Below are 110771 nucleotides of genomic sequence, written 5' to 3' on the forward strand. Positions count from 1 at the left end.
GGCCGCCGCTCGATCCTGCGGGTGCACTCGCAGGGCAAGCCGATCGCGGCCGAGGCCGACCTGGACGGGCTGGCCAAGCGCACCGTCGGCATGTCCGGCGCCGATCTCGCCAACGTCATCAACGAGGCCGCGCTGCTCACCGCGCGCGAGAACGGCTCGGTGATCACCGGCGAGGCGCTGGAGGAGTCGGTGGACCGGGTGATCGGCGGCCCGCGCCGGAAGAGCCGGATCATCAGCGAGCACGAGAAGAAGATCACCGCCTACCACGAGGGCGGGCACACGCTCGCCGCCTGGGCGATGCCGGACATCGAGCCGGTCTACAAGGTCACCATCCTGGCCCGCGGCCGCACCGGCGGCCACGCCATGACCGTGCCCGAGGACGACAAGGGGCTGATGACCCGCTCCGAGATGATCGCCAGGCTGGTCATGGCGATGGGCGGCCGCGCGGCCGAGGAGCTGGTGTTCCACGAGCCGACCACCGGCGCCTCCTCCGACATCGACCAGGCCACCAAGATCGCCAGGGCGATGGTCACCGAGTACGGCATGAGCGCCCGGCTCGGCGCCGTCCGGTACGGCCAGGAGCAGGGCGACCCGTTCCTCGGCCGCTCGATGGGCGTGCAGTCGGACTACTCGCACGAGGTCGCGGGCGCCATCGACGAGGAGGTGCGCAACCTGATCGAGGCCGCGCACACCGAGGCGTGGTCGATCCTGAACGAGTACCGCGACGTCCTCGACATCCTGGCCACCGCGCTGCTGGAGCGGGAGACGCTGCACCGCAAGGACCTGGAGCAGATCTTCACCGAGGTGGAGAAGCGGCCGCGGATCACCGCGTTCAACGATTTCGGCGAGCGCGTCCCCTCGGACAAGCCCCCGGTCAAGACCCCGGGCGAGCTGGCCGCCGAGCGCGGCGAGAAGTGGCCGCCGGAGCCGATCGGCGCGTTGCCCGCACGGCCGCCGAACGGTGCGCACGCGGGCGCCAACGGCGGCCCCGCGGTGTCGAACGGTGCCGCGGCCGGCTATCAGGGCAGGCCGCAGGGGTACCAGGGCGGTCGCCCGCCCGCGCAGCCGCAGGGTCAGGGGTACGGCAGGCCAGGCGCCGGAGCCACCGGAACGCACGGGTCGCGCCCGGACTACGGCGCCCCCGCGGGCTGGTCCGCGCCCGGCTGGCCGCCGCGCGAGGACGACCCGAGGCAGAGCAACCCGTACGGCCCCGGCGAGCAGCGCCCCGGCGCCAGGCCCTGGAGCCGGGAGGATCAGGGCCGCGGCTATCAGGGTGATTCCGGTTATGGCGGGGAGCAGCCCGGGTACGACCAGGGCTACCCCGGTGAACAGGGCCGCTACCCCGGTGACGAGGGCCGCGGCGACACCCCGGACTGGGACGGACCGAACGGTCGTCGCTGATCGGTGGCTACTAGGCTCGGCACGGGGGTGTTCGGGTCTTTTGCCCGCACCGAGATAGGGAGGTGTCCGTGATGTCGGCCAACGAGAAGTCGGCCAGCCACAACGGCGGCGCCGGTGACAGTTCGAACGGCAGCGCCGTCGACCTGAAGAACGAGGACGGCGTGCGGATCGACGCACCCGCCGACGACGCGGTCGCGCTGGAGACCGGAAGGACGTTCGATCAGCCACGCGCCGAGGCCGCGGTGCGTGAGCTGCTGATCGCCGTCGGCGAGGATCCCGGGCGACCCGGGTTGCTGGACACGCCCGCCCGGGTGGCCCGGGCCTACCGCGAGGTCTTCGCCGGGCTCTACGACGATCCGGACGCCGTGCTGAACACGACGTTCGACGAGGGGCACCAGGAGATGGTGCTGGTCAGGGACATCCCGCTGTACTCGACCTGTGAGCACCACCTGGTGGCGTTCCACGGCGTCGCGCACGTCGGCTACATCCCCGGCCCGCACGGCCGGGTCACCGGGCTCTCCAAGCTGGCCAGGCTGGTCGACCTCTACGCGAAGCGCCCGCAGGTGCAGGAGCGGCTGACCAGTCAGATCGCCGACGCCCTCATGCGCAAACTCGACCCGCGCGGCGCCATCGTCGTGATCGAGGCCGAGCACCTGTGCATGGCCATGCGCGGCATCCGCAAGCCGGGCGCGAGCACCACCACCTCGGCGTTGCGCGGGATGCTGCAGTCCAACCCCGCCTCCCGCTCCGAGGCCCTGGACCTCATCCTGCGGAAGTGAGCGCACGGTGACCGGGCTCGCCGGTATCGGCTCCCGCACGGGCCGCTCCTGCCTGGTGCTCGGCATCGTCAACGTCACCAGCGATTCGTTCTCCGACGGCGGCCGCTACCTCGACCCGGAGCACGCCGTCGCGCACGGCGTCGCGCTGTACGAAGCGGGGGCCGACCTGGTCGACGTCGGCGGCGAGTCCACCCGGCCGGGTGCGATCCGGGTCGATCCGGCGACCGAGGCCGCGCGGGTGGTCCCGGTGATCGGCGGGCTGGTCGCGGCCGGCGTCCCGGTCAGCGTCGACACCATGCGGGCGAGCGTCGCGGAGGCGGCGCTCGCCGCCGGGGCCACCGTGGTCAACGACGTTTCCGGGGGCCGCGCCGACCCGGAGATGGTCCGGGTCGTCGCGGCCGCGGAGGTGCCGTGGATCCTCATGCACTGGCGGGGCAGCACCGGTTTCCGGCACACCGGCCCGGCCGACCACTACGACGACGTGGTCGCCGAGGTGCTGGCCGAGCTGACCGGCCAGGTCGAGCTCGCGCTCGCGGCCGGCGTGCGCGCGGACCGGATCGTGCTCGACCCCGGGCTCGGCTTCGCCAAGAACGCCGAGCACAACTGGGCGCTGCTCGCCGCGCTCCCGCGGCTGGTCGGGCAGGGCCTCCCGGTGCTGATCGGCGCCTCGCGCAAACGTTTCCTCGGCACGCTGCTCGGCTCCGAGGCCGGGCCGCGGCCGCCGGACGGCAGGGAATCGGCCACCGCCACCATCTCCGCGCTGGCCGCGCAGCACGGCGCCTGGGGCGTCCGGGTGCACGATGTGCGCGGCTCGGCCGATGCCATCGCCGTCGTCGACGCCTGGCGGCGCGCCGCCATGCCCCTCACCCCTGGAGTTCGCTGACGTGGACCGAGCCGACCTTTCCCGCATCGAGCTGCGCGGCCTCACCGCCTTCGGCAGGCACGGTGTCTTCGAGCACGAGCGCAGGGACGGCCAGGACTTCGTCGTCGACCTGACGCTCTGGGTCGACTTCACCGCGGCCGCCGCCGGCGATGACCTGGCCGCCACCGTCGACTACGGCGCGCTGGCCGGGCGCGCGGTTGAGATCCTGCGGGGCGAGCCGCGCAACCTGATCGAGACGGTGGTCACCGAGATCGCCGACGATGTCATGACCGACCCGCGGGTGCACGCCGTCGAGGTGGTGCTGCACAAGCCGTCGGCGCCGATCCCGCACACCTTCGCCGACGTCAGGGTGGTCACCAGCAGGGAGCGCGGATGAGCCGCGTGGTGCTGTCGATCGGCTCCAACCTCGGCGACCGGCTCGACCGGCTGCGCGGGGTGGTGGCCGGGCTCGGGCCGCGGGTCACCGCGGTCTCCCCGGTGTACCGGACCGCGCCGTGGGGCGGGGTCGAGCAGCAGGACTTCCTGAACGCCGTGCTGCTCGCCGACGACCCGGCCTACGCGCCCGCCGACTGGCTGCGCCACGGCGCCGCGCTGGAGGACGCCGCGGGCCGGGTGCGCGAGGTCCACTGGGGTCCGCGCACGCTCGACGTCGACGTGGTGTGGTGCGGCACCGCCGCCGGGCCGGTGCACAGCGCCGATCCCTGGCTCACGCTGCCGCACCCGCGGGCGCACCGCCGCGCCTTCGTCCTCGTGCCCTGGCTCGACGTCGAACCGGAGGCGGAGCTGACCGCCGACGGGGTGACCAGGCCGGTGCGCGACTGGCTGGCCGCGCTCGACCCGGCCGAGCGGGACGGCGTACACCGCACCGGCGACGACCTCGGGGCGGCGCGGTGAAGCTGAAACCGGCCAGGGTTTTCGACCTGGCGGTCACCGTGCTGACCGCCGCCATCGCCACCTGGATCATCACCAGGGTGGCCTACGGGCGATTTCCGCCGATCTCGGTGTTCGCGGGGGCGTCGCTGTATCCGGTCGCCGCGATCGAGGTCGCGCTGGCCTTCGTGATCAGGCAGCGGGTGCAGGACGACCGGATCGGGGCGGGGCCGCGCAGGCTGCATCCGATCACCGCGGCGCGGGCGGTGGCGCTGGCCAAGGCGTCGATTCAGGTCGGGGCGCTGGTTTCCGGGATCTGGCTCGGGTTCCTGCTGTGGGTCTTCCCGCGCAGCGGGACACTTGACGCCGCCGCGGCCGACGCCCCGAGCGCGGTGGTGGGGCTCACCGCCGGGCTCTGCCTGCTGGCCGCTGCGCTGTGGCTCGAGTATTGCTGCCGGGCGCCCGATGACCCGACCGACGATGCGGCTACTACTTAGCAAACGTTTTGAATGGAAATAATTAGCGCGGCGGTGTTCGGCGCAGGTCAACCCGGCTACCCTTGCGGACATGGTTTCACCCTCCCGTAGCAGCGCTTCCCGTCGACGGCGGGATGATGCGGGAAAGTTCTTCGTCGGCGTCCTGATCCTGCTGGGGCTGATTGCCAGCATTTTCCTGGTCTTCAGCAACAGCCTGCAGTACGTCCGGGTCGGGCTGGTCGCCGCGCTCTGGGCCGCGGCCATCGGCGCGCTCGCTGCCACGCGTTATCGCCGAGAATCGTCGGCCGACCGGGCCAAGGTTCACGACCTGCAGACCGTCTACGAACTCCAGCTCGAGCGCGAGGTCTCGGCCCGGCGCGAGTACGAACTCGGCGTCGAATCGCGGGTCCGCCACGAGGTCGGCGCGGACGCAGCCGAGCTGGCCGCGCTGCGCGGCGAACTGGCCGTGCTACGCACCAATCTGCAGCGGCTCTTCGACGGCGATCTGCCGGGGCAACGCCCCGCGCTGCACGCCGACGCCACCCGGGTGCACGAACTTCCCGGTCGGTCCGCGGCCGCGGCGAACGGTAGCTCGTCGAATGCCGAATGGCCGACCCCGGTCTTCGAGCCGGGGCACCCGGCCCCGCCGAGCTTCGCCACCCCCTACGACGAGCCGGTCACCGCCGAGACGGCCACCGTGCCCGAGGAGGACCCGGACCGCGCCCCCGGCTGGTCCGGCGCCTTCACCGAGGCCCCCGCCGACCTGCCGCACGGCTCGACCGTCTGGTCCCCGCCCGCGCAGGGCGCGGAGCAGCCCAAGTGGCCGTGGGAGGTCAAGCAGCCGGACGAGGGCGCCGACGACGTGCCCGGCCGCCGCGCCCCCGGTCCGGACGACGACGCGGACACCGGCCCGCAGCGCGCGGTGCCGCCGCGGTTGAGCAAGCCCGCGGGCGCGGCGGCGTCCGGAGGCAGTGCGGCGGGCGCGCGGCCGTCGGCGAGCAAGCCGGGCTCTCCGTCCCCCGCGGGCAGGACGGGGTCTCCGTCCCCCGCGAGCAGGCCGGGCTTCTCGGCCGCTGCGGGCAGGACGGGGTCTCCGGCGTCGACGGGCAAGGCTGCGGGTTCGTGGCCGACGGCGGACAAGGCGCCGAGCTCGCGTGCCACCGGGGACAGGTCGGCGGACTCGCGTGCCACCGCGGACAGGTCGGCGGGTTCGCGGGCGAACGCGGGCGACCCGGTCGGCGCGCAGGCCTCCGCGGGCAACCCGGACCGGGAGCAGGCGCCCGCTGGGCCGCGGCTCACCTCGGCCCCCGACCCGCTCTCCGGCGCCAACACCGGCCCGGTGGTGAACCCGGCCCGCGCCTCGGTCGGCACCCCGACCTCGGCGGTCTCCGGCTCACCCGCCGCCCCCGATGCCCCGGCCCCCGCCACCTACGGCCTGCCGAGCACCCCGCCCGCCGACCCGGCCGACCCCGCCGCGACGCCCGGCCGGGCCGCCGGCGGCGCGATCGGCACCCCGAGCGCGCGCCGCAGGCGCAGGGCCGACACCGAGGAGGACCCGTCCACCCGGCGGCTCTCGGTCGCCGAGATCATGGCCAACCTGCAGTCGGAGCAGAAGCGCGGCAGCTGACCGGGGCTGCGGCGCAGATCACCCCCGCACCCCGTGGCGTCCGCTCGGCGTCGCTCTATATCCTCGTGTCGTACCGTCCGGTACCCGCCAAGCGGGACTGGAACGACATCGAGAGGACAGTGTTGACCTCGAGAAGCGTGGATTCTGCTGCCACGCCCGGCTTCGACCCCGCGCCCGCACGCCTGACGGTGGGAATCGTCTCGGCGGGACGCGTCGGTTCGGCGCTCGGCGCGGCGCTCGAGCGCGCCGGACACGTGGTGTTCGGCGTCGCCGCCATCTCCGGCGCCTCCATCCGGCGCGCGGCCACCCGGCTGCCCGACTCCGAGATCCTGCCCGCCGAGCAGGTCGCGGCGCGCAGCGAGCTGCTCCTGCTCGCGGTGCCCGATGCCGAGCTGGCCGGGCTGGTGGCCGGGCTGGCCACGGCGGGCGTGGTTCGCCCGGGCACCATCGTTGTGCACACCTCCGGCGCGAACGGCATCGGCGTCCTCGCCCCGCTCACCGAGCTCGGCGCGCTGCCGCTCGCCGTGCACCCCGCGATGACCTTCACCGGCCACGACGAGGATCTGGCCCGGCTCGGCAACGCCTGCTTCGGAATCACCGCCGCCGACGAGGTCGGCTACGCCATCGCGCAATCGCTGGTCATCGAGATGGGCGGCGAGCCGGTCCGGGTGCCGGAGGAGCACCGGGCGCTCTACCACGCCGCGCTCGCGCACGGCAGCAACCATCTGGTGACCGTGATCCTGGACGCCGTCGACGCGCTCCGCGCCGCGCTCGCCGGGCCCGGGCTGCTCGGCCAGCAAGCCGTCGACGAGCAGCCGAACGGGCTGGCCGAGCGGCTGCTCGCCCCGCTCGCCTCGGCCGCGCTGGACAACGCGCTGCGCCGCGGCCAGTCGGCGCTCACCGGCCCGGTCGCCCGCGGCGACACCGGCGCCGTCGCCGCGCACCTGGCCGCGCTGGAAGCGGCCGACCCCCCGATCGCCGACGGCTACCGCGCGCTCTCGCTGCGCACCGCCCAGCGCGCCCGCTCCGCCCCCGCCCTGCTCGACCTCCTGGAAGGACGTCGCTGATGGACCCGAAGCTGCGCGGAACCTTCAAGCCCGGACAGCTCACCGTGCACCACGACCCCGCGGTACTCGGGCAGGTGGCGCGGGCGCTGCGCGCCGTCGGCCGCACCGTCGCGCTGGTGCCGACCATGGGCGCGCTGCACGACGGTCACCTCGAGCTCGTGCGCCGGGCCAAGCGCACCAACCAGGTGGTGATCGTCTCGATCTTCGTCAACCCGCTGCAGTTCGGCGCGGACGAGGACCTGGACCGCTACCCGCGCACCCTGGACGCCGACGTGGAGCTGCTCCGCGGCGAGGGCGTCGAGCTGGTCTTCGCGCCGTCGGCCGCGCAGATGTACCCGGACGGCCCGCGCACCACCGTGCAGCCCGGGCCGGTCGGCGCCGAGCTGGAGGGCGCCAGCCGCCCGACGCACTTCGCCGGCATGCTCACCGTCGTCGCCAAGCTCCTGCAGATCGCCAGGCCGAGCGAGGCGTTCTTCGGCGAGAAGGACTACCAGCAGCTCACCCTGATCCGGGAGCTGGTCCGCGACCTGAACTTCGACACCACCGTCGTCGCGGTGCCGACCGTGCGCGAGCCGGACGGCCTCGCGCTCTCCTCCCGCAACCGCTACCTCGACCCGGCCCAGCGCGACGCCGCGCTCGCGCTCTCCGCGGCGCTGGCCGCGGGCAGCCACGCGGGCGGGCTCGGCGCGGCCGCGGTGCTCGACGCCGCGCGCGGCGTGCTCGACGCCGCGCCCGGCATCGAGCTGCAGTACCTGGAGCTGCGCTCCGCCGCGCTCGGCCCGGCCCCGGAGACCGGGCGGGCCCGGCTGCTGGTCGCCGCGAAGGTCGGCGCCACCCGCCTCATCGACAACGTCGCCGTCACGCTCGGCGCCCCGATCGACGGCCACCCCACCACCCCCGCGGCCACGGCGTCCGCGCAGTAGAGAGAGGCGACGACGCGATGTTGCGCACCATGATGAAGTCCAAGATCCACCGGGCCACCGTGACCCACGCCGACCTGCACTACGTCGGCTCGGTCACCGTCGACCAGGACCTGCTCGACGCCGCAGACCTGCTCGAGGGCGAGCAGGTCTGCATCGTCGACATCGACAACGGCGCCCGCCTGGAGACCTACGTGATCGCGGGCGAGCGCGGCTCCGGCGTCATCGGCATCAACGGCGCCGCCGCGCACCTCGTGCACCCCGGCGACCTGGTCATCCTGATCGCCTACGGGATGATGGACGAGGCCGAGGTGCGCGCGTACACCCCGCGCGTTGTCTTCGTCGACGACCGGAACCGGGCGCTCGAGCTCGGCTCCGACCCGGCGCACGCGCCGGAGGGCTCCGGGCTGCTCACCCCGCGCACCCTGACGACCGCCTGACATGCTGCTCGCCGTCGACGTCCGCACCACGAGCACCGAGATCGGGCTGTTCTCCGGCAGCGGCGGGCACGCGAGCCTGGTCCGGCAGTGGCGCATGCGCACCGACCCGCTGATGACCGCCGACGAGTTCGCCATGTACCTGCGCGGGCTGGTCGGGGCGCGGCTGGACGAGGTGGTCGGGGTGGTCGCGCTGGCGACCGTCCCGCCGGTGCTGCGCGAGCTGCGCACCATGCTGGAGCGGTACTACGAGAACGTCGCGCACGTGGTGGTCGAGCCGGGGGTGCGCACCGGCATCCCGCTGCTGGTGGACAACCCCAAGGAGATCGGCGCGGACCGGATCGTGAACGCGCTCGCCGCCTACCACCGGTACGAGGGCGCGGCCATCGTCGTCGACTTCGGCACCGCCACCACCGTCGACCTGGTCTCGGCCAAGGGCGAGTTCCTCGGCGGGGTGCTCGCGCCCGGCGTCGAGATCGCCAGCGAGGCGCTGATCGAGCGGGCGGCGCTGCGCCGGGTCGAGCTGGCCCGGCCGCGCGGCGTGGTCGGCAAGAACACCGTCGAGGCCATCCAGTCCGGCGCCGTCTTCGGCTTCGCGGGGCTGGTGGACGGGCTGATCGACCGGGTGCGCGACGAGGTCGAGGCCTTCGCGGGCAACGGCGTCACGGTGGTCGCCACCGGTGCCATCGCGCCGCTCATCGTGCCCGAGTCGGAGACCATCGACCACTACGAACCGCACCTCACGCTGACCGGGCTGCGGCTGGTCTACGAGCGCAATCAGCAGCGGAAGCGGGGCTGACGTGGCCGAGCGCACAGCCGCTGGTGCGGCCCCCGCACCGCTGCTAAGCTGACCGCCGTGATCAACGGCACGCGCCCCCAGGAGTGTTGTCGAGGCTGACCGCCTCGGCCGTTCGAGGCATCGCGACCTCGACCGTTCACGACTTCTGGAGATCCGCTCGTGCGTTCTTCCGTTCTCTCCCTGCCTCGTTCGTACACCGCGGCCCGTGACGCCAGATCCGCGCTGCCGCCGGTCGACCGCTCGACGGCCCCCGCTCTCCCCACCCGGCTGCGCCCGGCCGACCTGCTTCGCCTCACCGACGAGGGCGCCGAGGACGTGCTGGCCGGCCGGTACGACCACCTGCTGCCCGCCCGCGGGCAGTGGCCCGTCGAGGAGCGCTGGGCCAGCAGGCTCAGCTCCGACGACGAGGTCGACGTCTGGCTGATCAGCTGGACGCCGGGTAAGTCCACCGAGCTGCACGACCACGCGGGCTCGCTCGGCGCGCTCACCGTGCTCAGCGGCGCGCTCGCCGAATACCGCTGGAACGGAAGCGAACTCAGGCACCGCACGCTGGAGGCGGGCGACCAGGGGGCGTTCCCGATCGGCTGGGTGCACGACGTCATGCGGGCGCCGCAGCCCCCGGTCGCCGACCCCGCCACCGAACCGACGCTGAGCGTGCACGCGTACTCGCCGCCGCTCACCGCCATGTCCTACTACGAGGTGACCGGCCACGGCACGCTGCGCCGCACCCGTACCGTCCTCACCGATCAGCCCGAAGGTGATATGTGATGGCCACGCTGACCATCGAGCAGATGCTGCAGAACGCCCGCGCCCGGCTGCGCAGGCTGCAATCGCACGAGTACCCGGCCGCGCTGGAGCGCGGCGCCGTCCCGGTCGACATCCGCCCGCAGGCCCAGCGGGCACGGGAGGGCGCGCTGCCCGGCGCGCTGGTGATCGAGCGCAACGTCCTGGAGTGGCGGCTCGACCCGAGCAGCTCCGCGCGGATCGCGCTGGCCACCGGCCACGACGTGGAGTGGATCGTCGTCTGCTCCGAGGGGTACACCTCCAGCCTGGCCGCCGCCGCGCTGCAGGAGCTCGGGCTGCGCAACGCCACCGACCTCGAGGGCGGCTACCGCGGGCTGGAGGCGGCGGGGCTGCTGCACGCCGGGATCCGGGTGCCGCACTTCGCCAGGGAGGTCGCCTCGCTGGCGACGCTCTGATTTATCGCCGGTCCCGCGCCCCCGCTAGGGTTGGCGCTTGTGAGCACCGCGAACAGGTCATCGGCAGTGGGGTCCATCGATCCCGACGTACCCGAGCAGATGCGCATTCGCCGCGAGAAGCGGGAGCGGCTGCTCGCGGAGGGGCGTGAGCCCTATCCGGTGATCGTGCCGCGCACGCACACGCTGGCCGAGATCAGGGCCGCCTATCCGGAGCTGGAAGCCGATACCGCGACCGGGCTGACGGCCGGGGTGGCCGGGCGCATCATATTCCTGCGCAATACCGGCAAACTCTGCTTCGCGCAGTTGCAGGAGGGCGACGGCACCAAACTGCAGGCGATGATCAGCCTGAACGGAGTCGGCGCGGATTCGCTCGCCGCCTGGAAGGCCGATGTCGACCTCGGTGACTTCGTATTCGTGCACGGCGAGGTGATCTCCTCGCGCACCGGCGAATTGAGCATCATGGCCGATTCCTGGTCGATGTCGGCGAAGGCGCTGCGGCCGCTGCCGGTCGCGCACAAGGAACTCGGCGAGGAATCCAGGGTGCGGCAGCGCTACGTGGATCTCGTGGTGCGCCCGGAGGCGCGGCACAATGCCCGCACCCGGGTCGCCGTCGTGCGCGCGCTGCGCTCCGCGCTGGAGCGCCGCGGCTTCCTCGAGGTCGAGACGCCGATGCTGCAGACGCTGCACGGCGGCGCGGCCGCGCGCCCCTTCGTCACCCACTCGAATGCCCTCGACATGGACCTCTACCTGCGCATCGCGCCGGAATTGTTCCTCAAGCGCTGCGTGGTGGGCGGGCTGGAGCGGGTCTTCGAGATCAACCGCAACTTCCGCAACGAGGGCGCCGACTCCACGCATTCGCCGGAGTTCGCCATGCTGGAAACCTACGAGGCATACGCCACCTACGACGAGTCGGCCCGGATGATCCGGGAATTGGTGCAGGAAGTGGCGCAGGAGGCGCTCGGCACACAGCGGGTGATCCTGGCCGACGGCACCGAATACGACCTCTCCGGCGAGTGGACCACGGTCGAGATGTATCCTTCCCTCTCCGCTGCGCTCGGCACCGAGATCACGCCGGAAACCACGGTGCCGGAATTGATCGGCCACGCCGAGCGGGTCGGGCTGGAAATTCCGCAGGACAAGGGCTACGGCCACGGCAAACTCGTCGAGGAACTGTGGGAACACACCTACGGCGACAAGCTCTATGCCCCGACATTCGTGCGCGACTTCCCGGTGGAGACGTCACCGCTCACCCGGCAGCACCGGACCCGCGCCGGCGTCACCGAGAAGTGGGATCTGTATGTCCGCGGCTTCGAGCTGGCTACCGGATATTCGGAGTTGGTCGATCCGGTGATCCAGCGGGAACGCTTCGTGGATCAGGCGCGGCTGGCCGCTCAGGGCGACGACGAAGCCATGGTTCTGGACGAGGACTTCCTCGCCGCGATGGAACACGGGATGCCGCCGACGACCGGAACAGGGATGGGAATCGATCGCTTGTTGATGGCGCTCACCGGTCTCGGAATCCGGGAAACGATACTCTTCCCAATTGTGCGACCGGTCACCCGCTGAGCCGTTCGTTTGCATGTAGGTTGCCGTCTTGGAATTCTGTGAATTCGAGGTATTCTTGCCTCGGGTATTCGGCCTGGTACCAGGGTCGCACGATTTCGAGAGGACGTTCATCTCATGGCAAAGAAGGTCACTGTAAGCCTGATCGATGATGTCGACGGTGAGTCCACCGCGGACGAGACCATCGAGTTCGCAATCGATGGGGTGTCGTACGAGATCGACCTGTCGACGACGAATGCGGCGAAGCTGCGCGACGGGCTCGAGGAGTGGGTTTCGAGTGCGCGCCGGGTGAGCGGCAGGCGCCGGGTGAAGGCGGCCGCCACGGGCGCCACCGCCGCCCCGAAGAACCGCGTTCCGATCGATCGCGAACAAAGCGCGGCAATTCGTGAGTGGGCGCGCCGGAACGGCCACAAGGTTTCCGCCCGCGGCCGCATCTCGGCCGACATCACCGACGCCTACAACAAGGCTGCCAAGGCCTGAGCAGGTCGGCGACGAGCCGCTGCCAGGGTGAATCGTGCGACACTCCGGCAGCGGCTCGTCGGCGTGCCGGGCCCCTCGTCTTGCTCAGGTGACCTCCGAGGCGGCACCATGAGAGCCGTTGACCGTCATCGGCGGTACGGGGAGAGATGAGGTATCGGGCGCGGTGACCGGAACGGGCGGCTCCTTCCTGCGTTTCACCGACGACACCGGGCGCCAGCACGAGCTGGAGCTCGCACCGGAGAACCAGCGGATCACCATCGGGCGGGCTCCGCAGGCCGACGTGGTGCTGAGCTGGGACGCCGAGGTGTCGCGGCTGCACGCCGCGGTCGAGTACCTCGGCTCGCAGTGGACCATCGTGGACGACGGGCTCTCCCGCAACGGCACCTTCGTCAACGGTGAGCGGCTGGTCGGCAGGCGCAGGCTGATGGCGGGCGACCGGATCCGGATGGGCACCGCGCTGCTCTCCTTCCACGACTTCTCCGGCGCGGTGGACGACGCGACCCGCACCTCCACCGCCGCCATCCCCACGCTGCGCTCGCTCACCGACACCCAGCGCTCCGTGCTGGTGGCGCTGTGCAGGCCCTACAAGAACGGCACCGGGTTCGCCACCCCGGCCTCCAACCAGCAGATCGCCGAGGAGCTCTTCCTCAGCGTCGACGCCATCAAGACCCACCTGCGGGCGCTCTTCGCCAAGTTCGGGGTGGAGGATCTGCCGCAGAACCAGAAGCGGGTGCGGCTGGCCGGGCTCGCCATGCAGAGCGGGCTCATCTCCGATCGGGATCTGTAGACGATCCGGCAGGTGCCCGAGCGCCTGACGTATGGAGTGCGGCCCCGCGCGGCGGTTGACTCGAAGCCGGAAGTTCCACCACCGGCAGGAGAAGTCACATGAACGGCATTCGGATCGCCACCCTGATCGCGGCGGTCGTCGGCACCGGCCTGGTCGCCGGGGTGTTCTACGCGTACGCCATCTCGGTGATGCCCGCGCTGCGCCAGACCGACGACCGCGTTGTGCTCGACGTCATGCAGCGGATCAACGTCGTCATCATCAATCCCTGGTTCCTGGTCGCGTTCATCGGGACCATCGGATTCACCGGGCTCGCCGCGCTGCTGCACCTCGGCTCCGAGTACCGCGCGGTGCTGGGATGGATCGCAATCGGATTGGCGCTCAACGTGTTCGCATTCGCCGTCACGATCGCGCTGAACGTTCCGCTGAACAACGTGCTCGACGCCGCGGGCGATGTGAACTCGATCGCGGATCCGGCCGCGCTGCGCGCCGAATACGAATCCCCGTGGGTGCGTTGGAATGTACTGCGCGCGGTTCTGCACACCGCCGCCTTCACGGTGCTCTGCGGCGCGCTCTTCGTCGCCGGAATTCGGCACGCCCAGCGCGGCTGAGCGCGGTATACCGATTGCGGCAGAGACGTTTTCGACTGGAAGGGTGTGCCGAGGCGGCGGTGCGGGCGTTTTCGCGCCCGCGCCGATTCGTACGCCGGTGCATTTTTCCGGCGGGCGGGCGATGCCGCGCGCGGTGAATTTCCCGGCGGGCCCGGCGACGGCCCGGTATGCCGGAAATTCCGCCCGAGGTGTCCGGTGCACCCGCCGGGAACGATCCGCAGCGCCCCGGCGTTACACCCACGACAGCAGCCGGCTCCGCGGCGTGCGCCCCGGCCCCCCGACCCCGGCCCGCGGCGCCGTTCGCTCACAGCGGAACGGGGGCGGAAACGAATCCCCGACCCGCGGCGTTGGCAAGGATGACCACCGAGTCACCGGGTCGCAATAAGGTGGACCGGAAGCGACACGACCACCCGCCAACTAGAGTGGAGGCGGGGGCTGCAAGCCCCGGGCTTCATGGCAGGCTGACGTGACACCAGTCCAGCTGGAAGCGTCGATCGCCGGATTGTCGGAGCAGGAGAGTGAGGGAGCGATGTTCGAGAGGTTCACCGACCGCGCGAGGCGCGTCGTGGTCCTGGCCCAAGAAGAGGCCAGGATGCTCAACCACAACTACATCGGCACCGAGCACATCCTGCTTGGGTTGATCCACGAGGGCGAGGGCGTCGCCGCCAAGTCGCTGGAATCCCTCGGCATCTCGCTCGAGGGTGTGCGCAGCCAGGTGGAGGAGATCATCGGCCAGGGCCAGCAGGCCCCGTCCGGGCACATCCCGTTCACCCCGCGCGCCAAGAAGGTGCTCGAGCTGAGCCTGCGCGAGGCGCTGCAGCTCGGCCACAACTACATCGGCACCGAGCACATCCTGCTCGGGCTCATCCGCGAGGGCGAGGGCGTCGCCGCCCAGGTCCTGGTCAAGCTGGGCGCCGACCTCAACCGGGTGCGTCAGCAGGTCATCCAGCTGCTCTCCGGCTACCAGGGTGGCAAGGAGGCCGTCGAGTCCGGCACCCGCGGCGAGACCGGCACCCCGTCCACCTCGCTGGTGCTCGACCAGTTCGGCCGCAACCTGACCCAGGCCGCCCTCGAGGGCAAGCTGGATCCGGTGATCGGCCGGGCCAAGGAGATCGAGCGGGTCATGCAGGTGCTGAGCCGCCGCACCAAGAACAACCCGGTGCTGATCGGCGAGCCCGGCGTCGGCAAGACCGCCGTCGTCGAGGGGCTGGCGCAGGCCATCGTCAACGGCGAGGTGCCGGAGACGCTCAAGGACAAGCAGCTGTACACCCTCGATCTGGGCTCCCTGGTCGCGGGCAGCCGCTACCGCGGTGATTTCGAGGAGCGCCTGAAGAAGGTGCTCAAGGAGATCAACACCCGCGGCGACATCATCCTGTTCATCGACGAGCTGCACACGCTGGTCGGCGCGGGCGCGGCCGAGGGCGCCATCGACGCGGCCTCGATCCTGAAGCCGAAGCTCGCTCGCGGTGAACTCCAGACGATCGGCGCCACCACCCTCGACGAGTACCGCAAGTACATCGAGAAGGACGCCGCCCTGGAGCGCCGGTTCCAGCCGGTCCAGGTGGGCGAGCCGACCGTCGAGCACACCATCAACATCCTCAAGGGGCTGCGCGACCGGTACGAGGCGCACCACCGCGTCTCGATCACCGATGGCGCCCTCGTCGCCGCCGCCACCCTGGCCGACCGGTACATCAACGACCGGTTCCTCCCGGACAAGGCGATCGACCTGATCGACGAGGCGGGCGCGCGGATGCGCATCCGCCGGATGACCGCGCCGCCGGATCTCCGCGAGTTCGACGACAAGATCGCCGACGCCCGCAGGGAGAAGGAGTCCGCGATCGACGCGCAGGACTTCGAGAAGGCCGCGCGGCTGCGCGACAAGGAGAAGCAGCTCGTCGCCAAGCGCGCCGAGCGGGAGAAGCAGTGGCGCTCCGGTGACCTGGACGTCGTCGCCGAGGTCGACGACGAGCAGATCGCCGAGGTGCTGGCCAACTGGACCGGTATCCCCGTCTTCAAGCTCACCGAGGAGGAGACCACCCGGCTGCTCCGCATGGAGGACGAGCTGCACCGGCGGATCATCGGCCAGGAGGACGCGGTCAAGGCGGTCTCCAAGGCGATCCGCCGCACCCGTGCCGGGCTGAAGGATCCCAAGCGCCCCTCGGGCTCGTTCATCTTCGCCGGCCCGTCCGGCGTCGGTAAGACCGAGCTCTCCAAGGCGCTGGCGAACTTCCTCTTCGGCGACGACGACGCGCTCATCCAGATCGATATGGGCGAGTTCCACGACCGCTTCACCGCCTCGCGGCTCTTCGGTGCCCCTCCCGGGTACGTGGGCTACGAGGAGGGCGGGCAGCTCACCGAGAAGGTGCGCCGCAAGCCGTTCTCGGTGGTGCTGTTCGACGAGATCGAGAAGGCGCACCAGGAGATCTACAACACCCTCCTGCAGGTGCTCGAGGACGGCCGCCTGACCGATGGTCAGGGCCGCACGGTCGACTTCAAGAACACCGTGCTGATCTTCACCTCGAACCTCGGCACCTCGGACATCTCCAAGGCGGTCGGGCTCGGCTTCGCGCAGTCGAACAACGCGGGCTCGAACTACGAGCGGATGAAGCTCAAGGTCAACGACGAGCTGAAGAAGCACTTCCGCCCGGAGTTCCTGAACCGCATCGACGACGTGATCGTCTTCCACCAGCTCACCAGCGAGCAGATCGTCGAGATGGTGGACCTGATGATCAACCGGGTCGCGACCCAGCTGCGGAACAAGGACATGGAGATCGAGCTGGCCCCGCAGGCCAAGAGCCTGCTGGCCAAGCGCGGGTTCGACCCGGTGCTCGGTGCCCGTCCGCTGCGCCGCACGATCCAGCGCGAGATCGAGGACCAGCTGTCCGAGAAGATCCTCTTCGGGGAGATCGGTGCGGGGCAGACGGTCGTCGTCGACGTCGAGGGCTGGGATGGTGAGGGGTCCGGTGAGGATGCCAAGTTCACCTTCTCGCCGAAGGCGAAGTTGACCAAGTCGGGCGACGAGAAGCCGGAGGTTGTTCTCACCGGAGCCGGTGAGGGTGCTTCCGCCGAGGTTGCCGGCGAGTAGTCGTCAGCTCGGGAAAGGCCCGCTCCCCTCCGGGGGAGCGGGCCTTTCCCGTTGCGAACGGGATATCACAACGCCCGAGCCCCCCTTCGCGGCGCCGCCGCCCGCCCGGGGCGTTGCGCCGGTAGGCGCGGGGATTCGGGGGCGGAGCCCCCGAGTGCTCAAATTTCTTCTTTGTCGAGGCCGGGGACGGCGGCCAGGCGGGTCTGGGCGGGGAGACGCGCCGCTACGCGGAAACCCCCACTCGGCCGCGGCCCGGCGGTGAGCGCACCGCCCAGTTCGTGCGCCCGCTCCCGCATCCCGATGATCCCGTCCCCGCCGCGCGGCCCCGGGGTCCGCGGCGGCGGGGCGACGGGCCGGGTGTTGTCGACGGTGATGTCGACCGAATCGGCGGCATACCGAAGCGTCACCGTCGCCTCGGCCCCCGGCGCGTGCCGCTGCACGTTGCGCAGCGACTCCACCACGATCCCGGCCCCGACCGCATCGATCGCCGCGGGCAGCGGCGCGGCGGTGCCGATCACCCGATACGTCACCGCGACCCCGGACGAACGAGCCCGCTGCATGATCCCGTCCAGATCGTCGAGGCTCGGCGCATCCGGCTTCGGCGCTGGCTTCGGCACCGCGGGAACCTCCGCGGACTCCCGCCGGACCTCCTTCTGCGGCCGAGCCAGGAACCCGGCGGTCCGCCCGAGCAGCCCCTCGTCCCGCACGGGACGATCGTCATCCGCCGCAGGCTCCTCCGCCCGCACCCCGGTCCGCCGCAGGCTGCTCAGCAACTCCTGCGCGTCCTCGAGCGCGGCCCTGCTCGCCGTCTTCACGGCGGCCAGCGCCACCACCACCTGCTGCGGCTTGCGCTCGGCCAGCTCCAGCGCGAGCCCGGACTGCTTGTTGATGGCCGACAGACTGTGCACGACCACCCCGTGCAGCTCCTCGGCGAGCGCGAGCCGCTCGGCGGCGCTCTCCCGCTCGCGCCGCGCGATCCCCTCCCACGGCTCGGCCTCCTCCAGCCGCTGCGCGTACCGCACCAGCTCGGCGCGCTGGCGCAGCAGCTCGGCGGTGCCCGCCAGCGCGACCGCCCAGCCCAGCGCGCCCAGCGCCTGCCAGCCGTCGGTCTCCCGGCCGAGCAGCGCGGGCAGCGGCCAGACCATGCACAGGTAGGCCACCGGGATCGCGGGGAAGGTGTAGCGCGGCGGCGCGACGGCGGCCGCGGCAAGGAAGGCGGCGGCGGGCGCGGCCAGCGCGGGCAGGTAGTGATGCCCGAGCAACGGGTAGGCGATCGCCACCGCGAACACCACGTACAGCACCGGCAGCGGGTGGTACCGGCGCAGGACCAGCGCGACCGGACCGGCGATGAGCAGCGCGGTTCCGAGCGCGTCCAGCGGGTCGGTGGCGACCTGTCGCAGGTCGAGCGCGAAGCCGAGGGCGAGCTGCAGCACCGCGACCCCGCCCGCGAGCCCCCAATCCCACACCACCGAACCGCGATTCGTGTTACCTGGCGCTCTCACCCCGCCAGACTATGCGCCGCGGCCACCCGGCGCGGCAGGAGTACACACCCCCGCCGCGTACTCCGGGCACACCGCCGGTGACCACGGGTATGGTCTCGGGATGGTCGATCAGTCGATTCGTCTTCCGGATCTGTCCGCCCGGCCGCACGAGCTCGCGGTGGAGCGGGTCATGTCCGCCTCCGCCGGACTGCTCTTCGCGGCGTGGACCAGGGGCTTCGACCTGTGGCTGGCAGAACCCGATTCGCTGCTGCTGGCCGGTGCGGTGAATACCCCGTTCTTCTTCGAGACCGAGAACGCCGGCGTCCGGCACCCGCACTACGGCCGTTTCCTGCGGCTGGAGAACGAGCGGCTGGTGGAGCTGACCTGGGTGAGCGCGGACACCCGCGGCGCCGAGACGGTGGTCTCGGTGCAGTTCGTCCGGCAGCCGCGCGGCATCCGGCTGCGGCTGCGGCACTCCGGCTTCGCCGATATGGCCGCCAGGGACGCGCACCGGGCTGCCTGGCCCGCGGTGCTGGAGCAACTCGACAAACGGCTGAGCGCGGTCGGGTAGCGGCCCGCCGCCGGCTCAGGCGAACCAGCGCCGAGCGGCCGGGGTGTACATGGCGGGCACCGCGACCAGCACCGCGAGCACGTGTACCGCGCGCACCACGGTGAGCAGCAGGCCGTGCGGGCCGAGCGCGGCGAACGGGTCGGTGAGCGAGTCCGCGGAGAGCAGCCTGGCCGCCGGTTCGACCACCAGCGATGCCAGCCCGGCGATCCCGATGCCGACGGTGAGCAGCGCCCGCGCCCAGCGGTCACCGTGCACCATGCGCAGCACCACCGCGAGGACCAGCAGGTAGAGGGCGCCCCGCCAGAGCAGCGGGGCGGCACCGGTGTCGTCGACCCGGGCCAGCCCCTCCAGGACGCCCGCGCCGAGCGCGGTGAGGAATCCGGCGCAGGCCACCCGGACCGGGCGCGGCGCCGCCGGACCGGTGGCGGGCAGGGAAAGCGAACGGGCAGTGTCGGCCATGACGCCGACACTGCCCGCTCCGATGCGAACCGCGGATCACGCCGCGGTAGCGACCTCTTCCCGTACCGGGGTACGGGGTACGGCCGCGAACTCGGTGAGCGCCGCGAACAGCAGCCCGAGCGCGACCCACAGCGTGCCGGAGACCGCGAGCGACGAGACCCGGAACTCCCACAGCAGACTCGCCGGGAAATCCGCCCCGACCTCGTTGACGCCGGGAAGCAGCACGTAGCCGATGGTTACGACGACGGCGAAGGCAGCGACCCCGCCGATCAGCCGCACGGACCGCAGCTGCCCGGCCGGCAACCGGTAGCCGTAGGCCGCCGCGGCGACCGCGACCAGCCCGAGCAGCACGGCGGCCACCCAGAGCCAGGTGCGGTCGTTGATCGTCTCCGGATCGCCGACCGCGGGCGGATTCGCCGGGTACTTGAAGAACGGGACGAGCACGACGGCCAGCCAGCCGGCCAGCGCGACCGCGAGGCCGAAGAGCGGCCCGCTGCCGAACCGCCGCAGCAGGTGCACCGCCGCGCCGACGAGCACGCCGAACGCCGCACCGGCGAGGCCGAGCGCGAGGAACTGCCCGAACTTCTGCCCGTCCCGGCTGACCAGCGCCTCTTCCTCGTCGTGCGAGTGCCCGGCCGGTTCGTCGGTGTGCGGATGGTCCTGCGCGGCCGCCTCCTCGATGGCGATGGCAGCGTCGACCTTCGGTTCACCGACGAAGTAGCCGACCGTGGCCGCGAGCAGCCCCGCGAGCACCCCGGCGAGCAGCCCCCGCAGCAGCAGGGTCCGCAGGGATTCGGTCAGTGGCACGGAAGCCCCAGCAGGTGCCGTCCGTCGTGCATCAGCTCGTGCAGGTACATCCCGGAGCGAGAGACCGCACCCTGGTCGAAGCCGACCAGGTAGAGCGTGAGCAGGGCGAGCAGGACGACGCCGACCGTGACCAGAATGGTGGCGAGTGATTCCGATACCCGGGATGCGGGCGAGTGCGCGATGGCCATGCGAGTCCTCCTGGGGTGTACGCGACCCCGTCGTGTCGGTGCGACGGTGCCGGTGTCTGGCTCTGAACAGTGGCGCGACCGCTCCGGAGTCTCACCGGATTACCGCAACACCCTCGCTTCTTCCACGGAAACTGTGACATCGCAAAACCCCCCTCGTCAACAGCTGTGACGAGGGGTGATCGGAACCGGGGTCAGCCCTGCGGCTTGCCTGCCACGTCGAGCACGACCTCGAACTCGAGCAGCGAGGCGCCGGTCGCCACCGGCTTGCGCGCCTCGCCCGCGTGCGCCTCGCGCGCCGGGCCGTCGCGCCAGGCCGCGAACGACTCCTCGGACTCCCACTGCGTCACCACGAAGTACCGGTTCTCCCCGGCCGTGGGGCGGAGCAGCTGGAAACCCAGAAACCCGGGGGAGTTCTCCACCGCGTGCGCCCGGTGCGCGAAGCGCTTCTCCAATTCGGCGCCCGCGCCCTCGGGGATCTCGATCGCATTGATCTTTACAACAGCCATGGCTCCAACGTAGCGGCTCGCGCCGCCTACGCTCGGTCCCCATGCTCTACGACGAAGGCGGCACGGGGGTGCCCATCCTGTTGCTGCACGGGCTGATGGGCAGCGCGCGAACCTGGAGCGATCAGCTGGGGTGGCTGCGCGAGTTCGGCCACGTGTACACCTTCGACGCCGCGGGGCACGGGCGCCCGGCCCCCGCCGAGCTCGGCACCGAGGCCTTCGTCGCCGATCTGGCCGCGGCCACCGAGGCGATCGCGGAGCCGATGGTGCTGGTCGGGCACTCGATGGGGGCCCTGCACGGGTGGGTCTTCGCGGCCGCCCACCCGGAGCGGGTGCGGGCGCTGGTGGTGGAGGACATCGCGCCGGATTTCCGCGGGCGCACCGCCGCCGGGTGGGCGGCCATGATCGAGGGCTGGCCGCAGCCCTTCCCGGACGAGGCGGCGGTGCTCGGCTATTTCGGCGAGGTCGCCGGGCGATATTTCCTGCGCGCATTCCGGCGGGACGGCGACGGATATCGGCTGCACGGGGCCGTGTCGACCTTCCGGGACATCTCCGAGGAGTGGGGGAGCCGCGATTTCTGGGCGCAGTGGGAGGCGCTGCGCATTCCCGCCCTGCTGATCGAGGGCGAATTCACCATCACACCGCCCGGACAGATGCGGCGCATGGCCGAGCGGGCCGATACCCGCTACGTGCGGGTCGCGGGCGCCGGGCACCTGGTGCACGACGAGCAACCCCGGCGCTACCGCGAAGAAGTGGAGTCGTTCCTGCGCGACGTGCTCGCGCGCGGATAGCGCGGCGAGCCGGTGCGCGCGGGCGCGGCTACCGGCTGCCCTCGCCCGCCAGGGCGAACAGCCCATCGTCGGTCTGCTCGATCAGCCCGTCCACCAGCAGCGAATCCAGCGCGCGGGCGCGCTGCCCCGGATCCCGCGGCCAGGCCAGGTCCAGCCGCAGCCGCTCGACCGGCCCGTCGGCGGCGCGCAGCACGTCGAGCAGCCGCCCGCGCGCCTGCCGGTCGGTGCCCTCGTACTTCTGCGTCTTCCGCACCACCTCGGCCGCCGGACGCCCGGCGGCAACCCACGCGCAGCGCGGCAGCGGGCACGCGTCGCAGGCTGGAGAGCGGGCCGTGCAGATGGTGGCCCCCAGCTCCATGAGCGCCGCCGAGAAGACGGCCGCCCGCCGCACCCGGGCGGGCAGCAGCGCCTCGGTCTCCGGCAGGTCGCGCGGTGACGGGTTGCCCGCGTCACCGAGCCCGTGCACCGCGCGCGCCACCACCCGGCGCACATTGGTGTCGACCACTGGCACCCGCTGCCCGTAGGCGAAGCAGGCCACCGCGCGCGCGGTGTACGCGCCGATGCCGGGCAGCGCGAGCAGCAGCTCGACATCGTCGGGCACCTCGTCCCCGTACCGCGCGGCCAGCACCGTCGCGCACTCGTGCAGCCGCAGCGCCCGGCGCGGATACCCGAGTTTGCCCCAGGCCCGCAGCACCTCCGCCTGCGAAGCGGCCGCCATAGCGGACGGCACCGGCCAGCGGGCCACCCACTCCCGCCAGATCGGCTCCACCCGCAGCACCGGCGTCTGCTGCAGCATGATCTCGCTCATCAGGATCTGCCACGCCGTCACCCCCGGCCTGCGCCACGGCAGGTCTCGCGCGGTGGCGGTGTACCAGTCGATCAGCACGCCGGTGTCGATCGCGCCGTACTCCGGCAGCGTGCGCGCGGCAGCGCCCTTCCTCACGGTTTCCCACCTCGTCCTGCACAATGGTCGCTATGCCTGGTTCCAACCCGATCAGCTCGTGGAAGTCCCTGCGCGAGGGTAACGATCGCTTCGTCAACGGCACGCTGCAGCATCCCGGCCAGGGAATCGCCGACCGCGCCAAGCTCGTCGGCGGGCAGCATCCGACCGCGATCCTGTTCGGCTGCGGCGATTCTCGCGTCGCCGCCGAGTTGATCTTCGATCGCGGCCTCGGCGACATGTTCGTGGTGCGCACCGCGGGCCACGTGGTGGACGGTTCGGTGCTCGGCTCCATCGAGTACGGCGTCGCGGTGCTGAACGTCCCGCTCATCGTGGTGCTCGGCCACGACAGCTGCGGTGCGGTGAAGGCCACCATCGATACGCTGGACGGCGGCGCCGTTCCCGGCGGCTTCATCCGCGACGTCGTCGAGCGGGTCGCGCCGTCGATCCTGGCGGGCAGGCGCGAGGGGCTCTCCACCGTGGACGAGCTGGAGGCGCGGCACGTGGTGGAGACCGGCAACCTGATCACCGAGCGCTCCGCGATCGTGGCCGAGCGGGTCAAGGCGGGCACGCTCGCCATCGCCTGCGTGAACTACAAGCTCGCCGAGGGCAAGGCCTGGCTGCACCACGTGATCGGGGACATCGGCGAAGCCGTCTGAACACGCTTCCGGACATCCGCCCAGGTAGACGTTGTCCCTGGCGGCCGGGGGCGGCCGACACGCCGAGGCCCTCGGCCCGCGATCCAGGCGCTGCGCTTACCGTTGAGGCGTGCTGGAACCCACTGGACCGCTGCCTCCCGAGATCTACTGGCGACGTCGTGTTTTCGCCATCGGCATTCTGGTCCTCGCGCTCGCGCTGGTGATCTGGCTGGTGGTGATGGTCGCCAGGGGTGGCACCTCGCCCGGCGGCGCCGCCGCGACGAGCACCACGACGGAGTCGAATCAGCCCGCGGGCGGCACGGGCGCGAGCGCGGCGAGCAGCTCGGCCGAGTCGGATGTGGCGCCCTGCTCGGACCAGTCGCTCGCGGTGAAGGTGAGCGTCGGCCAGCCGACCTACCGCAAGGGTGAGCAGCCGGTGTTCGGCATCGTCATCACGAACATCTCCGCGGCGCCGTGCAGCAGGGACATGGGCTCCGGCATGCAGCAGATCTCGGTGCAGACGCTGGACGGCACGCGCAGGCTGTGGAACAGCGTGGACTGCTACCCCGACGGCCAGCCCGACATCAGGACGCTGGAGCGCGGCCAGCAGGCAGCTTTCACGGTGACCTGGTCCGGCTCGACCTCGCAGCCGAGCTGCGCGGGCGAGCGGGTGCCGGTGCCGGCGGGCGCCTACGCCGTGCTGGCGCAACTCGGCGGGGTCCGCAGCACCGCCGAGCCGTTCAACATCGGCTGAGCGGCGCTCAGCCGACCGCGGCGGGCTCGGCGGGCGCCGAGCGCGCGCGGCGGATCCCGGCCAGCCGCAGCGCCGAGCGCACGTCGGCGACCTCGTGCACCTTCATGCCGGTCTTGCGGGCATCGAAGCCGGGCGGAACCAGCGCGGTGGTGAAGCCGAGCCGCTCCGCCTCGGCCAGCCTGCGCGCGGCGTTGGTCACCCGGCGCACCTCGCCCGCCAGCCCGACCTCGCCGAGGATCACCCACCCCGGCGGCAGTGCGACATCCCGCGCCGCGCTCGCCAGCGCCAGCGCGACCGCCAGATCGGCCACCGGCTCGACCAGCCGCATCCCGCCGACGGTGGCGGCGTAGATGTCCTGCTTGCCCACGTACACCCCGCAGCGGCTCTGCAGCACGGCCAGGATCATCGAGACCCGGTTGTAGTCCAGCCCGCTCACCGCGCGGCGCGGCGCGGGCGCCTGGGTGTCGACGGTGAGCCCCTGCACCTCGGCCACCAGCGGCCGCTTGCCGTCCATGGCGACGGTCACCGCGGTGCCGGGCACGGTGTCGGTGCGGTGGTGCAGGAACAGCCCGGACGGGTCGGCCACCCCCACGATGCCGTCGTCGTGCAGCTCGAAGCAGCCGACCTCGTCGGCGCTGCCGAAGCGGTTCTTCAGCCCGCGCACCATGCGCAGCGTGGTGTTCTTGTCGCCCTCGAACTGCAGCACCACGTCGACCAGGTGCTCGAGCGTGCGCGGCCCGGCGACGCTGCCGTCCTTGGTGACGTGCCCGACCAGCAGCACCGCGACCCCGCTCGCCTTGGCCAGCGAGGTGAGCGCGGCGGCCACCGCGCGCACCTGGCTGACGCCGCCGATCACGCCGTCCTCGGCCGGAGCGATCATGGTCTGCACCGAGTCGACGACGAGCAGCGTCGGCCGCACCTGCTCGACGTGGCCGAGCACAACCCCGAGATCGGACTCGGCGGCCAGGTAGACCCGCTCGTGCACCGCGCCGGTGCGGTCGGCGCGCAGCCGCACCTGCCCGGCCGACTCCTCCGCGGTGACGTACAGCGAGCGCTCGTCCCGCGCCGCGGCCCAGCGGTGCGCGACCTCGAGCAGCAGCGTCGACTTGCCCACCCCCGGCTCGCCGGAGAGCAGCACGACCGACCCGGGAACGACGCCGCCGCCGAGCACCCGGTCCAGTTCGGACACGCCCGTCGAGCGCGCCCTCGTGACCGTGGAGTCGATGCTGGTGAGCGGCGCCGCCGCGGTGCTCGGCAGCATCGCCCTGCGCGCACCGGGCCCGGCGGCCGCGGCGATCGGCGCGGCCTCCTCGACGGTGCCCCAGGCCCCGCAGCCGGGGCACTTGCCCACCCATTTCGCCACGTCGTGCGAGCACGCGGAGCATCGGAAGGTCGGCTTGATTTTGGCCACACCGGCACCTTACGGCCGGGCGCCGACAGGCCGCCGAACGCCGACGGCCGCCGCACCGCGAGGTGTGACGGCCGCCGGGAGTGCGGGAGTGGTCAGTGCCCGCCCGCGCCCGCCTCGGCGGGGCCGGACAGCTCGGACAGGTGCCGGTCGACATACAGCCCGGCATCCACCGGCACCGAGACCTGCACGGTGCCGTTCTCCTTGAAGTTGAACGACACGGTGTAGGCGAGACCGGGCGAGATCGGCTTGGTCAGCCCGGTGATCTCGATCTTGGCCGGCTTGGCCTCCGGATCGGTGCCGAGCGCGGGGGCGCCCTCGGTGCCGAGGCCGGGCACCGCCGTGCCGCTCGGCGCCGGGGTGGTCGTGCTGCTCGCGGCGCCGCCGTGCCCGCCGGGGCTGTGCGCGGCCTCGGCCGCCGCGACCTCGCCGGCGGCGACGACGATCTGGCTCGGCCCGACCACGACCCGGCTCTGCCCGGCGGGCGGGGTGATCCGCACCGGCCCGAGGTCGGTGGTGATGCTGGTCAGCTCGTCGGTGACGGTGCTGCTGTTGTTGACGATGGAGAGCGCGATCACCGCCGAGCCGCCGACCTGGAGGGTCTGCGTCTCCTTCGGGTAGACGATGTGCACGTTGAGCAGGGAGAGCTGGCCGACCTCGGCGTGGCTGCCGTTGATGGCGGCCTTCTGATCGGCGGTCTGCGCGACCTGTCCGGCGCTGCACCCGGTGAGCGCAAGAGCGGCGCCCGCTGCCAGCGCGGCGCAGGCAGTCACAGCTTTCATGGCAATCACGGGTTGTCCTCCATGTCGACCGGGCTCGTCCCTCGAGGGGCAGAGTACTAACTAGGCAGCGTAGTAGTCGAGATCCCGGCCCGGTGCGGCGGGCGGCGGTCGACGCCGGACACGTGGCATACGGCATCCGTTCGGTAACGGTTCCGCGAAGGGGATTGTGGTCTGCGCGACCCGGCGACTCCGGCGCACGCTCAGGTGCTGGCGATATAGCCTACGCGCACAACAGAATGCACACCGTTTCTCGCCTGTCAAGCCCTGTGGTCTGCCCGTTGTGGCCCTGACCTGCACAGTTGATCGCACCGTTATCGAGCCGCATGTTAAACTGTGAACATCGAAAGGGGCACGGGACACATGATTTTTAAGGTCGGAGACACCGTCGTTTACCCCCATCACGGAGCGGCGCTGATCGAAGCAATCGAGACTCGCACCATCAAAGGCGAGCAGAAGGAGTATCTGGTCCTCAAGGTCGCCCAGGGCGATCTCACCGTTCGAGTCCCCGCGGCGAATGCCGAATATGTCGGCGTCCGGGACGTTGTCGGGCAGGAGGGCCTCGATCGGGTCTTCCAGGTCCTGCGCGCGCCGCACACCGAGGAGCCGACCAACTGGTCCCGCCGCTACAAGGCCAACCTGGAGAAGCTCGCCTCCGGCGATGTGAACAAGGTGGCCGAGGTGGTCCGGGATCTCTGGCGTCGTGAGCAGGACCGCGGTCTTTCCGCCGGCGAAAAGAGGATGCTGGCGAAGGCTCGCCAGATTCTCGTGGGCGAGCTGGCACTGGCCGAGGGAACCGACGGCGACAAGGCCGACATCATTCTCGACGAGGTACTCGCCGCGGCTTCCTGACCGCGAGCACATAATTCTGTGAACAACGCCGACCGCGTCGTTGCGTTGGTGCCTGCCGCCGGCCGGGGTGTTCGTCTGGGTGAAACTCTTCCCAAGGCGTTCGTCCCGGTCGGCGGCACGCCCATGATCAAGTTGTCCGTGGACGGGTTGATCGCCTCCGGGGCGGTCGACGGAATCGTCGTGATGGTCCCGCCCGAGCTGGTAGAGAGCGCCGTTGCCCTGCTCCCCGGCTCGGTGCGGGTCGTCGTCGGCGGCTCCGAGCGCACCGATTCGGTGCGCGCCGGGCTCGCCGCCGCGGCCGACGCCACGCACGTTCTCGTGCACGACGCCGCCCGCGCGCTCACCCCGCCCGACCTCGTGCGCCGCGTGGTCGCCGCGCTGCGCGCCGGGCACGAGGCCGTGATCCCCGCGCTGCCCGTGGTCGACACGGTGAAGAGCGTGGACGCTGCGGGCGTCGTCACCGGCACCCCCGATCGCGCCCGGCTGCGCGCCATCCAGACTCCGCAGGGCTTCGCCGCCGAGCCGCTGCGCCGGGCGTACGCCGATCCGGCGCTCAGCGCCACCGACGACGCCGGGCTGGTCGAGCGGCTCGGCATCGCCGTGCACACCGTCGCGGGCGATCCGCTGGCATTCAAGATCACCACTCCGCTCGATCTGATCCTCGCGGGCGCGGTGCGCGCGGGCGAGCGGCAGGCGGTCTGACGATGCGGGTCGGAATCGGCAGCGACGTGCACCCGATCGAGCCGGGGCGCCCGTGCTGGATGGCGGGATTGCTCTTTCCGGACGACGACGGCTGTTCCGGTCACTCGGACGGCGATGTCGCCGCGCACGCGCTCTGTGACGCATTACTCTCCGCGGCCGGGCTCGGCGATGTCGGCGCCGTCTTCGGCACCGGCCGGCCGGAATGGGCGAACGTCTCCGGGGCCACCATGCTGGCCGAGGTCCGCAGGCTGCTCGACGAGGCCGGGCTCGCGGTCGCGAACGCCGCGGTGCAGGTGATCGGCAACAGCCCCAAGATCGGCCCGCGCCGGAGCGAGGCGCAGAAGGTGCTCGGCGAACTGCTCGACGCCCCGGTCTCGGTCTCCGGAACCACCACCGACGGGCTCGGGCTCACCGGCCGCGGCGAGGGGATCGCGGCGATCGCCACCGCGCTGCTGCGGCCACGCTGAACCCCGCGCGCCGTTCGGTGGCGTGTCGAGCGGAGCCGCCGCGACGGCGGGGATTTTATACCAGCTAAGATGAGCGCCCGTGACTCTGCGCCTCTACGACACCGACACGCGGACCATGCGCGATTTCGCGCCACTGGTCCCCGGCCGTGCGTCGGTGTACCTGTGTGGCGCCACCGTGCAGGGTCAGCCGCACATCGGTCACCTGCGCAGCGGAGTCGCCTTCGACATCCTGCGCCGATGGTTGCAGGCGCAGGGCAACGACGTGCTCTTCATCCGCAACGTCACCGATATCGACGACAAGATCCTGCACAAGGCCGCCGAGGCGGGCCGCCCCTGGTGGGAGTGGGCGGCGACGCACGAGCGCGCCTTCGACGCGGCGTACCGCACCCTCGGCGTGCTCCCGCCGTCGGCCGAGCCGAGGGCCACCGGGCACATCGGGCAGATGATCGAGCTCATGCACCGGCTGATCGACCGCGGCCACGCCTACGCCTCCGACGGCAACGTCTACTTCGACGTGCTCAGCTACCCGCAGTACGGCGAGCTCTCCGGGCACCGGCTGGACGACGTGCACCAGGGCGAGAGCGTCGGCTCGGGCAAGCGCGACCCGCGCGACTTCACGCTCTGGAAGGCGGCCAAGCCCGGTGAGCCCAGCTGGCCGTCGCCGTGGGGCGCGGGCAGGCCCGGCTGGCACCTCGAGTGCTCCGCCATGGCCGAGTACTACCTCGGCGCCGAATTCGACATCCACTGCGGTGGAATGGATCTCATCTTCCCGCACCACGAGAACGAGATCGCCCAGTCCAAGGCGGCCGGTGACGGGTTCGCCCGCTACTGGCTGCACAACGGCTGGGTCACCATGGGCGGCGAGAAGATGTCGAAGTCGCTGGGCAACGTGCTCAGCGTGCCCAACGTGCTGAAGCAGGTGCGCGCCGTCGAGCTGCGCTTCTACCTCGGCAGCGCGCACTACCGCTCCAAACTGGAGTACTCGGACAAGGCGCTGCACGATGCCGCCGCCTCCTACCAGCGCATCGAATCGTTCCTGCTGCGGGTCGCCGAGCGCGGCGGCCCGGTGCCGGCCACCACCTGGACCGACGCCTTCGCCGACGCGCTCGACGAGGACCTCGCGGTGCCGCGCGCGCTCGCCGAGATCCACCACGTGGTGCACACCGGAAACAAGGCGCTGGAGGGCGGGCAGGCCGAGACCGCGCGCGAACTGGCCGCGCAGGTCCGCGCCATGCTCGCCGTCTTCGGCGTCGACCCCTTCGACCCACACTGGTTCGCACCGAGCGACGCCGGCGCCGCCACCGGCGCCCTCGACGTCCTGGTGCGCGCCGAACTCGACCGCAGGCAGCAGGCGCGCACCGACCGCGACTGGGCCACCGCCGACGCCGTGCGGGATCGCCTGCAGGCGGCGGGCATCGAGGTCACCGACACCCCCGCGGGCCCCGAGTGGAGCCTCGCCGACGTGCCAGGAAAGGCCGACTGATGGCAGGCAACTCACAGCGCCGCGGCGCTATTCGCAAGGGCACCACCAAGAAGGGCGCCACCGTCGGCTCCGGCGGGCAGCGCAGGCGCGGGCTGGAGGGGCGCGGGGCCACCCCGCCCGCCGAGGCGCGGACCAAGCATCCCGCCGCCAAGCGGGCCGCCGCCAAGGCCAAGGCCGCTACCCAGGGACGGCCGGCGGGCAAGGGTGGCCGGGCCACCGCCGGGCGCCGGGGTGACGACGGGCCGGAGATGGTGCTCGGGCGGAATCCGGTCGTCGAGTGCCTGCGGGCGGGGGTTCCGGCGTCGGCGCTGTACGTGGCCGTCGGCACCGAGAACGACGAGCGGCTCACCGAGAGCGTGAAGATCGCGGCCGACACCGGGATCTCCATTCTCGAGGTGCCGCGGACGGATCTCGATCGGCTCAGTGCCAACGGGCTGCACCAGGGTGTGGCGTTGCAGGTGCCCGCCTACCGGTACGCGCACCCGGATGATCTGTTGCAGCAGGCCCGGCAGTCCGGTGGGCCCGCGCTGCTCGTGGCGCTGGACAACATCACCGACCCGCGGAACCTCGGGGCCGTCGTCCGGTCCGTGGCGGCGTTCGGGGGGCAGGGCGTGCTGATCCCGCAGCGGCGCAGTGCCGGTGTCACGGCTGTCGCCTGGCGGACCAGCGCCGGGGCCGCCGCTCGGCTGCCCGTCGCTCGGGCAACGAACCTCACTCGCACGCTCAAGGATTGGGCCGGGCGGGGGATCCGGGTCGTCGGGCTCGACGCCGGTGGGACCACCACGCTGGACGACTTCGACGGGTCCGATCCGACCGTGGTCGTTGTCGGCTCCGAAGGCAAGGGGCTGTCCCGGCTGGTTCGGGAGAACTGCGACGAGATCCTCAGTATTCCGATGGCGGGGGATGTCGAGTCGCTGAACGCGTCCGTCGCGGCGGGGGTCGTGCTGGCGGAGATTGCGCGGCAGAGGCGGCGGTAAAGGCGGTCGGGGGCCGTAGAATTCGACCAATGGTGATACCGAACCAGCCGATCGGGCAGCCGGTCGAGCATCCCAACGCTACGGCCATCCTGTTCCTCGGGGCTGTGAGTATTTTGTGCTGTGGGCTGGCTGGGCCTGTCGCATGGGCTATGGGGCGGCGGGCTCTGGATCAGATCGAGGAGTCCGGGGGGGCTTACGGTGGGCGGGCCCAGGTGGTGGTGGGGTATGTGCTCGGGATCGTGGGGACCGTGTTGATGGTGATCATCGCGATTCTGTTCGTGTTGATCACGCTCGGCGGAAACGCTTGAGTTGGTTCGGCCGGGGTTCGTAAGACGCACCCCTGTGCGAGGGGTCAGTCCAGGCTGGGTCTCGGGGGGACGTTGTCTCCCCAGGTCGGCCACTCTTCGGTGAGTTTGCCGGTCCAGGTGGGGCGGCGCTGTTCCTTGAAGGCGGACATGGCTTCGTTGCCGTCGATGCTGTGGGAGACCTGTTGGTTGAGGTCTGTTTCGAGGCGGCCGACCATGTCGGGGGTCATGCCGAGCCCTTCCCAGAGCAGGCGCTTCGACAGGGCTACCGGGAGGGGGGCGGAGCCGCCCGCGATGTCGTGGGCTACTGCCAGCGCGGTCGGGAGGACCTCGCCGCCGGGGAGGCAGCTGTTGGCCAGCCCCATGGCTTGGGCCTCTTCGCCGTCGAAGGTGCGGCCGGTGAGCATGATGTCGGCGGCGTTCGCCATTCCCACCAGTCTCGGCAGGGTCCAGTGGGCGGAGCCGTCGGCCAGGACGCCCCTTCGCACCTGGTTCAGGCCGTAGATGGCGTCCCTGGCCATGTAGCGGAGGTCGCACTGCAGGGCAAGGGCCAGGCCGATGCCTACGGCATGGCCGTTCACGGCCGCTATCACGGGCTTGCGGACCTTCCACGGTGGCGGGTCGAGGGTGCCGCTGACCTCGCCGACCCGGCTGGAGAGATCCGCCCCCGCGCAGAACGCGGGGGGCGTGCCGGTGATCACCACCGCGCGGATGGCGTCCTCGGCGTCGCACCGCTGGAGTGCGACGCCGAGTTCGGCGGCCATCCCGGGGGTGAAGGCATTCTGCTGCGCCGGACGATTCAGGGTCAGCACGGCGATGCCCGCGGAGACATCGACGAGCAGTTCCGAACTCATGTCAGACGATGTTAGCCGACGGGACCACCGGAAACCGGGCGTCCGAACGGGTTGCCCGAAGATCGCCTCAGCGCAGGATCTGGCGACCGATGGCGTACTTGTGCACCTCGGTGGGGCCGTCGTAGAGGCGGAAGGCGCGCATATCGCGGAAGATCATCTCGACAACGGTCTCGTCGCTGATCCCGATGCCGCCGAGCACCTGGACGCAGCGGTCGGCAACCTTGAACAGCTCCTCCGACACGAACGCCTTGGCGATCGAGCTCTCGTGCCGCGCCTTCTCGCCCCGGTCCATCAGCCAGCAGGCGTGCCAGATGGTCAGCCTGCACTGGTGCAGCGCGATCTCGTTGTCCGCCAACAGGAACGACACGCCCTGGTGCTCGCCGATCGTCTTCCCGAACGCGGTCCTGGTCTTGGCGTGCGCGACGGCGATGCTCTGCGCCCGCTCGGCCGCGCCCAGCCAGCGCATGCAGTGCGTGAGCCGCGCGGGAGCCAGCCGCAGCTGGGCGTAGCGCAGCGCCTGGCCGGCCGCGCCGAGCAGCGCCTCCCGCGGCAGCGTCAGGTTCTCGAAGCGGACGACGCCGTGGCCGGCCACGTAGTTGCGGTCCATGGTGTTCATGGTCCGCTCGATGACGATGCCCGGCGTGCCGCCCTCGGTGAGGAAGAGCGTCGGCCCCTCCGGCAGGTGCGGGTTGGCGGCGAGCCGGGCCATGATGATCCAGGTCTTGGCGCCGTTCGCGCCGGTGATCAGCCACTTACGGCCGTTGAGCACGAAGTTCTCGCCGTCGAAGGTGGCCTCGGTGGAGAGCTGTCCCGGGTCCGAACCCGCGCCGTCCGGCTCGGTCATGGCGAAGACCGAGCGCTGGTGCCCGGCGATCACCGGGGCCAGGAACTGGTCCACCTGCCGCGGATTCGCGATCTTGCTCAGCAGGTACATGTTGCCCTCGTCGGGCGCGGCGCAGTTCATCGCGACCGGGCCGAGCGTCGACCACCCCGCCGCCTCGTAGAGCACCGCCTGCTCGGCGTGGGTCAGCCCGCGCCCGTCCAGCTCCACCGGGGCCTGCACGGTGAGCAGATTCTCCGCCCTCGCCAGCTCTACCAGCTCTTGGCGCAGCTCGTCGGTGGGGCCGTGCTGGGTGAGCCGCGGGTCGCGCTCGAACGGGACGATGCTGTCGATCACGAACCGGCGGACGCGATCGCGCTCCGCGGCGAGCTCGGCGGGAATCTCGAAATCGATCATTGCGCACCATTCGGTCGGAGGGAGCCGTGCTCACGAGCATACGAAATCCGGCACGCCTGACTGAAGGCGGTTGCCATCAAACTGCGGCCCGCACCGGCCGCCTGCCCGCGCTCCGCCGCCCGACCACCCGGCACACCAGGTAGATGACGAACGAGATGGTGGTGACGAAGGTCGAGACCGGCACCCCGGGCGCCAGCGAGAGCACGATCCCGCCCACGGCGGCCACCTCGGCGAAGAGCACCGCGAGCACCGTCGCCCGCACCGGGCTCGCGGTCACCTGCGCGGCCGCCGCAGCCGGGGTGATCAGCAGCGCGAGGACAAGCAGCGCGCCGACGATCTGCACGCCGAACGCCGCGGTGATGCCGAGCATGACCGCGAAGACCACCGAGAGCGCGCGCACCGGAACCCCGCGCGCCTGCGCCACCTCCGGATCGGTGCTGGCGAAGAGCAGCGGCCGATAGATCAGCGCCAGCACCGCCAGCACCCCGACGGTGCAGGCGATCAGCAGCGTCAGCCCGCTGTACCCGACGCTCACCACCTGCCCGGTGAGCAGCGAGAACTTGGAGCCCGCGCGCTCGGGGCCGAGCCAGAGGAAGAGCACCGAGAGCCCGAGCCCGAAGGAGAGCACCACCGCGATCACCGAATCGCGCTCGCGCGCCTTGGTGCCGAGCACGCCGAAGAGCACCGCCGCGATCACCGAGCCGACGATGGCGCCGACCCCGACGCCGATCCCGGCGAGCAGCGCGGCGGCCGCGCCGGTGAGCGAGAGCTCGCTGGTGCCGTGCACCGCGAAGGACATCTGCCTGCTCACCACCAGCGGCCCGATCACCCCGGCGAGCAGCCCGAGCAGCGCGGCCGCGAGCAGCGCCTGCTGCACGAAGTCGTAGCCGATCAGGTTGGCGGTGGTCGAGAAGTCGAAGGTCTTGGCGAGCACGCCGCCGAGCTTGTCGATCACGCGCGCGCCCCGTTCCGCGCCGCCCCCGGCCCGAACTCCTCGGCGCCGTGGCAGTGCGCGCCCGCGGTGCCGAGCGCGTCCATGGTGTCACCGGTGCCGACCACGACCAGCCGGCCGCGCACCCGCAGCACCTCGACGTCGGTGCCGTACAGCTCGGAGAGCACCGCCGAGGTCATCACCTCGTCCGGGGTGCCGATCCGGAAACGGCCGTTCACCAGGTAGATCACCCGGTCGACGAGCGGGAGCACCGGGTTGATCTCGTGCGTCACGAAGAGCACGGCGGTGCCGCTGGTCCGCCTGCGGCGGTCGATCAGCTCGGCGACCAGCTGCTGATTGGCCAGGTCCAGGCTGAGCAGCGGCTCGTCGCAGAGCAGTACCCGCGGGTCGCCGACCAGTGCCTGCGCCACCCGCAGCCGCTGCTGCTCGCCGCCGGACATGGATTCGAGCGGGGCATCGGCGTACCCCTGCGCGCCGACGTCGGCGATGGCGGCGCGCACCCGGCGCGCCCGCTCGGCGCGGTTGCGCAGCCCGAGCCCCCAGCGGTGCCCGTCCACCCCGAGCCCGACCAGGTCCACGCCGCGCAGCTGCACCCCGGCGTCGATGGTCTTCTGCTGCGGCACGTAGCCGATGTGCGGATTGCCGGTGCGCGCGGGCGCGCCAGCGACGGTCGCGCTGCCCCGGCTCAGCGCCAGCTGCCCGAGCAGCACCTTGAGCAGCGAGGTCTTGCCCGAGCCGTTCGGCCCGAGCACGACGACGAATTCGCCGGGCGCCACATCCAGGTCGAGCCCCGCCCAGAGGGTCCGCGAGCCGAAGGAGAGCGCGGCGTCGGTGAGCCGGACGGCCGGGGTGATCGCCCGGTCGACCGGGACGCCGGATTCGGTGGTCACGGGAGTCCTCACGAGGGGCTCACCGCCGCGGCGAGCGCCTCGGCGTTGGCGGTCTGCCAGGCGATGTAATCGACACCGTCGGGCAGGGTTTCGGTCACCTCGAGCACCGGGATGCTGTTCTGCTGCGCGAGGCCGCGCAGGTCCTCGGTGATCCGGTCCTCGGTCTGCACGTTGTACACCAGCACGCGCACCTGCTTGCCGGTGAGCAGGTCCCTGGTGGCGGCGACGGCCGCGGGAGCCGGGTCGGTCTCCTGCTCGATCGCCTCCTGGAACTCCGCCGGAGTCAGGTCGCGCACCTTCGCGGCGCGCAGCAGATAGTAGGCGAGCGGCTCGGTCTGCAGCACCGGGGTGTCCGGGCGCTGGGCGGCGATCCGGTCGGTCACCGCGGCGATGCCGGCCAGCTTGCCCGTGAACTCGGCGGCGCGGTCGGTGTAGCCCTGCGCGTGCTCGGCGTCGATCCTGCCGAGCTCGGCGGCGATCTGCTCGGCGACCGTGGCGACCGTGGTCACGTCGTACCAGACGTGCTCGTTCTCCTCGGATCGGTCGGTGCGCACCGAGTACGCGTCCACCGATGGAGTGTCCCGGCCCTTCAGCGCCTGCTCCACGAACTCGTCGTAGCCGCCGCCGTTGAAGACCACCAGGTCGGCCTCGGCGAGCTCGGCGGTCTCGCCCGCCGACGACTCGTGCGAGTGCGGGTCGGCGGATGGATCGGTGATCAGCGACTCGACCTCGGCGTCCGGCCCGGCGACCGCCGCGGCAACGCTGCCCCACACGTCGGTCGAGGCGACCACCGACGGCTTGCCGGAATCGTCGGAGCTGCCGCACGCGGTCAGCGCGAACGCCGTCGCCACCCCGACGGCGAGACCGGCGGTGCGAAGGAAGAATCGGGTGGCCACGGGGCTGCTCCTGTGGGTAATGGAAACCGTTTCCGTTTTACTTTAGCAGGCAGATCGGCCCGTCGCGCCCCGGGTGCCGGAAATGCGCGAGGCCCGTGCGATCAGCGATCGCACGGGCCTCGATATGGGTCAGACCAGGACTTCCGCCTGCTGGCTCAGCAGCTGGGCGCAGCGCAGCAGCCCGAGGTGGCTGTACGCCTGCGGGTGGTTGCCCAGCGATCGCTCGGCCACCGGGTCGTACTCCTCGCTGAGCAGCCCGGTCGGCCCGGCCGCGGCCACCAGCTGCGCGAAGAGCGCCTCGGCGTCGGAGCGCTTGCCGATCAGCAGGTACGCCTCGATCAGCCAGGCCGCGCAGAGGTGGAAGCCGCCCTCGCCGCCGGGCAGCCCGTCGTCGTGGTGGTACCGGTACACCGTCGCGCCGCTGCGCAACTCCGCCTCGGTGGCGACCACGGTGGCGTGGAAGCGCGGGTCGGAGGGGTCGATCAGCCCGGAGAGGCCGATGTGCAGGGTGGCGGCGTCCAGGTCGGTGCCCTCGTAGGCGGCGGTGTAGGACTGCACCTCCTCGTTCCAGCCCTTGGTCTTGACCTCGTCGGCGATGGTGTCGCGGAGCACCGGCCACTCGGGGTCGACCGGGCGGTCGAACTTCTGCGCGAGGGTGAGCGCGCGGTCGACCGTCAGCCAGCCCATGACCTTCGAGTACACGTGGTGCCGCGGGTTGCCGCGGATCTCCCAGATGCCGTGGTCCGGCTCCTGCCAGCGCCGCTGCACCGCGGCGACCATGTCCTGCACCAGCTCCCAGTCGGCGTCCGGCAGGGCGCTGGCCGGGTCGGTGATGCCGTGCCTACCGCGCGCGGCGGCCAGGTTGGCGATCAGGTCGACGATCGGGCCGAACACGTCGAGCTGGACCTGCATGTTGGCCGCGTTGCCGACCCGCACCGGGCGCGAGCCCGCGTAGCCGGGGAGCTGGTCGATGACGGCCTCGGGCGGCAGCGTCTCGCCGTAGATGGTGTACAGCGGGTGCAGCCGCTCGGGGCCGGGCAGCGTCTCCAGCACCCGGTGCACCCAGGCCAGGTAGGCGTCGGCCTCGCCGACCGAGCCGAGCGAGACCAGCGCCTGCGCGGTGAGCGCGGCATCGCGCAGCCAGCAGTAGCGGTAGTCCCAGTTCCGCACGCCGCCGATGTCCTCGGGCAGCGAGGTGGTCGCCGCGGCCAGGATGGAGCCGGACGGGGCGTGCACCAGGCCGCGCAGGGTGAGCGCGGAGCGCTTCATCAGGTCCGGCTTGAGCGGGGGCAGCTCCAGCCCGGCCGCCCACTCCGACCAGTACTGCTCGGCGAGCGCCCGCCGCTCCGGCTCCGGCGTCATCGCCGGGGTCAGATCCTCGGTGCCGCAGCGCAGTTCGAGCACCACCGGAGCAACCGACGGGTCGACGACGGCGTAGGCGAAATCGTGCGAGCCGTCGCTGCGGATCTCCCACTGCACGCCGGGCGAGCGCAGCACCATCGGGTCGTTGGTGCCGAGCACCCGCAGCCCGGCCGGCTCGGCCTCCATGCTCACCGACACCTGCCCGAACTCCGGGCGCGGGGCGAAGGTGATCACGGCCTTCGCGGTGCCGGTGATGACGCGGGTGAGGTCGGTGCGGTCCGGCGCGACGTCGTGCGGCAGGTAGTCGACGACGCCGAGGCTGGCCCAGCGCGTCTCGACGGTCATGGTGCCGTCCACGTAGCGCTGCGAGAGCGGGAGGCCGGGGCGTTCCGGGGCGATGGTGAAGTGGCCGGCCTGCGGGCCGCCGAGCAGGTGCGCGAAGACCGCGGCGGAGTCCGGCTCGGGGTGGCAGAACCAGGTGACGGTGGCATCCGGGGTGAGCAGTGCGACCGAGCGCGGGCTGGCCAGCATGGTCAGCCGCTCGATCCGCGGCGCGCTGGCGCCCGCCAGCCAGGTGCGCCGCTCGTCCAGCAGGAAGGCGAGCGCGCGGGAGACGTCCTCGGTGCTGTTCACCCGGTAGCCGGCCAGGCTCTCGCCCGGGCCGACCTTGATCCCGACGTCCGGGCCGGAGAGCACCCGGAACGCCTTCTCGTCGGTGACGTCGTCGCCGAAGAAGACCGCCGCCGACGCGGCCTCCTGGTGCCGGATGGTGTCGAGCGCGTAGCCCTTGTCGGTGGCGACCACCGCGAGCTCGATCACCTCCTTGCCCTCGGTGACCTGGATCCCCACCCAGCAGGCGGCGCCCTGGCGCACCTTGTCGAGCGCGCGCCTGCCCACCTCGGGGCTGGCGTTGCGCACGTGCAGCGCGGAGCTGGCCGGCTTGTTCTCGACGGTGGTGCCCGGGTTGTCGTCGGCGATCGTGCCGAGCTCGGCCTGCACCTCGCGCAGCAGCTGCTTCGCGTCGCTGTCGATGGCGTGCACGAAGCCGACGTCGAACTCCGAGCCGTGGCTACCGATCAGCTGCACCTCGACGGGGAGCCGGGAGAGCGCCGCCAGATCGCGCAGGGCCCGGCCGGAGATCACCGCGGCGGTGGTGCCGGTGAGCCCCGCGAGCGCGCGTAGCGCGTTCACCGATTCGCGGTGGGGAAACGCCTCCGCCGGGTCGGACACGATGGGCGCGATGGTCCCGTCGTAGTCCGAGGCCACCAACAGCCGCGGCACGCGCGCGACCGTCGACAGAGCACGGCGAAGTTCCAGTGGCAGATCCTGTGCGCTCACGCATCCAACCTTGAGATCGGAGGGGGATGATTCCGGGCGCGGGAAACAATACTGAATCGTCTGCGCCGCGCCCACGCGCGTGCGGTGTTTCCGCCCGCGCCTCACGAACGCCGGTGTACGTGCGCGCGAACGCGGCGGAATCGCACTCGCGCTACCTGTGGTTGTACCCCGTCAACGGGGTCTTCGCACGGGGAGAAGCTGTGGGCCCGCTCGCAGACGTTCCCGTCCGCACCCCATCGTCCTCGCGTGGGCACACTCCGCGCAACCGGGGAGCGAACGGTCAGATACTGCGTTCGCCGAGGAGCAGGTCGACGGTGAGCTCGAGGCGCTCGCTGACGTCGGTGGCGGAGGCGCGGCGGGTGAGCCAGGCGACCAGGTTGGAGAGCCAGACGTCGCTGATGACGCGGGCAACGGCGAGCTGGCGCTCGGTGGGGTCGCCGTCGTTCATGGCGCGGGCGAAGACCCGGTCCATGACCTTGCCGACCCGGTCCACCTCGGCCGCCGCGGAGGCGTCGGCGAACATGAAGGCGCGGGTCATGGCCTCGGTGAGCAGCGGGTCGCGCTGCATCATGCGGGTGATGTTGGTGAGCAGGGTGTGCATGCGCTCCTGCGGCGAGCCGCCGGAGAGCGGCTTGCGCTTGCCCTCGAACTGCTCGAACTCGCGGGCCAGCGCGGAGACCAGCAGGTGCACCTTGGACGGGAAGTACCGGTAGAGCGTGCCCACCGCGACGTCGGCGCGCTCGGCGACCGCCCGCATCTGCACCGCGTCGTAGCCGCCCTTGGAGGCCAGCGCCAGGGTCGCGTCCAGGATCCGCTTGCGCCGCTCCCGCTGCGCGGCGGAGCTGAGCTCGTCCTCGCTGAGCGTCGTGACCGGTCCGGTACGCGGCGCGCCGGGGTCGGGCTGCTGCGATCGCGAGGGGCTGGCCATCGATGAACGTCCTTTCGGGCATTGCGCTGCGCGCCGGGCCCGCTCTTGACTTCCGCCCGGCAGAGATATTAGAACATGTTCTAGGTGTGGCAGTCACGCCGGGAAGGCGGTCATGAGTGTGACCATCGCCACCACTGACGAGCACAAAGCCGTCCAGGAGTCGATGCGCGGCTGGTCCGGTTCGGTCCGGCCGATTGCAACAATGCGCACCGGCGCGGCCGGATTCTGGCGTGGCTACTGGCCCGCACTGACCGATCTCGGAATCTTCCGGGTCGCGGTCGCGGAGGAGGCGGGCGGCGCCGGCGGGTCGGTGACCGATCTCGCGGTGCTGGTCGAGCAGGCCGCGCACGATCTCGTCGGCGGCCCCGTCCTGACGACGGCGGTGGCCCAGCTGGTCACCGCCGGCGCGCTCGACGAGGAGCTGCCCTGCGGACTGGCGCTCGACGGCATCGGCGGCGCGGAGCAGAGCCTACCCGCCGCCCCCGGCGGTGTTCCGCTGACCGGGGTCTGGGAGACGGTGCTCGGCGCCACCCCGGATGCCGCCGTGTTGCTGCCGGTCGCCGCCGCCGACGGCACGCGCTGGGTGCTGCTCCCGCCGGAGACCGAAGGGCTGCGGATCGAGCCGCTCGACTCCGCCGACCCCGGCTCGCCGCTGGCCCGGGTGCACCTCACCGAGGTCGCGGTCCCCGCCGAGCGGATCTTCCGCTCGCCGTACGCGGTCGGCGACCTGGTGCTCGCGCTGGCGACGGCCGAGCTGGCCGGGATCACCGGCTGGTGCCTGGAGACGGCCGCCGACTACGCGCGGACGCGCACCCAGTTCGGCAGGCAGATCGGGTCGTTCCAGGCGGTCAAGCACATCTGCGCGTGGATGCTCTGCCGTACCGAGCTGATCCGCGCGGTCGCCGCCGACGCCGCCGCCGCGGTGGACGAGGGCGGGGCCGAGCTGCCGATCGCCGCCGCCATCGCGGGCGCCATCTCGCTGGACGCCGCCGTGCAGACGGCCAAGGACTGCATCCAGGTGCTCGGCGGGATCGGCTTCACCTGGGAGCACGACGCGCACTTCTACCTGCGCCGCGCGCTGCTGCTCAAGCAGTTGCTCGGCGGTGGTGAGCGCTGGCGCGCCCGGGTCACCGAGCTGACTCGCGCCGGGCACCGCCGCACCACCGGCGCCGAGCGGATTCTCGCCGCGGACGGCGTCCTGGCCGATGCCGCCGGTAGCGGTCTCGCGGCCGCGCCCGGCGGGGCCGGCGCGGAGACGGGCTCCGCCGGTTCCGGCGCGGATCGTGCGGGCGAGAATGCCGCCCCGGCCAGCGAACTCGCGGCGGAAGTAGCCGCCATCGCGGCGCTCCCCGCGGACGAGCAGCGCGCGGCGCTGGCCGAGGCGGGCATGATCATGCCGCACTGGCCGCGCCCGTACGGCCGCGCCGCGAACCCGATGACCGGCCTGATGATCTCGGAGGAGCTGCGCCGCGCCGGCGTCGCCGTCCCCGACCTCACCATCGGCGGCTGGGCCGTCCCCACCCTGCTCCAGCACGGCTCCCCCGAGCAGGTCGAGCAGTTCGCCTGGCCGACGTTGCGCGGCGAGATCGTCTGGTGCCAGCTCTTCAGCGAGCCGGAGGCGGGCTCCGACCTGGCCGCCCTGCGCACCACCGCCAAGCGCACCGATGGCGGCTGGCTGCTGCGCGGCCAGAAGGTCTGGACCTCGCTCGCGGACAAAGCGAACTGGGCAATCTGCCTGGCCCGCACCGACCCGGACGCCCCCAAGCACAGGGGCATCTCGTACTTCGTGCTGAAGATGGATACGCCCGGTCTGGAGATCCGCCCGCTCGTGCAGATCACCGGCGAGGCGCGGTTCAGCGAGGTCTTCCTCGACGACGTCTTCGTCCCGGACGATGGCCTGGTCGGCGAGCTGAACAACGGCTGGAAGATCACCCGCGCCACGCTCGCCGCCGAGCGGGTCGCCATGAGCGGCAGCGGAATCGGCGCCGCGCTGGAGGAGCTGGTCGCCAAGCTCCCGGCGACCGGCCCCGGCGCGGAGCTGCGCAACGACAAACTGGGCGCGCTGATCTCGGACGCGATCGCCGGATTGCTGCTGGAGCAGCACGCCGCGGTGCGCATGCTCACCGGTTCCGACCCGTCGGCGCAGAGCAGTGTGCGCAAACTGGTGGGTGTACGGCATCGCCAGGCGGTCGCGGAGTTCGCGGTCGAGGTGGCGGGCACGGTCGGTGCGCAGGAGACCGCTGAGGTCAAGGAGTTCCTGCTCACCCGGTGCCTGTCCATCGCGGGCGGCACCGAGCAGATCCTGCTGACCGTCGCCGGTGAGCGGATCCTCGGGCTGCCGAGAGAGCAGACGTAGGGACGGGGACGAACGTGGATTTCACCAGGGACGAGAGTCAGGACGCGATCGCCGAGGTGGTCGTGAGCCTGCTGGAGCGCAATGCGGCGCGGGACTTCGAGCTGTGGCCGCGGTTGGTCGATTCCGGCCTGCTCGCGGTGCCGCTGCCGGAGAAGCTCGGCGGCGCGGGCATGGGGCTCGCCGAGGTGTCGGTGCTGCTCACCGAGCTGGCCACCGACGCGGTCGCGGTACCGGCGCTGCCGACGCTCGGCTTCGGCGTTGTGCCGCTGCTCGGCGTCCTGCCGGACGAGCTGGCGGAGCGGGTCTTCGGCGCGGTCGCCGATGGCGCGGTGCTCACCGCCGCGCTGAGCGAGCAGGCGGCGCCGTTCACCGTGAAGCCGGAGAGCAGCGCGGTGACCGAGGGCGGCTCGGTCGTGCTCACCGGGCACAAGGTCGCCGTTCCGTACGCGGCGGAGGCGCGCTGGCTGCTGATCCCCACCGACGCCGGGGTCGCGCTGGTCGAGGCGGACACCCCCGGTCTGGAGCTGACCCCGAGCCCGGCCTCCGGCGGCAACCCGGAGGCGACGGTCCGGCTGAGCGGCGTCACCATCCCCGCGGCGCAGTTGCTGCCGCTGCCGCTGCCGGTGCTGCACCGAGCCGCGGTGGCCGCCATCGGCTCGGTGGCCGACGGGTTGCTGCGCGGCGCGCTCGCGCTCACCGCGGAGCACGTCCGGGTGCGGCACCAGTTCGGCAGGCCGCTGGCCCAGTTCCAGGCTGTGGCGCAGCAGATCGCCGATCTGTACGTGGTCTCGCGCACCGTCGGCGCCGCCGCGCAGTCGGCCAACTGGGCGCTGGCCCAGGACGATTCGAGCCCGGAGCACCTGGAGCGGATCGACGACGACCTGGAGGTGCTCGCGTACACGGTCGCCTCCGAGCTGCCCGCCGCCATGCAGAAGTGTCACCACCTGCACGGCGGGCTCGGCGTGGACATCACCCATCCCATGCACCGCTACTACTCACAGGCCAAGGACCTTGCCCGCTGGCTCGGCGGCGCGTCCTTCCGTCTCGATCGATTGGGGGCCAGATGTACATCGACCTGACCATCGAGCAACGCAGGCTGCGCGCCGAACTGCGCGCGTACTTCGCCGATCTGGTGACGCCGCAGGAGCACGCCGAGATGGCGGTGAACCGGCACGGCGACGCCTACCGCGCCGTCGTGCGCCGGATGGGCCGGGACGGCCGGCTCGGGGTCGGCTGGCCCAAGGAGTACGGCGGTGGTGGTTTCGGCGCCGTCGAGCAGCAGATCTTCTACAACGAGGCGGTGCGCGCCGACGTGCCGCTGCCGCTGGTCACGCTGCTCACCGTCGGCCCGACGCTGCAGAGCTACGGCACCGAGGAGCAGAAGCGGAAGTTCCTGCCCGGCATCCTCTCCGGCGACATCCACTTCGCCATCGGCTACTCCGAGCCGGACGCGGGCACCGACCTCGCGGCGCTGCGCACCGGCGCGGTCCGCGACGAGGCCACCGGCGACTGGGTCGTGAACGGCCAGAAGGTCTTCACCACCGGCGCGCACGAGGCCGACTTCATCTGGCTGGCCGCCCGCACCGGCAGCCCGGAGTCGCGGCACCGCGGCATCACGATCCTGATCGTCGACACCACCGACCCCGGCTACTCGTGGACGCCGATCATCACCAGCGACGGCGCGCACCACACCAACGCCACCTACTTCGACAATGTCCGGGTTCCGGCCGGGATGCTGGTCGGCGAGGTGGACCGGGGCTGGAGGCTGATCACCACCCAGCTCAACCACGAGCGGGTCGGGCTCGGGCCGTCCGGCAAGATCGAGCAGCTCTACGACCGGGTGCGCGAGTGGGCGCGGCCGCGCGGTGTGCTCGGCAAACCGGAGGTGCAGCGCTCGCTGGGCCGGATGCACGCCATGGCGCGGCTCAACGAGCTGCTGAACTGGCAGGTCGCGGCCTCCGCCGACCGGGCGGACGCGGACCCCAACGACGTGATCGCCGACGCCTCGGCCACCAAGGTGTACTCCACCGAGGCGCTGCAGGAGGCGGGCAGGCTGGCCGAGGAGATCGTCGGCTGCCACGGCGACCCGGCCGAGCCGGAGACCGCCGAGCTGCTCAGCTGGCTGGATCGGCGGACCAAACAGAACCTGGTGGTGACCTTCGGCGGTGGCGTCAACGAGGTCATGCGCGAACTCGTCGCCTCCTCGGGGCTGAAACTACCCCGGGTACCCCGGTAACGAAGGGAAGCTGCGTGAGTACTCCGGAGGCAATCCGTGCCGCCGCCGAGGAGATCAGGGCCAGGGGCGAGTCGTCGCCGCGGGCCGGGCGCGACCCGGTGAACCGGCCCATGATCAACAACTGGGTCGAGGCGCTCGGCGACCGCAACCCGATCTACGTCGACGACGAGGCCGCCCGCGCCGCCGGGCACCCCGGCATCGTCGCCCCGCCCGCCATGGCCCAGGTCTGGACCATGCTCGGGCTGACCGGCGACCGCCCGGCCGACGACCCGATGACGGCCACCAACGAACTGCTCGACGCCGCCGGCTTCACCTCCGTCGTCGCCACCAACTGTGAGCAGACCTACCACCGCTACCTGGTCCCCGGCGAGCAGGTGACCGTCACCAGCAGGCTGGACGAGGTGGTCGGCCCGAAGCGCACCGGGCTCGGCGACGGCTGGTTCCTCACCTACACCATCACCTGGCGGGTGGGGGACGAGGTCGTCACCGAAATGCTGTGGCGGCTGCTGAAATTCGCGCCGGGAGCGGCGAAACCGGCCGCGGACAAGGGGCAGCGGGTGAAGCCGCTGGTCTCCCAGGACACCGAGTTCTTCTGGGCCGGGACGAAGGCGGGGGAGCTGCGGATCCAGCGCAAGCCGGACGGCACGCTCCAGCACCCGCCGATCCCGGCTATCTGGCAGGACAAGACCGAACCGGTCGACTACGTGGTGGCGAGTGGCCGCGGCACGGTGTTCAGCTACGTCGTGCACCACGCGCCCAAGGTGCCCGGCCGGACGCTGCCCTTCGTGGTGGCGCTGGTCGAGCTGGAGGAAGGGGTGCGGATGCTCGGCGAACTGCGCGGTATCGAACCGGATCAGGTGACCGTTGACCTGAAGGTCGAGGCGGGCTTCGAGCAGCTCGACGACGACACGGTGCTCCCCTTCTGGCAGGTGCGCGCATGAGCGAGTCAGGCACGGTAGCGGAGCGTGGGCACGGGGGGCCCTCGCTCATGCGCGATGGACACAGCGTGAGCGTCGAGGTCGGCACGGTGCTGCCGGAGCTGGCGATCCACGCCGACCCCACCTTCGTGATCAGCACCGCGCTCGCCACCCGCGATTTCCAGGACGTGCACCACGACCGGGACAAGGCGGTGGCGCGCGGTTCGAAGGACATCTTCGTCAACATCCTCACCGACACCGGGCTGGTGCAGCGCTTCGTCACCGACTGGGCCGGGCCGGACGCCATCGTTCGCTCGATCAAGCTGCGGCTCGGCGTCCCGCTGTACGCGGGCGACACCCTGACCCTGCGCGGCGAGGTGACCGCGATCGACGGCGACGACGTGCACCTCGCGGTCACCGGCAGTGACAGCCTCGGTGACCACATCACAGCGAAAGTCGTCATCACGAAACGAGATTCGGCATGAGCGAGTCGGGCCCGGAGGCGGGAGCGCAGCGTAGCCACGGAGGGCCCTCGTCCATGCCCGGAGGACACAGCATGAGCGGCTTGTCCGGGAAGGCCGCGATCGCGGGGATCGGCGCCACCGACTTCTCCAAGGAGTCCGGCCGCAGCGAGCTGCGCTTGGCCGCCGAGGCGGTGACCGCCGCGCTCGCCGACGCCGGGCTCACCCCCGCCGACGTCGACGGCCTCACCACCTTCACCATGGACACCAACCTGCAGGTGGCGGTGGCGCGGACGGTCGGAATCCCGCGGCTCACCTTCTTCAGCCACATCGGCTACGGCGGCGGCGCGGCCTGCGCCACCGTGCAGCAGGCGGCCATGGCGGTGGCGACCGGGGTGGCCGACGTGGTGGTCGCGTACCGGGCCTTCAACGAGCGCTCGGTGTCGCGATTCGGGCAGTTCTCCAGCTCGCTGGCGGCGGCGCCGACCTCGTCCGGGATCGACGCCGGGTGGTCGTACCCGCACGGGTTGGGCACCCCGGCGGCGCAGGTCGCCATGGTGGCGCGGCGCTACATGCACGTATACGGGGCGACCAGCGCGGACTTCGGGCGGGTCGCGGTGGCCGACCGCAAGCACGCGGCGGTGAACCCGAACGCCTTCTTCCACGGCAAGCCGATCACGCTGGACGACCACCAGAACTCGCGCTGGATCGCCGAGCCGCTGCACCTGCTCGACTGCTGCCAGGAATCGGACGGCGGGGTCGCGCTGGTGATCGTCAGCGCCGAGCGGGCCAAGACGCTGCCCAACCCGGCCGCGGTGATCACCGCCGCCGCCCAGGGGAGCGGCGCCGACCAGTACGTGATGACCAGCTACTACCGGGACGCGCTCACCGGGCTGCCGGAGATGGGGCTGGTCGGCGACCAGCTCTGGGCGCAGAGCGGGCTTCGCCCGGACGATATCCAGACGGCAGTGCTCTACGACCACTTCACGCCGTTCGTGCTCATGCAGCTGGAGGAGCTGGGGTTCTGCGGGCGCGGGGAGGCGCGGGACTTCATCGCCGACGGTGCGATCGAGCTCGGCGGGCGGTTGCCGTTGAACACCCACGGTGGGCAGCTCGGGGAGGCGTACATCCACGGGATGAACGGCATCGCCGAGGGGGTCAGGCAGTTGCGCGGCACCTCGGTGAACCAGGTGCGGGACGTGCGGAACGTCCTGGTCACCGCTGGTACAGGGGTACCGACCTCGGGGCTGATCCTCAGCGCGGCGTGAGCGGGATCCGGTCCGGGGCGGGAGGCCCGTCCGCGACGGCACGCGATCCGCTGGCACGCTGAGTCCGGCGCGCACATCGGGCGCCGGAGAGGAGCACCCCCGTGATCACCCGGCACCTGGTCGACGTGCACGTCCTGCTCACGAGGCAGGACGAGATCCTGCTCAGCCTGCGCCGCAGCGGCGACGAGTTCGACGCCCGCTGGCACCTGCCCGCGGGCAAACTCGAGGCGGGCGAGCCCGCAGCGCGCGGCGCGGCCAGGGAGGCGGCCGAGGAGACCGGGGTCGAGATCGACCCCGCGGACCTGCGCCTGGTGCACACCGCGCACGTGGTGAGCCCGACCAGGGATTCCCGGCTCGGCCTCTTCTTCCACACCGAACGCTGGTCCGGCACCCCGGAGAACCGCGAACCGGACAAGAGCTACGAACTCCGCTGGTTCCCGCTCGACGCCCTCCCGGCGGACCTCATCCGCTACCCGGCGCTCGGCATCGCCGGCTGGCGCGCAGGCGTTCCCTACAGCGAATTCGGCTGGGCGGAGTAGCGGTCCGCGGGTCGGCGCCCGCGCGAGCGGCTCCGGCCGCGCGCCGGTCGGCTCTACCCGGTGTGCATCTGCTCACGACCGCAACGGGCAGCCGCCCCGATGCGTTAGAACCGGAAGCGATGTCCGAACCAACGCTCGACCCCGCGCAACGTGCGGCCGCCGACGCCCTCGCCGCCCTGCTGGACCGCCGCGGCCGGGTCCGCAAACCGGGCGGCCCACGCCCGGCAGGCGTCTACCTGCACGGCCGCCCCGGCCGCGGCAAGACCATGCTCATGGACCGCTTCTTCGCCGTCACCTCCTCGAAGCACAAGGCGCGGATGCACTTCCACCGCTTCTTCGCCGAGCTGAGCGCCGCCGTCCGGATCACCGGCTCCATGCGCACCGCGGTCGACATGGTGGTCGGCGACGTCGACCTGCTCTGCTTCGACGAGTTCCACGTGGACGACGTCGGTGACGGCATGCTCATCGCCCGCCTGCTCGACGTGCTCTTCACCCGACGCGTCCTGGTAATCGTCACAGCGAACCAGCCCCCGGCCGAACTGCTGCCGGATCCGATTTTCCACGAGGGCTTCGAGCCGACCATCGCGCTCATCACCGAACGCCTCACCGTGCTCGCCGTGGACGGCCCGCGCGACTACCGCTCCGGCGGCGGGCGCGGCACCGGCGGATTCGCCGGCGGCAGCTACCTCGTCACCGGTGTCCTGCCCGAACTGCCGCCGCCCGGCCGCCCGCTCCGCCGCGCCCTGCGCCCGGTCCCCACCGACGACGGCGTCGCCCTGACCTTCACCGCTGTCTGCGGCGATGCCGGTGCCGCCGCCGACTACCTCGCCCTGGTCGCGGCCCATCCGCGCATCACGCTCACCGGCGTCCCCCCGCTGCGCCTGGTGCCGCCGACCTGGTCCGCGCGCCTGGTCACCTTCGTCGACGTGCTGCACGACGCGGGCGCGCAGCTGACCGTCGAGGCGACCGTCCCGCCCGCCGAACTCGCCGCGGACGCCGGTCCGATCCCCGGCCTGGCCCGCATGCTCAGCAGACTCGGCGAACTGACACCTGTTCCTGCCTCCTGAGACTGTGGAGTGAGATTCCACAGAAGACGCCGGTGCGGTTTGTGGCCGAACCCGACCAGTCTGCAAGATCGCTGGTGAGAGCGGTTTGTGCGCCCTCCGGATGTCACCGATTCGGGCTCGAGCGGACCACTCGGCATGTAACTATGTGGGCGAATTCGGTGTGATCGGGGTTGGTGAACTGAACGTGGCAAGGGCGCGAGCGCCGATCGCACGCGTGGTCGTATCGATCGCGCTGCTCTGCTGTACCGTCGTCGCGCTCCGCGGCCACCTGCCGGGTGCCGAGGCGGCGCGTCCGCCGGAGCCAGGCGCGCCGTCGGCGCTCACCCTCGCGCTCATGCCGGTGCTGCTCACCGTCTCGGTGGTGATCCTGACCGCCGGGGTGATCGCCTCCAGGCACCGGCTGCCGCTCGCCGTGCCCGAGCCCGAGCGCGACGAGGAGCGCGAGCTCGGCAAGCTGGGGCCGATCGGGGTGCTCGTGGTCGCCGGGCTGGCGCTGCTCGCCATGTCGCTCGCGGTCGGATCGGTGGCCTACCTGCTGCGTGCCACCGCGCCGGAGGAGGAGCCGGGCCCCGTCGTGCTGCCGCCGTCGCCGACCGGCACCGCCCCGCTCACCACCGACGCCCCGCCCCCCGACCCCGGCTCGGCACCGCTCGGCCTGGACGGCACCGCGCTGCTGCTCACCGCCGTCACCGCCGCCGTGCTGCTCGGCGCCGCGCTGATCGGGCTGATCGTGGTGCTCTTCTCCGGTCCGCAGGCCCGCAGGCGGGTGCTCGTGGCGCCGCCGGAGCCGGAGACCTCGAGCACCATCGACTCGCTGGCCCGCGCCGCCGAGCTGGGGCTGGCCGCCATGAACGCCCCCGGCCAGGACGCCCGCACCGCCATCATCGCCTGCTACGTGGCGATGGAGCGCGGCCTCTCCGCCGACCGCGCCGCCGCCCCGCTCGCCTCCGACACCCCCATGGAGGTGCTGGCGCGCGCCTTCGAGCACGGCGCGCTGCGCGACGCGTCGGCCCGCGAACTGGTCGCCATGTTCGAGGAGGCGCGGTTCAGCCCGCACTCCATGCTGGAGTGGCAGCGCATGCGCGCCGAGCAGCTGCTCCGGGTCGTCCTGGCCGACCTGCAGGGGGAGATGGCATGAACCGTGCTGGTGCGGTGGCGGCGGGCGCGGCCCTCGTGCTCGTCACCGAGCTGATCGCCTTCCGGGTCGCGCGTGAGCCGGCGCTGATCGTCGCGGCGGTGCCGCTGGCGCTGGTGCTGTGGATGCTGGCCAGGTGGTGGCTGAGCGAGCGGCCGCCGTTCAGCGAGCCGGAGCTGCCGCCCTCCGACATGGAGAACGGCCCGGCCGAGATGCTGGAGCGCTGGCACGCGCGGGCGGCCGTGCTCGCCGACCGCGCCGACGGGACAAGGGCCGACTGGGACAAGCACCTGCGTCCCATGCTGGCGAAGGAGTTCGAACTCTCCACCGGGCTGCGGATCGCCAAGAACCGGAGAGCCACCGAGGCTGCGGGATTGCAGCAGTTCGGTCCGGAGCTGTGGCGATGGGTGGACCCGACCGATTCGGCGACTCGCGACCATGTCGGTCGCGCGCCGGGGCGGGCGGCGCTGGACGAGATCCTGCGCCGATTGCAGCGGTTGTGACAATGGGGTCGAGGGAAATGCGGGTGTTCACATGACCATGCCGATGGACGCTACCGTTCACCGCAGCGAGGCCATCCTCCGCGAGATGTCGCGGGTGGTGGTGGGTAAGCGCGACGAATTGCAGCTGATTCTGGTGGCTGTGCTCGCGGGCGGCCACGTACTGATCGAGGACCTGCCCGGCCTGGGCAAGACGCTCATCGCCAGATCGTTCGCCGCCGCGCTGGGGCTGAACTTCACCCGGGTGCAGTTCACCCCCGACCTGCTCCCCGCCGACCTGCTCGGCTCCACCATCTACGACATGAACACCGGCCGCTTCAACTTCCGTCGCGGCCCGATCTTCACCAACATGCTGCTCGCCGACGAGATCAACCGCACCCCGCCCAAAACCCAGGCCGCGCTGCTCGAGGCGATGGCCGAGGGCCAGGTGAGCATCGACGGCGAGACCTTCCCGCTGCCCGACCCGTTCATCGTGCTCGCCACCGACAACCCCATCGAGTACGAGGGCACCTACCCGCTGCCCGAGGCCCAGCTGGACCGGTTCGCCATCCAGCTCCGGCTCGGCTACCTCTCCGAGCACGACGAGACGCAGATGATCCGGCGCCGCCTGGAGCGCGGGTCGGTGCCGCCGCAGGTCGGGCAGGTCGTCGACGCCCAGGGGTTGCTGGAGATGCGGCAGGCGGTGGAGTACGTGACCGTGCATCCCGACGTGGTCAGCTACGTCGTGGCGCTGGCCGCCGCCACCCGGGCGCACCCGCAGGTCGAGGTGGGCGCCAGCCCGCGCGCCGAGCTCGACCTGGTGCAGATGTCCCGGTCGAGGGCGCTGCTGCTCGGCCGGGACTACGTCATCCCGGAGGACATCAAGGCACTGGCCGTCTCCGCCATGGCGCACCGGATCACGCTGCGGCCCGAGATGTGGGTGCGGCGCATCCGCGGCGAGGATGTGATCTCCGAGCTGCTACGCCGGCTTCCGGTGCCGCGCGCCACGAACTCATGAGGCATCGGGACGCGGGCGCCACCGTCGAGGCGGAGCTGCGGTGGCGGCCCGCTCCGCTGGTCTTCATGCTGCTCGCCGTCGCCGGGGTCGCGCTGCTGCTCGCGCTGGTGGTGCAGCGGTGGCAGCTGGTCGTGTTCGCCGCGCCGATGATCGGGGTGCTGGTCACGGCGCCGTGGCAGCAGTCGCGGACCCGTATTCAGGTGGACGGATTCGGGACGCTGCGGTGTTTCGAGACCGAGGAGGTGACGTTCGAGGTCGCCGCCTTCGTCGACGACGGGCACGCGCTGCTCCGGATGACGCCGGAGCCGCTCGCCGGGCTGGCCGTGCACGTCGAGGGGAGTTCGGATTCCGGGCTCGCCCCGGCCGGGTTGAAACTCGCGCTCTCCGCGCAGCGGTGGGGGCGGTATCCCGCCGCGGTTCGCGTTTCCGCGCTGAGCCCCGCTGGGCTCGCCGTGGCTACCGCTGTGCTGCCCGCCGGGCAGCTGTACGTGTATCCGATCACCGATCCGCAGCGGCTCACGCTGCCGCGCATCGACATGCCGGAGCGGCTCGGCGTGCATCTGACCCGCAAGCACGGGCCCGGTGTCGAGTTCGCCGATATTCGCGCGTACGCGCCCGGCGATCAGCTGCGGCTGGTCAACTGGCCGGTCAGCGCGCGGCGCGGAAAGCTCTACGTCACCGAGCGGTTCACCAACCGCTCCGCCGACGTCGTCGTCCTGGTCGACACCTCCCAGCAGGCGCCCGGCCCCGCCACCGACTCACTGGAGCTGTCCGTGCGCGGCGCCGCCCAGGTGGTGCAATCCACCCTGCAAGCCGGTGATCGCACCGCCGTCGTCTGTCTCGGTGAGACCCCGCGCTGGTTGCGGCCCGATATCGGCCGCCGCCAGTTCTACCGGATCGTCGACACCGTACTGGACGTCGGTGACGAGCACATCCCCACCACCGGCACCCTCGCCCCGCACGCCGCCGTCCCCCTCGGCGCGATCATCGTCGCCTTCTCCACCTTGCTCGATACTCAATTCGCGCTGGCCCTCATCGATCTCCGTAAACGCGGGCACGTGGTGATCGTGGTCGACGTTCTTCGCGGCACGCCATTCCGTGCGGGGCTCGATCCGACGCTCAGCAAAATGTGGCAGTTGGAGCGCACCGCCATGTACCGGGACATGGGGACGGTCGGCGTCGACATCGTCGGCTGGCCCGAGGACGCCCGGCTCGACCAGGTCATGAAGCTGATCCCCGAGCACCGCCGGATGATCCGAGCCCGCCGATGAAGCGCTTCCTCGCCGCTCTCTCCGGGATTCTGCTCGCCGTCTCCGTCTGGGTGGTCGAGCCGTGGTTCGCCCTCGCCGTCCTGGCCCTCGCCGCCATCGGCCTGTGGTTCCGGGTCGCCGCCGTCGCCGCGGTCCTCGTCGCCGTCGGGCTCGTCGCCGTCGCCGACGTCGACCTGGTCGTCTGCGCCGCGGCCGGGCTGGTCGCCACCACCTACCTGCTGAACAGCGCGACCGTCACCGCCCCCGCCGGCGTAGTCCCCACCACCATCCCCTCCGTAGTCGGCGCCCTCTTCTTCTCCGGCTGCGCGGTCCTGGCCGCAAGCGTCCCCCTCGACATCCCCTACGCCCCCCTCGCCGCCCCCGTCCTGATCCTCGTCCTCTGCGCCCTGGTCCTGCTCGGAGTAGCAGTGCGCCGCAACGGTTCCCGATCCGAACCTGCCTTACCGCCGAGCCCTGAGCTGAACCCGGCCCCTGCCGCCGCAACCTCGGTCGAGGCAGACTCCGAGCCCTGAGAACTCCACGCATAGAGCACGGATCGAACTACCGATCGTCGGCCTCGGAAAACCACTACCTGTGCAGTCGGCTCGGGGTGGTATGACGAGGATGTTGGTCATAGCGGCACGGTATGGCGACCATCGTCGTCATAAGCGGGGTTCCAGCCGGCACTTCCGGTAGGCCATGATCACGCGATGCCCACCCTCTACCTGATCATCTGCGCCGCGGGCACCGCCCACCGCGCCGCCGACATGGTCCGCTCCGCCCAGGCCGAGGGCTGGTCGGTGCACTGCATAGCCACCCCCGCCGCCGTCGAACACTTCCTCGACATCCCCGAACTGGAAACCGTCACCGGCCACGAGGTGCGCACCGCCCACCGCAACCCCGGTGACCCGCCGCTCCCGCCCGCCGACGCCGTGATCGTCGCCCCCGCCACCTACAACACCATCAACAAATGGGCAGCGGGCATCGGCGACACCTACGTCCTCATCAAACTCGCCGAGTTGACCGGGCTCGGCATCCCCATCGTCGTCGTCCCCTACGTGAACTCCGTCCTCGCCGCGAACCGCGTCTTCCACCGCAGCCTGGCCGAACTCCGGGAATCCGGAGTTCGCGTCATCTACGAACCCCATCCACCCGGCGGAGGAGCTTTCCCCTTGGACGCCGCGCTCGCCGCGATCAAGGGTGGATGATCACGGTTCCAGGAAGAGGCGTTCGTTCGGTAGGCGCGGTGCGTTCACCGAGCCGTGTGGGCTGACCCGCACCTTTTCAGCGAGGCGGTGGTGTTCGAGGTCGCAGACGAAGACGAGCGCGGCAGTGAGACAGGCGGCGAAATGGAACTCGAGTCCGCCGATCAGGAGGGTGAGCCAGACATCGGGCTCGTGCGGGCGTGGTGAGGGCATGGTCAGGTGCGGGCCCAGTGCGCGAGAGCGACGGCCAGGCGCTCGAGCAGTTCGCGTTCCGGCGAGGGAAGGGCATACGCCGGCGGCGGTATCGGCTTCGGCTTCCTGAGGGGAAGTGGGTCCGGAGCGTTCATCGCTCAGCCGCGCATTTGCGCAGAGCGGCGATCACCGCGCTCCGGGGCGGTAAAAGGGCGCTGGTTGGCGGCACGATCCAGATTCGTGCGGGTGCGCGCCGGAGCGCCGGGGACGGGAGCGGAATGTCCGTCTCCGCGATTATTGCGGCGTTGAACTCTGTGAATCCGTCGGGTGGGTGGTCGTCGGGCAGGTCGACCTCGGTCAGAAACATCCACCGTCGGGCAGGTGGATAGCAGGACACCGGCCCGCCGTGTCCGGTCGACTCGAGCCGGGCCGCGACGGCACCCCCGAGCCTGGCAGGCATGGTGAGCGCGGAAATCTCGGCACCGGGTACAAGGATTTGCCGAGCACACCATTCGGGGATGTAGGCGGGGATGCCGCACACGTTTCGGTAGTACGCACAGCGTTGCTTCGTGGTGGTGCCCCACGGCGGTGTCCTGGTGTTCATCGAAACCCCTGCTCTCGACCGGCGGTTTCGGCCATGGAACAGCGGCTGCGGAGTATGGTCTCGCCGAATCGGGGTGCCCGATCGGATTCGCTCGTCGGCCCAGGGGTGTGCCCGTCGCAGGTGGGAGCAGGTATTCGTAGCGGGTCCGTGGCCGCACCCGAAATGGGTGCACCGGCGGACCCGGAATGGGGGAAGTTCATGGATCAGGTCCAAACGGCATCGACACTGCCGCGTCGGCAACTCGGTCGATACCTCCGTGAATGGCGGTCGCGGGTCGGCTTGACCCAGGCGGCGGCCGGGCGGTTGGTGGAGATGAGCGCCAGTGCGCTGCAACGGATCGAGGCGGGTGAGACGACGCGGCTGCGCGGCCGCGATATCGAAGCGCTCTGCGATGTGTACGGGGTGCCGCCGGAAACCACCACGGCGTTCGTCGGGTTGGCACGGCAGGCAAATGTGAAGAGTTGGTGGCACCAGTACGGGGATCTGATCCCACCGGATTTCAACGTTTACGTCGGGCTGGAATCCGTTGCGGCGAAGATTTATTCATATCAACCCGAGTTGATTCCGGGGCTCCTCCAGACTCCGCAGTACGTGTACGAGTTGATCCGGAACCGGCAGCCGGAAGGCCCGGTGGTGGAGTGGGAACAGCACGTCGAGTTCAGGGCGCATCGGCGGACGATCATCAACCGGCGAACGGAGCCCGTTCGCCTCGATGTCGTGATCGGCGAGGCTGCCCTGCGCAGACCTGTCGGAAGTCCGGGGGCGATGGCGAGGCAGTTGCGGCACCTCGCGGATGTGCCCGGCCAGTTGCCGCACGTCACGGTCCGGATATTGCCCTTCGCGGCGGGATTTCCGGGTGGAGTCTCGCTGTCGCCCTTCGTCATTCTCGGGTTCGGCGAAATGACGCCCGGCGAGCCGATCGAGCCACCGGTCGTCTACCTCGAAGCAGTGGTGGGCAACCTCTACCTCGAAAAGCCGGACGACACGTCGAACTATCATGAGGCGTATGACCGGCTGGCGCGTGCCGCGCTGGATGAGGTGGCAAGCAGGCAACTGCTTCGACAGGTGGCAAGGGAGTACGAACGTGGAGCATGACCTTCCGGAGTTGACGTTCCACAAGAGCACCTTCAGCCAGGCAGGCGGAGAGTGCGTCGAGGTGGCCGAGGCACCGAACGGCGACCGCTACGTCCGCGACTCCAAGAACCCCGCCGCCGGCACCCTCCGCTTCACCGCCGGTGCGTGGACGGCCTTCACCCACGGTGTGCGCAGCGGAGAGTTCTGAAACCTGGGATCGGTAGGTGCCGCGCCTGGCATCTACTTACCGCATGACATCTGCACAGCTTCCCCAGAACAACCCGCACTCCACCGGCCTGGACAAGAAGACCAGCGCCATCCTCTCCTACGCCCTCGGCTGGCTCACCGGAATCGTCTTCCTCTTCCTGGGCAAGCACGACCCCGACGTGCGCTTCCACGCCGCGCAGTCGATCGTGTTCTTCGGCGCGGTCTCGGTGCTCAATATCGTCCTGAGCATCCTCGGCTCGCTCCTCGGCGCCCTGGGAATCATCTTCAGCCTCGCCGGATTCGCCCTCTCGGTCTTCGCCGCGGTCGTCTGGGTCATGGCCATGCTCCAGGCGAACAGGACCGGCGGGGTCCGCGCGGAACTGCCCATCGTCGGAAAGTTCATCGCCCCGTACGCCGATCGCCTGGCCGGCGGCGTCAACTGACGGCAGGAAGCATGCCGCCCGGGTCGGTAGCGTCTGTCCGATGACCGACGCTGCCGACCTGATGCGGTTGTACCTGGCCGATCCGGACCAGCCCTTCCCGCCCGTCGAGCTCGCAGACCCCTCCGGGTTGATCGCCTTCGGCGGGGAGCTGTCCCCGCAGCGGCTGCTGGACGCCTACGCCTCGGGCATTTTCCCCTGGTACAACCCCGGTGAGATCATCCACTGGTACTGCCCGGACCCGCGCAGCATCCTGGTCCCGACCGATCTGCGCGTCACCAAGTCCTACCGCCGAGCCGTCGACAAAGCCGATTACGCGGTAACCATGAATCGCGCCTTCGCCGAGGTGATGGTGAAATGCGCCGAACCCCGTGCCGACGAGGACGGGACCTGGATCGGCGACGACATGCTCGCGGCCTACCTGCGACTGCACCGCCTCGGTCACGCGCACTCGGTCGAGGTGTGGCGCGACGGCGCCCTGGTCGGCGGCCTCTACGGCGTCGCCCGCGGCCGCTCCTTCGCCGGCGAGTCCATGTTCTCCCGCGCCCGCGACATGTCCAAGGTCGCGCTGTACTGGCTCTGCGCCCAGCTCACCGCCTGGGAGTTCCCCCTCATCGATTGCCAGATCGCCTCCGGCCACCTGGTCTCCCTCGGCGCCATCGAGATCCCCCGCGCGGACTACCTCTCCCGGCACGCCCGAGCCGCCGACCTCCCCGGCCCGCCCGGCCGCTGGCAGTTCGACATTTCGGTCCCGGCCTCGCCCGACCACCTACCGGCATGAGTGAATGAGTTTCGTGGCTGACAGAGCGATCAACGCGGAGCACGTCACCGACGAGATGGTGCGAGCTTGGGCGGAGGAGGCGGAAGCGGGCTACAACGTCGAGCTGCTGAGAAGGCGCGGCCGACCGACGAAAACATACAGCGCGAGTGTTTCTCGCGACGAGGACGCCTGGTTGATCGAGGTGCCCGAGATCGCTCGGGTCACGCAGGCTCTCGAGCTCCGGCAGGTCGAAGGTATGGCTCGCGACCTCATCGCCATCATGGACGATGTCAACCCGTCCTCGATCGAACTTCACATCGAGTGCGTGCCGATATCGCCGCCACACGGTCGACGGGACTCAGCGGAGCGTTCTGACCTGGGTCGACCAGGCGTCCCGGACGATCTCCTCGAGCTCCGAGTGCCGGGGTGACCAGCCCAGGTCCGCGATCGCTCGCGACGGATCGCTGATCGATACCGCCGGTTCCGACGCCGCCGGGCGGTATTCGAGCGGAACCGGCCGACCGCTCACGCGCTCGACCGCCGCGACGACATCCTTCACGCTGCTCCCCACCCCGCTCCCGACGTTGTACGTCACCGCCTGCGAGACTGCGGGCAGGTGGTCGACCGCGGCGGCGAAAGCGTCGGCGGCGTCGGCGAGGTGCAGATAGTCGCGGACGGCTGATCCGTCTCCGTTCACCGTGAGCGGTGTCCCGCAGGCCGCTGCCGCGAGGGCGCGGGGGAGGAGGCGGGTTGGGTCGGGGTCGGAGCCTCCGGTGATGTTCAGCATCCGCAGGGTGATGGCGGGGAACGACTCGAGCGCCAGTTCGGCGGCGAGTTTGCTGGCGGCGTAGGGGTGCGGCGGGGCCGGGGGCAGGTCTTCGGTCATTGGCTGGCGGTCCGGCGTGCCGTAGACCGAGCCGGTCGAGGCGAAGACGATGCGGCGAACCGCGGCCGAATTCATGGCGTCGAGGAGCGCGAGGGTCCCGCTGGTATTGGTGCGGAAGTAGCCCAGCGGGTCGGTGAGCGACTCGCGGGCTCGGGTGCGACCGGCGAGGTGGCACACCGCGTCCACATCCCGGATGGCTTCCCGGAGCGACCTGGGATCGTGCAGGTCGGCGACCCGGGCCGGGCCGGATGCACCGACTCGGCCCGGCGCCCGGACCATCGGAATGGGTTCATGGCCACGGCCGCGCAGCGCTGCGACAACGGCCCGGCCGACATAGCCGTTCGCTCCGGTCACGAGTACCCGCACCGGGCCATCATGGCAGTTCGGCGCGGGTTCGTGAGCGTTTCCGGGCTTGGGGAGGGGAGGACCTACTCCGCGACTCGCAACTCCACGTCTGCCAAGACCGGCGCGTCATCCCGCTCGACCACGGTCACCCCGAGCGTGACCACATCTCCGGACTTCCACCCGCGAATCCGCAACGTCTCCCCTGGGAAGACCACCCCGGCGAACCGCGCCCGGAACCCGCCGACCTTCGAAACATCGCTGCCGAGAAGCGCATCCGTCGCCGCCTTGCAGGTGATCCCGTACGTGCACAGTCCGTGCAGAATCGGCGCCGGGAACCCGGCCCCCTTGGCAAACCCCGGATCCGAATGCAGCGGATTGCGATCCCCGCTCATCCGATACAGCAGCGCCTGCTGCGGCAGAATCGGCACCAGCTCCTCGAAATCCGGAGCGGACGAGGGAATCTCGACCTTGGTCGAAGGCCCCCGCTCCCCGCCGAACCCACCCTCACCCTTGGCGAAGATGGACGACCGATCCGTCCACAGCGGCTCCCCGTCGGAGCCGACGACGGTCAGCTCGCGAACCACGACCGCGGCAGACCCCTTGTCCCACACCTCGGTCACCCGACCGGACAACGTCGCCTTCCCGGAAGCCGGAATAGCCCGGTGCAGCACGATCTCCTGATGCGCGTGCACCACCTTCGCCAGGTCGATATCGACCCCGGGGTAACTCACCTTCGGCGGCTCGGTCTCGTGCACGGTCGGCGCGACGGCCGCGAAGGTGGGCAGCACCTGCGGGGCCACGTCGTCCAGGTAGCGGAGCTCCGCGGGGTCGGTCCAGCGCGTGCCCGCGCCGAGCCCGAGGTGATAGATCTGCACGTCGGACGGCGTCCAGGAGAACGAACGTCCGGGCAGTTCGGCGCCGAGCGCGCGGTCGAGATCGATGGGCATCAGTGAACCTCCTTGGCCTTCTGCTCGACGATATCCATGACGGCCAGGTACCCGAAGGTCAACGCGGGGCCGATGGTGGCGCCGGGGCCCGCATAGGTGTGGCCCATGACCGGCGCGCTGACATTGCCGGAGGCGTACAGCCCCTCGATCACGCTCTGATCCTCGCGCAGCACCCGGGCCGCGGTGTCGGTGACGACGCCGCCCTTGGTGCCGAGGTCGCCGGGCACGAGGACGACCGCGTAGAACGGCCCCTCCTCCAGCGCGCCGAGGCACGGGTTCGGCTTGACGGTGGGATCGCCGTAGTACTTGTCGTACGCGCTGTCCCCGCGGTGGAAGTCCTCATCGACGCCGGTCTCGGCGAAGCCGTTGAACCGCTCGATGGTGGCGGCCAGCTTGTCGGCGGGCACCTTGATCTTCTCGGCGAGCTCGGCCAGCGTCGGCGCGGTGACGATGTGGTCGTTCTCCAGCCAGCGCTTGGGAATCCGCTGCCCCGGCTGCAGCCCGGCGAAGATGTAGCGGTTGCGGTAGCGCTGGTCGAAGACGAGCCAGGCGGGGATGTTCTCGCCGGGGCCATCGCCCTCGCCGTACTCGCCGCCGTACATGGTGTGCACCGCCTCGACGTACGGCGCCGACTCGTTGCCGAACCGTTCGCCGCGATCGTTCACGATGACGCACCCGGGCAGGTTGCGCTCGGAGAGGCAGAACCAGGGCTTGCCGCCCTTGAAGATGGTCGGGCCCCACCAGGCGTCGGCCATGATGTCGGTGTCGGCGCCGAGCTCGAGCGCGGCGCGGTGGCCGTCGCCGGTATTGGCGGGGGCGCCGGTGGTCCAGTCGGTGGTGATCGGGGCGCGCTGGTACTTCGCGCGCATCTCCGCGTTGTGGTCGAACCCGCCGGTCGCGAGCACCACGCCGCGCTTGGCGGTGAGCCGCACCGCCTCGCCGTTCTGCTCGGCATCCACCCCGACCACCCGGCCGTTCTCCACGACGAGCCCGGTCAGCGGCGTCTCCAGCAGCACCGGCACGTTCGCGTCGAGCAGCCCCTTGCGGATGGCGGCGGCCAGCGCCTGCCCCATCCCGAGCAGGTGCTTCCCGGTGAGCCGCGCCCACGTGGTGCGCGCCCCGACCTTCGCGGCCCGCAGCATGCCACGCGGGTGCCTGCGGATCAGGTTCAGCTGCTTGAAGTCGGCCTGGGTGACCACGACGTTCAGCGGCGCCTTGCTGTAGTTGGGCTCCAGCTTGAACCGCTCGGCACCGAGCACCTTCGCGTTGAAGGGCTTGGGCTCGCAGGAGCGCCCCTCGGCCGTCCCGCCCGGCGCCTCTGGGTAGTAGTCGGAGTACCCCGGCACCCAGTTCATCTTCAGCGGCGTGTGGTCGAGCACGAAGTCGAACGCCTCGGCGCCGCGGTCGATGTAGGTATCGATCCGGTCCTTCGGCACCACCTCGCCGATGATGCTGTGCAGGTAGGTGCGGGCCGCCTCGCGGTCGTCCGGGCGGCCCGACGCCTTCAGCGCCTTGTTCCCCGGAATCCACACCCCGCCCCCGGAGCGCGCGGTCGACCCGCCGTAGTGCGCGGCCTTCTCGATGACCACGACGCTGAGTCCGTGGTGTGCCGCGGTGAGGGCCGCGGTCATTCCGGCGGCGCCGCTGCCGACCACCACCACGTCGTATTCCCGATCGCTCATGTAGAACACGTTATAGAATGGACGCGGCTTTGGTCTATGTCGAGTGGCAGATGACTCGAGAACAACCAGGTAACTCGTTTCAGTTCGGAGTGTGAATGGTCTGGGATAGCAGTGCCGACGTCGTCGTGATCGGTGCCGGGGCCGCGGGCGCCGCCGCCGCGCTGGAGGCGGCGGCAGCGGGGGCGCAGGTGCTCGCGCTCGACCGGTTCGCCGGCGGCGGGGCAGCGGCGCTCTCCGGCGGGATCGTCTACGCGGGCGGCGGCACCAGCATCCAGCGTGCGGCCGGGGTCACCGACGATCCGGCGTGGATGCTGGCGTATCTCCAGCGCGAGGTCGGCGACGCGGTCGCCCCGGAGACGCTGCGCCGATTCGTCGACGAGAGCCCCGCGCTGATCGACTGGCTGATCGAGCACGGCGTCCCCTTCGATCCCGCGCTCTGCCCCTACAAGACCTCCTACCCGAACGACGACTGGTACCTCTACCACTCCGGCAGCGAGCTCTCCGGCGCCTTCGCCGACATCCCGCCCGCGCAGCGCGGGCACCGGGTGAAGGGGCGCGGGGTCTCCGGGAAGAAGTTCGCCACCGGGCTGCTCGCCTCGATGCGCAGGGCCGGGATCCAGCTCGAGACCTGCACCCGCGCGACGACCCTGCTCACCGATGACACCGGCGCGGTGATCGGCGTCGAGTGCGTGACCATGAACAGCGCACCCCGCCGCGTGCGCGACCAGTTCGCGCGGATGGCGGCGCTCGCGGCCAAGCCCGGCATCTACTACCCGCCGCTGCGCAAGGCGATGGAGCAGCGCATGGCGCGGCTCGAGCAGCGCTACGGCGTCACCACGAGGGTGCTCGCCAGGCGCGGCGTGATCGTCAGCGCGGGCGGCTTCATCGCGAACCGGGAGATGGTGCTCGAGCACGGCCCCGAATTCCGGCACGGCCTCGCGCTCGGCACCACCGGCGACGACGGCAGCGGTATTCGGATGGCGCAGCGGGCGGGTGCCGTCACCGCGCACATGGACAACATCTCCGCCTGGCGCTTCCTGCTCCCGCCCAGCGCGTTCGCGGGGGCATTGCTGGTCGACGCGGCGGGCACCCGCGTCATCGATGAGACCCGCTACGGCGCGGCCGTCGGCGGCAAATTGGTCCGCGAGCACGGCGGCCTCGGCTGGCTGCTGGCCGACGACGCGGTCGCCCGGCGTGCCTTCGGGCAGATCCACCGGGAGGGCGCCTGGTTCCAGCGCGCCCAGTTCGAACCGGTGCGCCGCCGGGCCGTCAAGGCCCCGACCATCGAGCAGGCGGCCAGGAAGGCGGGTATCGACCCGGCCGGGCTGCGCGCCACCGTCGAGGCGCACAACGCCGCCATCGCGAACGGCACGCCCGACCCCGTCGGCAAGCCGGCCGAATTCCGCGAAAACTGCGCCACCGGCCCGTTCTGGCTGTTCGATGTGGGTATCAAACCCAGCCTGACCAACCCCTGCCCGATGCTCACGCTCGGCGGCGTCGTGGTGAACGAGGAGACCGGGGCCGTGCGCGACCGCGACGGCGCCGACATCCCCGGCCTCTACGCCGCGGGCCGCACCGCCGTCGGCATCTGCTCGCGCTCCTACGTGAGCGGGCTCTCGCTCGCCGACTGCGTCTTCTCCGGGCGGCGCGCCGGTCGGGCGGTGGCCGGGGCGGACATAGTGGAAGGAATCCGATAGGTGCTCTCCGAGGCGGTACGCATCGAGCTGGCCGACGAACTCGCCGTCGCCGAGCGCGAACGGGTCGCGATCGACCCGCTGGTGGCCAGGCACCCGGATATCGACGTGGTCGACGCCTACGAGATCCAGCTGCTGAACATCAGGCACCGGGTGTCGAACGGCGCGAAGGTGGTCGGGCACAAGGTCGGGCTCTCCTCGAAGGCCATGCAGCAGATGATGGGCGTCGATGAGCCGGACTACGGCCACCTGCTCGCCGAGATGGAGGTTTTCGAGGACCGGCCGGTGCCCGCCGCGAACTACCTCTTCCCGCGGGTCGAGGTGGAGGTCGGCTTCGTGCTCGGCGCCGACCTGCCCGGGGAGGAGTGCACCGAAGCCGACGTGCTGGCCGCGACCACCGCCTTCGCCCCCGCGATCGAGCTGATCGACTCGCGGATCAGGGACTGGAAGATCGGGCTCTGCGACACGATTTCGGACAATGCGTCGTCCGCCGGGTTCGTGCTCGGGCCGGAGCGGGTGGCGCCCGGCGAGATCGATGTAAAGAGCATCGATGCCGTGCTCACTCGCAATGGCGAGCTGGTCGCGGAGGGGCGCAGCGATGCGGTGCTCGGTGACCCGGTGATCGCGGTGGCGTGGCTGGCGCGGAAGGTGGCGAGCTTCGGAGTGCGGTTGAAGGCGGGGGACATCGTGCTGCCCGGCTCCTGCACGCGGGCCATCGATGCCCGGTCCGGGGACGACTTCCTTGCCGAGTTCGCCGGACTCGGTACTGTCCGGCTGCGCTTCTAGTAGCGCCACCCACGCGGAGTCACGGGGAGTTGCCGGTCGGGCGCAGCCGGTATGCGCTACCGTCCGGCATCTGCCATGATTTTGCTAGAATCATGGCATGACGATGTTCCAGGTCAGTGATCTAGCGGGAGCACGACGCCGCGAATTCCTCGATGAAGCCAAGCAGGACTCGGCTTCGCTGCGGGATACCGATGGCTCGGTCCTGGTCATGCTCGCGGCTCGCCGGGTGGCGGCGCTGCGGGAGGCGGCCTCGGTGGCGACGCTGCTGTTCGCCGTCGAAGCCGTGCTCGCGCGAACCGACAAGCCGACGCCGGTCGAACTGGGCGGGCTGGCTTGGCTGGCGGAGTTCGATGCCGACGACCGGGCCGAAGCACTGTCCGAGATCAGGAACGCGGTCGCGCTCACCGTCGCATCGGAGGATCCGGCGCCACTGCGCGAGGTGCTGCACGCATGGGCGACCACCGCATCGGTCATGCGTGATCCCGCGCGCCGAGCCATCCACACCGCCCCGGCGGGCGAACTCGAGTTCAGCGAAGTCGAGGCTCCGCGTCCGGGCGATGATGACTGAGGGTGATCCGCAACCCGGCGCCTACCGTCCGTTCGTCGCCGCCCGGTCACCCGGCGGCAAGCCGCGGGAGAAGCCCAGCTAACGGGTGCTCGTGCACCGGCAGTACGTGCACGTGTGGAACGAACTCGCCGACCGCGTCGGCCTGACCGCGGCGTGTCAGTTCTGGGATCACGTAACCGCCACGCCCGGCCGACCACCGTCGGTGGGCAGCTCGACGATGCTGCGCGGCAAACATCACGGTCCCAAGTGGGCCGGCTACTCGCGCACCATCCACTACGAGATCAGTGGTGCCGGGCGGATCGACTACCAATACTGCGGTGACACGCGAGAAGGTGCGGACGGCGATCCGCACGCGGTCGTCAAGATTCTGACTATCGACCTGGGTAGCCATTGAGTGACTGACGTCTCACGGGTTCCTTGTCAGCTTCTCCCGACCTACCCGGTCTACCCGGTAACCGACGAGCGAAGGAGTGACGATGAGGATTGCGGTGGCGGGCGGGACCGGGACCGTGGGGAAGCCGGTGGTGGAGGTGCTGCGCGAGCGCGGGCACGAGGCGGTTGTGCTGGCTCGGTCGACCGGGGTGGACCTGCGCACCGGTGCGGGGCTCGACCTGAGCGGAGTCGATGCGGTGGTCGATCTGACCTCGCTGGTCACGCGCTCGACCGGGGAGGCGACGGAGTTCTTCGAGCAGGTCACCGCGAACCTGCACCGAGCGGAGCGGGCGGCGGGGGTGCGGCACCATGTGCTGCTCGGGATCGTCGGGAGCGATGCGGTGCCGTTCGGCTACTACACCGGGAAGATGGCGCAGGAGCGCGCCGTCGAGCGTGGACCGGTGCCGTGGACGTTGCTGCGTGCGACCCAGTTCCACGAGTTCGCCGGGCAGCCGCAGGGTGGGGTGCGGGTCGGCCCGCTGACGCTGGTTCCCGCCATGCGGGTGAATCCGGTCGCGGCGCGCGAAGTCGCGGAACGGCTGGTCGATCTTGCCGTGGGTGAACCTCGGGGGCGGGTTCGCGACCTCGGTGGGCCGGAGAATCTGGAGCTGGACGACATGATCCGGCGCTACGGGGCCGCCACCGGTCGCGGCGGCCGGGTGCTCCGCTTCCCGCTGCCGGGTAAGGCGGGCCGAGCCTTCCGCGCCGGCGCCCTCCTGGCGCGTGGCGATGCGGATCGCGGCACTCAGACCTTCGCGCAGTGGCTCGCGACCCGGCGGGATCGGACGCACTCGTGAGCGAAGCACACTTCTCATAGCTGTACCTCTCTCGGAAAGTTGCAGGTCAAGACCGTAATTCCGCCAGCACCCTCCGCACCTGAGTCGCCCGCCCGGCGTCGGTTCGCGCCTTGGTCACCCGCAGGGAGAAGCCATAGCGCGCACTGCGCCCCAGTGCGTCGAATCGCACCCTGGCAGCCGGATCGGCGGCGAGCGCGGCGACCAGATCCGGATGCGTCTCAGCACTCCGCTGCGGGGGATACGCCGCCGCCCAGCGCCCGTCCGCCCGCGCCGCCTCGACCGCCGCGAGCCCGGAGGCCCGCATCTTCCCGGCCGCGATCAACGCCTCCGCCTTCGCCACGTTCACCGCCGACCACGGGCTGCGCACCCGGCGCGGCGAGTAGCGCTGCAGGTAGTGCTCGGCGTCGACACCCTGCCGATGGCTGTCGATCCAGCCGACGCACAGCGCGCCGTCCAGCGCCTCGGTGAGCGTCACGCTCGCCCGCGCCGCCCCCTTCTTCGCGATTCGCACCCACACCTCGCCCGCCCGCTCGTGATTCGCCACCAGCCAGCGGTCCCACTCGGCGGCGTCCGCGCACTCGATGATCTCCATGCGTCCCATGATCCCGAGATAAGCGCTCATCCACTGAGCACTTTCCCCGACGAACTACCGTGGCGAGAATGAAGTTCTCGGTCAGTTACCCGACGCCGACGCACGGCGCCGACCCGGACACCCTGGTCACCTTCGCCCGCCACGTCGAGGCATGCGGCTTCGAGGCCATCTACATCCCGGACCACGTCGCGCTCTACCCCGGCGCCCGGATCGGCGGCAACGAGGTGCCGACGACCCTCCCCTTCCCGGACCCCATCGACTGCCTGACCTTCGTCGCCGCGCACACCGACCGCCTGCTCCTCGGCACCGGTGTCCTGCTGCTCCCGTACCGCCACCCGATCCTGCTGGCCAAGCGCCTCGCCACCCTCGACCTGCTTTCCAAGGGCAGGCTGCGGCTGCTGACCGTCGGCGTCGGCGGGCTGCCGGGCGAGGCGGCGGCGCTCGGCGTCGACTACGCGACCCGCGGCCGGCGCGCCGACGAGGCGCTCGACGTGCTGCGCCTGCTCTGGTCCGGCGGTCCCGATGGCGTCGAATTCCATGGTGAGTTCTTCGATTTCGCCGAGGTGTGCGTCTATCCCAAGCCGTCCACAGCGGAGTTCCCCATCCACATCGGCGGCTCCAGCCCGGCCGCCGCCCGCCGCGCGGGCCGCCGCGGGAACGGCTACTTCGCCGGCGGCACACTCACCCCCGGCGAACGCGCCCGCCAGCTCACCCTCGCCCGATCCGAAGCCACCGCCGCCGGCCGCGACCCCGCGCGTCTCGAATACACCCGCTGGGGCTCCACCGACCTCACCCCCGAGCGAATAGCCGCCCTCACGGCGGAAGGCGTCGACCGCATCGTGGTCAACGCCTCCCTCGGCCCCCTGAACGCCCAGCTCGACGAGCTCTCCGCCTTCGCCGAGCTGATCCGCGACAGATAACCGCCCCTACAACCACGTATCCAGTGTCGTGGTGGTGAGGAAGTGCTCGAGATCCGCGCGCCAGGGCGCGGGTACCGTCTTGTCCGGCTCGATAGCGCTGTATTGCCCCCGGTAGAACAGCAACGGCCGCCCCGACTCGCCCACCTCGGCGAGCGAGAGCACCCGCCCGATCACGATCCAGTGATCCCCACCGTCGACCACCCGATCCACCGAGCACTCGATGGTCGCGAGCGCATCGTCCAGAACGGGCAGTTCCAGAGCGGAACGGTGCCATGCGGCCCCCGCGAACTTGTCCGGTTCACGGGAGCCGAAGCGGGCGCAGAGCTCCCGCTGCTCCTCGGCGAGCACGTTCACCGCGAACCGGCCGCGCTCCTCGATCGCCGCCCACGAGCGGGACGACTTGCCCGGGCAGAACAGAACGAGCGGCGGGTCGAGGGAGAGCGCGGCGAAGGACTGGCAGGCGAAGCCGATCGGGGCCTCGTCCGCACCGAAGGTGGTGATCACGGTGATGCCGGTGCAGAACTGCCCGAGGACGTTCCGGAACGCCCTGCCGTCGATCTCCGGATACTCGCTCATTGCTCGCGGAATCCGACGGTGAAGTCGTGCCCCCACAGGCTGACGGCGGTGGATTCCCGCGCGATCCAGTCGGTGTCCTCGACTTCCAGCCCCTCGCAGCCGAATTCGATGTCGAAGCCGCCCGGTGTCTTCATGTAGAAGGACAGCATCTTGTCGTTGACGTGCCGCCCGAGCGTGGCCGACATCTTGACCTTCTTGCGCAGCGCGCGGTCGAGCGCGAGCCCGACGTCGTCGGCGTTCTCCACCTCGAGCATGAGGTGCACGATGCCGCTCGGGGTCGGCTGCGGCAGGAAGGCGAGCGAGTGGTGCCTTGGGTTGCAGCCGAGGAAGCGCAGCCAGGCGGGTTCGCCATCGGCGGGGCGGCCGACCATCTGCGGGGGGAGCCGCATGGAATCGCGCAGCCGGAAGCCGAGGACGTCGCGGTAGAACTCCAGCGCCGCCTTGTCGTCGGAGGTGCTGAGCACGACGTGCCCGAGCCCCTGCTCCTCGGTGACGAAGCGGTGCCCGTACGGGCTGGCCAGCCTGCGGTGCTCCAGCGCGACCCCGTGGAACGCCTCGAGCACGCTGCCGCTCGGATCCTCGAACCGGATCAGCTCGTAGACCTTGCGGTCGGCCAGCTCGGCGGCGGTGCCCTCCTTGTAGGGCACGCCCGCGGCGTCCAGCCGGGCGCGGATGTCCTGCAGCTCCTCGGCGTTCGCGGTCTCCCAGCCGGAGACCTGCAGCCGGTCCTGCTCGCCGGGCACGATCACCAGGCGGGCGGGGAACTCGTCCATGCGCAGGTAGAGCGAGTTCGGGTCGGTGCCCTTTCCCTCCACCATGCCGAGCACCTTGAGCCCGTACTCGCGCCAGGCGGCGACATCGGTGGCCTCGATGCGGAGGTAGCCGAGGGAGCGGATGCCCATCACTTCTCCTTAACGCCGGCCAGGAAGTCGATCGCCAGCCGGTTGAACTCGTGGAACTTCTCCAGCTGCGCCCAGTGCCCGCAGCCGCCGAAGACGTGCAGCTGCGCCCGCGGGATGGACTTCAGCGCGACCAGCGCGCCGTCCAGCGGGTTCACCCGGTCCTCGCGGCCCCAGATCAGCAGCACCGGCTGGCGCAGCGTGTAGGCGTCGCGCCAGAGCATGCCCTTCTCGAAGTCCGCGCCGGCGAAGGACTTGCCCATCGCGCGGGTGGCGGCCAGCGACTCCGGCTCGCTCGCCGAGGCGAAGCGCTCCTCGATCAGCTCGGGGGTGATCAGCTTCTGGTCGAAGACCATGATCCGGAGGAACGCCTCCAGGTTTTCCCTGGTCGGCTGGTAGTTGAACTTGCCGAGCAGCTTGACGCCCTCGGTGGGGTCGGCGGCGAAGAGGTTGGTGCTCAGCCCGCCGGGGCCCATGAGGATGAGCTTGCCCGCCCGCTCGGGGTAGTCCAGCGCGAACCGCACCGCGGCGCCGCCGCCCAGCGAGTTGCCGAGCAGGTGCACGCGATCGGTGACGCCGAGGTGGTCGAGCAGGTCCTTCAGCGCGGCCGAGCTGTGCACGAAGTACTGCGGGTGCTCGGTCGGCTTGTCGGACTTGCCGAAGCCGGGCTGATCCACCGCCAGCACGTGGAACTCGCGCGCCAGCACCGGGATGTTGCGCGCGAAGTTGGACCACGAGGAGGCGCCGGGGCCGCCGCCGTGCAGCAGCACGATGGTCGGGCCGTTGCCCACCCCCGCCTCGTGGTAGTGCAGTTTCAGGTCCGGCCGCACCTGCGCGTACCGGGAGGTGGACTCGTAGGTGAGTTCCGCCGTCGAGGTCACGTGTTCTTTCCCCCTACACCATGGCGTCGTTGATCGGCAGCCCGAACTCGTGCGTGCCGAACATCTGGTAAGCGCGCTCCGGATCGTTCGCCGCGTGCACCCGGCCCGCGTGCGCGTCGCGCCAGAAGCGCTGCAGCGGCGTGCCGTTCGACAGCGCGGTGGCGCCCGCGCTCTCGAAGAGCCGGTCGATCGAGGCGATGGCGCGGCCGGTGGCGCGCACCTGGTCGCGGCGAGCTCGGACGCGCAGGTCGAACGGGATCTCCCCGCCCGCCTTCAGGATCGCGTACTCGTCGGCGACATTGCCGGAGAGCTGGCGCCAGGCGGCGTCGATGTCGCTGGCCGCCTCGGCGACCCGCACCTTGGCGAACGGATCCTCCTTGGCCTTCTCGCCCGCGTAGGCGGCGCGCACCCGCTTGCCCTGGTGCTCGATGTGCGCCTCGTAGGCGCCGTAGGCCATGCCGACGATCGGCGCGGAGATGGTGGTGGGGTGCACGGTGCCCCACGGCATCCGGTAGACCGGGTCGGTGTTCTGCTCGAGGCCGGGCGCGGTCAGCTCGCTCATCGCGCGGAAGCTGAGGAAGCGGTGCCGCGGTACGAAGACATCCTCCACCACGACGGTGTTCGAGCCGGTGCCGCGCAGCCCGACCACGTTCCAGACGTCGTCGATGCGGTAGTCGTCGCGCGGGATCAGGAAGGAGCCGAAGTCGACCGGCTTGCCGTCCTTGATCACGGGGCCGCCGAGCACCGCCCAGCTTGCGTGGTCCGAGCCGGACGACCAGGCCCAGCTGCCGCGCACGATGTAGCCGCCGTCGGTGACGGTGCCGACACCCATCGGGGCGTACGAGGAGGAGATCCTGACCTCGGTGTCCTCGCCCCAGACGTCCTCCTGGGCCCGCTGGTCGAAGAGCGCCAGGTGCCAGTTGTGCACGCCGATGATCCCCGACACCCAGCCGGTGGAGCCGCACGCGCTGGCGATCTTGCGCACGGTGTCGTAGAAGACGACCGGGTCGGCCGCGTGGCCGCCCCACTGCGTCGGCTGTAGCAGCCGGAAGAAGCCGGTCTCCTGCAGCGCCTTCACGGACTCGTCCGGAATGCGGCGCAGATCCTCGGCCTCCTGCGCGCGCTCGCGCAGCGTCGGCAACAGTGCTTCGACCCGTTCGGTCACTTCCTGCGTCATGTCCGGACCTGCTCCTGCCTGGTCGATCGGTAACCGGTACTCATTACCCCTGAGACTAGAACAGGTTCTTATTTATGTCGAGAACAGAACGCGGGTGCTGGTTGCCGGTGGGCGCAGGCGGGAAGAGCTGGGTCGACGCTGGCGCTGCGGTCCACAGTTTTGTAACGTGTTCTAGTAGAAGGAGGAGGATTCGCGATGGCAGACACCTCAACCCGCGGCGGTAAGGTGCGGGAGCTCGACGTCGGCACGGTTCCGACCCGCTACGCGCGGGGCTGGCACTGCCTCGGGCTGGCGAAGAACTTCCGCGACGGCAAGCCGCACGCGGTCCACGTCTTCGGTACCAAGCTCGTGATCTGGGCGGACGGCGGTGACGAGCTCCGCGTGCTCGACGCCTACTGCAGGCACATGGGCGGCGACCTGAGCATGGGCGAGGTCAAGGGCGACGACATCGCCTGCCCGTTCCACGATTGGCGCTGGTCCGGGACCACGGGCAAGTGCACCGAGATCCCGTACGCGCGGCGCGTGCCGCCGCTGGCCAGGACCCGGAAGTGGACCACCCTCGAGCGCAACGGTCAGCTCTTCGTCTGGCACGACCACGAGGGCAGCACGCCGCCGGACGACGTCACCATTCCGCACATCGTCGGCCCCTACACCGACGCGGACGGCAACACCACCGAGCAACTGGACAGCGGCTGGACCGACTGGACCTGGAACTCGATGCTGATCGAGGGCGCCAACTGCCGCGAGATCATCGACAACGTCGTGGACATGGCGCACTTCTACTACATCCACTACGCCTTCCCGACCTACTTCAAGAACGTCTTCGAGGGGCACATCGCCACCCAGTTCCTGGAGACCAAGGGCAGGCCGGACATCGGGATGGCGTCGAAGTACGGCGGCGACACGCTGCTCAAGTCCGAGGCGTCGTACTTCGGCCCCTCGTACATGATCAATCCGCTGGTCAACATCTATAGCGGGTACGAGGTCAAGAGCGTCCTGATCAACTGCCACTACCCGGTGTCGCAGGATTCCTTCATGCTCCAGTGGGGGATCACCCTGCAGAAGCCGGAGGGGGTCGAGGGCGCCACGGCGGACAAGCTGGCGGCCAAGATGAGCGAGGGCATCAGCGTCGGCTTCCTGCAGGACGTGGAGATCTGGAAGCACAAGTCCAAGGTCGAGAACCCGCTGCTCTGCGAGGAGGACGGGCCGGTCTACCAGCTGCGCCGCTGGTACGACCAGTTCTACGTCGACCTCGCCGACGTCACCGAGAAGATGACCCAGCGCTACGAGTTCGAGGTGGACACCGCCAAGGCGAACGAGTACTGGGAGGCCGAGGTGGCGGAGAACCTGCGCCGCCAGCAGGAGCCCGGGGCGCAGGAGGCGAGCGTCTGATGGCCGCCACCTGGGCCAAGGCCCCCGATTTCGCGGACCGGCCGGAGCGGCAGGCCGAGGTGCGGGCCCAGACGGTGGCGGACAAGCGGCGCTATCTCGAGGACGGCATGACCCCGCTGCGGTGTCAGGCCTGCGGCACCGAGGTCCGGGTGCGCAAGGCCAGTGAGCGGCAGACCTCGATCGAGTGGACCGAGCCGCCGCAGGAGCGGTGCCCGATGTTCGCGCGGTTGAGCGAAGACGGCTACGGGCCGGGGCGGCCGGAGGGGTGCGAGAGCCTGGCGAAGACGATCCGCTGGGCTGTCGAGGAGGGTGTGCTCGAGGTGGAGTGACGGCGGCTCAGTCCAGCCGGAAATCGTCGAAGTCGAAGCCGGGGGAGACCACGCAGGCGACCAGCACGTGCTGGTCGCCTGCGGGCTTTGCCGCCTGACTCACCCCACCGGGAACCACCACCTGCAGCTGCTGCCCGGCCGCGGGATCCGGGCCGAGCGCCACCTCGGTGCCGCCGATCTCCAGCGTCAGCGCGCCCCCGCCCTGCCAGAACCACAGCTCGTCCGAGCGCACGGTGTGCGGCGCCGAGCGCTCGCCCGGCATGAGCAGGAAAAGGATGGCGGTCGCCGCGGCGCGGTCGCCGTCGTAGCCGTCGGGGGTGAAGCGCACCGGGCTGCGGTAGGTTTCGCGGAACCAGCCGCCCTCGGGGTGCGGGTCCAGATCGAGCGTTTCGGCCAGGGGTGGGCGCATGGATTCCTCTCAGGAGAACGGGGTCCGCGGCCGATCCTGCCGGACGCCGTCGATGACGATGTCCACTTTCTCGTTGTAGAAGCACAGCAGCCCGGCGACCTTCTGGCTCTCCGGCAGCGGCGTGCGGTAGCCCCAGACGATGTCGCGGTGCTCGGTGCCGTCCACCGTGACCGTCCAGTAGTCGGCGGTGCCCTTGTACGGGCAGCTGGTGTGCGTGGCGCTCGGGGTGAGCAGCTCCAGCCGGACATCCGCGAACGGCAGGTAGTACCGCGGTGGGAGCGAGGTCTCGAAGAGGATGCGCGGCGAGCGGGATTCGGCGAGCAGGGTGCCGTCCAGCTCGATCCGCACGTGCTTCGAGCTCGCCAGGATGTCCACCCGCTTGTACGGGTCGCGCGGGTGCACGTAGACCGGCTCGTCCTCCTCCAGCCACTCGTCCATCGCCGCCCACTCCAGCCGGACGTGATCCGGGACCGCGCTCCAGCGCAGCGCGGCGCCGGGCGCGCGCACGCCGTCGAGCAGGACGTCGTACCTGGTGCCGGTGCCGAGCAGGTCGTGCGTCTCTGTTGCGCCGGTGCGGACCAGCTCGGCCGCCACGTCGGCGAGCGGGAGGTAGTAGGCGGGGTAGTGCGGGATCTCCCAGACCAGCAGCGGGGCGGCGGTGTCCGCCACCCGGCGGCCGGCCAGGTAGGTGCGCACGCGTTTCGGGCTCGGCTCGGAGCGGAGGCTCATGGGGCCGACGGTACTCCGGGGTCAGGGCGGGAGGAGCCGGTCGAGCAGGCGGTCGAGCAGCAGTTCGGCGTGCTCGGGGGTGGCGAAGCCGCTCAGCATGCCCTGGGCGAGCCCGCCGACCGCGGTGACCAGGAGCTCGGCGTCCAGCGTGATCGTCTCCATCCGCGCGTCGGTGCCCTTGCGCAGCCGCGCGAGCTGCTGGGCGGCGGCGTCGACCAGGTAGCGGGCGGGGCCGTTGCCGATGGTCTTCTCGACCTCGGCGCGGCCGAGCTGGGCGGCCTGGAAGGCGCCGAGGATCAGCACCTCGTCGCGGCGGGTGTCGTCCAGCGGGAGCAGCTCGGCGAAGGTGGTGCGCAGGATGTCGCGCGGGGTCGCGTCCGGGCCGAGCGCGGTGAGCCCGGCGCCGAGCCGTGCCCCGGCATCCACCACGACCGCCTGGTGGGTGGCGGTCAGGAACTCGCGCTTGGTGCCGAAGTAGTACTGCACCAGCCGCACCGAGATCCCGGCCTCGGCCGCGACGGACTGGAAGGTGGCCGCGCTCAGCCCGTCCCGCGCGATCACCCTTCGGGTGGCGTCGGTGATCTGCTTCCGGCGCTGTTCGTGGTCCGCGAGCCGAGGCATTCGTCCACCTTTCCCCGGAAGGCATACGGTACGGCGAGGCAGCCGATATGATACGACGGTACCACCATATGTGAGGAGCGGTGATGGCTATCAGAGCGGGGCACTTCGGCAGCGCGAAGGCGCGGGAGAAGTTCGTCGCCGCCTACGGGGCCGCCGAAGCACTGTATCCGATCCCGTGGCGGGATCTCGAGGTGCCGACCTCGTACGGCCCCACCTACGTCCGGAGCTCGGGAAACGGGGTCGGCACACCCCTGGTGCTGGTCCACGGCTTCCAGGGCAACAGCCTCATGTGGAGCCCGGTGATCGAGCGGCTCGCCCGTCGCCGCACCGTCTACCTGCCGGACATCATCGGCACCCCCGGCCGCAGCGTGCAGACCGAGCCGATCGTGCACGGCGCCGAGATGGCGCGCTGGCTCGGCGAGGTGCTCACCGGGTTGGAGTTGCCGCGCGCGCACCTTGTCGCCTTCTCGCACGGCGGCAGGCTGGCCGGGATGCTCGCCGGGCAGAGCTCCATTCCCGCCAGCCTCACGCTGATCGAACCCGGGTCGGTGCTGGTCCCGGTGCGCACTGCCCTGCTCGCCCGCATGGTGCTCGCCGGCATCCGGCCGACATCCGGCCGCACCCGCCGACTGCTCGCCAAGCTGCAGCCCGGTGTCCCGACCACCCCGGAGGACACCGCGCTCGCCGCCGCCGCGATCCGCTTCCGCATGTCGCTGCCGTACGCCCGGGTGCTCGCCGACGCGGATCTCACCGCCATCGCGACCCCCACCCTGGTCCTCTGCGGCGGCGGCACCGTCCTCTACGACCCCGCCGCCGCCGTCAAGCGCGCCCGCGCCTTGATCCCGAACGTCGAGACCGAGGTCTTTCCCGAGGTATCGCACGGCCTGCTCGCCGAGGTCCCCCGCTCCGCCGCCACCCGCCTCCTGCAGTTCACCGCCCTGCACGACATGCGGGTTCCGGCATGAGCAGGGTCAGTCGCCGACGGTGATGGCCTGGGCCTCCTCCACACTGCGCGGCGCCGGTTCGTGCTCGTCGATGTGGGCGAGCGCGCCGCGCCCGGCGAACAGGACTCCGACGGCGGCGGCGGTGAGGGCGGCGCCGAGCCAGAAGGGGAGCGCGGTGTTGTGCTCGCCGAGCTTGCCTGCCAGGTAGGGGGCTGCCGCGCCGCCGGCGAAGCGGACGAAGCTGTAGGCGGCCGACGCGGTGGAGCGCTCGACGGGGGCGGAGATCATGACGGCCTCGGTGATGAGGGTGTTGTTCACGCCGAGGAAGAGCCCGGCGATGACGGTGCCCGCGATGAGGACCGGCTTGGAGTCGGCGAAGAGCGCCATCACGGCGAGGTCGGCGGCGAAGAGGCCGATGGCGGCGCACATCATCGGCAGGGTGCCGTAGCGGCGCTGCAGCCGGGGGGCGAGGAAGACCGAGGAGACGGCGAGCAGGATGCCCCAGCCGCAGAAGATGAAGCCGATCGCGTAGGTCCCCATGTCCAGCGGGAACGGGGTGTAGGCGAGCAGCGTGAAGAAGCCGAAGTTGTAGAGCAGCGCGGTCAGGCTGACGACCAGCAGGCCGCGGTGGCGCAGCGCGCGGAAGGGGGCGGTGATCGAGGTGCGGTGCTCGGGCTTCGGGCCCTCCGGCAGCAGGACCAGGATGGCGACGAAGGCGACGGCCATGAGCACCGAGACGCCGAAGAACGGCCCGCGCCAGCTGATTCCGCCGAGCACCCCGCCGACCAGCGGGCCGGTGGCGATGCCGATCCCGAGCGCGGCCTCGTACAGGATGATCGCCCGCGCCACCCCGCCGCTGGCCGCACCGACGATGGTGGCGAGCGCGGTGGCGATGAAGAGCGCGTTGCCGAGCCCCCAGCCCGCCCGGAACCCGACGATCTGCGCCACACTGCCCGACATTCCGGCCAGCGCCGCGAAGACCACGATCACCGCGAGCCCGGCGAGCAGCGTGCGCTTGGCCCCGAACCGGCTGGAGACGACGCCGGTGACCAGCATGGCCACCCCGGTGACCAGCATGTAGCTGGTGAACAGCAGCGAGACCTGGGATGGCGAGGCGTGCAGCTGCTCGCCGATCGGCTTGAGGATGGGATCGACCAGCCCGATGCCCATGAAGGCGATCACGCTGGCGAAGGCGACGGCGTAGACCGCCCTCGGCTGCCTGGTGCGTTCGGGAATGCTGCTCATCGGGAGACCTCATCGCGTGTCGACGGCTGATCGCGGCGCCGTGTGGACGCGGCAGGCCGCACACAGATAATTGTTACATAAGCTAATTATCTGTGTGCGGTGAGGTCGCTCACCCGGTGCGGGCCGGGCGCCGCGCGGTGCCGAAGAGCTGTGCGTCGGCGTGCGCGCGCTTGAAGAACAGGTGCGCGTCGTGCTCCCAGGTGATGGCGATGCCGCCGTGCAGCTGGATGGACTCGGCCGCCACCGTGGAGAAGGCGGCGGTGCTGTGCGTGCGCGCCACCCAGACGTCCTCCGCGGCGCTCTCCGCCCCCGCCACCAGCGCGGCAACGGCCGCCTGGACGGTGGATTCGGCCGACTCGACCAGCACGTAGAGATCGGCCATCCGGTGCTTGAGCGCCTGGAAGCTGCCGATCGGGCGGCCGAACTGCACCCGCGACCTGGTGTACTCGACGGTGCTCTCCAGGCAGCGCGTCGCCGCGCCGACCTGTTCGGCGGCGAGCGCGGTCCAGGCGATCTCGCGCAGCCGGACCGGGTCGGCAGCGCCGATCCGGCGGCCGGTGACCCCGTCGAACTCGACCTCGCTCACCCGGCGGGTCGGGTCCATGGTGGCGATGGTCCGGACGGCGCTCGGCTCGGCCTCGTACAGCCCGGATTCGGTGAGCACCAGGTGGGTGGCCACGCCCGCGGCGTCGAGGACGTAGTGCGCGGTGCCGTGCAGGACATCGCCGTCGGCGCGGACGCCGGGCGAATCCCAGCCGCGGGCATCGGCCCAGCTGACGGCGAGCGTGCGGGTGCCTTCGGCGACCTCGGGAAGCAGCCGGGCGCAGGTGTCGGCGTCGCCCGCCAGCAGCAGCGCCTGCACGCCGAGCACGGCGGAGCCGAGCATCGGCACCCCGGCCAGGGTGCGGCCGAGTTCGCCGACGACAAGCAGCGATTCGGTGAGCCCGGCGCCGATTCCGCCGTACTCCTCGGGGATGGCGAGCGCGGCGACGCCGATCTGCTCGCAGAGCAGGCGCCAGAGCTTCTCGTCGTAGCCGAGGTCGGTGTCGAGCGCGGCGCGCACCGCGGCGGAGCCGGCGTGCTTGGTGAGCAGGGCCCGCACCGAGCTGCGGAACTCCTGCAGGTCGTCGTTCACGCGGTGCCTCGCAGGGAGTCGGCGATCCGCGATCGATGGAAATCGGAGGTGCCCCAGGCGCTCCGCAGCGCCCGGACCCGGGTGATCCAGAGCGACAGGTCGTACTCGGCGGTGTAACCGATCGCACCGTGCACCTGCAGCGCAACCCGCGAGGCGAGGTAGGCCGCATCCGCGCTGGTCAGCAGCGCCGCGGACACGTCGCGCGCGCGAGTCGGCTCAGCGGTGGTGAGCGCGGCGCGCAGCACCAGCGGCTCGGCCAGGTCGAGCGCGATGAGCACATCCGCGAGCTGCTGCTTGACCGCCTGGAAGCTGCCGATCGGCGCACCGAACTGCTTGCGCTGCTTGGCGTACTCCGTGGTGGCGTAGAGCAGCGCCTTACCCGCGCCGAGCAGCAGCGCGGCGGCGGCGAGCGCGCCGTGGTCGAACCCGGCGGCGATGGCGGTGCGCACCTCCTCGCCCTCGGCCAGCACCTCGCCGGGCCGCACCCGGAAGAGCCTGCGCGCAGGGTCGAGCGAGCGCACCGGCTCGCCGACGGTGGCGCGGCTCAGCCGCGGTCCGTCGGCGATGAGCACGGTGCCCGCGGTGTCGGCGTCGAGCGCGAGCGGTTCGCCGAAGGCGATGGTGCCGAGCGCGCCCTCGGCCAGCCCGGGCAGGATCTCGCCCGCGGCTGCCGGATCCGGCAGCGCCTGGAGCAGCGTGGGAATGGCGGCGGCCGTCTCCACCAGCGGTCCGGGCGCGGCGGCCCGGCCGATCTCGGAGAAGGCGACGAGCAGGTCGACCGGCTCGGCGCCGAGCCCACCGTGCTCCTCGGTGATCGCGAGGCCGAGCACGCCGGCGTCGGCGAGGCCGCGGACCAGCGCGAGCCCGGGCCCGGTGTCGCCCGCGGCCCAACTCCGGACGGCGGCCGGGGTGCGGCCCGCCTCCAGGAGTTTGCGCACGCTGGCCCCGAAATCGGTCTGCTCCGGGCTGAGCGCGAATCTCATCGGCTCCCTCTCGGTAGTCCGAGCAGCCGCTCGGCGATGATGTTGCGCTGGATCTCGTTGGTGCCCGCGTAGATCGGGCCGGAGATGGCGAAGAGGTAGCCGTCGGTCCACGGCCCCGCCTGCTCGGCGGCCCCGCCGAGGACGTCCAGCGCGGTCTCGTGCATGGCCACGTCCAGCTCGGACCAGAACACCTTGGTGATCGAGGACTCGGCCCCGAGCTTGCCGCCGTCGGCCAGCCTGGTCACCGTGCCGAAGGTGTGCAGCCGGTACGCCTCTGCCCCGATCCAGGCGTCGACGACGGCGTCGCGCTGCGCGGTGTTCGCCCGGTCGCCCGCGGTGCGCCACAGCTCGAGCAGCCGCTCGGCGGTCGCGGTGAAGCGGCCGGGGCTGCGCAGCGAGAGCCCGCGCTCGTTGCTCGAGGTGCTCATGGCGACCCGCCAGCCCTCGTGCGGCGGGCCGATCACGTCGGCGTCCGGGACGAAGACCTCGTCCAGGAAGATCTCCGCGAACCCGGCCTCGCCGTCCAGCTGCGGGATCGGCCGCACCGAGACGCCGTCGGCGTCGAGCGGGAACATGACGTAGGTCAGTCCGCGGTGCCGCTCGGCCGCCGGGTCGCTGCGGAAGAGGCCGAAGGCACGGTCGGCGAAGGAGGCGCGGGAGCTCCAGGTCTTCTGCCCGCTGAGCAGCCAGCCGCCGTCGGTGCGCTTGGCGGTCGAGCGGATACCGGCCAGGTCGCTGCCTGCCTCCGGCTCCGACCAGGCCTGCGCCCAGATGTCGTCGCCACGGGCCATCCGGGGCAGGATGCGGTCGAGCTGCTCGGGGGTGCCGTGCTCGAAGAGCGTCGGGGCCAGCAGGAAGATGCCGTTCTGCGCGACCCGGCCCGGTGCGCCCGCGGCGTAGTACTCCTGCTCGAAGAGGACCCACTCCAGCAGCGAGGCGTCGCGGCCGCCGTGCTCGTGCGGCCAGGAGACCACGGAGAAGCGGGCGTCGGCGAGGGTGTGCTCCCACTCGCGGTGCGCCTCGAAGCCCTCCGCGGTGTCCATCGACGGCAGCGGGGTGCGCGGTGCCGACTCCGCGAGGAAGTCCCTGACCTCCTGCTGGAAGGCGCGCGCGGATTCGTCGAGATCCAGATCCATCAGGCTGTCCCCTCGCGCTGCGCGGAATCGCCCGCCGGACGCGCCGCGGTGTCGCGCATGGAGCGGGCGTTCATGCCGCCGAGCGAATCCGCCCCGACCTCGGCATTGTGCGCGTGCGCGAAGTGGTGCAGCCCGAAGACCGAGTCCATGCCGGTGCGCATGCCCATCAGATCCTCGGCCTGGTTCACCGCCTTCTTGGTGAGCGCCAACCCGAACTGCGGCATCTGCGCGATCTTCTCGGCCAGCGCGGTCACCTCCGCCTCCAGCTCGGCGCGCGGAACCACCCGGTTCACCATGCCCCACTCCTTGGCCTGCGCCGCACCGAAGCGGTCGCCGGTGAAGAGGAACTCCTTGGCGGCGCGCGGGCCGATCATCCACGGGTGCGCGAAGTACTCGACGCCCGGAATGCCCATGCGCACCACCGGATCGGAGAAGAAGGCGTCGTCCGAGGCGACGATGAGGTCACAGACCCAGGCCAGCATGAGCCCGCCCGCGATGCAGGCGCCCTGCACCTGCGCGATCATCGGCTTGGGGATCTCCCGCCAGCGCCTGCACATGCCCAGGTAGACCTCGGACTCGCGGGCGAAGCGCTGGTCGCCGCCGTTGCGGTCGACGTGGTCCCACCAGAGCACGGCCTTGTTGTCGTAGTGCACGTGATGGTCCCGGCCCGGCGTGCCGATGTCGTGCCCGGCGCTGAAGTGCTTGCCGTTGCCCGCCAGCACGATCACGGTGACCTCGGCGTCCTCGACCGCGCGCTGGAAGGCGGCGTCGAGCGCGTAGGTCATCACCGAGTTCTGCGCGTTGCGGTAGTCCGGCCGGTTCATCGTGACGACCGCGATCGGGCCGCGCCGCTCGTAGGTGACCACCTCGCCCTCGTCGGGCACACCCTCAGCGGACATCACGAAATCTCCTCACGTAGACGACGTTTCAGCACCTTGCCTGCGGCGCTGTAGGGCAGCTGGTCGCGGAACTCGACGAAGCGGGGCACCTTGAAGTTGGCCAGCGTGCCGGTGGCGTGCGAGAGCACCTGCTCCGCGGTGAGCCGCGCGCCTGCCTTGCGCACCACGTACGCCTTGCCGACCTCGCCCATCCGCGGGTCGGGCACGCCGACCACCGCGGACTCCGCGACCCCGTCCAGCCGGGCCAGCACCTGCTCGACCTCGGCCGGGTAGACATTGAAGCCGCCGCAGATGTACATGTCCTTGAGCCGGTCGGTGATCTTCAGGTAGCCGCGCTCGTCCAGCACCCCGATGTCGCCGGTGTGCAGCCAGCCGTCGGCGTCGATCGCCTCGGCGGTGGCGTCCGGGTCGTCCAGGTAGCCGAGCATGACGTTCGGGCCGCGCAGCAGCACCTCGCCGGAATCGGCGAGCCGCAGTTCGAAGCCGGCGATCGGGCGGCCGCAGGTGCCGGAGATGGTGGCCGGGTCGTCGTCGGGGCGGCACATGGTGCCGAACCCCGCCGCCTCGGAGAGGCCGTACGCGGTGAGCACCACCTCGAAGGCCAGCTCGTCGCGCATCCGCTCGATGAGCACCACCGGGACGGTGGCCGCGCCGGTCACCGCGACCCGCAGCGTGCCGAGGTCGAAGCTCGACCGGTCCGGGAAGTCCAGGATGGTCTGGTAGATGGTCGGCGGGCCCGGGAGCACCGAAATCTTCTCGGCGCTGACCAGCCGCATCGCCGCCGGCACGTCGAACACGGCCTGCGGCACGATGGTCGCGCCGGTCAGCACGCAGGCGAGGATGCCCGCCTTGTAGCCGAAGTTGTGGAAGAACGGGCTGATGATCAGGTAGTTGTCGTCCCGGCGCAGGGTCGCGCACTCGACCCAGCCGCGCACCACGTCGAGCGCCTGCCGGTGCGCCACCAGCGTGCCCTTGCTGCGGCCGGTGGTGCCGGAGGTGAAGAGGATGTCGGCGATGTCGTCCGGTGCGACGGCGTCGGCACGGGCCTCGACCTCCGTTTGCGGGGTCTGCTCCGCGAGCTCGGTGAGGTCGTCCCAGTGCAGCGTTCGGACGGTCGAGCGCGGTGCGTCGGCATCGACCGGGATCACCACGATCGAGGGGATCTCGAGCTGCGGCGCCTCCGCGCGCAGTTCGGCCAGCCGGTCCCGGCCCAGGAACGGACCGGCGACGAAGAGCGCGGCCGCGTGCACGCGTTCCAGCACGTCCGCCGCCTCCGCCGCGACGTACCTGGTGTTCAGCGGGACCAGGGCGGCACCTGCGTACTGCGCGCCGAGCGCGGCCGCCACCCAGTGGTGGGTGTTCGGCGCCCACATGGCGACCCGATCGCCGGGCCGGACCCCGCGGGCGATCAGGGCGCCCGCCACCCGGCGCACGTCGGCGAGCAGGTCGTCCCAGTCGAGCCGCACCGAGCCGTCGGCGATGGCGGGGGCGGCGCCGAACTCGGCCGCGGCCGCCCTGAGCGCCGCCGGAATGGTCTGAGCAGGGGTGCTCACGAATATCCTCACCGTCGAAGCTACAAAGCAAGTGCTTGGTAGGTTACCCTAGCGTCGTGGGTGCGATCCAGACCTCAGAATCCGGCACGGCGGGCAGCGGCGGGGCCGATTCCGGCGATGCCGCCTTCGCCCGCGAGGTGCGCGAGTGGCTCGCCGACAATCTGTCCGGCGAGTTCAGCGGGTTGCGCGGGCTCGGCGGCCCCGGCCGCGAGCACGAGGCCTTCGACGAGCGGCTCGCCTGGGACCGGCATCTCGCCGCCGCGGGCTGGACCTGCCTCGGCTGGCCGGAGCAGTACGGCGGCCGGGACGCGAGCGTGCGCAGGCAGGTGATCTTCCACGAGGAGTACGCGAAGGCGAACGCGCCCGCGCGGGTCTCGCACGTGGGGGAGGAGCTGCTCGGCCCGACGCTGCTCGCCTTCGGCACCGAGGAGCAGAAGCAGCGCTTCCTGCCCGGGGTCAGGAACGTCACCGAACTCTGGTGCCAGGGCTACTCCGAGCCCGGCGCCGGCTCCGACCTGGCCGCGGTGAGCACCGCCGCGCAGCTGGACGGCGGCGAGTGGTCGATCACCGGCCAGAAGATCTGGACCTCGCTGGCGCACGTGGCCGACTGGTGCTTCGTGATCGCCCGCACCGAAAAGGGCTCGAGCAGGCACAAGGGCCTCTCCTACCTGCTCGTCCCGATGGACCAGCCGGGGATCGAGGTGCGCCCGATCATCCAGCTCACCGGTTCGTCGGAGTTCAACGAGGTGTTCTTCGACAATGCCCGCACCGCCGCCGACCTGGTGGTCGGCGAGCCGGGGCAGGGCTGGCGGGTGGCCATGGGCACGCTCGCCGTCGAGCGCGGCATCTCCACGCTGGGGCAGCAGATCCGTTTCGAGCGCGAGCTGGCCTCGATCGAGGAGCTGGCGCAGCGGTCCGGGGCGGACGCCGATCCGGGGATCGCGGCCCGGATCGATGACGCCTGGGTCGGGCTGCGGGTGCTGCGCGCGCACGCGCTGCGCACCATGGGCGAGAGCGGCGACGAGGGCGGGCAGGCGTCGGTGGGCAAACTGCTGTGGGCCAACTGGCACCGTTCCCTCGGCGAGCTGGCCATGGCCGTGCGCGGCCCGGCCGGGCTGCTCGCCGCCGACGACCTGGACGAATGGCAGCGGCTGTACCTGTTCACCCGCGCCGACACGATCTACGGAGGTTCGAACGAAGTGCAGCGCAACATCATCGCCGAGCGGGTGCTCGGACTTCCGCGCGAGGCTCGGCCGTGAGCGACGGCGCCGGCTCGCGTGAGCACGAAGCGGCCGGGAACGCGCGGCCGCTCTCCGTCGCGCCGGAACCGGTTGCCGGACACGGGCTGCTGACCGGGCGTAAAGCTGTGGTTACCGCCGCCGCGGGCACCGGGATCGGCTCGGCGACCGCACGCAGGCTGCTCTCCGAGGGCGCCGACATCGTGGTCTCCGACTGGCACGAGCGCAGACTCGGCGAGACCAGAACCGCGCTGGCCGATGAGTTCCCGGACCGCACGATCGGCGCCGTCGTCTGCGACGTGCAGAGCACCGAGCAGGTCGACGCGCTGATCACCGGCGCCGTGGCCGAACTCGGCCGGCTCGACATCCTGGTCAACAATGCCGGCCTCGGCGGCGAGACCCCGGTGGTCGACATGGACGACGCCCAGTGGGACCGCGTCCTCGACATCACCCTGAACGGCACCTTCCGCTGCACCCGCGCCGCGCTGCGCTACTTCCGCGAGGCCGGGCACGGCGGCGTGATCGTCAACAATGCCAGCGTGCTCGGCTGGCGCGCCCAGTATGGCCAGGCGCACTACGCCGCGGCCAAGGCGGGCGTCATGGCGCTCACCCGGTGCAGCGCGGTGGAGGCCGCCGAACTCGGCGTGCGGATCAACGCCGTCTCACCGAGCATCGCCAGACACGCCTTCCTCGACAAGACCAGCTCCCCCGAACTGCTCGACCGCCTCTCCGAGCGCGAGGCATTCGGCCGGGCCGCCGAGCCGTGGGAGGTCGCCGCCACCATCGCCATGCTGGCCAGCGATTACACCAGCTACCTGACCGGCGAGGTGGTCTCGGTCAGTAGCCAGCGGGCATGATGAACCGGGTGACCGCTCCCGATGCCGCGAAGCCGAACCGGCGCGCCGAACTGCTCGCGCTCGCCGCCGGACTCTTCGCCGAGCGCGGGTTGCGGGCCACCACCGTCCGCGATATCGCCGACTCCGCCGGCATCCTCTCCGGGAGCCTCTACCACCACTTCGATTCCAAGGAATCCATGGTGGACGAGATCCTGCGCGGCTTCCTCGACGACCTCTTCGGCCGGTACCGGGAGATCGTCGGCGCCGGGCTCGGCTCCCGGGACACGCTCGAGGCGCTGGTCCTCAGCTCCTACGAGTCGTTCGACCGCTTCCACTCCGCGGTCGCCATCTACCAGACCGAGGCCAAGCGGCTCCGCGATTCCGAGCGCTTCGCCTACATCGAGGAGTACAACCGCGAGTTCCGCGAGCTTTGGCACCAGGTGCTGACGGCGGGCGTCGCCGACGGCAGCTTCCGCGCCGAGCTGGACGTGGAGCTGGCGTACCGATTCCTGCGCGACACCGTCTGGGTGGCGGTCCGGTGGTATCGCCCGGGCGGCCCGGTCACGGTCGAGAACCTCGCCAAGCAGTATCTGACCATCGTGCTCGACGGGCTCACCGCCCCCGGGCACAGCTAGGAGTTCCGATGTCCGCACCCCGCCGCGCCCTCGATGCCTATGTCGTGGACGCTGTCCGCACCCCCGTCGGCAAGCGCAATGGCGCGCTCGCCCAGGTGCACCCCGCCGACCTCGGCGCCACCGTGCTGCGCGGCCTGCTCGACCGCAACCCCGTCGACCCGGCGCTGGTCGATGACGTGATCGTCGGCTGCGTCGACAATGTCGGCCCGCAGGCAGGCAATATCGGCCGCACCATGTGGCTCACCGCCGGCTACCCGGAGGAGGTCCCCGGGGTCACCGTCGACCGCCAGTGCGGCTCCAGCCAGCAGGCCATCAACTTCGGCGCGCAGGCCATCATGAGCGGCACCGCCGAGGTGATCGTCGCCGGTGGCGTGCAGAACATGAGCGCCATCCCGATCTCCGCCGCCATGCTCGCGGGCAGGGAGTACGGCTTCGACTCCCCCTTCGTCGGCGCCAAGGGCTGGGACGACCGTTACGGCACCGACGAGGTCTCGCAGTTCCGCGGCGCCCAGCTGATCGCCGAGAAGTGGGGCATCAGCAGGCAGGACATGGAGCAGTGGGCCCTCCGCTCGCACGAGCGCGCCCGCGACGCCATCAAGAACGGCCGCTTCGACAACGAGATCGTCCCCGTCGGCGACTTCCGCGTCGACCAGGGCCCGCGCGAGACCACCCTGGAGAAGATGGCCTCGCTGCCTGCTCTGGCCGAGGGCAGCCCGCTCACCGCCGCCGTCGCCAGCCAGATCTCCGACGGCGCCAGCGCCACCCTGCTCGCCTCGGAGTGGGCGGTCCAGGAGTACGGGCTGAAGCCGCGTGCCCGCATCCACCACGTCAGCGCCCGCGGCGCCGACCCGATCTTCATGCTCACCGCGCCGATCCCGGCGACCAAGTGGGCATTGGAGAAGACCGGGCTGACCATCGACGACATCGACGTGGTCGAGATCAACGAAGCCTTCGCGCCAGTCGTGCTGGCCTGGCTCAAGGAGACCGGAGCCGATCCGGACAAGGTGAACTCGAATGGTGGAGCGATCGCGCTCGGCCACCCGCTCGGTGCCACCGGGGCGAAGCTTTTCGCCACCCTGCTGAACGAGCTGGAGCGCCGGAACGGGCGATACGGGCTGCTCACCATCTGCGAGGGTGGCGGCACCGCCAACGCCACCATCGTCGAGCGGTTGTGATCTCGGCGAGCCGGGTAAGGCGCGGTGTGCTTGCCCGGCTCGCCGATAGTCCACAGGCGTCCGATCAGTCCCCGATGTATCCGGTTTCAGGATTGACCTGAGCCAGGAAGTCGCGGATCGACCGGCGATGGGCATCGATCGTCGGTGGTGACGTGTCAGCGGGCACGTTGAACGGCAGCAGCGGGCTCGGCCGTGGCCCGTCCCCGAGCCAGGCGAGCCGGGGCGGACCCGAGGAGACGCCGTATCCGGAGTTGGGCCCCGACTCCCAGCTGTAGTCGCACCGGCCGTCCGAGTACACCGTCACCGAAAACGTCTCGCCGTCGACGACCAGGGTGAAGGGCTCACCCGCAGCGCCCGGACGCGCATCGTTGGAGAGTTCCTCGCGGTCTTCGGCAGCCATGACCCCACCCTGCCATTTCACTAGGTCCAGGCAGCACCTGACCGTTGCCCCACGAGTGAGGCCCGGACCCGACAGGCTCATCACCGCCGGTTCGACGGGACGGATCGCGCTAGCCTCGTTTCATGGCTGCCCAGCTCGGGGAACTGCTGCGATCGGTGCGGGTGCGCCGCGGCATGACGCAACGGGAGCTGGCCGCTGCGGCCGGGGTGTCGCTGTCGCTGGTCCGCAAAATCGAACAGGGCGAGCGCACCACTGCACGCCTGGACACCCTGCGACGGTTCGCCGTGGCTCTGAACTGCCCACTGACCGCTCTGCTCGGGCCCGAACCCGCCCCGCCCGAGGACGTAGCGGCCGCGAAGATCTGGACGCCGACGCGGGATGCCCTGGCAGCGCTGAGCCCCGGCACCGAATCGGGAGCGCATCCGGGCATGGAATCGGTTCTGGCCTACGCCACCCGGCTCTACCACGACAACGACTACGAGCAGTTGGCCCGCGTGCTTCCGGCCCTGATCGAGGACAGCGGCACCGCCACGCCCCTCTTGCGTTCGAGGGTGCTGCAACTGGTCGGCTCAGCGATGGTGCAGACCCGCCAGCACAGCGCTGCCCGCATCGCCCTGGATCGGTCTGTTGCCGACGCGGAGTCGACCGGCAACGAACTCGATGCGGCATCGGCGGTGATCACACAGTGCTGGCTGCTGCTGGTGGAGCGGCGATTCGACACAGTGCGCCGACTGGCGACGGAGTGGGCCGACCGCATCGAACCGCGCATGTCGACAGCCACGACCCGTGAGCTGTCGACCTGGGGATGGTTGCTGCTTCGCGGGTCCGCTGCAGCCATTCGCGACAACCGGCCCGACGAAGCCGACGACATGATGAGGCTCGCTCGCGCCGGGGCGGTCGCCGTGCGCCGTGAACCCGGCCCCTACCACCAGTACTGGACGACCTTCGACACCGCCGTGGTCGACATGAAGCGCGTCGAGAACGCCGTGGTGGACGACCGGCCGGATCTGGCACTGCGGCTCGCTCGGCAGATCCCTCCTGACCAGCGCCCGACCTCGGACAACCGGAATCGTCATCTGCTCGATGTGGCAGCTGCCAACGTCGAACTCCGTTCCTATGACGCTGCTTTCGGCGTCTTGGTCAAGCTCTCGAATGAGGCGCGTCCCTGGCTGGTGGAGCAGCGCCTGGCCCGCGAAATCCTGGGGCGCATCATCGGCAGGCGCCGCACGCTTACTCGGGAGATGCGCGAGATGGCCGACGCTATCCACCTCGAATACTGACCTATCGCAACTGTTTCGGCGCTCCGTGGCATTTTCTCGACCAACCCGTCGAGAGTGCCATAGCGAGCAGGTGCGCGTCGTTGGGAGTCTTCTGACGGCCCCGCCGCCGGGTTGATACCCCGATCGTTGAGTGAACCGACCCAGATCCCCGGCTGCGGGTGCCTCCCAAGTAACCCAGTGGAAGGCGCAGTTCGGCACATGATCGGTGCATCTATGCCTATACCTCCGAGCGGGGGCGGCGCGCATGGTCCAGTTGGATAACCGTTGGCTCGACTGCAAGTACAGTCCCGACTCGCTGACCGCCGCAGAAGCCCAGATGATCACCGGCTGGCACCGACACCCACCCGGGGACACATGTGTCCTGCAGATCGCAGCTCTCGCCTACTTGTCCGAGCCTGCCTCGGGCGACGAGTGGGAGTGATCGTGGAGGTGCATATATCGATCGTCTACCCGTCGGGCGCGGCGTTCGAGTACCGAATCAACCACACTGCGGCAGAGAAGCTTCGGAGCGAACTTGCACGATGGGCGCCGGATGTCCGGGTGACAGTCGACGAGCACATAACCGCGGAGCTTCTCGAGATTCCCTGCGCTTCACTGTGGGAGCTCTGATGTGTTGGTTGTCAGCAGGTCCGCGATGGTGACGGCCTCTGGCAAGGTCCACGTCGCCGCCTCCTCGGCGAGCAGCCCGTCCCACGAGGGTGCTCCGGCGCGTGCGCGCGCTGCGGAATCGGAGCGGACCTGCAGCGCGAGCGTGCCGATCCGGAGGAGAACCGGAACGTTCAGGTGCCGGGCCGCGACCGCTGTTTCACCGGCGACCGCCGCCGCGGCGGTTTTGGACACGCTGATGGCGCCGGCCGCGGCGTGCGCGGCCAGCAGCATCTCTGTGCGTTTGGCCGCCGCGCCGGATGACAGCTGAGCGGTGCCCGTCGACCGATAGGCCGCGAGGTGCGTATGGGTTCGGATGACGACCTCGGTCGCGAGCACGCCGAGCCCGGGTGTCAGGAGTCCGGAGCGGAGATTCAGGCCGCTCGCGTACGCGTCGTGGGCGAATTTGCGCAGGGTCGGGTCCGGCATCTCGCACAGCAGTGTCCAGCCGGGAAGCGGGAGGTTCATCGGCGTGACGAAGTCGGCGGCCCAGTGCTTCAGCAGCAGCGCGACCGCGAGGTGCCGCTCGGGCGCCTGCGCGAACGGCAGCCCGGAGCGGGTGGTCGTCGCCAGGCCGGTCATGCGTCTGCCCTCCTCCCACCAGGTTCCCTCGAAGATGCCGGTGCGGATCTGGTTCAGGGCGGTGCAGAATCGGCCGATGTCGTGGCCCGCGGACTTGACCCGATGGGTCGGGCCGCCGAATTTCGGGCCGGTGTAGTCGATGGGGAGCCGGGCGGTTTCCCGCTCCCACCGGCGCAGCAGGTCGCTCTTCTTCAACTGGGCAAGCCCGCCCAGCACGGCGGAGTCCACCCGGTGGTCGTAGAGGTTGGCGATCGCGCCGAGCAGGCCGGAGACCCCGACGACCAGCAGATCACCGCGTTCCCACGGCAGCCGCTGAGCGGCCCGCCATGCGTCGAGCTGTGCGAGCGCGACCGGATCGAGCAGGTCGGCGATATCGACTTCGCCTTCGCGTCGTTCCCGATGGTGCTCGGTCAGTTCGGCGTAGCCGAGTTCGACCGGCGCGCTCGCTAGCCGTTGCCGCGCCGCGTGGTCGATCGGCTCGTCGGCGAGTGCCGCCGCGGCGAGTTGCTCGATCGCGTCGAGATCGCGGGTGAGGACGTCCAGGTTGCCGATGTAGTCCGCGTCGACGACGCTCACGCCGCTTCCTCGAGATCGTCGGCGAGGCTGGACACGCCTTCGGCCAGGGTCTCGACCGTCTTCTTCTCGTCCGTGAGCTCGTCCAGTTCGGCGATCAAGGTCTTGAGTTCGTCGTCCTCGGGGCCGGTGACGCGCTCCTTGAGCCGGTCGGCGACGCCGCGGAACCGGGCGACGCGATCCTCCGCCGCGACCCGCTGCTCCCGCTCCGCGTCCAGCTCCGACTGCTTCGTTTCGACCTGCGTCCGGAGCTTGTCGATGTGCTCGGCGAGCGCCGCGACGGTCTTGCCGAGGTTCGTGACCCGCTCCCGCAGGCTGACGATGACGGCCTTCGCCGCCTCTTCGTCGCCGTCCACATCGCGGAGCACGAGCTGGGTCACCACGTGCAGCCGGACGGCATCGGCGGCGATCCGCGCCGCCGTGAGCCCGGCGGCCTTCCCCGCGAGCGTGACCATTCCTGCCCCCGCAGCACCGCTGACACCGGTGATCAGCGCGGCGCCACCGGCCATGCCGAGTCCACCGGCGGCGATGGAGCCGCCGCCGAGCGCCGCCAGCCCTGCGGTCGTGGCGACCGCGCCCGAATAGCCGAGCACCAGTGCGCCGTACGCCCCGGCGATGGCCGGTGCGGCGAGACCGCCGGTCAGCACGCCGAGTCCGAGGCCGGCCCCCGCGAGGAGCGCGTACTTGGTCCAATTGCCCGACGTGGACAGCTTCTTGATCGCGTGCCGGTAGGCGTTCTCCACCGCCTCGAGATCCTCAGGATGAAGCGCGCTCATCGAAGCGTGCGCGGCACTCAGGGTTTCGGCGCGAGCGGCCCTCTCCCACTTTCCCTCTCCCCACGGCTCGAAACCGTAGAGGTCGATGAGCAGAAGCAGGGCCCTGGATCGCCGTGCCACGACCGAGGAGATCTCCGGCCCGGCGGCTTCGAGCGCCTCGAAATCCGGGGCGGCGTCATCTGCGCTGATCAGGAGCACTACCTCGGCCACCGCAGGAGACCACTCCCGGTCGTGCTGCGCAATGGCCGCGGCGGCCGCGGTGCGGAAGGCATTCCGGACTTCGCGCTTGGCCGGTAGATGTTTGCCCTTGGTGGCTGCGATGTCGCGCTGCATCATCCGGTACTGCCAGGCGGTGAGGACGAAGTCCTCGTCGGACGAGAGTTCGAGCTTCTTCTGCACCTGCACCGCGTTCATGCGCCAGAGAGTAGCGGGGTTCAGCCCGAGGCACGCTCGTTCTCGCGGTGCCACCGCTGCGCGCGGACCGCGCGGCGCTCGATCTCGGTGACCATGGCGTCCGCGCTCAGCGGGGCGGCCTCGATCGGGTCGCCGGTGCGGACCAGGTAGCGGCCGTCGTCGTAGTCCATCCACCAGAAGCCCTCGCCGGGAGCCGGACGGGCGTCGATGGCGGGGCCGGGGAAGACCGTGACCTCGCCGAGGGCGCGGCGTCGGCGGGCGAATACGCGGTCGAGCTGGGCGATGGCGCCGTTCGTCGCGCGCAGTGGGCGGTCACGGTCGGTGCGAATGTCGGTGCGGGGCAGTCGGATCGGCGGTTGGGAGCCGGGCGGGCGATCGGGCAGAGCGGCGACGGCTGCTGCCGCTACCTGCGCGGCTCGGCCGTAGCGGAGCACGATGTCCGCGCCGGTGTCCGGGGCGGGGCCGGGTTCCTGGGTGAGTGCGGTGCCCGCGTTGGCTCGGATCGCGCCGTGGAAGCGGACGAGGCGTGCGGGGTCGGTGTCGTCCAGGCCGGTGATCTCGATTCGGACATCCGGTTCGAGCAGGACATCGAGCGCGCGTTCCAGCTCCACCGCGTACATGCCGGTGAGCGTGGTGACGGCGGCCTCCCTGAGTCGGCGCAGATCACGGAAGTCCATGGGTTCCGGGCGGTAGCGCAGGGGGTACGGGAGGCGGTCGCGACCGTAGGCGCTCCACAGTAGTTCGAATTCGAGGCCGGTGAAACGCCACTCAGACATTGTCGCCGCCGATCACCGGCGGCACCGTCCTCGGCAGTGCGTCCAGGCCGGTGAGCTCCTCGCCGTTGCGCTGGTTCACCAGGTAGTCCTTGGTTCCGGTGGAGTTCTCGTCGTCCCGGCGGCCTGCTCCCGCGCCTCCGCCCATCATGCCGGGGGTGCCGGTGGTGGAGCGGGTGCTGGTGGTGGACGCGGTGGTTGTCGCGGGTGTGGCGGTGGTCGTCGGGGGAGTGCCCGCGATGCTGCGGCCGGGTGCGGGGGTGGTGGTCGGGGTGCCGGAAGGGGTTCCGGGGGAGGGAATTCCCGGCCTCGATGGGGTGCCTGGACTAGACGGTGTTCCCGGAGCCGATGGGGTGCCGGGAGTGCTCGACGGTGTGCCGGGCACCGTGCTCGGGGTGGTACTCGCCGGTGTGGTGTTCGGCGTCGTCGAGGTGGGCTGGGTGGTGGGGTCGGTGCCCGCGGCCTCGGTCTGCGCCTCGCTGTCGGACTGATCCTCCAGCGGCGTTTCGGAGTCGGTGGTCGGGGTGTCGGTGGCCGGAGCGTCGGCGACCGGCTCCTCCTCGGCGGTGGGGATGTCGGTTCCGGCCGGACCGGTGCTGTTGGTGCTGGTTGGGGTTCCCGGCGTGCTCGCGGGCGGCCCCTCCGATCCCGGCCCGTTCACGATCACCGGGGCGTCGGGCAGCACGGGGACGCCGTGATCGGTCTGCTGCGCCACCTGCCCATACACGGTCCGCAGAACCCGCCGCGCCTCCTGCGTCGCCTCCTCCTCCGCATAGTCGCCCGCCTTCATCACCCCCTCCTGCGGGAGCGTCTTGCCCGCGACGTCCGGGCGTTCCGTCACGTACGGCATCAGCGCCTGCGTCTGATGCAGCCCGGTATGCAACTCGGCGAGCTTGAGCCCGACCATCGCCGCCGCCGTCGCCAGATCCTCGGACCGCTGGGTGTAGTTCCGCACTGCCGTGACCGCCGACTGCGCCGCCGCCCCCTGCCACCCGCCCTGCACGGTGCGCGCGAACTCCTCGTTGAACACGCTCACCGCGCCGGTGAGATTCATGCCGATCCCCGTCCACGCCTCGGCCGCCTGCTGGGCTACCGAGGGGCGCATGTCGTTCACCGCGTCGACCATCTGGGTCAGCGTCATACTGTCGTAGTTGTCCGGGGCGGGGATGTTCGGTGGGTCGTACTCGCCGGTGAAGCCGGTGTTCGCGCGGGCGGTGAAGTCGTAGATGGTGTCGCGTTCGCGGTTCCACTGCTCTTGAGCGTCGATGATGCGGGCGCGGTACTCGTCGTATGTCATGGTGTGGTCCCGGAGATGTGGGCGCCGGAGACGGTGTCCTGCTCGGCGAAGTTCTGGACGGCCTTCGCCACCGCCTGTTTGGCGACGTTCACGGCATCCATGTGCTGCAACAGCACGGCTTCGAGAGATCGCTCGCCGCCCTTCGCCTTGCGGGAGAATTTGTCCTGCAGTACATGCGATGAGGGAAATCCGCCGAAGCCATCCAGGTATTGGAGACGGACGACCTGCATGTAGATCTCCTCGAGCCTGAGCAGGTAGTCGTCGCACACCTTGTCGAGGCCCTGCCCGACATTCGGATCCAGCGACAGCTCGCCGGCTTCCGCATCGGTCAGCACACGCTGCCACTCGACGTTCGAAATCTCCGGTTCCATCGGTGTCGCCTATCCCGCCGGTAGCTGCGTGGCCAGGTCGTCCGCGTGACCCGCCGCAGCGGAGCAGGGATCGCCCTGCCGTCCCTTGGTCGGCCGGACGATGAGCCGGAAAGCGACAGTGCCTTCGGGGACTTCGGTGGCGACAGTGCAGATGAAGCCGCGGGAGTCGCCGGCGTCGAGGAACTGGACCGCGGGCCGCCCGCCTACCGTGAGATCGGTGAATGCGGTGAAGTCTGTCCGCCGGCGAACTTCGTCGAGTGTCGGCCGGCCGGAGAAGAGGGTCAGGTCGTACCAGTCGGCCTCGGCTCGCCAGTTGCACACCTTCCAGCCGTCGAACGCAACGCCGGCGACGTTCGAGACCTTCGTCCCCGGATCCAGCCCGGTTGCGGATATGGCCGAATCGGGCAGCCCGCACGGATCCCACAGTCCCGCATCCGGATCGGCTTTCGTGCTCGGCGCCGCCGTCGCAACTGCCGACGACTCCGGCGCAACCTCCTCCACCGTCGGCCCACACCCCGCACTCAGGCACGCAGCGACAAGCGCCCCAGCAACAACCCCTGCCCTGCGCATCTCCGCACCCTCCCTGCCGATGCGGGGCCGGTACCGTCTCCCCGCCCCGGACGGATCAGACGGTACCGCTCGGCACGAACACCGGCAATCAGTGCTTGGCGGGACTCGCCGCCAGTGCGGAGAGCGATCCGATCCGCGCGACCGCGTCGTCGACGATCCGCTCGATGAGCTCGGCACAGGTCGGCAGATCCTCGATGATCCCGGTGACCTGCCCGGCGGCAAGCACCCCCGCCTCGGTATTTCCCTCGACCAACCCGGCCCGAAGCAGCATCGGCGTATTGGCCGCCATCACAACCTGCGACCAGGTCAAATCCTTCGCCTTGCGCATGGCGAGCCCGTCCCGCACCAGGGTCGACCACTTCATCCCGGTCATCCCCTTGAACTTCGCCGCGTTCGCGACGGCGGCGCTCAACCCGCGCACCCGCCCCGACTTCTCCAGCCGGGAAACGAGTTCGGTGTTCAGCACCCGGTGCGGCATGCCGTCCACCTTGAGCGACACGACGGTGTCCTGCAGTTGCCTGCTCAGATACTCCTGCTTGACCGAATCCGGCACCGAACTCTCCTGCGTGAGCAGGAACCGGGTGCCCATCGCGACCCCGGCCGCACCGTAGGCGAGCGCGGCGGCCAGCCCGCGCCCGTCGAAGAAGCCGCCCGCGGCGACCACCGGGATGTCGACCGCGTCCAGCACCGAGGGCAGAAGCAGGGTGGTGGCGACCGGACCGGTGTGCCCACCGCCCTCGCCACCCTGCACGATCACCGCATCGGCGCCCCAGGAGGCGACCTTCACCGCGTGCTTGGCCGCGCCGATGGACGGAATCACCACCACGCCCGCGTCCTTGAGCTTGGCGATCAGCTCCTTCTTGGGCGCCAAGGCGAACGAAGCCACCCGGACACCCTCCCGGATGAGCAGGTCGATCCGCTCGGGGGCGTCCGAGGCATCGGCTCGGATGTTCACCCCGAACGGCTTGGAGGTACGCGCCTTGGTCTTGGCGACAGCCTCTTCCAGCTCCGCGTAGGTCATGGTCGCGGAGGCGAGAATGCCGAGCCCACCGGCATTGGAGGTGGCGGAGACGAGACTCGGCCCGGCCACCCAGCCCATGCCGGTCTGCACCACCGGGTGCTCGATGCCGACCAATTCGGTGAGCGGGGTGCGCAGCCGCGCGGTCACTGCGGCACCTCGCGGTCGCGCGCCGACCTGGGATCGAGCACCTCGCGGATGAGCCGCAGCTCCTCGGCGGTGGGCAGCCGGGACTCGGGAGCATCGGCCAGTCCGGCGATCTCGAACGAGGTGTTCTCCGCGACCTCATCGGCGGTCACGCCGGGGTGCAGGCTGCGCGCGCGCAGCGTGTGGTCCGGGCCCTCGAAGTCGAAGACGCCCAGGTTGCTCACTACCCGGTGCAGGTGGTGGAAGCGAAACGCCGGGTTGGCCGGATCGACCTTGTCGTACCCGACGCCGGAGACGATGTCGACCTTCTCCACGAACACCCGCTTGCCGTGCTTGGGCACGAAGTAGCTGGTGGCGTGGTTGATGGTGTTGCCGGGGGCCCCGCGCACGCCGAACATCTGCCTGGTCGGCTGCTGGAGCGCGCCGAAGGCGGAGAGGTTCTGGTTGCCGTAGCGGTCGATCTGGTTCGCGCCCATGACCACGTGCCTGCGGCCGGAGGCGACCACGTCGAAGACCTTGCGGAACGGGATCCAGCCCTCGATCGGCGCCGAGCGGCCGAGCGCGGGAGTCTCGGCGAAGAACCGGGCCTCGCCGTCGGAGAGCAGCAGGTCGGGCTCGGTGGTGAGCTTGGCCAGCCGGGCGCCGATGGTGGTCAGCGGCGACATCGGGCTCGCCATGATCTCACCGGCGCCGGCGAAGATCTCGGCGCACGCCACCGCGCAGACCTCGGCGCGGGTAATGGTCTCGGTCACTTCTGCTCCTCCGCGAATCGCCGCACGGCGGCCTGGTACTCGTCCTCGGGCACCGCGAGATAGGTGTCCACGAACTGCTGCCACGCCTCCGGCGTCTTGGCCGACTCCACGTAGTGCCGCTGGAACTTCTCGTCCCGGCCGTAGTCGTCGGCGGCGAGCGTGAAGTGCGCGCCGCCCGGCGCCTCGACCACGCCGTCGACCAGCATCCGGCTCAGCAGCAGTGCCTGCGGCGGAACGGATTTGACCAGCTCCTCGGTCTCGACGACGCGCTCCACCGAGAGGTAGCGGCGCTCGGCGGCCAGGCAGTAGAGGTCGTCGAAGTAGGGGTCGATGCCGGTGTAGGCGGCATTGCCGTGCGCGTCGCCGATGTTCAGGTGCACAAGTGCGGCGTCCAGGTTCAGCGCGGGCATGGCGATCAGCGTCTCGTCGCCGTAGGGGGAGGCGACGGTCTTCAGCTCGCCCTCCCAGAAGTTCGGCACGTCGGAGCCGAGCCCGGCGCGGATGGGGAGGAAGGGCAGCCGGGCCGCGGCCGCCTCCAGGCCACACTTGACCATGCCCTCGTCCATCTCGCGCACCACGATCTCGCCCGCGGTGCGCGCCTTGGCGAACCACGGATCGTAGAAGGGCGCCGAATCCAGCGAGACGAAGCCGTAGTACGCCTTGCGCACCTTCCCCGCCGAACAGAGCAGCCCCAGGTCGGGGCCGCCGTAGGTGACAACGGTGAGATCGGTGATGTCCGAGCGCAGGATCGCGCGCACCAGCGCCAGCGGCTTGCGCCGCGAGCCCCAGCCGCCGATCCCGATCGTCATCCCGCTGCGCAGCTCGCCGACCACGTCGTCGAGCGACATCCGCTTGTCGCGCATCGTTTATTCCCTCAGTTCCCGGACCGGCGCGCCGCCAGATCCTCGTCGAAGCGGTCCCGGATCTCGTCCGAGACCCCGGCCAGGTTGAGCTCGAAGGTGAAGCCCTGCTCGAAGCGGTAGCTGCGGTGCACGTCCTGCACGTCGATGCCGTTCAGGGCGCGCTTGGCGGCCCGGATCACCCGGCCGTCCTTGGCCGCGACGTTCTCCGCGACCTTCAGCGCGGCCGCGTCCAGCTCCGCGCGCGGCACCACCTGGAAGACCGAGCCGAAGTGATGCAGCTGCTGCGCCGTCACCGTGCCCGCGGTGTAGAAGAGCGCGCGCATGAGGTGCTGCGGCACCAGCCGGGAGAGGTGCGTGGCCGCGCCGAGCGCGCCGCGATCTACCTCGGGCAGCCCGAAGGTGGCGTCGTCGCTGGCGATGATGATGTCGGCATTGCCGACCAGCCCGATCCCGCCGCCCAGGCAGAACCCCTGCACCACCGCGATCACCGGCACCGGGCAGTCGTACACCGCGGCGAACGCCTCGAAGCAGCCGTGGTTGGCGTCGATCAGCGCCTGGTGCCCCGGCTTGCTCTGCATCTCCTTGATGTCGACGCCCGCGTTGAACCCGCGATTGTCCGCGCGCAGCACGACGACCCTGGTCTCCTGATCGCGCCCCGCCGCGCGGATCTCGTCGGCCAGGGTGAACCACCCGGCCGACGGAATGGCATTGACCGGCGGGTAGTCGACCGTGACGACGGCGACGCCCGGGGCGGCGGAGTGACGGTTGATTCCCATCGCGTGTCCCATCGAAGCGTTGGCAAAGCAAGCAGTTGCTTGGTAGGTTAGCACGGTGGCCATCGATATCGACCTGACCGATCACGTCGTGCTGGTGACCGGCGGCGTGCGCGGTGTCGGCGCCGGAATCAGCCGGGTCTTCCTGGCCGCGGGCGCGACCGTCGTCGCCTGCGCACGCCGCCCGCCGGAGTCGCCGATCACCGTGGACGGGCGCACGGTCGAGTACCTGGCCGCCGACGTTCGCGATCCGGAATCCGTTCGCGCGCTGATTGATTCGATCGTCGAGCGGCACGGCCGGCTCGACCACCTGGTGAACAACGCCGGTGGTGCGCCCTTCGCCCTGGCCGCCGATGCGAGCCCGAGTTTCCACAGCAAGATCGTGGCGCTCAACCTGCTCGCCCCGTTGCAACTGGCGCAGGCCGCGCAGGCGGTCATGCGGGACCAGCAGGGCGGCGGCACGATCACCAGCATCACCAGCGTCAGCGGGGTGCGGCCGTCGCCGGGCACCGCCGCCTACGGCGCCGCCAAGGCCGGGGTGGACAGCATGACCACCTCGCTCGCCGTGGAGTGGGCGCCGAAGGTGCGGGTGAACTCGATCGTCGCGGGCCCGGTCGAGACCGAGCTGAGCGAACTGCACTACGGCAATGCCGACGGCGTCGCCGCGGTGGGCCGGACCATCCCGATGGGCAGGCTGGCCCGGCCGGAGGACATCGGCCGCTGCGCCGTCTTCCTGGCCTCGCCGCTGGCCGGCTTCATCACCGGAACGGCGCTGCTGGTGCACGGCGGCGGCGAGCTGCCCGCCTTCCTCGGCGCCGCGACCACCGAACACCACGAGCAGCTGAGCTGACCAGGAGAAGGACGAGCATGAGCGAGCAGATCTGCGCCGGGCGCACCGTCATCGTCACCGGCGCGGGCCGCGGCATCGGCCGGGCGCACGCGCTGGCCTTCGCCGCCGCGGGCGCGAAAGTTGTGGTGAACGACCTCGGCTCGGCGCTGGACGGCGCCGCCACCGGCGAGACCCCGGCCGAGCAGGTGGTCTCCGAGATCCGCGCCGCGGGCGGCGAGGCCGTCGCCAACGGCGACGACGTGGCCGACTGGGACGGCTCGCGCAACCTGGTGCGCCAGGCCGTCGACACCTTCGGCGGGCTCGACGTGCTGGTCAACAACGCGGGGTTCGTCCGCGACCGGATGCTGGTGAACCTGGCCGAGGACGAGTGGGACGCGGTGGTCCGGGTGCACCTCAAGGGGCACTTCGCGCCGCTGCGGCACGCCGCCGAGTACTGGCGCGGGGAGTCGAAGGCCGGGCGCGCGGTGCAGGCCCGGGTGATCAACACCAGCTCCGGCGCCGGGCTGCAGGGGTCGGTCGGGCAGGGCAACTACGGCGCAGCCAAGGCCGGTATCGCCGCGCTGACCCTCACCGCCGCAGCGGAATTCGGTCGCTACGGCGTCACGGTGAACGCCATCGCGCCCTCCGCGCGCACCCGGATGACCGAGACGGTCTTCGCCGAGATGATGTCCACCCAGGGCTCCGACTTCGACGCCATGGCGCCGGAGAACATCTCGCCGCTGGTGGTCTGGCTGGGCAGCGCGGAATCGGGCGACGTCACCGGGAAGATCTTCGAGGTCGAGGGCGGCAAGGTCGCGCTGGCCGACGGCTGGCGGCACGGCACCCCCATCGACAAGGGGCAGCGCTGGGACCCGGCCGAGCTCGGCCCGGTGGTTGCCAAGCTGATTGCCGAATCGGTGCCGCAGGAGCCCGTCTACGGCGCCTGAGCCGATTTCGGCGAGCACCTTCCCAGTCGGTGCGCCCCGGCTATGATGGGCTCGCGTTCGCCCGAAACCCCTGACTGAAACAGCAGCAGGCCCTCGGGTCGAGCGCGTTCCAGGAGGGGAAGGCTGGCGCATGCCCGGTGGTCGTTCGATTCGCCCGATTGCAGTTGCTGTGGCTGTTGCTGCGATTGCGCTGTCGGTCCAGGTCGGGGCGCTTGCCGAGCCGTCCGAGACGGTGTCTTCGACGCCGTCCGCGACCACCACGCCGAGCGTGACGCCGTCGGAGGCGCCGACCACCACTTCTTCCGTGCCAGACACTACCGAAGAGGTGCTGCCGTCGACCACGACGGCGGTTTCGCCGTCGTCGACGGGCGTGTCGGTGACCCGGACTCCGGAGGTCGTCCCGGAGGAGGAGCCGGCCGCGGAGAGCACCGCTGAGCGTGCGCGGGTCGAGGCCGGAGCGGCGGTGAGCACCACCGTCGCGCCGCCGGTCGCCGCGCCGCCGGTGCTGCTCGGCGCCGGTTCGGCCGGGCTCGGTTTGATGTTCGTCGGGTCGGCCGGAATCAGCGCGGGCGCAACCGGTTCCGGGGGCATCGGGCTCTCGGTGTCCACCGGTCTCGAGCTGGGCGTGGCCGGGTCGGTCGGTGGGCAGGCCGGTTCCGGCACGCCCGAGCCCGGGAAAGCGGAGCCCATCGCGTTCGACCCGGGCGCGATCATCTCCACCGCGACGGCACTGGCCCTCACCTCCGCCGTCCCCCTGCTCCTCCTCATCCCGCTCCCCGCCCTCCCGTCCCTGTCGCAGCCCGGCGTGGAACCGGCCCCGCCCGGGCCGCAGGCGCCCGATCCCGACAATCCGGGCACCCTCGATGCCCCGGAGCGCGAGAGCGGCCCTGAGCGTGCCGAGAGCCCCGAGGGCACGGACAGCTCGGATGGTGCGGGCAGCCCCCGGGCGCCGGGGAGCCCAGAAGTGCCGGGCAGCCCTGAGGCGCCGGGGAGCCCGGACGCGCCGGGGAGCCCGGACGCGCCGGGGAGCCCAGACTCGCCGGGCACCGGTGGGGGCGCCGCCGACAGCACGGCGACGCCAGGCACCCTCGCGGCCCCGAATCCCGCCGCACCCGATTCATCGCCGGAAACGGCTGCGCCCGGGGAGTCGCCGAATTCCGCCGCGCCCGGGGCATCGCCGAATTCCGCCGCGCCCGGCGCACCGCCCACCGCTCCGCCGGGGACCCCGCTCCCGGTCGGCGCACCGGAAAATACCCCGCCGCAACCCAACCCACCCGACCCCGAGGTCCGCACCACCGCCGACGGCGACCCGATCCCGGCGGCCCCACTCCTCCCGGTACTCGGCGGCCTCGCCGCCATGGCCATAGCGGCCGCCGCCTCCGGCGCCGTGAGCTTCCGCAGCGCCGCCGCCGCACAGGCCAGGCTCGACGCCGCGAGAGCCGAATTCTTCGGACGGGGACGCGACCGATGACCAGAACCCTCTCCCGCTCGTACCGCCGCGTCGCCGCCGCGGTCGACGCCGTCTGCGCGGTCGCCGCCGACTCCGACGCCACCACCCTGGACGAGGTGGTGCACGCCATCGGGGCCGAGCGCGGCCGTGACATCGAGATCACCAGCGCCAGGCTGGGCCCCGGCGTCTGCGGCCAGCGCCGCCGCTACCCCGACCGCGACGTCATCGTGCTCGCCGAGACGCTGCCGGGCCGCGACCACACCCTCGCCCACGAACTCGGCCACATCGTCTTCGCGCACGAGGGCGCGCCCGCCGAGGAGGTCACGCTGGCCGCGAGCGACGACCTCATCGCGTACATGCTCAGCCAGCGCGCGCACGAGATCGTGGAGGACGGCGCCGACGAGCACGCCGAGTGGGAGGCCGAGACCTTCGCCGCCATGCTCATGACGCGGCTGCGCGTCTTCACCAACCGGGGCGCGGGCGTCTCGGTCCTGCGATTCGACGAGGCACTCGGATGACACCGTGGATCACCGCCCTGCTGGTCTGGATCGCCGCGGGCGCGCGGGTGGGGCGGGTGCTGGTCAAGCCGGCCACCACCGCGCGGGTGGCGATCGTGGTCGCGGTCGCCGCCGTGGCCACCGCCGCGACCACCGCGGTCCCGGAGATCGGCCTCGCGCTCGATCACGCGCTGCCCGGCGGGCTGCCGTCCGGGCTGTTCTCCAGCGCGATCCACACCGCCGCCTGGATCGGCTTCGCCACCGCCACCTCGGTGGTGGCCTCGGCGGCCTGGCCGGTGGTCTCGCGCGGCAACCTGCGCCGGATCGCGGCCGGAATCTACGGCGTCGGCACCGGGGCGGCGGTGGTGACGATCGCCTGGTCGACCACCTTCGGCTGGGCCGTCGTCGCACTCGGCTGCCTACTGGTGGTGGTCACCGGCCTGCGCAACCTGGACTGGACCGCGCTCGGCCGCGGCATCGCGCTCTACACCGCGGGCACCGCCCTGGTCGGGGTGCTCGCCGCGGGCGAGATCCGCGCGGCCGCGGCGGGGGAGCCGGCGCGGGCGGCGGGCGCGGCGCTGCCGTTCGGCCGGCTGTGGGAGCTCGCGGCGCTGCTGATCGGGCTCGGCGCGGTCTGGATCGTGGTCGAGCTGTGGGTGCGCGCCCGGCTGCTCATGCGCCGCACGCACGCGCTGCACAGCCTGCTGGTGCACCGCTTTCCGCAGGTCATCGCGCACGAGCAGTCGGCGTGGTCGACCCAGCTGCGTGCCTCGGACCAGATCACCCAGATCATGGACGCGCTCTACCTGCAGGCGGGCGGCGGAGCGCGGTTCGCCGCCGGCCTGCCGCCTGCCTCGGTGCCGGAACGGGCGGCCGCGGTCGCCCGCTGGGCGCGCGATCCGCGCGGCTCCGACGGGGTGGACGCACGCTGGCTCGCGCCGCCCGCCGGAATCAGCCCGCGCGGCTGGGTGCAGGCGATTGCCCGCGCCTTCGAACCGGGCCGCGGCGCGCACCTCCGAAATTGATCGGATGAATTTGGGTGCCCGTAATTCCGGGGGCACTCGGAGGGGGTCCGCTGGAGATTCGCCGATCGGACCGATGGGTCGGAATCGCTGCCGGATGGAATGTCGGCGGAACCGCCACTATCGATCCGACGGGAATCCGTTTCGCTTCGCCCGTGCATTTTTGCGAATGCACGTGCAGATGAACGTTAAGCGCACACACTGGACACCCGGATGTCCGGGAAGTGTCCCGGTGCGGAGCTGCCCGGTTGTGATAGCTCACAACGCGGAGCGGTGCGGCCCCCTGGACCGCACCGCTCCGCGTTGTCGTGTAACCCTATTCCGTCCCGTCCGGAGGAATTTCCGGCAATCCCTCGCTGGCTCGCAACTTCTCCGCCATGGAGGTGAGAAGGTTCTGCGATTCTTCGGAGAGGTCGAACGCCCGGCTCGACAGTCTGCGCAGCCCGTAGCCCTGCAGCTGCGACAGCAGCTCCAGGTCGTGGTCGATCTTGGCCGCGTAGATGTCGTTGAAGAAGTAGTCCGGCTTGACCTTGAAGAACTTGGCCAGTGCCGCCACCGTCTCGTCCGACGGGTTCGTCCGCTGCCCCGAGCGCAACTGCGACAGGTACGGTTTCGAGATCGGATGCCCGGAGGCTGTCAGCGCTGCCGCAACCTCCGCGTTGGTGTGCGGCTTGCGCCCCGGGGGATGCACGGTTTCGAACAGCTTGTTCAGCCGCGCCGCGAAATCAGCCATTGTGAGCCGCCCAATTCCCTTCGCTGTACTAAGAGAGGTTATCTCGGATACCTATCATTGATATTAGCGGCTCAGTAACTGAAAACCTACGCCTGATTGCGTATTTCCTGACGTTGCACGCCACCCCAACGACTGAAGTGGCTTCGAACCGACGTTTGCGGGTTGACGCGGGGGCCTCTGGGCGAGCGGCACATGGCAACGGTTCCCGCCTGTCGGGCGAACGGTCGACGCCGGACCAAAGTTCGCTCGAAAGTAGCTGATGTCTCATCTATTCCGGTCGGTTCGCTGACATGTGGTGTACAACACGTTCTCGCCACTGGGAGATGAACGTTCAACGAAACCGACCGGAATCGACACTTCCGGGCTAGAGCCGCTCGATGATGGTGCCCGTGGCGAGCGCGCCGCCCGCGCACATCAGCACCATCGCGGTGCTACCGCCGGTCCGCTCCAACTCGTGCAAAGCCGTTGTGAGCAAACGGGATCCGGTCGAGCCGACCGGGTGCCCGATGGCGATCGCGCCGCCGTTCACATTGACCTTGTCGAAGTCGGGTTCGTGCACTCGCGCCCAGGAGAGCGCCACCGAGGCGAACGCCTCGTTGATCTCGAACAGGTCGAGATCGCCGATCTTCATCCCGGACTTCTCCAGCAACCGGGCGCAGGCCTGCACCGGGCCGTCCAGGTGGAACTCGGGCTCCGCCCCGACCACCACCTGGGTGACGATCCGGGCCCGCGGCCGCAGCCCGGCCCGCTCGGCGGCGGCCTGATCCATGAGCAGCACGGCGGCGGCGCCGTCCGAGATCTGCGACGAGGTGCCCGCGGTGTGGATGCCGCCGTCCAGCACCGGCTTCAGCGCGGCCAGCCCCTCGGCGGTGGTCTCGCGCAGCCCCTGGTCTCGGTTGACGGTGAGCGTCTGGCCCGTGCGGTTGCCCTCCTTATCCACCTCGGGCGCGGTCACCGTGAGCACCTCGCGGTCGAACCGCCCCTCGGCCCAGGCCAGCGCGGCCAGCCGCTGCGAGCGCGCGCCGAACTCGTCCACGTCGGCGCGGGTGATGCCGCGCCGCTTGGCGATCCGCTCCGCCGCCTCGAACTGGTTCGGCAGGTCGATGGTCCAGGAGTCCGGCCGGCGCGGGCCCGCGTTCTCGCCCACATTCGCGCCGAGCGGAACCCGGCTCATGGCCTCCACCCCGCAGGCGAGGCCGATCTCGATGGCATCGGTCGCGATCAGCCCGGCCACCAGGTGCGCGGCCTGCTGGGCCGAGCCGCACTGGGTGTCGATGGTGGTGGCGGCGGCCTGCCAGGGCAGCCCCTCGTTCAGCCACGCCACCCTGGTGATGTTGTTGGATTGTTCGCCTGCCTGGGTGACGCAGCCTCCGATAACCTGCTCCACCAGGCCCGGATCGACCCCGGCCTTCTCCAGAATGCCGCGCTGAGCGGCGCCGAGGAGCTCCGCGGCGTGCAAGCCGGAGAGCTGACCGCGGCGCTTGCCGATCGGGGTACGGGCCGCTTCGACGATGACGGGAGTGCCCATCTCCACCCTTTCCTTCGGGATAAAAATGAAACGTGTTCACGCACTATGTGCTGTAATGAGTGTAGAACGTGTTTCAGTTTGTCGTTCGAGGACAGTGTCGAAGGAGACATCTGGTGGTAGACACACGGAACCGGCCGAACCTGCCGGAGGGCTTCGATGTGACCGACCCGGCCATCTATGCCGAGCGGGTCCCGACCGCGGAATTCGCCGAGCTGCGGCGGGCTGCGCCGGTCTGGTGGAACGAGCAGTCGCGCGAGGTCGGTGGGTTCCGCGACGGAGGGTTCTGGGTCGCCAGTAAGCATGCCGACGTCAAGGAGATCTCGCGCCGCAGCGACGTCTTCTCGACGCACGAGAACACCGCGATCCCGCGGTTCAACGACGACATCACCCGCGAGCAGATCGAGCTGCAGCGGTTCGTCCTGATCAACAAGGACGCGCCGGAGCACACCAAGCTGCGCAAGATCATCAGCCGCGGCTTCACCCCGCGCGTGATCAACGGGCTGCGCGAGGAGCTCTCCAACCGGGCCGAGCAGATCGTCAAGACGGCCGCGGAGAAGGGCACCGGCGACTTCGTCGAGCAGATCGCCTCGGAGCTGCCGCTGCAGGCCATCGCCGAGCTGATCGGCGTGCCGCAGGAAGACCGGATGAAGCTCTTCACCTGGTCCAACGAGATGACCGGGTACGACGACCCGGATATCGACGTGGATCCGGCCGCCTCGTCGGCGGAGATCCTGATGTACGCGTACCAGATGGCGGCGGATCGCAAGGCGAACCCGGCGCACGACATCGTCACGCAGCTCATCGAGGCGGATCTGGACGGCCACAAGCTGAGCGAGGAGGAGTTCGGCTTCTTCGTCATCATGCTGGCGGTGGCGGGCAACGAGACCACGCGCAATGCCATCACGCACGGCATGATGGCGTTCCTCGAGCACCCCGACCAGTGGGAGCTGTTCAAGAAGAACCGGCCCGCGACGGCGGCGGACGAGATCATCCGCTGGGCCACGCCGGTGACCTCGTTCCAGCGCACCGCGCTGGAGGATGTCGAGCTCGGCGGGGTGGAGATCAAGAAGGGGCAGCGGGTGGTCATGCTCTACCGCTCGGCCAACTTCGACGAAGAGGTCTTCGAGAACGCCGACACCTTCGACATCACGCGCGACCCGAACCCGCACCTGTCGTTCGGCGGGACCGGGGCGCACTTCTGCATCGGGGCGAACCTGGCCCGGCTCGAGGTCGACCTGATCTTCAACGCGATCGCGGATCACCTGCCGGACATCAGCCTGATCGGCGGCGAGAAGCGGCTGCGGTCCGGGTGGCTGAACGGGATCAAGCACCTGCCGGTGAACTACACGGCGTAGGCGATGGAAGAAGCCCCCGCGAATCTCGCGGGGGCTTTTTCGTGCCGGTCTGTCAGGCGGGGCGAGCCGTCTTCATGGCCCGGTCCACTTCCCAGAAGGCGCGCAGGGCGGCGATGCGGCCCTGCTCGTCGACGCGGTAGGTGAAGACTCCCTCGGCGTCGACGATGTGCCCGCCGAGCGTGGAGCGGATGAGGCCGGTGAAGGCGATCTCGTTGCCGCAGGCGAAGGAGTCGCCGAAGTGGAATTCGATGGCGTCGGTGGGGGCGATCGCCTTGTCCCAGAACGCGGCGATGGCCTCGGGGCCGTGGTGGCCCTTGCCCTCCGGGTCGAAGCCGGAGGGGCCGACCGGGTCCTCCACCACCCCGTCCGGGGCGAAGAGCGCGAGCCAGGCGTCCTTGTCGCGAGCCCGGACCGCCGCCTGCGAGGCCAGCCCGGCCGCGCGCGCCGTGCCGCTCACGACGCGGCCACGATCGGGTCGGTGATGTACTCGGCGGCGAACTTGCGCATCGATTCCTGCTTGGCCTCGATGGGCCCGTCGAAGCCGATGCCGTCGGCCAGCCAGGGCATGGTGATGGCGTCGGTGACGCCCGCGTCGGCCAGATCCTGGTACCCGGCCCGGCCGAACTTGTCGACGCAGACCGCCTGGATCTCGAACGGGTCGTCCGCCCGGTCGTACTCGGCGCGCAGCTCGCGCAGCGTGCCGATGGTCGTGACCAGCTCGTCGTAGGTCATCATGGCCGAGGCCCAGCCGTCGCCGACCTTGGCGGCCCGGCGCAGCGCCACCTTGGTGTGCCCGCCGACGTAGAACGGCACCGGCTCGCTCGGCGCGGGGCTGATCTGCAGCGGGTCGAAGTCGAAGAACTCGCCGTGGTACTCGACCATCCCGCCGGCCAGCACCAGCTTGATGACCTCGATCATCTCGTCCACCCGGGCGCCGCGGCGCGCGTAGGGCACCCCGCACCACTCGAATTCCTCTGGCGCCCAGCCGATCCCGACGCCGAAGCCGAACCGGTTGCCGGAGAGGTTCGCCACCGAGCCGACCTGCCTGGCCAGCAGCAGCGGATTGCGCGAGCCGAGCTTGAGCACGTTGGTGTAGAAGCGCAGCGTCGAGGTGACCGCCGCCATCGCGGCGGTGGCGATGAGCGGGTCGACCCACGGGGTGTCCGGGCCCCAGAACCGGCTGCCGTCCGCGGTGTACGGGTACTTCGCCGCCGCCGACTCCATGTAGAAGAGCGAGTCGGGCAGCGCGATGGAGGCGAAGCCGACCTCCTCGGCGGTCTTCGCCAGCGCGGGCAGCTGCTCGAGCGGGCTCAGCGCGATCCCGACGGTGAACTTCAGCGGGGTGCTCATGCCGGACGCTCCGATCCGACGACCCACATGGAGAAGTACTGCGAGCCGCCGCCGTAGGCGTGGCCGAGCGCCTTGCGCGCGCCGGGCACCTGATAATCACCGGCCCGGTCCATGACCTGCTTGGCCGCCTCGGCGAAGCGGATCATGCCGGAGGCGCCGATCGGGTTGGAGGAGAGCACGCCGCCGGAGGGGTTCACCGGCAGCTGGCCGCCGATCTCGGTCTCGCCCTTCTCGGTGAGCTTCCAGCCCTCGCCCTGCGCGGCGAAGCCCAGGTTCTCCAGCCACATGGGCTCGAACCAGGAGAAGGGAACGTAGATCTCGGCCGCGTCGATCTCGGCCAGCGGATCCTTGATTCCCGCTGCTTCCCAGAGCGCGGCCGCGGCGTCCCGCCCGGCCTGCGGGTTCACCTGGTCGCGGCCCGCGTAGGTGGTCGGCTCGGTGCGCATCGCGGTGCCGTGCACCCAGGCGACCTTGCGGCCGGTGGCCTCGACCGCCTCGGCGGCCTCCGCGTCCCCGATGACCAGCGCGCAGGCGCCGTCCGATGAGGGGCAGGTCTCGTCGAAGCGGATCGGATCCCAGAGCATCTGCGAGGCCAGCACCGACTCCACGGTGATGTCCGGCTGGCGCAGGTGCGCGAGCGGGTTCTTGGCGCCGTTGCGCCGGTCCTTGGCCGCGACCATGGCGCCGATGTGCAGCGGCGCGCCCGAGCGGCGGATGTAGGAGCGCACGTGCGGGGCGAAGTAGCCGCCGGCGCCCGCGCCGACCGGCATGGTGAAGGGCACCGGAATCGACAGCGCCCACATGGCATTCGACTCGGACTGCTTTTCCCAGGAGACCGCGAGCACCTTCCGGTGCACGCCCGCCTGCACCAGGTTGGCGGCGACGACACTGGTCGAGCCGCCTACCGAGCCTGCGGTGTGCACCCGGATCATCGGCTTGCCGACCGCGCCGAGCGCGTCGGCCATGTACAGCTCCGGCATCATGACGCCCTCGAAGAAGTCGGGCGCCTTGCCGACGACGACGGCGTCGATCTCGGCGATGGTGACGCCGGAATCGGCGAGTGCGCGATCGATCGCCTCCCGGCACATGCCCGCCATGGACACGTCGGTGCGTTTCGTCACGTGATTGGTTTGACCGGTGCCGAGCACCGCGGCCGGGAAGCTCATCGGTTCTCCGATTCGATGACGGTGACCAGGTTCTGCTGCAGGACCGGGCCGCTGGTCGCGTGGGCCAGCGCCCGGTTCGCGGAACCCGAGATGATCGCCTCTGCCGCGTAGCCGATGCGCTCCAGCCCGGCGGCGAACATGGGGTTGCCCGCCAGCGCGCCGCCGGAGGGGTTGATCCTGGTCTCCGGCTTCAGCCCGATGGCATCGGCCAGGATCAGCTGCTGGTGGCTGAACTGCGCGTGCAGCTCGGCGATGTCGAAGCCCGCGGTGTCGCCGCCGGTGACGGCCTGCGCGGCCGCCGCGGTGGAGGGCGAGCGGGTGAGGTCGCGGACGCCGAACGCCTGCGCGTCGATGCGGTGCGCCATGCCGGTGATCCAGGCGGGGCGGTCGCAGAGTTCGCGGGCCCGGTCACCGACCGCGAGCACGATGGCGGCGGCGCCGTCGGTCACCGGCGCGACGTCGTGCGCCCGGAACGGGTTGGCGGTGTAGGGATTCGCGAGCAGCGCGTCCACATCGCCATCGGCCCCGGCGGCGACCGCGGCCATGTCGCGCTCGGACCAGCGGCCCGCATCCAGCCCGGCGCGCGCCTGCAACCCGGCCACCGAGACGGCGTCCGGCCAGAGCGGCCCGACCAGGTACGGATCCAGCTGCATGGTCAGGGTCCGGCGCAGGGTGCCCGCCGACGACTTGCCGAAGCCGTAGACCAGGGCGGTCTGCGCCTGGCCGGAGCGGAGCTTCACCCACGCCTCGTAGAGCGCCCAGGCGGCGTCCATCTCCACGTGCGACTCGTTGATCGGCGGAACCGCGCCGATCGAGTCGACCGCGGAGATGAAGGAGAAGGCGCGCCCGGCCAGCCAGTCGGAGGAGCCGGAGCACCAGAAGTCGATGTCCGACTTGTCGATTCCGAGCCGGTCGTAGAGCTTCTGGAAGATCGGCACCAGCATCTCCACGCCGTTCGTGGTGCCGAAGGTCTCGGGCACGTGCGGGGCGTGGGCGAAGCCGACGACTGCGATGTCGGTGGCGTGGTCGGTCACGATTGGCCTCACAGGTGGTGTTTGTAGGTCTCGTAGTCGGCGTCCGGTTCGCCGCTCGGCCGGAAGTGGTCCACGTTCTCCAGCCCGTGGCCCCACTCCTCGCGCGGTTTCCAGACCGCCTCCACCCGCATGCCCATCCGCACCTCGCTCGCGTCGCAGCCGAGCACCAGGTGCAGCACCGGGATGTCGGCGCCGTCGAGCAGCACGTAGGCCGCGACGTACGGCGGCTTGATCCGCTGCCCGAGGAACGGGACGTTCACGATGCAGAAGGTGGTGACGGTGCCGGAGTCGCTGAGCTCGACCATGTCGTCGGTGGGGATGCCGTCGGTGGGGCTGGCGCCGCGCGGCGGGAAGTAGACCTTGCCGTTGGCGTCGGTGCGGCCGCCGATGAGCTTGCCTTCGGCCAGCCCGCGCAGGTAGACCGTTTCCTGAGGAGAGGCGGTGTGGTTGTAGTGCAGCTCCACCGGCGTGGTCAGAATCGTCACCGGCTCGGCGGCGGCGGAATCCGCCGCGGGCTCGGCGGTTTCGCCGGGGACGAAGTGCGCGATGTCGTTGATCGAGCCGGTGCGCTCGGCCGCCCACCGCACCCGGACCCGGAGGCCGGTGCGCATGTCGTCCGCGCTCGGCACGTCGACGGCGTGCAGCAGGGCGGTGTCGGCGCCGTCCAGCTGGATCAGCGCCCAGGCGAAGGGCCGGTCGAACGGCTGACCGGGCAGTGGGTCGCTCACCCAGCTCCACGACGTCACGGTGCCGACCTCGGCCACGTCGACGAACTCGGTCAGCGGCTCGCTGGTCACCGGGTCGAACTCGGCCGGTGGCACGAGCACCCGGCCGTCCGAGCCGCGGATGCCGGTGATCGTGCCTGCGCGCAGCCCGCCGAGGAAGGCGCCGATGATCGGGCCGACCGATCTGGTGTAGTCGAAGTGCACCCGCAGGGGCGCGCTGAGTACGTCGGGCGCATGATCCGGATCATTGCCGGGTGCGGCCGCGACGACGGCGGAAGCAGTATTCCCCTGAGTCACGACATCGAGTAGAACAGGTTCTTATTCTGCTGGCAAGCAGTTGGCCGCGAAAGGGGTCGATCGTGAAGTTCGGATTGCAACTGGGGTATTGGATGGCCGCCCCGCCCGCCAACGCGGGCGAGATGGTGACGGCGGCCGAGGAGGCCGGTTTCGACGCGGTGTTCGCCGCCGAGTCGTGGGGCTCGGACGCCTTCGGCCCGCTCGCCTGGTGGGGCTCGCGGACCAGCCGGGTGCGGCTCGGCACCTCGGTGGTGCAGCTCTCCGCGCGCACCCCGACCTCCACCGCCATGCACGCGCTCACCCTCGACCACCTCAGCGGCGGCCGGGCGGTGCTCGGGCTCGGCGTCTCCGGCCCGCAGGTGGTGGAGGGGTGGTACGGCCAGCCGTTCGCCAAGCCGTTGCAGCGGACCAGGGAGTACGTCGACATCGTGCGCCGGGTGCTGGCCCGCGAGGCCCCGGTGACCAGCGCGGGCCCGCACTACCCGCTGCCCTACACCGGGCCGGGCGCCTCCGGGCTCGGCAAGCCGCTCAAGCCGATCACGCACCCGCTGCGCGCGGATCTGCCCATTTGGCTGGGGGCCGAGGGGCCGAAGAACGTCGCGCTGACCGCCGAGATCGCGGACGGCTGGCTGGCCATCTACTACGCCCCCCGGCTCGCCGGGATGTACAACGAGTGGCTGGACGAGGGGTTCGCGCGCGCGGGCGCCCGGCGTTCGCGGGCGGACTTCGAGATCGCCGCCAGCTGCCAGGTGGTCGTCACCGACGACGCCGCGGCCGAGATCGAGCGGATGCGCTGGGTGATGTCGCTCTACATCGGCGGCATGGGCGCGCCGGAACTCAACTTCCACGCGCACGTGTACCGGCGCATGGGCTACGACCGCGAGGTCGACGAGATCACCGAGCTCTTCCGGGCCGGGAAGAAGGCGGAGGCCGCCGCGGCGGTGCCGGACGAGATGATCCTCGACACCGCCATCATCGGCGACGAGGACCACGTGCGGGCGCAGCTCCCGGTCTGGGAGAAGGCGGGCGTCACCATGCTCCTGGTCTCGGTGCCGGACCTGGAGTCCATGCGTCGGATCGCCCCGCTCGTGCAGGGGTAGAACTCGTTCTAGAAATCAGGCGGGCTCCCGCAGTTCCGGCGGGAGCCCGAAGAGCGGGAAGAGCCGGTCGGTGTCGAGGAAGAAATTCAGCCCGGCGACCGCACCGCCGTCCAGCTCGAGCACGGTGATCGACCAGGGCGTCCAGCGCCCCGGCTCGCCGCTCGGCTTGTAGTGGCCGAAGGCGGGCAGGCCGTTGGCGCCCGCCAGCCGCACCATCCGGGAATCGCGGCAGGCGGCGCCGTGTCCGAGCATGAAGGCGGCGACGTCCCGCGGGCCGGAGACCCACAGCTCCAGCGGCGGCATGGAGAGCGC

120 protein-coding genes and 1 riboswitch (2 of these 121 cut by a window edge) are annotated in these 110771 nt (G+C 70.9%); of the genes, 68 read left to right on the forward strand and 52 right to left on the reverse strand.

Going from position 1 to position 110771, the window contains the following annotated elements; genetic code table 11:
- From ftsH to LTT61_RS20405, 18 genes are all read left to right on the forward strand, one after another.
- A protein-coding gene (ftsH, locus tag LTT61_RS20320; protein WP_233015659.1) for an ATP-dependent zinc metalloprotease FtsH crosses the window boundary here: on the forward strand, nt 1–1401 show its 3' portion. It extends 1023 nt beyond the left edge of the window; the window shows 1401 of its 2424 coding nt (coding positions 1024–2424); its start codon lies off the left edge, out of view; its stop codon occupies nt 1399–1401.
- A 71-nt stretch (nt 1402–1472) separates the two neighbouring features.
- Complete coding sequence (folE, locus tag LTT61_RS20325) at nt 1473–2180, forward strand: GTP cyclohydrolase I FolE (protein ID WP_420094673.1); 708 nt, start codon at nt 1473–1475, stop codon at nt 2178–2180.
- 7 nt (nt 2181–2187) lie between these two features.
- On the forward strand, nt 2188–3063 hold the full coding sequence (gene folP / locus LTT61_RS20330) for a dihydropteroate synthase (protein WP_233015660.1): 876 nt from the start codon (nt 2188–2190) through the stop codon (nt 3061–3063).
- Nucleotide 3064: 1 nt separating this feature from the next.
- Entirely contained in the window at nt 3065–3439 is a 375-nt protein-coding gene (folB, locus tag LTT61_RS20335) for a dihydroneopterin aldolase (protein ID WP_233015661.1), read from the forward strand.
- Complete coding sequence (gene folK, locus LTT61_RS20340; protein ID WP_233015662.1) at nt 3436–3957, forward strand: 2-amino-4-hydroxy-6-hydroxymethyldihydropteridine diphosphokinase; 522 nt, start codon at nt 3436–3438, stop codon at nt 3955–3957. The genes folB and folK overlap by 4 nt, the downstream gene beginning before the upstream one ends.
- A 2-nt stretch (nt 3958–3959) precedes the next feature.
- Nucleotides 3960–4430 (forward strand): DUF3180 domain-containing protein, encoded by a 471-nt coding sequence (locus LTT61_RS20345; protein ID WP_233021110.1) that lies wholly within the window; start codon nt 3960–3962, stop codon nt 4428–4430.
- A 70-nt stretch (nt 4431–4500) separates the two neighbouring features.
- Nucleotides 4501–6036: a DUF6779 domain-containing protein gene (locus LTT61_RS20350; RefSeq protein WP_233015663.1), complete on the forward strand. Its 1536-nt coding sequence runs from the start codon at nt 4501–4503 to the stop codon at nt 6034–6036.
- A 137-nt stretch (nt 6037–6173) separates the two neighbouring features.
- The gene (locus tag LTT61_RS20355; RefSeq protein ID WP_233015664.1) at nt 6174–7103 is read left to right on the forward strand and encodes a Rossmann-like and DUF2520 domain-containing protein; all 930 of its coding nucleotides are present in this window, start codon (nt 6174–6176) and stop codon (nt 7101–7103) included.
- On the forward strand, nt 7103–8026 hold the full coding sequence (panC, locus tag LTT61_RS20360) for a pantoate--beta-alanine ligase (RefSeq protein WP_233015665.1): 924 nt from the start codon (nt 7103–7105) through the stop codon (nt 8024–8026). Before LTT61_RS20355 ends, panC begins: the two co-directional genes overlap by 1 nt.
- 17 nt (nt 8027–8043) lie before the next feature.
- Nucleotides 8044–8463 carry an aspartate 1-decarboxylase gene (gene panD, locus LTT61_RS20365; RefSeq protein WP_233015666.1) on the forward strand — a complete coding sequence of 140 codons (420 nt, stop codon included), beginning with the start codon at nt 8044–8046 and terminating at the stop codon, nt 8461–8463.
- A gap of 1 nt (nt 8464) precedes the next feature.
- Entirely contained in the window at nt 8465–9259 is a 795-nt protein-coding gene (locus LTT61_RS20370; protein ID WP_233015667.1) for a type III pantothenate kinase, read from the forward strand.
- 222 nt (nt 9260–9481) lie between these two features.
- A complete protein-coding gene (locus tag LTT61_RS20375; RefSeq protein ID WP_233021111.1) occupies nt 9482–10027 on the forward strand; it encodes a cysteine dioxygenase in 546 nt (181 codons plus the stop codon).
- A gap of 8 nt (nt 10028–10035) precedes the next feature.
- Entirely contained in the window at nt 10036–10458 is a 423-nt protein-coding gene (locus LTT61_RS20380; protein WP_233021112.1) for a rhodanese-like domain-containing protein, read from the forward strand.
- A gap of 99 nt (nt 10459–10557) precedes the next feature.
- Nucleotides 10558–12024: a lysine--tRNA ligase gene (gene lysS / locus LTT61_RS20385; RefSeq protein WP_233021113.1), complete on the forward strand. Its 1467-nt coding sequence runs from the start codon at nt 10558–10560 to the stop codon at nt 12022–12024.
- A gap of 114 nt (nt 12025–12138) precedes the next feature.
- Complete coding sequence (locus LTT61_RS20390) at nt 12139–12501, forward strand: histone-like nucleoid-structuring protein Lsr2 (protein ID WP_233015668.1); 363 nt, start codon at nt 12139–12141, stop codon at nt 12499–12501.
- A gap of 163 nt (nt 12502–12664) precedes the next feature.
- Nucleotides 12665–13288, forward strand: a complete 624-nt coding sequence (locus tag LTT61_RS20395; RefSeq protein ID WP_233015669.1) for an FHA domain-containing protein — start codon at nt 12665–12667, stop codon at nt 13286–13288.
- Nucleotides 13289–13386: 98 nt separating this feature from the next.
- Nucleotides 13387–13896, forward strand: coding sequence for a DUF1772 domain-containing protein (locus LTT61_RS20400; RefSeq protein WP_233015670.1), 510 nt, complete (start codon nt 13387–13389; stop codon nt 13894–13896).
- 529 nt (nt 13897–14425) lie between these two features.
- Complete coding sequence (locus tag LTT61_RS20405; protein ID WP_233015671.1) at nt 14426–16981, forward strand: ATP-dependent Clp protease ATP-binding subunit; 2556 nt, start codon at nt 14426–14428, stop codon at nt 16979–16981.
- Nucleotides 16982–17139: 158 nt separating this feature from the next.
- Here LTT61_RS20405 and LTT61_RS20410 read toward each other — a convergent pair whose 3' ends face one another.
- Nucleotides 17140–18483: a sensor histidine kinase gene (locus tag LTT61_RS20410; RefSeq protein ID WP_233015672.1), complete on the reverse strand. Its 1344-nt coding sequence runs from the start codon at nt 18481–18483 to the stop codon at nt 17140–17142.
- A gap of 100 nt (nt 18484–18583) precedes the next feature.
- Between LTT61_RS20410 and LTT61_RS20415 the strand changes: the two genes are divergently transcribed.
- On the forward strand, nt 18584–19033 hold the full coding sequence (locus LTT61_RS20415) for an SRPBCC family protein (RefSeq protein ID WP_233015673.1): 450 nt from the start codon (nt 18584–18586) through the stop codon (nt 19031–19033).
- A 15-nt stretch (nt 19034–19048) separates the two neighbouring features.
- Here LTT61_RS20415 and LTT61_RS20420 read toward each other — a convergent pair whose 3' ends face one another.
- The 4 genes from LTT61_RS20420 to mhuD form a co-directional block, all read right to left on the reverse strand.
- On the reverse strand, nt 19049–19492 hold the full coding sequence (locus tag LTT61_RS20420) for a hypothetical protein (RefSeq protein ID WP_233015674.1): 444 nt from the start codon (nt 19490–19492) through the stop codon (nt 19049–19051).
- 36 nt (nt 19493–19528) lie between these two features.
- A complete protein-coding gene (locus LTT61_RS20425) occupies nt 19529–20299 on the reverse strand; it encodes a CbtA family protein (RefSeq protein ID WP_233015675.1) in 771 nt (256 codons plus the stop codon).
- Nucleotides 20290–20487, reverse strand: a complete 198-nt coding sequence (locus LTT61_RS20430) for a CbtB domain-containing protein (protein ID WP_233015676.1) — start codon at nt 20485–20487, stop codon at nt 20290–20292. Before LTT61_RS20430 ends, LTT61_RS20425 begins: the two co-directional genes overlap by 10 nt.
- Before the next feature lie 29 nt (nt 20488–20516).
- Nucleotides 20517–20644, reverse strand: a riboswitch (cobalamin riboswitch).
- A 34-nt stretch (nt 20645–20678) separates the two neighbouring features.
- Entirely contained in the window at nt 20679–20993 is a 315-nt protein-coding gene (gene mhuD / locus LTT61_RS20435; protein WP_233015677.1) for a mycobilin-forming heme oxygenase MhuD, read from the reverse strand.
- Nucleotides 20994–21034: 41 nt separating this feature from the next.
- Here mhuD and LTT61_RS20440 point away from each other — a divergent pair, with 41 nt between their 5' ends.
- Nucleotides 21035–21781 (forward strand): alpha/beta fold hydrolase, encoded by a 747-nt coding sequence (locus tag LTT61_RS20440; RefSeq protein ID WP_233015678.1) that lies wholly within the window; start codon nt 21035–21037, stop codon nt 21779–21781.
- A 28-nt stretch (nt 21782–21809) separates the two neighbouring features.
- On the opposite strand, the gene LTT61_RS20445 is transcribed toward LTT61_RS20440, so the two are convergent.
- Nucleotides 21810–22724 (reverse strand): A/G-specific adenine glycosylase, encoded by a 915-nt coding sequence (locus LTT61_RS20445; protein ID WP_269821771.1) that lies wholly within the window; start codon nt 22722–22724, stop codon nt 21810–21812.
- A gap of 32 nt (nt 22725–22756) precedes the next feature.
- Here LTT61_RS20445 and LTT61_RS20450 point away from each other — a divergent pair, with 32 nt between their 5' ends.
- Both LTT61_RS20450 and LTT61_RS20455 read left to right on the forward strand, forming a co-directional pair.
- Nucleotides 22757–23380: a carbonic anhydrase gene (locus LTT61_RS20450; RefSeq protein ID WP_233015679.1), complete on the forward strand. Its 624-nt coding sequence runs from the start codon at nt 22757–22759 to the stop codon at nt 23378–23380.
- 109 nt (nt 23381–23489) lie between these two features.
- Nucleotides 23490–24113 carry a hypothetical protein gene (locus LTT61_RS20455; RefSeq protein ID WP_233015680.1) on the forward strand — a complete coding sequence of 208 codons (624 nt, stop codon included), beginning with the start codon at nt 23490–23492 and terminating at the stop codon, nt 24111–24113.
- 7 nt (nt 24114–24120) lie between these two features.
- On the opposite strand, the gene radA is transcribed toward LTT61_RS20455, so the two are convergent.
- Together radA and LTT61_RS20465 are read right to left on the reverse strand one after the other, a co-directional pair.
- Entirely contained in the window at nt 24121–25524 is a 1404-nt protein-coding gene (radA, locus tag LTT61_RS20460) for a DNA repair protein RadA (protein ID WP_233015681.1), read from the reverse strand.
- A gap of 92 nt (nt 25525–25616) precedes the next feature.
- Nucleotides 25617–26303 (reverse strand): hypothetical protein, encoded by a 687-nt coding sequence (locus tag LTT61_RS20465; RefSeq protein ID WP_233015682.1) that lies wholly within the window; start codon nt 26301–26303, stop codon nt 25617–25619.
- A 360-nt stretch (nt 26304–26663) separates the two neighbouring features.
- On the opposite strand from LTT61_RS20465, the gene LTT61_RS20470 reads away from it, so the two are divergent.
- The 6 genes from LTT61_RS20470 (at nt 26664) to LTT61_RS20495 (ending at nt 31089) form a co-directional block, all read left to right on the forward strand.
- The gene (locus tag LTT61_RS20470; RefSeq protein WP_233015683.1) at nt 26664–27152 is read left to right on the forward strand and encodes a CarD family transcriptional regulator; all 489 of its coding nucleotides are present in this window, start codon (nt 26664–26666) and stop codon (nt 27150–27152) included.
- 18 nt (nt 27153–27170) lie between these two features.
- Nucleotides 27171–27854 carry a 2-C-methyl-D-erythritol 4-phosphate cytidylyltransferase gene (ispD, locus tag LTT61_RS20475; protein ID WP_233015684.1) on the forward strand — a complete coding sequence of 228 codons (684 nt, stop codon included), beginning with the start codon at nt 27171–27173 and terminating at the stop codon, nt 27852–27854.
- A 2-nt stretch (nt 27855–27856) separates the two neighbouring features.
- Nucleotides 27857–28321: a 2-C-methyl-D-erythritol 2,4-cyclodiphosphate synthase gene (gene ispF / locus LTT61_RS20480; RefSeq protein WP_233015685.1), complete on the forward strand. Its 465-nt coding sequence runs from the start codon at nt 27857–27859 to the stop codon at nt 28319–28321.
- Nucleotides 28322–28400: 79 nt separating this feature from the next.
- Nucleotides 28401–29804, forward strand: a complete 1404-nt coding sequence (gene cysS / locus LTT61_RS20485; protein WP_233015686.1) for a cysteine--tRNA ligase — start codon at nt 28401–28403, stop codon at nt 29802–29804.
- Nucleotides 29804–30781 carry a 23S rRNA (guanosine(2251)-2'-O)-methyltransferase RlmB gene (gene rlmB, locus LTT61_RS20490; protein WP_233015687.1) on the forward strand — a complete coding sequence of 326 codons (978 nt, stop codon included), beginning with the start codon at nt 29804–29806 and terminating at the stop codon, nt 30779–30781. Before cysS ends, rlmB begins: the two co-directional genes overlap by 1 nt.
- A 29-nt stretch (nt 30782–30810) precedes the next feature.
- Complete coding sequence (locus LTT61_RS20495; protein WP_233015688.1) at nt 30811–31089, forward strand: DUF4190 domain-containing protein; 279 nt, start codon at nt 30811–30813, stop codon at nt 31087–31089.
- 44 nt (nt 31090–31133) lie between these two features.
- Here the strand turns inward: LTT61_RS20495 and LTT61_RS20500 are convergent, their stop codons facing one another.
- From LTT61_RS20500 to kstR, 7 genes are all read right to left on the reverse strand, one after another.
- On the reverse strand, nt 31134–31940 hold the full coding sequence (locus tag LTT61_RS20500) for an enoyl-CoA hydratase/isomerase family protein (protein WP_233015689.1): 807 nt from the start codon (nt 31938–31940) through the stop codon (nt 31134–31136).
- Between the two features lie 67 nt (nt 31941–32007).
- Nucleotides 32008–33177 carry an acyl-CoA dehydrogenase family protein gene (locus tag LTT61_RS20505; protein ID WP_233015690.1) on the reverse strand — a complete coding sequence of 390 codons (1170 nt, stop codon included), beginning with the start codon at nt 33175–33177 and terminating at the stop codon, nt 32008–32010.
- 76 nt (nt 33178–33253) lie between these two features.
- The gene (locus tag LTT61_RS20510; RefSeq protein ID WP_233015691.1) at nt 33254–34132 is read right to left on the reverse strand and encodes a metal ABC transporter permease; all 879 of its coding nucleotides are present in this window, start codon (nt 34130–34132) and stop codon (nt 33254–33256) included.
- A complete protein-coding gene (locus LTT61_RS20515) occupies nt 34129–35019 on the reverse strand; it encodes a metal ABC transporter ATP-binding protein (RefSeq protein ID WP_233015692.1) in 891 nt (296 codons plus the stop codon). Before LTT61_RS20515 ends, LTT61_RS20510 begins: the two co-directional genes overlap by 4 nt.
- Before the next feature lie 8 nt (nt 35020–35027).
- On the reverse strand, nt 35028–35915 hold the full coding sequence (locus tag LTT61_RS20520) for a metal ABC transporter solute-binding protein, Zn/Mn family (RefSeq protein WP_233015693.1): 888 nt from the start codon (nt 35913–35915) through the stop codon (nt 35028–35030).
- A gap of 129 nt (nt 35916–36044) precedes the next feature.
- Nucleotides 36045–38615, reverse strand: coding sequence for a trehalose-phosphatase (gene otsB, locus LTT61_RS20525; protein WP_233015694.1), 2571 nt, complete (start codon nt 38613–38615; stop codon nt 36045–36047).
- A gap of 280 nt (nt 38616–38895) precedes the next feature.
- Complete coding sequence (kstR, locus tag LTT61_RS20530; RefSeq protein ID WP_233015695.1) at nt 38896–39543, reverse strand: cholesterol catabolism transcriptional regulator KstR; 648 nt, start codon at nt 39541–39543, stop codon at nt 38896–38898.
- A 112-nt stretch (nt 39544–39655) separates the two neighbouring features.
- On the opposite strand from kstR, the gene LTT61_RS20535 reads away from it, so the two are divergent.
- From LTT61_RS20535 to LTT61_RS20600, 14 genes are all read left to right on the forward strand, one after another.
- Nucleotides 39656–41899, forward strand: a complete 2244-nt coding sequence (locus tag LTT61_RS20535) for an acyl-CoA dehydrogenase family protein (RefSeq protein WP_420094674.1) — start codon at nt 39656–39658, stop codon at nt 41897–41899.
- Nucleotides 41900–41913: 14 nt separating this feature from the next.
- Nucleotides 41914–42978: an acyl-CoA dehydrogenase family protein gene (locus LTT61_RS20540; RefSeq protein ID WP_233015696.1), complete on the forward strand. Its 1065-nt coding sequence runs from the start codon at nt 41914–41916 to the stop codon at nt 42976–42978.
- Nucleotides 42963–44135: an acyl-CoA dehydrogenase family protein gene (locus tag LTT61_RS20545; RefSeq protein WP_233015697.1), complete on the forward strand. Its 1173-nt coding sequence runs from the start codon at nt 42963–42965 to the stop codon at nt 44133–44135. The genes LTT61_RS20540 and LTT61_RS20545 overlap by 16 nt, the downstream gene beginning before the upstream one ends.
- A 14-nt stretch (nt 44136–44149) precedes the next feature.
- A complete protein-coding gene (locus tag LTT61_RS20550; RefSeq protein WP_233015698.1) occupies nt 44150–45076 on the forward strand; it encodes a bifunctional MaoC family dehydratase N-terminal/OB-fold nucleic acid binding domain-containing protein in 927 nt (308 codons plus the stop codon).
- Between the two features lie 47 nt (nt 45077–45123).
- A complete protein-coding gene (locus LTT61_RS20555) occupies nt 45124–45537 on the forward strand; it encodes a MaoC family dehydratase (protein WP_233021116.1) in 414 nt (137 codons plus the stop codon).
- Nucleotides 45538–45608: 71 nt separating this feature from the next.
- Nucleotides 45609–46781 carry a lipid-transfer protein gene (locus LTT61_RS20560; RefSeq protein WP_233015699.1) on the forward strand — a complete coding sequence of 391 codons (1173 nt, stop codon included), beginning with the start codon at nt 45609–45611 and terminating at the stop codon, nt 46779–46781.
- A gap of 101 nt (nt 46782–46882) precedes the next feature.
- Entirely contained in the window at nt 46883–47320 is a 438-nt protein-coding gene (locus LTT61_RS20565) for an NUDIX hydrolase (RefSeq protein ID WP_233015700.1), read from the forward strand.
- A 119-nt stretch (nt 47321–47439) separates the two neighbouring features.
- Nucleotides 47440–48387 (forward strand): cell division protein ZapE, encoded by a 948-nt coding sequence (zapE, locus tag LTT61_RS20570; protein WP_233015701.1) that lies wholly within the window; start codon nt 47440–47442, stop codon nt 48385–48387.
- Nucleotides 48388–48601: 214 nt separating this feature from the next.
- Nucleotides 48602–49525 (forward strand): DUF4129 domain-containing protein, encoded by a 924-nt coding sequence (locus LTT61_RS20575; RefSeq protein ID WP_233015702.1) that lies wholly within the window; start codon nt 48602–48604, stop codon nt 49523–49525.
- Nucleotides 49522–50025 (forward strand): hypothetical protein, encoded by a 504-nt coding sequence (locus LTT61_RS20580; RefSeq protein WP_233015703.1) that lies wholly within the window; start codon nt 49522–49524, stop codon nt 50023–50025. The genes LTT61_RS20575 and LTT61_RS20580 overlap by 4 nt, the downstream gene beginning before the upstream one ends.
- Before the next feature lie 31 nt (nt 50026–50056).
- A complete protein-coding gene (locus LTT61_RS20585) occupies nt 50057–51019 on the forward strand; it encodes an AAA family ATPase (protein WP_233015704.1) in 963 nt (320 codons plus the stop codon).
- Complete coding sequence (locus LTT61_RS20590; RefSeq protein WP_233015705.1) at nt 51016–52290, forward strand: DUF58 domain-containing protein; 1275 nt, start codon at nt 51016–51018, stop codon at nt 52288–52290. Before LTT61_RS20585 ends, LTT61_RS20590 begins: the two co-directional genes overlap by 4 nt.
- A complete protein-coding gene (locus tag LTT61_RS20595) occupies nt 52287–52802 on the forward strand; it encodes a hypothetical protein (RefSeq protein WP_233015706.1) in 516 nt (171 codons plus the stop codon). Before LTT61_RS20590 ends, LTT61_RS20595 begins: the two co-directional genes overlap by 4 nt.
- A 177-nt stretch (nt 52803–52979) precedes the next feature.
- A complete protein-coding gene (locus LTT61_RS20600) occupies nt 52980–53477 on the forward strand; it encodes a flavoprotein (RefSeq protein ID WP_233015707.1) in 498 nt (165 codons plus the stop codon).
- Here LTT61_RS20600 and LTT61_RS20605 read toward each other — a convergent pair whose 3' ends face one another.
- On the reverse strand, nt 53478–53687 hold the full coding sequence (locus LTT61_RS20605) for a hypothetical protein (RefSeq protein WP_233015708.1): 210 nt from the start codon (nt 53685–53687) through the stop codon (nt 53478–53480).
- Nucleotides 53688–54417: 730 nt separating this feature from the next.
- Between LTT61_RS20605 and LTT61_RS20610 the strand changes: the two genes are divergently transcribed.
- From LTT61_RS20610 to aat, 4 genes are read left to right on the forward strand one after another with little or no spacing between them, the layout of a single operon-like run.
- On the forward strand, nt 54418–55365 hold the full coding sequence (locus tag LTT61_RS20610) for a helix-turn-helix domain-containing protein (protein WP_233015709.1): 948 nt from the start codon (nt 54418–54420) through the stop codon (nt 55363–55365).
- A complete protein-coding gene (locus LTT61_RS20615; RefSeq protein WP_233015710.1) occupies nt 55355–55552 on the forward strand; it encodes a DUF397 domain-containing protein in 198 nt (65 codons plus the stop codon). The genes LTT61_RS20610 and LTT61_RS20615 overlap by 11 nt, the downstream gene beginning before the upstream one ends.
- 43 nt (nt 55553–55595) lie before the next feature.
- Nucleotides 55596–55994, forward strand: a complete 399-nt coding sequence (locus tag LTT61_RS20620; RefSeq protein ID WP_233015711.1) for a DUF4870 domain-containing protein — start codon at nt 55596–55598, stop codon at nt 55992–55994.
- A 40-nt stretch (nt 55995–56034) separates the two neighbouring features.
- Nucleotides 56035–56772 (forward strand): leucyl/phenylalanyl-tRNA--protein transferase, encoded by a 738-nt coding sequence (gene aat, locus LTT61_RS20625; RefSeq protein ID WP_233015712.1) that lies wholly within the window; start codon nt 56035–56037, stop codon nt 56770–56772.
- A gap of 337 nt (nt 56773–57109) precedes the next feature.
- On the opposite strand, the gene LTT61_RS20635 is transcribed toward aat, so the two are convergent.
- From LTT61_RS20635 to kstD, 3 genes are all read right to left on the reverse strand, one after another.
- Nucleotides 57110–58003 (reverse strand): NAD-dependent epimerase/dehydratase family protein, encoded by an 894-nt coding sequence (locus LTT61_RS20635; protein WP_233015713.1) that lies wholly within the window; start codon nt 58001–58003, stop codon nt 57110–57112.
- A gap of 62 nt (nt 58004–58065) precedes the next feature.
- Nucleotides 58066–58929 (reverse strand): MaoC/PaaZ C-terminal domain-containing protein, encoded by an 864-nt coding sequence (locus LTT61_RS20640; RefSeq protein ID WP_233015714.1) that lies wholly within the window; start codon nt 58927–58929, stop codon nt 58066–58068.
- Complete coding sequence (kstD, locus tag LTT61_RS20645) at nt 58929–60611, reverse strand: 3-oxosteroid 1-dehydrogenase (RefSeq protein ID WP_233015715.1); 1683 nt, start codon at nt 60609–60611, stop codon at nt 58929–58931. Before kstD ends, LTT61_RS20640 begins: the two co-directional genes overlap by 1 nt.
- A 95-nt stretch (nt 60612–60706) precedes the next feature.
- Between kstD and LTT61_RS20650 the strand changes: the two genes are divergently transcribed.
- The 5 genes from LTT61_RS20650 (at nt 60707) to LTT61_RS20670 (ending at nt 64888) form a co-directional block, all read left to right on the forward strand.
- Nucleotides 60707–62308, forward strand: a complete 1602-nt coding sequence (locus tag LTT61_RS20650) for an FAD-binding protein (RefSeq protein ID WP_233015716.1) — start codon at nt 60707–60709, stop codon at nt 62306–62308.
- Nucleotides 62309–63091, forward strand: a complete 783-nt coding sequence (locus tag LTT61_RS20655; protein ID WP_233015717.1) for a 2-keto-4-pentenoate hydratase — start codon at nt 62309–62311, stop codon at nt 63089–63091.
- Between the two features lie 97 nt (nt 63092–63188).
- Complete coding sequence (locus tag LTT61_RS20660; RefSeq protein ID WP_233015718.1) at nt 63189–63659, forward strand: hypothetical protein; 471 nt, start codon at nt 63189–63191, stop codon at nt 63657–63659.
- A gap of 91 nt (nt 63660–63750) precedes the next feature.
- Complete coding sequence (locus tag LTT61_RS20665; RefSeq protein WP_233015719.1) at nt 63751–64053, forward strand: hypothetical protein; 303 nt, start codon at nt 63751–63753, stop codon at nt 64051–64053.
- An 82-nt stretch (nt 64054–64135) separates the two neighbouring features.
- Nucleotides 64136–64888: an SDR family oxidoreductase gene (locus tag LTT61_RS20670; RefSeq protein WP_233015720.1), complete on the forward strand. Its 753-nt coding sequence runs from the start codon at nt 64136–64138 to the stop codon at nt 64886–64888.
- 46 nt (nt 64889–64934) lie between these two features.
- Here LTT61_RS20670 and LTT61_RS20675 read toward each other — a convergent pair whose 3' ends face one another.
- On the reverse strand, nt 64935–65510 hold the full coding sequence (locus LTT61_RS20675) for a YdeI/OmpD-associated family protein (RefSeq protein ID WP_233015721.1): 576 nt from the start codon (nt 65508–65510) through the stop codon (nt 64935–64937).
- Nucleotides 65511–65548: 38 nt separating this feature from the next.
- Here LTT61_RS20675 and LTT61_RS20680 point away from each other — a divergent pair, with 38 nt between their 5' ends.
- Nucleotides 65549–66400: a TIGR03619 family F420-dependent LLM class oxidoreductase gene (locus LTT61_RS20680; protein WP_233015722.1), complete on the forward strand. Its 852-nt coding sequence runs from the start codon at nt 65549–65551 to the stop codon at nt 66398–66400.
- A gap of 6 nt (nt 66401–66406) precedes the next feature.
- On the opposite strand, the gene hsaB is transcribed toward LTT61_RS20680, so the two are convergent.
- Genes hsaB through hsaA form a run of 4 tightly spaced genes read right to left on the reverse strand, consistent with a single transcriptional unit; the run spans nt 66407 to nt 69933 of the window.
- Nucleotides 66407–66976 (reverse strand): 3-hydroxy-9,10-secoandrosta-1,3,5(10)-triene-9,17-dione monooxygenase reductase subunit, encoded by a 570-nt coding sequence (gene hsaB, locus LTT61_RS20685; RefSeq protein ID WP_233015723.1) that lies wholly within the window; start codon nt 66974–66976, stop codon nt 66407–66409.
- Nucleotides 66973–67878: an iron-dependent extradiol dioxygenase HsaC gene (hsaC, locus tag LTT61_RS20690; RefSeq protein ID WP_233015724.1), complete on the reverse strand. Its 906-nt coding sequence runs from the start codon at nt 67876–67878 to the stop codon at nt 66973–66975. The genes hsaB and hsaC overlap by 4 nt, the downstream gene beginning before the upstream one ends.
- Complete coding sequence (gene hsaD / locus LTT61_RS20695; protein WP_233015725.1) at nt 67878–68756, reverse strand: 4,5:9,10-diseco-3-hydroxy-5,9,17-trioxoandrosta-1(10),2-diene-4-oate hydrolase; 879 nt, start codon at nt 68754–68756, stop codon at nt 67878–67880. Before hsaD ends, hsaC begins: the two co-directional genes overlap by 1 nt.
- Before the next feature lie 13 nt (nt 68757–68769).
- Nucleotides 68770–69933 (reverse strand): 3-hydroxy-9,10-secoandrosta-1,3,5(10)-triene-9,17-dione monooxygenase oxygenase subunit, encoded by a 1164-nt coding sequence (gene hsaA, locus LTT61_RS20700; protein ID WP_233015726.1) that lies wholly within the window; start codon nt 69931–69933, stop codon nt 68770–68772.
- Nucleotides 69934–70128: 195 nt separating this feature from the next.
- Between hsaA and LTT61_RS20705 the strand changes: the two genes are divergently transcribed.
- A complete protein-coding gene (locus tag LTT61_RS20705; RefSeq protein ID WP_233015727.1) occupies nt 70129–71325 on the forward strand; it encodes a Rieske 2Fe-2S domain-containing protein in 1197 nt (398 codons plus the stop codon).
- Nucleotides 71325–71654, forward strand: coding sequence for a hypothetical protein (locus tag LTT61_RS20710; RefSeq protein WP_233015728.1), 330 nt, complete (start codon nt 71325–71327; stop codon nt 71652–71654). Before LTT61_RS20705 ends, LTT61_RS20710 begins: the two co-directional genes overlap by 1 nt.
- Before the next feature lie 7 nt (nt 71655–71661).
- Here the strand turns inward: LTT61_RS20710 and LTT61_RS20715 are convergent, their stop codons facing one another.
- Genes LTT61_RS20715 through LTT61_RS20725 form a run of 3 tightly spaced genes read right to left on the reverse strand, consistent with a single transcriptional unit; the run spans nt 71662 to nt 73413 of the window.
- On the reverse strand, nt 71662–72063 hold the full coding sequence (locus LTT61_RS20715; protein WP_233015729.1) for a cupin domain-containing protein: 402 nt from the start codon (nt 72061–72063) through the stop codon (nt 71662–71664).
- Nucleotides 72064–72072: 9 nt separating this feature from the next.
- Nucleotides 72073–72792 carry a DUF427 domain-containing protein gene (locus tag LTT61_RS20720; RefSeq protein ID WP_233015730.1) on the reverse strand — a complete coding sequence of 240 codons (720 nt, stop codon included), beginning with the start codon at nt 72790–72792 and terminating at the stop codon, nt 72073–72075.
- Nucleotides 72793–72813: 21 nt separating this feature from the next.
- Nucleotides 72814–73413 (reverse strand): TetR/AcrR family transcriptional regulator, encoded by a 600-nt coding sequence (locus LTT61_RS20725; protein ID WP_233015731.1) that lies wholly within the window; start codon nt 73411–73413, stop codon nt 72814–72816.
- Between the two features lie 83 nt (nt 73414–73496).
- Here LTT61_RS20725 and LTT61_RS20730 point away from each other — a divergent pair, with 83 nt between their 5' ends.
- On the forward strand, nt 73497–74378 hold the full coding sequence (locus LTT61_RS20730; protein WP_233015732.1) for an alpha/beta fold hydrolase: 882 nt from the start codon (nt 73497–73499) through the stop codon (nt 74376–74378).
- 6 nt (nt 74379–74384) lie between these two features.
- On the opposite strand, the gene LTT61_RS20735 is transcribed toward LTT61_RS20730, so the two are convergent.
- The 6 genes from LTT61_RS20735 to LTT61_RS20760 form a co-directional block, all read right to left on the reverse strand.
- A complete protein-coding gene (locus LTT61_RS20735; RefSeq protein WP_233015733.1) occupies nt 74385–75602 on the reverse strand; it encodes an MFS transporter in 1218 nt (405 codons plus the stop codon).
- A gap of 109 nt (nt 75603–75711) precedes the next feature.
- Nucleotides 75712–76737, reverse strand: a complete 1026-nt coding sequence (locus LTT61_RS20740; RefSeq protein ID WP_233015734.1) for an acyl-CoA dehydrogenase family protein — start codon at nt 76735–76737, stop codon at nt 75712–75714.
- The gene (locus tag LTT61_RS20745) at nt 76734–77720 is read right to left on the reverse strand and encodes an acyl-CoA dehydrogenase family protein (protein WP_233015735.1); all 987 of its coding nucleotides are present in this window, start codon (nt 77718–77720) and stop codon (nt 76734–76736) included. Before LTT61_RS20745 ends, LTT61_RS20740 begins: the two co-directional genes overlap by 4 nt.
- Complete coding sequence (locus tag LTT61_RS20750) at nt 77717–78856, reverse strand: acyl-CoA dehydrogenase family protein (RefSeq protein ID WP_233015736.1); 1140 nt, start codon at nt 78854–78856, stop codon at nt 77717–77719. The genes LTT61_RS20745 and LTT61_RS20750 overlap by 4 nt, the downstream gene beginning before the upstream one ends.
- Nucleotides 78856–79755, reverse strand: coding sequence for an enoyl-CoA hydratase (locus tag LTT61_RS20755; protein ID WP_233015737.1), 900 nt, complete (start codon nt 79753–79755; stop codon nt 78856–78858). Before LTT61_RS20755 ends, LTT61_RS20750 begins: the two co-directional genes overlap by 1 nt.
- A complete protein-coding gene (locus LTT61_RS20760; RefSeq protein WP_269821772.1) occupies nt 79755–81308 on the reverse strand; it encodes a FadD3 family acyl-CoA ligase in 1554 nt (517 codons plus the stop codon). Before LTT61_RS20760 ends, LTT61_RS20755 begins: the two co-directional genes overlap by 1 nt.
- Before the next feature lie 56 nt (nt 81309–81364).
- Between LTT61_RS20760 and LTT61_RS20765 the strand changes: the two genes are divergently transcribed.
- From LTT61_RS20765 to LTT61_RS20780, 4 genes are read left to right on the forward strand one after another with little or no spacing between them, the layout of a single operon-like run.
- Complete coding sequence (locus LTT61_RS20765; RefSeq protein WP_233015738.1) at nt 81365–82567, forward strand: acyl-CoA dehydrogenase family protein; 1203 nt, start codon at nt 81365–81367, stop codon at nt 82565–82567.
- Entirely contained in the window at nt 82564–83403 is an 840-nt protein-coding gene (locus LTT61_RS20770; RefSeq protein WP_233015739.1) for an SDR family oxidoreductase, read from the forward strand. Before LTT61_RS20765 ends, LTT61_RS20770 begins: the two co-directional genes overlap by 4 nt.
- Complete coding sequence (locus LTT61_RS20775; protein ID WP_233021118.1) at nt 83403–84017, forward strand: TetR/AcrR family transcriptional regulator; 615 nt, start codon at nt 83403–83405, stop codon at nt 84015–84017. Before LTT61_RS20770 ends, LTT61_RS20775 begins: the two co-directional genes overlap by 1 nt.
- An 8-nt stretch (nt 84018–84025) precedes the next feature.
- Nucleotides 84026–85192, forward strand: coding sequence for an acetyl-CoA C-acetyltransferase (locus tag LTT61_RS20780; protein WP_233015740.1), 1167 nt, complete (start codon nt 84026–84028; stop codon nt 85190–85192).
- 64 nt (nt 85193–85256) lie between these two features.
- On the opposite strand, the gene LTT61_RS20785 is transcribed toward LTT61_RS20780, so the two are convergent.
- Nucleotides 85257–85592 (reverse strand): hypothetical protein, encoded by a 336-nt coding sequence (locus tag LTT61_RS20785; protein ID WP_233015741.1) that lies wholly within the window; start codon nt 85590–85592, stop codon nt 85257–85259.
- Between the two features lie 122 nt (nt 85593–85714).
- Here LTT61_RS20785 and LTT61_RS20790 point away from each other — a divergent pair, with 122 nt between their 5' ends.
- Together LTT61_RS20790 and LTT61_RS20795 are read left to right on the forward strand one after the other, a co-directional pair.
- Nucleotides 85715–86872: a helix-turn-helix domain-containing protein gene (locus tag LTT61_RS20790; protein WP_233015742.1), complete on the forward strand. Its 1158-nt coding sequence runs from the start codon at nt 85715–85717 to the stop codon at nt 86870–86872.
- Between the two features lie 417 nt (nt 86873–87289).
- On the forward strand, nt 87290–87481 hold the full coding sequence (locus LTT61_RS20795) for a hypothetical protein (RefSeq protein ID WP_233015743.1): 192 nt from the start codon (nt 87290–87292) through the stop codon (nt 87479–87481).
- Here the strand turns inward: LTT61_RS20795 and LTT61_RS20800 are convergent.
- The 10 genes from LTT61_RS20800 to LTT61_RS20845 form a co-directional block, all read right to left on the reverse strand.
- The gene (locus LTT61_RS20800; protein WP_233015744.1) at nt 87464–88675 is read right to left on the reverse strand and encodes a hypothetical protein; all 1212 of its coding nucleotides are present in this window, start codon (nt 88673–88675) and stop codon (nt 87464–87466) included. The two genes, LTT61_RS20795 and LTT61_RS20800, sit on opposite strands and share 18 nt — an antisense overlap.
- Nucleotides 88672–89862 carry a hypothetical protein gene (locus LTT61_RS20805; RefSeq protein WP_233015745.1) on the reverse strand — a complete coding sequence of 397 codons (1191 nt, stop codon included), beginning with the start codon at nt 89860–89862 and terminating at the stop codon, nt 88672–88674. Before LTT61_RS20805 ends, LTT61_RS20800 begins: the two co-directional genes overlap by 4 nt.
- Before the next feature lie 20 nt (nt 89863–89882).
- Nucleotides 89883–90638, reverse strand: coding sequence for an ESX secretion-associated protein EspG (locus tag LTT61_RS20810; RefSeq protein WP_233015746.1), 756 nt, complete (start codon nt 90636–90638; stop codon nt 89883–89885).
- Complete coding sequence (locus tag LTT61_RS20815; protein ID WP_233015747.1) at nt 90631–91932, reverse strand: PPE domain-containing protein; 1302 nt, start codon at nt 91930–91932, stop codon at nt 90631–90633. The genes LTT61_RS20810 and LTT61_RS20815 overlap by 8 nt, the downstream gene beginning before the upstream one ends.
- A complete protein-coding gene (locus LTT61_RS20820) occupies nt 91929–92303 on the reverse strand; it encodes a hypothetical protein (protein WP_233015748.1) in 375 nt (124 codons plus the stop codon). Before LTT61_RS20820 ends, LTT61_RS20815 begins: the two co-directional genes overlap by 4 nt.
- A 9-nt stretch (nt 92304–92312) precedes the next feature.
- A complete protein-coding gene (locus LTT61_RS20825) occupies nt 92313–92873 on the reverse strand; it encodes a DUF3558 domain-containing protein (protein ID WP_269821773.1) in 561 nt (186 codons plus the stop codon).
- Nucleotides 92874–92961: 88 nt separating this feature from the next.
- On the reverse strand, nt 92962–94041 hold the full coding sequence (locus LTT61_RS20830; protein ID WP_233015750.1) for an NAD(P)H-dependent flavin oxidoreductase: 1080 nt from the start codon (nt 94039–94041) through the stop codon (nt 92962–92964).
- Nucleotides 94038–94790, reverse strand: coding sequence for a CoA-transferase subunit beta (locus LTT61_RS20835; RefSeq protein ID WP_233015751.1), 753 nt, complete (start codon nt 94788–94790; stop codon nt 94038–94040). Before LTT61_RS20835 ends, LTT61_RS20830 begins: the two co-directional genes overlap by 4 nt.
- Complete coding sequence (locus tag LTT61_RS20840; protein WP_233015752.1) at nt 94787–95653, reverse strand: CoA transferase subunit A; 867 nt, start codon at nt 95651–95653, stop codon at nt 94787–94789. The genes LTT61_RS20835 and LTT61_RS20840 overlap by 4 nt, the downstream gene beginning before the upstream one ends.
- 11 nt (nt 95654–95664) lie before the next feature.
- Nucleotides 95665–96429: an enoyl-CoA hydratase family protein gene (locus tag LTT61_RS20845; RefSeq protein WP_233015753.1), complete on the reverse strand. Its 765-nt coding sequence runs from the start codon at nt 96427–96429 to the stop codon at nt 95665–95667.
- Nucleotides 96430–96484: 55 nt separating this feature from the next.
- Here LTT61_RS20845 and LTT61_RS20850 point away from each other — a divergent pair, with 55 nt between their 5' ends.
- From LTT61_RS20850 to LTT61_RS20870, 5 genes are all read left to right on the forward strand, one after another.
- Nucleotides 96485–97276, forward strand: coding sequence for an SDR family oxidoreductase (locus LTT61_RS20850; protein WP_420094675.1), 792 nt, complete (start codon nt 96485–96487; stop codon nt 97274–97276).
- Between the two features lie 17 nt (nt 97277–97293).
- The gene (locus tag LTT61_RS20855; protein WP_233015754.1) at nt 97294–98202 is read left to right on the forward strand and encodes an SDR family oxidoreductase; all 909 of its coding nucleotides are present in this window, start codon (nt 97294–97296) and stop codon (nt 98200–98202) included.
- Between the two features lie 130 nt (nt 98203–98332).
- Nucleotides 98333–99673: a hypothetical protein gene (locus LTT61_RS20860; RefSeq protein WP_233015755.1), complete on the forward strand. Its 1341-nt coding sequence runs from the start codon at nt 98333–98335 to the stop codon at nt 99671–99673.
- A complete protein-coding gene (locus LTT61_RS20865; protein WP_233015756.1) occupies nt 99670–100170 on the forward strand; it encodes an ImmA/IrrE family metallo-endopeptidase in 501 nt (166 codons plus the stop codon). Before LTT61_RS20860 ends, LTT61_RS20865 begins: the two co-directional genes overlap by 4 nt.
- Nucleotides 100167–101174 (forward strand): hypothetical protein, encoded by a 1008-nt coding sequence (locus LTT61_RS20870; RefSeq protein ID WP_233015757.1) that lies wholly within the window; start codon nt 100167–100169, stop codon nt 101172–101174. The genes LTT61_RS20865 and LTT61_RS20870 overlap by 4 nt, the downstream gene beginning before the upstream one ends.
- A gap of 313 nt (nt 101175–101487) precedes the next feature.
- On the opposite strand, the gene LTT61_RS20875 is transcribed toward LTT61_RS20870, so the two are convergent.
- Complete coding sequence (locus LTT61_RS20875; protein WP_011207048.1) at nt 101488–101904, reverse strand: helix-turn-helix domain-containing protein; 417 nt, start codon at nt 101902–101904, stop codon at nt 101488–101490.
- Between the two features lie 364 nt (nt 101905–102268).
- Nucleotides 102269–103432, reverse strand: a complete 1164-nt coding sequence (locus LTT61_RS20880) for a steroid 3-ketoacyl-CoA thiolase (protein ID WP_233015758.1) — start codon at nt 103430–103432, stop codon at nt 102269–102271.
- 113 nt (nt 103433–103545) lie between these two features.
- Here LTT61_RS20880 and LTT61_RS20885 point away from each other — a divergent pair, with 113 nt between their 5' ends.
- The gene (locus LTT61_RS20885) at nt 103546–104787 is read left to right on the forward strand and encodes a cytochrome P450 (RefSeq protein WP_233015759.1); all 1242 of its coding nucleotides are present in this window, start codon (nt 103546–103548) and stop codon (nt 104785–104787) included.
- Between the two features lie 52 nt (nt 104788–104839).
- On the opposite strand, the gene LTT61_RS20890 is transcribed toward LTT61_RS20885, so the two are convergent.
- Genes LTT61_RS20890 through LTT61_RS20910 form a run of 5 tightly spaced genes read right to left on the reverse strand, consistent with a single transcriptional unit; the run spans nt 104840 to nt 109359 of the window.
- A complete protein-coding gene (locus LTT61_RS20890; protein ID WP_233015760.1) occupies nt 104840–105244 on the reverse strand; it encodes a nuclear transport factor 2 family protein in 405 nt (134 codons plus the stop codon).
- Entirely contained in the window at nt 105241–106125 is an 885-nt protein-coding gene (locus tag LTT61_RS20895) for a TIGR03619 family F420-dependent LLM class oxidoreductase (protein ID WP_233021120.1), read from the reverse strand. The genes LTT61_RS20890 and LTT61_RS20895 overlap by 4 nt, the downstream gene beginning before the upstream one ends.
- An 8-nt stretch (nt 106126–106133) precedes the next feature.
- The gene (locus LTT61_RS20900; protein WP_233015761.1) at nt 106134–107303 is read right to left on the reverse strand and encodes a thiolase domain-containing protein; all 1170 of its coding nucleotides are present in this window, start codon (nt 107301–107303) and stop codon (nt 106134–106136) included.
- Nucleotides 107300–108337, reverse strand: coding sequence for a thiolase domain-containing protein (locus tag LTT61_RS20905; protein WP_233015762.1), 1038 nt, complete (start codon nt 108335–108337; stop codon nt 107300–107302). The genes LTT61_RS20900 and LTT61_RS20905 overlap by 4 nt, the downstream gene beginning before the upstream one ends.
- A gap of 8 nt (nt 108338–108345) precedes the next feature.
- Nucleotides 108346–109359 carry a Zn-ribbon domain-containing OB-fold protein gene (locus LTT61_RS20910; RefSeq protein WP_420094676.1) on the reverse strand — a complete coding sequence of 338 codons (1014 nt, stop codon included), beginning with the start codon at nt 109357–109359 and terminating at the stop codon, nt 108346–108348.
- Between the two features lie 62 nt (nt 109360–109421).
- On the opposite strand from LTT61_RS20910, the gene LTT61_RS20915 reads away from it, so the two are divergent.
- Entirely contained in the window at nt 109422–110459 is a 1038-nt protein-coding gene (locus LTT61_RS20915) for an LLM class F420-dependent oxidoreductase (RefSeq protein WP_233015763.1), read from the forward strand.
- 15 nt (nt 110460–110474) lie between these two features.
- On the opposite strand, the gene LTT61_RS20920 is transcribed toward LTT61_RS20915, so the two are convergent.
- On the reverse strand, nt 110475–110771 hold the end of the coding sequence (locus tag LTT61_RS20920) for a sigma-70 family RNA polymerase sigma factor (protein ID WP_233015764.1). Its footprint extends 705 nt past the window's final position; 297 of the gene's 1002 nt are visible here — the last part of the coding sequence; its start codon lies beyond the right edge, outside the window — the gene reads right to left on this strand; it ends in the stop codon at nt 110475–110477.

Source organism: Nocardia asteroides (genome assembly GCF_021183625.1).
Classification (GTDB): domain Bacteria; phylum Actinomycetota; class Actinomycetes; order Mycobacteriales; family Mycobacteriaceae; genus Nocardia; species Nocardia asteroides_A.

What these genes read in the sequence shown, in the direction of transcription:
- folE (WP_420094673.1), top strand. Translation starts at nt 1,473, where the DNA reads ATGTCGGCCAACGAGAAGTCGGCCAGCCACAACGGCGGCGCCGGTGAC.
- folK (WP_233015662.1), top strand. Translation starts at nt 3,436, where the DNA reads ATGAGCCGCGTGGTGCTGTCGATCGGCTCCAACCTCGGCGACCGGCTC.
- LTT61_RS20350 (WP_233015663.1), top strand. Translation starts at nt 4,501, where the DNA reads ATGGTTTCACCCTCCCGTAGCAGCGCTTCCCGTCGACGGCGGGATGAT.
- panC (WP_233015665.1), top strand. Translation starts at nt 7,103, where the DNA reads ATGGACCCGAAGCTGCGCGGAACCTTCAAGCCCGGACAGCTCACCGTG.
- panD (WP_233015666.1), top strand. Translation starts at nt 8,044, where the DNA reads ATGTTGCGCACCATGATGAAGTCCAAGATCCACCGGGCCACCGTGACC.
- LTT61_RS20370 (WP_233015667.1), top strand. Translation starts at nt 8,465, where the DNA reads ATGCTGCTCGCCGTCGACGTCCGCACCACGAGCACCGAGATCGGGCTG.
- lysS (WP_233021113.1), top strand. Translation starts at nt 10,558, where the DNA reads ATGCGCATTCGCCGCGAGAAGCGGGAGCGGCTGCTCGCGGAGGGGCGT.
- LTT61_RS20390 (WP_233015668.1), top strand. Translation starts at nt 12,139, where the DNA reads ATGGCAAAGAAGGTCACTGTAAGCCTGATCGATGATGTCGACGGTGAG.
- LTT61_RS20400 (WP_233015670.1), top strand. Translation starts at nt 13,387, where the DNA reads ATGAACGGCATTCGGATCGCCACCCTGATCGCGGCGGTCGTCGGCACC.
- LTT61_RS20405 (WP_233015671.1), top strand. Translation starts at nt 14,426, where the DNA reads ATGTTCGAGAGGTTCACCGACCGCGCGAGGCGCGTCGTGGTCCTGGCC.
- LTT61_RS20415 (WP_233015673.1), top strand. Translation starts at nt 18,584, where the DNA reads ATGGTCGATCAGTCGATTCGTCTTCCGGATCTGTCCGCCCGGCCGCAC.
- LTT61_RS20420 (WP_233015674.1), bottom strand. Translation starts at nt 19,492, where the DNA reads ATGGCCGACACTGCCCGTTCGCTTTCCCTGCCCGCCACCGGTCCGGCG.
- LTT61_RS20430 (WP_233015676.1), bottom strand. Translation starts at nt 20,487, where the DNA reads ATGGCCATCGCGCACTCGCCCGCATCCCGGGTATCGGAATCACTCGCC.
- mhuD (WP_233015677.1), bottom strand. Translation starts at nt 20,993, where the DNA reads ATGGCTGTTGTAAAGATCAATGCGATCGAGATCCCCGAGGGCGCGGGC.
- LTT61_RS20440 (WP_233015678.1), top strand. Translation starts at nt 21,035, where the DNA reads ATGCTCTACGACGAAGGCGGCACGGGGGTGCCCATCCTGTTGCTGCAC.
- LTT61_RS20450 (WP_233015679.1), top strand. Translation starts at nt 22,757, where the DNA reads ATGCCTGGTTCCAACCCGATCAGCTCGTGGAAGTCCCTGCGCGAGGGT.
- LTT61_RS20465 (WP_233015682.1), bottom strand. Translation starts at nt 26,303, where the DNA reads ATGAAAGCTGTGACTGCCTGCGCCGCGCTGGCAGCGGGCGCCGCTCTT.
- LTT61_RS20470 (WP_233015683.1), top strand. Translation starts at nt 26,664, where the DNA reads ATGATTTTTAAGGTCGGAGACACCGTCGTTTACCCCCATCACGGAGCG.
- ispF (WP_233015685.1), top strand. Translation starts at nt 27,857, where the DNA reads ATGCGGGTCGGAATCGGCAGCGACGTGCACCCGATCGAGCCGGGGCGC.
- rlmB (WP_233015687.1), top strand. Translation starts at nt 29,804, where the DNA reads ATGGCAGGCAACTCACAGCGCCGCGGCGCTATTCGCAAGGGCACCACC.
- LTT61_RS20495 (WP_233015688.1), top strand. Translation starts at nt 30,811, where the DNA reads ATGGTGATACCGAACCAGCCGATCGGGCAGCCGGTCGAGCATCCCAAC.
- LTT61_RS20500 (WP_233015689.1), bottom strand. Translation starts at nt 31,940, where the DNA reads ATGAGTTCGGAACTGCTCGTCGATGTCTCCGCGGGCATCGCCGTGCTG.
- LTT61_RS20505 (WP_233015690.1), bottom strand. Translation starts at nt 33,177, where the DNA reads ATGATCGATTTCGAGATTCCCGCCGAGCTCGCCGCGGAGCGCGATCGC.
- kstR (WP_233015695.1), bottom strand. Translation starts at nt 39,543, where the DNA reads ATGGCCAGCCCCTCGCGATCGCAGCAGCCCGACCCCGGCGCGCCGCGT.
- LTT61_RS20535 (WP_420094674.1), top strand. Translation starts at nt 39,656, where the DNA reads ATGAGTGTGACCATCGCCACCACTGACGAGCACAAAGCCGTCCAGGAG.
- LTT61_RS20545 (WP_233015697.1), top strand. Translation starts at nt 42,963, where the DNA reads ATGTACATCGACCTGACCATCGAGCAACGCAGGCTGCGCGCCGAACTG.
- LTT61_RS20555 (WP_233021116.1), top strand. Translation starts at nt 45,124, where the DNA reads ATGCGCGATGGACACAGCGTGAGCGTCGAGGTCGGCACGGTGCTGCCG.
- LTT61_RS20560 (WP_233015699.1), top strand. Translation starts at nt 45,609, where the DNA reads ATGAGCGGCTTGTCCGGGAAGGCCGCGATCGCGGGGATCGGCGCCACC.
- zapE (WP_233015701.1), top strand. Translation starts at nt 47,440, where the DNA reads ATGTCCGAACCAACGCTCGACCCCGCGCAACGTGCGGCCGCCGACGCC.
- LTT61_RS20580 (WP_233015703.1), top strand. Translation starts at nt 49,522, where the DNA reads ATGAACCGTGCTGGTGCGGTGGCGGCGGGCGCGGCCCTCGTGCTCGTC.
- LTT61_RS20585 (WP_233015704.1), top strand. Translation starts at nt 50,057, where the DNA reads ATGACCATGCCGATGGACGCTACCGTTCACCGCAGCGAGGCCATCCTC.
- LTT61_RS20590 (WP_233015705.1), top strand. Translation starts at nt 51,016, where the DNA reads ATGAGGCATCGGGACGCGGGCGCCACCGTCGAGGCGGAGCTGCGGTGG.
- LTT61_RS20595 (WP_233015706.1), top strand. Translation starts at nt 52,287, where the DNA reads ATGAAGCGCTTCCTCGCCGCTCTCTCCGGGATTCTGCTCGCCGTCTCC.
- LTT61_RS20600 (WP_233015707.1), top strand. Translation starts at nt 52,980, where the DNA reads ATGCCCACCCTCTACCTGATCATCTGCGCCGCGGGCACCGCCCACCGC.
- LTT61_RS20605 (WP_233015708.1), bottom strand. Translation starts at nt 53,687, where the DNA reads ATGCCCTCACCACGCCCGCACGAGCCCGATGTCTGGCTCACCCTCCTG.
- LTT61_RS20620 (WP_233015711.1), top strand. Translation starts at nt 55,596, where the DNA reads ATGACATCTGCACAGCTTCCCCAGAACAACCCGCACTCCACCGGCCTG.
- aat (WP_233015712.1), top strand. Translation starts at nt 56,035, where the DNA reads ATGACCGACGCTGCCGACCTGATGCGGTTGTACCTGGCCGATCCGGAC.
- LTT61_RS20640 (WP_233015714.1), bottom strand. Translation starts at nt 58,929, where the DNA reads ATGCCCATCGATCTCGACCGCGCGCTCGGCGCCGAACTGCCCGGACGT.
- kstD (WP_233015715.1), bottom strand. Translation starts at nt 60,611, where the DNA reads ATGAGCGATCGGGAATACGACGTGGTGGTGGTCGGCAGCGGCGCCGCC.
- LTT61_RS20650 (WP_233015716.1), top strand. Translation starts at nt 60,707, where the DNA reads ATGGTCTGGGATAGCAGTGCCGACGTCGTCGTGATCGGTGCCGGGGCC.
- LTT61_RS20660 (WP_233015718.1), top strand. Translation starts at nt 63,189, where the DNA reads ATGACGATGTTCCAGGTCAGTGATCTAGCGGGAGCACGACGCCGCGAA.
- LTT61_RS20670 (WP_233015720.1), top strand. Translation starts at nt 64,136, where the DNA reads ATGAGGATTGCGGTGGCGGGCGGGACCGGGACCGTGGGGAAGCCGGTG.
- LTT61_RS20675 (WP_233015721.1), bottom strand. Translation starts at nt 65,510, where the DNA reads ATGAGCGCTTATCTCGGGATCATGGGACGCATGGAGATCATCGAGTGC.
- LTT61_RS20680 (WP_233015722.1), top strand. Translation starts at nt 65,549, where the DNA reads ATGAAGTTCTCGGTCAGTTACCCGACGCCGACGCACGGCGCCGACCCG.
- hsaB (WP_233015723.1), bottom strand. Translation starts at nt 66,976, where the DNA reads ATGAGCGAGTATCCGGAGATCGACGGCAGGGCGTTCCGGAACGTCCTC.
- hsaC (WP_233015724.1), bottom strand. Translation starts at nt 67,878, where the DNA reads ATGGGCATCCGCTCCCTCGGCTACCTCCGCATCGAGGCCACCGATGTC.
- hsaA (WP_233015726.1), bottom strand. Translation starts at nt 69,933, where the DNA reads ATGACGCAGGAAGTGACCGAACGGGTCGAAGCACTGTTGCCGACGCTG.
- LTT61_RS20705 (WP_233015727.1), top strand. Translation starts at nt 70,129, where the DNA reads ATGGCAGACACCTCAACCCGCGGCGGTAAGGTGCGGGAGCTCGACGTC.
- LTT61_RS20710 (WP_233015728.1), top strand. Translation starts at nt 71,325, where the DNA reads ATGGCCGCCACCTGGGCCAAGGCCCCCGATTTCGCGGACCGGCCGGAG.
- LTT61_RS20715 (WP_233015729.1), bottom strand. Translation starts at nt 72,063, where the DNA reads ATGCGCCCACCCCTGGCCGAAACGCTCGATCTGGACCCGCACCCCGAG.
- LTT61_RS20720 (WP_233015730.1), bottom strand. Translation starts at nt 72,792, where the DNA reads ATGAGCCTCCGCTCCGAGCCGAGCCCGAAACGCGTGCGCACCTACCTG.
- LTT61_RS20725 (WP_233015731.1), bottom strand. Translation starts at nt 73,413, where the DNA reads ATGCCTCGGCTCGCGGACCACGAACAGCGCCGGAAGCAGATCACCGAC.
- LTT61_RS20730 (WP_233015732.1), top strand. Translation starts at nt 73,497, where the DNA reads ATGGCTATCAGAGCGGGGCACTTCGGCAGCGCGAAGGCGCGGGAGAAG.
- LTT61_RS20735 (WP_233015733.1), bottom strand. Translation starts at nt 75,602, where the DNA reads ATGAGCAGCATTCCCGAACGCACCAGGCAGCCGAGGGCGGTCTACGCC.
- LTT61_RS20745 (WP_233015735.1), bottom strand. Translation starts at nt 77,720, where the DNA reads ATGAGATTCGCGCTCAGCCCGGAGCAGACCGATTTCGGGGCCAGCGTG.
- LTT61_RS20750 (WP_233015736.1), bottom strand. Translation starts at nt 78,856, where the DNA reads ATGGATCTGGATCTCGACGAATCCGCGCGCGCCTTCCAGCAGGAGGTC.
- LTT61_RS20755 (WP_233015737.1), bottom strand. Translation starts at nt 79,755, where the DNA reads ATGTCCGCTGAGGGTGTGCCCGACGAGGGCGAGGTGGTCACCTACGAG.
- LTT61_RS20775 (WP_233021118.1), top strand. Translation starts at nt 83,403, where the DNA reads ATGAACCGGGTGACCGCTCCCGATGCCGCGAAGCCGAACCGGCGCGCC.
- LTT61_RS20780 (WP_233015740.1), top strand. Translation starts at nt 84,026, where the DNA reads ATGTCCGCACCCCGCCGCGCCCTCGATGCCTATGTCGTGGACGCTGTC.
- LTT61_RS20785 (WP_233015741.1), bottom strand. Translation starts at nt 85,592, where the DNA reads ATGGCTGCCGAAGACCGCGAGGAACTCTCCAACGATGCGCGTCCGGGC.
- LTT61_RS20790 (WP_233015742.1), top strand. Translation starts at nt 85,715, where the DNA reads ATGGCTGCCCAGCTCGGGGAACTGCTGCGATCGGTGCGGGTGCGCCGC.
- LTT61_RS20805 (WP_233015745.1), bottom strand. Translation starts at nt 89,862, where the DNA reads ATGAACGCGGTGCAGGTGCAGAAGAAGCTCGAACTCTCGTCCGACGAG.
- LTT61_RS20810 (WP_233015746.1), bottom strand. Translation starts at nt 90,638, where the DNA reads ATGTCTGAGTGGCGTTTCACCGGCCTCGAATTCGAACTACTGTGGAGC.
- LTT61_RS20815 (WP_233015747.1), bottom strand. Translation starts at nt 91,932, where the DNA reads ATGACATACGACGAGTACCGCGCCCGCATCATCGACGCTCAAGAGCAG.
- LTT61_RS20820 (WP_233015748.1), bottom strand. Translation starts at nt 92,303, where the DNA reads ATGGAACCGGAGATTTCGAACGTCGAGTGGCAGCGTGTGCTGACCGAT.
- LTT61_RS20825 (WP_269821773.1), bottom strand. Translation starts at nt 92,873, where the DNA reads ATGCGCAGGGCAGGGGTTGTTGCTGGGGCGCTTGTCGCTGCGTGCCTG.
- LTT61_RS20840 (WP_233015752.1), bottom strand. Translation starts at nt 95,653, where the DNA reads ATGCGCGACAAGCGGATGTCGCTCGACGACGTGGTCGGCGAGCTGCGC.
- LTT61_RS20845 (WP_233015753.1), bottom strand. Translation starts at nt 96,429, where the DNA reads ATGGGAATCAACCGTCACTCCGCCGCCCCGGGCGTCGCCGTCGTCACG.
- LTT61_RS20855 (WP_233015754.1), top strand. Translation starts at nt 97,294, where the DNA reads ATGAGCGAGCAGATCTGCGCCGGGCGCACCGTCATCGTCACCGGCGCG.
- LTT61_RS20860 (WP_233015755.1), top strand. Translation starts at nt 98,333, where the DNA reads ATGCCCGGTGGTCGTTCGATTCGCCCGATTGCAGTTGCTGTGGCTGTT.
- LTT61_RS20865 (WP_233015756.1), top strand. Translation starts at nt 99,670, where the DNA reads ATGACCAGAACCCTCTCCCGCTCGTACCGCCGCGTCGCCGCCGCGGTC.
- LTT61_RS20870 (WP_233015757.1), top strand. Translation starts at nt 100,167, where the DNA reads ATGACACCGTGGATCACCGCCCTGCTGGTCTGGATCGCCGCGGGCGCG.
- LTT61_RS20875 (WP_011207048.1), bottom strand. Translation starts at nt 101,904, where the DNA reads ATGGCTGATTTCGCGGCGCGGCTGAACAAGCTGTTCGAAACCGTGCAT.
- LTT61_RS20880 (WP_233015758.1), bottom strand. Translation starts at nt 103,432, where the DNA reads ATGGGCACTCCCGTCATCGTCGAAGCGGCCCGTACCCCGATCGGCAAG.
- LTT61_RS20900 (WP_233015761.1), bottom strand. Translation starts at nt 107,303, where the DNA reads ATGAGCTTCCCGGCCGCGGTGCTCGGCACCGGTCAAACCAATCACGTG.